The 115,343-nt window shown below is 46.9% G+C and carries 97 protein-coding genes, 3 tRNA genes and 1 pseudogene (1 of these 101 running past the window's edge); 33 read left to right on the top strand and 68 right to left on the bottom strand.

The features are described 5' to 3' along the window. The 12 genes from BM265_RS05890 to BM265_RS05835 all read right to left on the bottom strand — a co-directional run. A protein-coding gene (locus BM265_RS05890) for a LysR family transcriptional regulator (protein WP_074960656.1) crosses the window boundary here: on the bottom strand, positions 1-606 show its 5' portion. 324 nt of this gene lie to the left of the window's left edge; only the first 606 of its 930 coding nucleotides appear in the window; it begins with the start codon at positions 604-606; the stop codon falls past the left edge of the window. A 133-nt stretch (positions 607-739) separates the two neighbouring features. Continuing rightward, positions 740-826 (bottom strand) — tRNA-Leu (locus tag BM265_RS05885). Positions 827-1,027: 201 nt separating this feature from the next. After that, on the bottom strand, positions 1,028-1,531 hold the full coding sequence (locus BM265_RS05880) for a QueT transporter family protein (RefSeq protein WP_074960630.1): 504 nt from the start codon (positions 1,529-1,531) through the stop codon (positions 1,028-1,030). Between the two features lie 98 nt (positions 1,532-1,629). Further along, on the bottom strand, positions 1,630-2,493 hold the full coding sequence (gene fba, locus BM265_RS05875) for a class II fructose-1,6-bisphosphate aldolase (protein ID WP_024857302.1): 864 nt from the start codon (positions 2,491-2,493) through the stop codon (positions 1,630-1,632). 156 nt (positions 2,494-2,649) lie between these two features. Beyond that, on the bottom strand, positions 2,650-3,357 hold the full coding sequence (locus tag BM265_RS05870) for a hypothetical protein (protein ID WP_081358375.1): 708 nt from the start codon (positions 3,355-3,357) through the stop codon (positions 2,650-2,652). Positions 3,358-3,370: 13 nt separating this feature from the next. Next, the gene (locus BM265_RS05865; protein WP_074960629.1) at positions 3,371-3,904 is read right to left on the bottom strand and encodes a hypothetical protein; all 534 of its coding nucleotides are present in this window, start codon (positions 3,902-3,904) and stop codon (positions 3,371-3,373) included. 129 nt (positions 3,905-4,033) lie between these two features. After that, on the bottom strand, positions 4,034-4,606 hold the full coding sequence (locus BM265_RS05860; protein ID WP_074834933.1) for an ANTAR domain-containing response regulator: 573 nt from the start codon (positions 4,604-4,606) through the stop codon (positions 4,034-4,036). A gap of 84 nt (positions 4,607-4,690) precedes the next feature. Next, positions 4,691-4,915 (bottom strand): hypothetical protein, encoded by a 225-nt coding sequence (locus BM265_RS05855; protein ID WP_074960628.1) that lies wholly within the window; start codon positions 4,913-4,915, stop codon positions 4,691-4,693. Then, positions 4,915-6,222 carry a glutamine synthetase family protein gene (locus tag BM265_RS05850; RefSeq protein ID WP_074960627.1) on the bottom strand — a complete coding sequence of 436 codons (1,308 nt, stop codon included), beginning with the start codon at positions 6,220-6,222 and terminating at the stop codon, positions 4,915-4,917. The genes BM265_RS05855 and BM265_RS05850 overlap by 1 nt, the downstream gene beginning before the upstream one ends. Before the next feature lie 12 nt (positions 6,223-6,234). Continuing rightward, positions 6,235-6,855, bottom strand: coding sequence for a hypothetical protein (locus BM265_RS05845; protein WP_074960626.1), 621 nt, complete (start codon positions 6,853-6,855; stop codon positions 6,235-6,237). Positions 6,856-7,049: 194 nt separating this feature from the next. Continuing rightward, complete coding sequence (locus BM265_RS05840; RefSeq protein WP_074960625.1) at positions 7,050-8,039, bottom strand: hypothetical protein; 990 nt, start codon at positions 8,037-8,039, stop codon at positions 7,050-7,052. A gap of 195 nt (positions 8,040-8,234) precedes the next feature. Further along, entirely contained in the window at positions 8,235-10,517 is a 2,283-nt protein-coding gene (locus BM265_RS05835; RefSeq protein WP_074960624.1) for a Tex family protein, read from the bottom strand. A gap of 270 nt (positions 10,518-10,787) precedes the next feature. On the opposite strand from BM265_RS05835, the gene BM265_RS05830 reads away from it, so the two are divergent. Continuing rightward, complete coding sequence (locus BM265_RS05830) at positions 10,788-11,468, top strand: PIN domain-containing protein (RefSeq protein ID WP_074960623.1); 681 nt, start codon at positions 10,788-10,790, stop codon at positions 11,466-11,468. A gap of 111 nt (positions 11,469-11,579) precedes the next feature. Here BM265_RS05830 and BM265_RS05825 read toward each other — a convergent pair whose 3' ends face one another. From BM265_RS05825 to BM265_RS05795, 7 genes are all read right to left on the bottom strand, one after another. Then, the gene (locus BM265_RS05825; protein ID WP_074960622.1) at positions 11,580-12,668 is read right to left on the bottom strand and encodes an AAA family ATPase; all 1,089 of its coding nucleotides are present in this window, start codon (positions 12,666-12,668) and stop codon (positions 11,580-11,582) included. A 79-nt stretch (positions 12,669-12,747) separates the two neighbouring features. Continuing rightward, the gene (locus tag BM265_RS05820) at positions 12,748-13,359 is read right to left on the bottom strand and encodes a dipicolinate synthase subunit B (protein WP_074960621.1); all 612 of its coding nucleotides are present in this window, start codon (positions 13,357-13,359) and stop codon (positions 12,748-12,750) included. Then, complete coding sequence (locus BM265_RS05815; protein ID WP_074960620.1) at positions 13,338-14,210, bottom strand: dipicolinate synthase subunit DpsA; 873 nt, start codon at positions 14,208-14,210, stop codon at positions 13,338-13,340. Before BM265_RS05815 ends, BM265_RS05820 begins: the two co-directional genes overlap by 22 nt. A 123-nt stretch (positions 14,211-14,333) precedes the next feature. Continuing rightward, positions 14,334-15,374, bottom strand: coding sequence for a type I glyceraldehyde-3-phosphate dehydrogenase (gene gap / locus BM265_RS05810; protein WP_074960619.1), 1,041 nt, complete (start codon positions 15,372-15,374; stop codon positions 14,334-14,336). 262 nt (positions 15,375-15,636) lie between these two features. Then, positions 15,637-17,034 carry an oxaloacetate decarboxylase subunit alpha gene (locus BM265_RS05805; protein WP_074960618.1) on the bottom strand — a complete coding sequence of 466 codons (1,398 nt, stop codon included), beginning with the start codon at positions 17,032-17,034 and terminating at the stop codon, positions 15,637-15,639. A 32-nt stretch (positions 17,035-17,066) separates the two neighbouring features. Beyond that, positions 17,067-17,438 carry a biotin/lipoyl-containing protein gene (locus tag BM265_RS05800; RefSeq protein ID WP_037284343.1) on the bottom strand — a complete coding sequence of 124 codons (372 nt, stop codon included), beginning with the start codon at positions 17,436-17,438 and terminating at the stop codon, positions 17,067-17,069. A 31-nt stretch (positions 17,439-17,469) separates the two neighbouring features. Beyond that, the gene (locus tag BM265_RS05795; RefSeq protein ID WP_074960617.1) at positions 17,470-18,840 is read right to left on the bottom strand and encodes a carboxyl transferase domain-containing protein; all 1,371 of its coding nucleotides are present in this window, start codon (positions 18,838-18,840) and stop codon (positions 17,470-17,472) included. A gap of 322 nt (positions 18,841-19,162) precedes the next feature. On the opposite strand from BM265_RS05795, the gene BM265_RS05790 reads away from it, so the two are divergent. Together BM265_RS05790 and BM265_RS05785 are read left to right on the top strand one after the other, a co-directional pair. Further along, entirely contained in the window at positions 19,163-20,053 is an 891-nt protein-coding gene (locus BM265_RS05790; protein ID WP_074960616.1) for a DUF445 domain-containing protein, read from the top strand. Positions 20,054-20,200: 147 nt separating this feature from the next. Then, a complete protein-coding gene (locus BM265_RS05785) occupies positions 20,201-20,554 on the top strand; it encodes a hypothetical protein (RefSeq protein ID WP_074960615.1) in 354 nt (117 codons plus the stop codon). Positions 20,555-20,627: 73 nt separating this feature from the next. Here BM265_RS05785 and BM265_RS05780 read toward each other — a convergent pair whose 3' ends face one another. From BM265_RS05780 to BM265_RS05770, 3 genes are read right to left on the bottom strand one after another with little or no spacing between them, the layout of a single operon-like run. Beyond that, on the bottom strand, positions 20,628-22,463 hold the full coding sequence (locus BM265_RS05780) for an ABC transporter ATP-binding protein (RefSeq protein WP_074960614.1): 1,836 nt from the start codon (positions 22,461-22,463) through the stop codon (positions 20,628-20,630). Beyond that, complete coding sequence (locus BM265_RS05775) at positions 22,463-24,190, bottom strand: ABC transporter ATP-binding protein (protein ID WP_177219547.1); 1,728 nt, start codon at positions 24,188-24,190, stop codon at positions 22,463-22,465. Before BM265_RS05775 ends, BM265_RS05780 begins: the two co-directional genes overlap by 1 nt. After that, the gene (locus BM265_RS05770) at positions 24,187-24,666 is read right to left on the bottom strand and encodes a MarR family winged helix-turn-helix transcriptional regulator (RefSeq protein WP_074960613.1); all 480 of its coding nucleotides are present in this window, start codon (positions 24,664-24,666) and stop codon (positions 24,187-24,189) included. The genes BM265_RS05775 and BM265_RS05770 overlap by 4 nt, the downstream gene beginning before the upstream one ends. A 165-nt stretch (positions 24,667-24,831) precedes the next feature. Here BM265_RS05770 and BM265_RS05765 point away from each other — a divergent pair. The 3 genes from BM265_RS05765 to BM265_RS05755 all read left to right on the top strand — a co-directional run bounded on the left by BM265_RS05765 (position 24,832) and on the right by BM265_RS05755 (position 27,223). Beyond that, positions 24,832-24,920 (top strand) — tRNA-Ser (locus BM265_RS05765). Positions 24,921-25,011: 91 nt separating this feature from the next. After that, complete coding sequence (locus BM265_RS05760) at positions 25,012-26,049, top strand: phosphotransferase (RefSeq protein ID WP_207646956.1); 1,038 nt, start codon at positions 25,012-25,014, stop codon at positions 26,047-26,049. Positions 26,050-26,359: 310 nt separating this feature from the next. Beyond that, complete coding sequence (locus BM265_RS05755) at positions 26,360-27,223, top strand: phosphoribosylaminoimidazolesuccinocarboxamide synthase (RefSeq protein ID WP_074960611.1); 864 nt, start codon at positions 26,360-26,362, stop codon at positions 27,221-27,223. Positions 27,224-27,335: 112 nt separating this feature from the next. Here BM265_RS05755 and BM265_RS05750 read toward each other — a convergent pair. The 12 genes from BM265_RS05750 to BM265_RS05695 all read right to left on the bottom strand — a co-directional run bounded on the left by BM265_RS05750 (position 27,336) and on the right by BM265_RS05695 (position 42,955). Continuing rightward, positions 27,336-27,408 (bottom strand) — tRNA-Thr (locus BM265_RS05750). 90 nt (positions 27,409-27,498) lie between these two features. Beyond that, positions 27,499-28,479, bottom strand: coding sequence for a dockerin type I repeat-containing protein (locus BM265_RS20570; protein ID WP_074960610.1), 981 nt, complete (start codon positions 28,477-28,479; stop codon positions 27,499-27,501). Positions 28,480-28,658: 179 nt separating this feature from the next. After that, positions 28,659-29,318, bottom strand: a complete 660-nt coding sequence (locus BM265_RS05740; RefSeq protein ID WP_074960609.1) for an epoxyqueuosine reductase QueH — start codon at positions 29,316-29,318, stop codon at positions 28,659-28,661. Positions 29,319-29,646: 328 nt separating this feature from the next. After that, positions 29,647-30,732, bottom strand: coding sequence for a radical SAM protein (locus BM265_RS05735; RefSeq protein ID WP_074960608.1), 1,086 nt, complete (start codon positions 30,730-30,732; stop codon positions 29,647-29,649). Between the two features lies 1 nt (position 30,733). Then, entirely contained in the window at positions 30,734-31,207 is a 474-nt protein-coding gene (locus tag BM265_RS05730) for a glutathione peroxidase (protein ID WP_074834983.1), read from the bottom strand. Between the two features lie 417 nt (positions 31,208-31,624). Further along, positions 31,625-32,353 (bottom strand): amino acid ABC transporter ATP-binding protein, encoded by a 729-nt coding sequence (locus tag BM265_RS05725; RefSeq protein ID WP_074960607.1) that lies wholly within the window; start codon positions 32,351-32,353, stop codon positions 31,625-31,627. Next, complete coding sequence (locus BM265_RS05720; RefSeq protein WP_074960606.1) at positions 32,340-33,029, bottom strand: amino acid ABC transporter permease; 690 nt, start codon at positions 33,027-33,029, stop codon at positions 32,340-32,342. Before BM265_RS05720 ends, BM265_RS05725 begins: the two co-directional genes overlap by 14 nt. 66 nt (positions 33,030-33,095) lie before the next feature. Further along, positions 33,096-33,887, bottom strand: a complete 792-nt coding sequence (locus BM265_RS05715) for a transporter substrate-binding domain-containing protein (RefSeq protein ID WP_074960605.1) — start codon at positions 33,885-33,887, stop codon at positions 33,096-33,098. A gap of 127 nt (positions 33,888-34,014) precedes the next feature. Further along, the gene (gene lepB, locus BM265_RS05710) at positions 34,015-34,497 is read right to left on the bottom strand and encodes a signal peptidase I (protein WP_074960604.1); all 483 of its coding nucleotides are present in this window, start codon (positions 34,495-34,497) and stop codon (positions 34,015-34,017) included. Next, positions 34,484-40,234: a DUF3320 domain-containing protein gene (locus tag BM265_RS05705; protein ID WP_074960603.1), complete on the bottom strand. Its 5,751-nt coding sequence runs from the start codon at positions 40,232-40,234 to the stop codon at positions 34,484-34,486. Before BM265_RS05705 ends, lepB begins: the two co-directional genes overlap by 14 nt. A 164-nt stretch (positions 40,235-40,398) precedes the next feature. Continuing rightward, on the bottom strand, positions 40,399-41,907 hold the full coding sequence (locus BM265_RS05700) for a sensor domain-containing diguanylate cyclase (RefSeq protein ID WP_074960602.1): 1,509 nt from the start codon (positions 41,905-41,907) through the stop codon (positions 40,399-40,401). A gap of 1 nt (position 41,908) precedes the next feature. Beyond that, positions 41,909-42,955, bottom strand: coding sequence for an ABC transporter substrate-binding protein (locus tag BM265_RS05695; protein WP_074960601.1), 1,047 nt, complete (start codon positions 42,953-42,955; stop codon positions 41,909-41,911). A 358-nt stretch (positions 42,956-43,313) separates the two neighbouring features. Here BM265_RS05695 and BM265_RS05690 point away from each other — a divergent pair, with 358 nt between their 5' ends. The 3 genes from BM265_RS05690 (at position 43,314) to BM265_RS05680 (ending at position 46,197) form a co-directional block, all read left to right on the top strand. After that, entirely contained in the window at positions 43,314-44,672 is a 1,359-nt protein-coding gene (locus BM265_RS05690) for a TrkH family potassium uptake protein (protein ID WP_242940784.1), read from the top strand. Between the two features lie 17 nt (positions 44,673-44,689). Continuing rightward, a complete protein-coding gene (locus tag BM265_RS05685) occupies positions 44,690-45,478 on the top strand; it encodes a hypothetical protein (protein ID WP_074960600.1) in 789 nt (262 codons plus the stop codon). A gap of 74 nt (positions 45,479-45,552) precedes the next feature. Next, on the top strand, positions 45,553-46,197 hold the full coding sequence (locus tag BM265_RS05680) for a potassium channel family protein (protein WP_074960599.1): 645 nt from the start codon (positions 45,553-45,555) through the stop codon (positions 46,195-46,197). A 102-nt stretch (positions 46,198-46,299) separates the two neighbouring features. Here the strand turns inward: BM265_RS05680 and ilvB are convergent, their stop codons facing one another. The 4 genes from ilvB to BM265_RS19990 form a co-directional block, all read right to left on the bottom strand. Next, positions 46,300-47,997, bottom strand: coding sequence for a biosynthetic-type acetolactate synthase large subunit (gene ilvB, locus BM265_RS05675; RefSeq protein ID WP_074960598.1), 1,698 nt, complete (start codon positions 47,995-47,997; stop codon positions 46,300-46,302). Between the two features lie 138 nt (positions 47,998-48,135). After that, on the bottom strand, positions 48,136-49,725 hold the full coding sequence (locus BM265_RS05670) for an LCP family protein (protein ID WP_074960597.1): 1,590 nt from the start codon (positions 49,723-49,725) through the stop codon (positions 48,136-48,138). A gap of 267 nt (positions 49,726-49,992) precedes the next feature. Continuing rightward, positions 49,993-50,733 carry an elongation factor P 5-aminopentanone reductase gene (gene ymfI, locus BM265_RS05665; protein WP_074960596.1) on the bottom strand — a complete coding sequence of 247 codons (741 nt, stop codon included), beginning with the start codon at positions 50,731-50,733 and terminating at the stop codon, positions 49,993-49,995. Between the two features lie 80 nt (positions 50,734-50,813). Continuing rightward, the gene (locus tag BM265_RS19990) at positions 50,814-50,969 is read right to left on the bottom strand and encodes a hypothetical protein (protein WP_177219546.1); all 156 of its coding nucleotides are present in this window, start codon (positions 50,967-50,969) and stop codon (positions 50,814-50,816) included. A gap of 219 nt (positions 50,970-51,188) precedes the next feature. On the opposite strand from BM265_RS19990, the gene BM265_RS05660 reads away from it, so the two are divergent. The 3 genes from BM265_RS05660 to BM265_RS05650 are packed head-to-tail and all read left to right on the top strand — an operon-like array spanning position 51,189 to position 55,666. Then, entirely contained in the window at positions 51,189-51,734 is a 546-nt protein-coding gene (locus BM265_RS05660) for a hypothetical protein (protein WP_074960595.1), read from the top strand. A 27-nt stretch (positions 51,735-51,761) separates the two neighbouring features. Then, on the top strand, positions 51,762-52,895 hold the full coding sequence (locus tag BM265_RS05655) for an exonuclease SbcCD subunit D (RefSeq protein ID WP_074960594.1): 1,134 nt from the start codon (positions 51,762-51,764) through the stop codon (positions 52,893-52,895). Continuing rightward, on the top strand, positions 52,892-55,666 hold the full coding sequence (locus BM265_RS05650) for an SbcC/MukB-like Walker B domain-containing protein (RefSeq protein ID WP_074960593.1): 2,775 nt from the start codon (positions 52,892-52,894) through the stop codon (positions 55,664-55,666). Before BM265_RS05655 ends, BM265_RS05650 begins: the two co-directional genes overlap by 4 nt. Here BM265_RS05650 and BM265_RS05645 read toward each other — a convergent pair. Next, on the bottom strand, positions 55,659-56,177 hold the full coding sequence (locus BM265_RS05645; protein WP_074960592.1) for a nucleoside recognition domain-containing protein: 519 nt from the start codon (positions 56,175-56,177) through the stop codon (positions 55,659-55,661). The genes BM265_RS05650 and BM265_RS05645 overlap by 8 nt on opposite strands. Further along, positions 56,178-56,774 (bottom strand): spore maturation protein A, encoded by a 597-nt coding sequence (locus BM265_RS05640; RefSeq protein WP_207646955.1) that lies wholly within the window; start codon positions 56,772-56,774, stop codon positions 56,178-56,180. A 265-nt stretch (positions 56,775-57,039) separates the two neighbouring features. On the opposite strand from BM265_RS05640, the gene BM265_RS05635 reads away from it, so the two are divergent. After that, positions 57,040-57,285, top strand: a complete 246-nt coding sequence (locus BM265_RS05635) for an AbrB/MazE/SpoVT family DNA-binding domain-containing protein (protein ID WP_024857349.1) — start codon at positions 57,040-57,042, stop codon at positions 57,283-57,285. 99 nt (positions 57,286-57,384) lie between these two features. Here BM265_RS05635 and nagA read toward each other — a convergent pair whose 3' ends face one another. The 5 genes from nagA to BM265_RS05615 form a co-directional block, all read right to left on the bottom strand. After that, positions 57,385-58,518, bottom strand: a complete 1,134-nt coding sequence (nagA, locus tag BM265_RS05630; protein WP_074960590.1) for an N-acetylglucosamine-6-phosphate deacetylase — start codon at positions 58,516-58,518, stop codon at positions 57,385-57,387. Between the two features lie 13 nt (positions 58,519-58,531). Beyond that, positions 58,532-59,548: an ATP-grasp domain-containing protein gene (locus BM265_RS05625; protein WP_074960589.1), complete on the bottom strand. Its 1,017-nt coding sequence runs from the start codon at positions 59,546-59,548 to the stop codon at positions 58,532-58,534. Next, positions 59,545-61,212: a DUF7832 domain-containing protein gene (locus BM265_RS05620; protein WP_074960588.1), complete on the bottom strand. Its 1,668-nt coding sequence runs from the start codon at positions 61,210-61,212 to the stop codon at positions 59,545-59,547. The genes BM265_RS05625 and BM265_RS05620 overlap by 4 nt, the downstream gene beginning before the upstream one ends. A gap of 270 nt (positions 61,213-61,482) precedes the next feature. Continuing rightward, the gene (locus tag BM265_RS19985; RefSeq protein ID WP_170844314.1) at positions 61,483-61,650 is read right to left on the bottom strand and encodes a hypothetical protein; all 168 of its coding nucleotides are present in this window, start codon (positions 61,648-61,650) and stop codon (positions 61,483-61,485) included. A 9-nt stretch (positions 61,651-61,659) separates the two neighbouring features. Further along, positions 61,660-62,892, bottom strand: coding sequence for an RtcB family protein (locus BM265_RS05615; protein WP_074960587.1), 1,233 nt, complete (start codon positions 62,890-62,892; stop codon positions 61,660-61,662). Between the two features lie 510 nt (positions 62,893-63,402). On the opposite strand from BM265_RS05615, the gene BM265_RS05610 reads away from it, so the two are divergent. Together BM265_RS05610 and BM265_RS05605 are read left to right on the top strand one after the other, a co-directional pair. Beyond that, positions 63,403-64,188: an ABC transporter permease gene (locus BM265_RS05610; protein WP_074960586.1), complete on the top strand. Its 786-nt coding sequence runs from the start codon at positions 63,403-63,405 to the stop codon at positions 64,186-64,188. 55 nt (positions 64,189-64,243) lie between these two features. Further along, a complete protein-coding gene (locus BM265_RS05605; protein ID WP_074960585.1) occupies positions 64,244-64,981 on the top strand; it encodes an ABC transporter ATP-binding protein in 738 nt (245 codons plus the stop codon). Positions 64,982-65,732: 751 nt separating this feature from the next. Here BM265_RS05605 and BM265_RS05600 read toward each other — a convergent pair. From BM265_RS05600 to BM265_RS05565, 8 genes are all read right to left on the bottom strand, one after another. Then, positions 65,733-66,293: a GNAT family N-acetyltransferase gene (locus tag BM265_RS05600; protein WP_074960584.1), complete on the bottom strand. Its 561-nt coding sequence runs from the start codon at positions 66,291-66,293 to the stop codon at positions 65,733-65,735. A 39-nt stretch (positions 66,294-66,332) separates the two neighbouring features. Further along, entirely contained in the window at positions 66,333-68,321 is a 1,989-nt protein-coding gene (locus BM265_RS05595) for a putative bifunctional diguanylate cyclase/phosphodiesterase (RefSeq protein ID WP_074960583.1), read from the bottom strand. A gap of 222 nt (positions 68,322-68,543) precedes the next feature. Then, positions 68,544-69,038: a VanZ family protein gene (locus BM265_RS05590; RefSeq protein WP_074960582.1), complete on the bottom strand. Its 495-nt coding sequence runs from the start codon at positions 69,036-69,038 to the stop codon at positions 68,544-68,546. Then, a complete protein-coding gene (locus BM265_RS05585; RefSeq protein ID WP_074960581.1) occupies positions 69,028-70,365 on the bottom strand; it encodes a CCA tRNA nucleotidyltransferase in 1,338 nt (445 codons plus the stop codon). Before BM265_RS05585 ends, BM265_RS05590 begins: the two co-directional genes overlap by 11 nt. 96 nt (positions 70,366-70,461) lie before the next feature. Further along, positions 70,462-72,570, bottom strand: a complete 2,109-nt coding sequence (locus BM265_RS05580; RefSeq protein WP_074960652.1) for a glycoside hydrolase family 36 protein — start codon at positions 72,568-72,570, stop codon at positions 70,462-70,464. Between the two features lie 10 nt (positions 72,571-72,580). Then, positions 72,581-73,771, bottom strand: a complete 1,191-nt coding sequence (gene coaBC / locus BM265_RS05575; protein WP_074960580.1) for a bifunctional phosphopantothenoylcysteine decarboxylase/phosphopantothenate--cysteine ligase CoaBC — start codon at positions 73,769-73,771, stop codon at positions 72,581-72,583. A 534-nt stretch (positions 73,772-74,305) separates the two neighbouring features. After that, entirely contained in the window at positions 74,306-75,718 is a 1,413-nt protein-coding gene (locus BM265_RS05570; RefSeq protein WP_074960579.1) for a sensor domain-containing diguanylate cyclase, read from the bottom strand. A gap of 127 nt (positions 75,719-75,845) precedes the next feature. Then, positions 75,846-76,808: a DMT family transporter gene (locus BM265_RS05565; protein ID WP_074960651.1), complete on the bottom strand. Its 963-nt coding sequence runs from the start codon at positions 76,806-76,808 to the stop codon at positions 75,846-75,848. Positions 76,809-77,007: 199 nt separating this feature from the next. Here BM265_RS05565 and murD point away from each other — a divergent pair, with 199 nt between their 5' ends. The 10 genes from murD (at position 77,008) to rapZ (ending at position 86,134) form a co-directional block, all read left to right on the top strand. Further along, complete coding sequence (murD, locus tag BM265_RS05560) at positions 77,008-78,402, top strand: UDP-N-acetylmuramoyl-L-alanine--D-glutamate ligase (protein WP_074960578.1); 1,395 nt, start codon at positions 77,008-77,010, stop codon at positions 78,400-78,402. Positions 78,403-78,453: 51 nt separating this feature from the next. After that, complete coding sequence (locus BM265_RS05555; RefSeq protein ID WP_074960577.1) at positions 78,454-79,239, top strand: GNAT family N-acetyltransferase; 786 nt, start codon at positions 78,454-78,456, stop codon at positions 79,237-79,239. 47 nt (positions 79,240-79,286) lie between these two features. Then, positions 79,287-79,712 (top strand): hypothetical protein, encoded by a 426-nt coding sequence (locus BM265_RS05550; protein ID WP_074960576.1) that lies wholly within the window; start codon positions 79,287-79,289, stop codon positions 79,710-79,712. A 66-nt stretch (positions 79,713-79,778) separates the two neighbouring features. After that, positions 79,779-81,047 (top strand): methionine gamma-lyase family protein, encoded by a 1,269-nt coding sequence (locus tag BM265_RS05545; protein WP_074960575.1) that lies wholly within the window; start codon positions 79,779-79,781, stop codon positions 81,045-81,047. Next, positions 81,025-82,044 (top strand): phosphotransferase, encoded by a 1,020-nt coding sequence (locus tag BM265_RS05540; protein WP_074960574.1) that lies wholly within the window; start codon positions 81,025-81,027, stop codon positions 82,042-82,044. Before BM265_RS05545 ends, BM265_RS05540 begins: the two co-directional genes overlap by 23 nt. Position 82,045: 1 nt before the next feature. Further along, positions 82,046-82,720 (top strand): hypothetical protein, encoded by a 675-nt coding sequence (locus BM265_RS05535; RefSeq protein ID WP_074960573.1) that lies wholly within the window; start codon positions 82,046-82,048, stop codon positions 82,718-82,720. Beyond that, on the top strand, positions 82,698-83,153 hold the full coding sequence (locus BM265_RS05530; RefSeq protein WP_074960572.1) for a GNAT family N-acetyltransferase: 456 nt from the start codon (positions 82,698-82,700) through the stop codon (positions 83,151-83,153). The genes BM265_RS05535 and BM265_RS05530 overlap by 23 nt, the downstream gene beginning before the upstream one ends. Before the next feature lie 45 nt (positions 83,154-83,198). Continuing rightward, positions 83,199-84,158, top strand: coding sequence for an HPr(Ser) kinase/phosphatase (gene hprK / locus BM265_RS05525; RefSeq protein WP_074832917.1), 960 nt, complete (start codon positions 83,199-83,201; stop codon positions 84,156-84,158). 139 nt (positions 84,159-84,297) lie between these two features. Then, entirely contained in the window at positions 84,298-85,233 is a 936-nt protein-coding gene (murB, locus tag BM265_RS05520; protein ID WP_081358373.1) for a UDP-N-acetylmuramate dehydrogenase, read from the top strand. Between the two features lie 40 nt (positions 85,234-85,273). Further along, positions 85,274-86,134, top strand: coding sequence for an RNase adapter RapZ (gene rapZ / locus BM265_RS05515; RefSeq protein WP_074960571.1), 861 nt, complete (start codon positions 85,274-85,276; stop codon positions 86,132-86,134). Positions 86,135-86,191: 57 nt separating this feature from the next. On the opposite strand, the gene spoIVB is transcribed toward rapZ, so the two are convergent. Next, positions 86,192-87,403 (bottom strand): SpoIVB peptidase, encoded by a 1,212-nt coding sequence (spoIVB, locus tag BM265_RS05510; protein ID WP_074960570.1) that lies wholly within the window; start codon positions 87,401-87,403, stop codon positions 86,192-86,194. A 284-nt stretch (positions 87,404-87,687) separates the two neighbouring features. On the opposite strand from spoIVB, the gene BM265_RS05505 reads away from it, so the two are divergent. From BM265_RS05505 to BM265_RS05495, 3 genes are all read left to right on the top strand, one after another. Then, positions 87,688-88,329 carry a hypothetical protein gene (locus BM265_RS05505; protein ID WP_074960569.1) on the top strand — a complete coding sequence of 214 codons (642 nt, stop codon included), beginning with the start codon at positions 87,688-87,690 and terminating at the stop codon, positions 88,327-88,329. Between the two features lie 633 nt (positions 88,330-88,962). Continuing rightward, positions 88,963-92,085 carry an isoleucine--tRNA ligase gene (gene ileS, locus BM265_RS05500; protein WP_242940783.1) on the top strand — a complete coding sequence of 1,041 codons (3,123 nt, stop codon included), beginning with the start codon at positions 88,963-88,965 and terminating at the stop codon, positions 92,083-92,085. A gap of 67 nt (positions 92,086-92,152) precedes the next feature. Next, a complete protein-coding gene (locus tag BM265_RS05495; protein ID WP_074960567.1) occupies positions 92,153-94,846 on the top strand; it encodes a valine--tRNA ligase in 2,694 nt (897 codons plus the stop codon). A gap of 166 nt (positions 94,847-95,012) precedes the next feature. On the opposite strand, the gene BM265_RS05490 is transcribed toward BM265_RS05495, so the two are convergent. The 5 genes from BM265_RS05490 to mobQ all read right to left on the bottom strand — a co-directional run bounded on the left by BM265_RS05490 (position 95,013) and on the right by mobQ (position 101,352). Continuing rightward, a complete protein-coding gene (locus tag BM265_RS05490; RefSeq protein WP_074960566.1) occupies positions 95,013-96,842 on the bottom strand; it encodes a polysaccharide pyruvyl transferase family protein in 1,830 nt (609 codons plus the stop codon). A 534-nt stretch (positions 96,843-97,376) separates the two neighbouring features. Continuing rightward, on the bottom strand, positions 97,377-99,008 hold the full coding sequence (locus BM265_RS05485) for a recombinase family protein (protein ID WP_074960565.1): 1,632 nt from the start codon (positions 99,006-99,008) through the stop codon (positions 97,377-97,379). Positions 99,009-99,122: 114 nt separating this feature from the next. Next, positions 99,123-99,311, bottom strand: a complete 189-nt coding sequence (locus BM265_RS05480; protein ID WP_074960564.1) for a transposon-encoded TnpW family protein — start codon at positions 99,309-99,311, stop codon at positions 99,123-99,125. A gap of 274 nt (positions 99,312-99,585) precedes the next feature. Continuing rightward, positions 99,586-100,011 (bottom strand): hypothetical protein, encoded by a 426-nt coding sequence (locus tag BM265_RS05475; RefSeq protein WP_074960563.1) that lies wholly within the window; start codon positions 100,009-100,011, stop codon positions 99,586-99,588. 261 nt (positions 100,012-100,272) lie between these two features. Further along, positions 100,273-101,352, bottom strand: a complete 1,080-nt coding sequence (gene mobQ, locus BM265_RS05470; protein WP_143098677.1) for a MobQ family relaxase — start codon at positions 101,350-101,352, stop codon at positions 100,273-100,275. Between the two features lie 395 nt (positions 101,353-101,747). On the opposite strand from mobQ, the gene BM265_RS05465 reads away from it, so the two are divergent. Continuing rightward, positions 101,748-102,470 (top strand): DUF434 domain-containing protein, encoded by a 723-nt coding sequence (locus BM265_RS05465; RefSeq protein WP_074960561.1) that lies wholly within the window; start codon positions 101,748-101,750, stop codon positions 102,468-102,470. A gap of 139 nt (positions 102,471-102,609) precedes the next feature. On the opposite strand, the gene BM265_RS05460 is transcribed toward BM265_RS05465, so the two are convergent. The 6 genes from BM265_RS05460 to BM265_RS05435 form a co-directional block, all read right to left on the bottom strand. Next, entirely contained in the window at positions 102,610-103,518 is a 909-nt protein-coding gene (locus tag BM265_RS05460) for an SUKH-3 domain-containing protein (RefSeq protein ID WP_207646954.1), read from the bottom strand. Positions 103,519-103,679: 161 nt separating this feature from the next. Further along, positions 103,680-104,336 (bottom strand): HAD family hydrolase, encoded by a 657-nt coding sequence (locus BM265_RS05455; RefSeq protein WP_074960559.1) that lies wholly within the window; start codon positions 104,334-104,336, stop codon positions 103,680-103,682. A 205-nt stretch (positions 104,337-104,541) separates the two neighbouring features. After that, the gene (locus BM265_RS05450) at positions 104,542-105,372 is read right to left on the bottom strand and encodes a hypothetical protein (RefSeq protein WP_074960558.1); all 831 of its coding nucleotides are present in this window, start codon (positions 105,370-105,372) and stop codon (positions 104,542-104,544) included. Between the two features lie 2 nt (positions 105,373-105,374). Further along, positions 105,375-106,151 (bottom strand): EFR1 family ferrodoxin, encoded by a 777-nt coding sequence (locus BM265_RS05445; protein WP_074960557.1) that lies wholly within the window; start codon positions 106,149-106,151, stop codon positions 105,375-105,377. A 4-nt stretch (positions 106,152-106,155) separates the two neighbouring features. Then, positions 106,156-106,845 (bottom strand): DUF2461 family protein, encoded by a 690-nt coding sequence (locus BM265_RS05440; RefSeq protein WP_074960556.1) that lies wholly within the window; start codon positions 106,843-106,845, stop codon positions 106,156-106,158. Between the two features lie 71 nt (positions 106,846-106,916). Further along, the gene (locus BM265_RS05435) at positions 106,917-107,240 is read right to left on the bottom strand and encodes a hypothetical protein (RefSeq protein ID WP_074960555.1); all 324 of its coding nucleotides are present in this window, start codon (positions 107,238-107,240) and stop codon (positions 106,917-106,919) included. Between the two features lie 182 nt (positions 107,241-107,422). Between BM265_RS05435 and BM265_RS05430 the strand changes: the two genes are divergently transcribed. The 4 genes from BM265_RS05430 (at position 107,423) to BM265_RS05415 (ending at position 111,437) form a co-directional block, all read left to right on the top strand. Then, positions 107,423-107,890, top strand: coding sequence for a GNAT family N-acetyltransferase (locus BM265_RS05430; RefSeq protein ID WP_074960554.1), 468 nt, complete (start codon positions 107,423-107,425; stop codon positions 107,888-107,890). Between the two features lie 14 nt (positions 107,891-107,904). Then, entirely contained in the window at positions 107,905-108,378 is a 474-nt protein-coding gene (locus tag BM265_RS05425; protein ID WP_074960553.1) for a hypothetical protein, read from the top strand. Positions 108,379-108,442: 64 nt separating this feature from the next. After that, the gene (locus tag BM265_RS05420) at positions 108,443-110,059 is read left to right on the top strand and encodes an ABC-F family ATP-binding cassette domain-containing protein (RefSeq protein ID WP_074960552.1); all 1,617 of its coding nucleotides are present in this window, start codon (positions 108,443-108,445) and stop codon (positions 110,057-110,059) included. Between the two features lie 391 nt (positions 110,060-110,450). After that, on the top strand, positions 110,451-111,437 hold the full coding sequence (locus tag BM265_RS05415; protein ID WP_242940786.1) for a hypothetical protein: 987 nt from the start codon (positions 110,451-110,453) through the stop codon (positions 111,435-111,437). 398 nt (positions 111,438-111,835) lie between these two features. Here BM265_RS05415 and BM265_RS19545 read toward each other — a convergent pair. From BM265_RS19545 to BM265_RS05395, 3 genes and pseudogenes are all read right to left on the bottom strand, one after another. Beyond that, positions 111,836-113,461 (bottom strand): annotated as a pseudogene (locus BM265_RS19545) (recombinase family protein); the annotation flags it as partial. Positions 113,462-113,575: 114 nt separating this feature from the next. Further along, on the bottom strand, positions 113,576-113,776 hold the full coding sequence (locus BM265_RS05400; protein WP_074960548.1) for a transposon-encoded TnpW family protein: 201 nt from the start codon (positions 113,774-113,776) through the stop codon (positions 113,576-113,578). 37 nt (positions 113,777-113,813) lie between these two features. Next, on the bottom strand, positions 113,814-115,343 hold a 1,530-nt coding region (locus BM265_RS05395), incomplete at its 5' end, for a relaxase/mobilization nuclease domain-containing protein (RefSeq protein ID WP_074960547.1).

The raw sequence follows: 115,343 nt of genomic DNA, 5'->3' as shown, positions 1-115,343 counted from the left end.
GTGGGCTATCTCTATCATATTCGTGAGATCTCCGAAGTGCACTTCGTCCAGCGATGCCAAACTGCTCTCCTTACTTGCCACCAGCATATAGGAAAACTCGGCTATGAGCTCGTACTCCAGTCCTTTTTCTTCCAGCGATCGTTTGAAATACTTATCGTATACGGAGGCATACCTGATTATGCCAAGGCTGTAATTGGAATCAAAAATATTATCTATGGCACGGTGGGCATTAGTTTCGTAATAGAAAAGCTCTGCCGAATCCCCTGTGATAGTTCGGGAAAACTCTGCAAAGGCTTCTGAGATATAGCTCGCCCTGGGAACAGAGATGGAAAACTTCTGCTTTTTAGGCACACCCTGACGGTATATCCGCTCAACATCGTCTATCTGGTCAAGTATCTTACGGGCGTATCCGATAAACTCCTCGCCCTCGGGAGTAAGGTTCATGCCCTTTGATGTTCGTGAAAATATAGTTATGCCAAGGTCGGCTTCAAGCTCCTTAATGCTTCGGCTGAGGTTCGGCTGTGCTATCAGCAGTTCTTCCGCCGCCTTGTTTATCGAGCCTATTCTAGCCACCTCAACAGCATATTTCATATGTATGATATTCATAAGTTCACCCCAGTCAATTTTGTTTATTATATCATCATTCCGTAGAGATGTCAATATCATCATAACCGACAATATCTCCCCCAAAAAATGATCAACAAAAAACCTCGCAAACAAATCGTTTACGAGGTTTGAATGGTGCAGGTAAGAAGACTTGAACTTCCACGAGGTTGCCCCCACTAGCACCTGAAGCTAGCGCGTCTGCCTATTCCGCCATACCTGCATTTTTTATTTTGTTTTTGTTGTGTCCCTCACAACAGTATCTATTATATCACAGTCATCCTATAAAGTCAACCCCTTTTGAAAATTTTTATCTTAAACCTTTTGTGAATTAGTTATTCTTAAAATATCTTATTTCGCGACAAATTTTAGACACCACACATAACAAAATGCGCGGTGTCTTATCATTTACAGATATTTAGGTCTAAGCGATATCGTTTCCGGTCATTATGACTTTCATAAAGCCTTTCTTCTTGCTCAGCATTCCTATAACGAAAACGCCGATAACGCTTACACAGATAAATTCGCCGAGGGAAACGTAAACGACGCTCTCCCAGAAGGACAGACCTTGTATGAAATGCAACTCGGCGGCGACTACAAAACCATTTATCACCACAGGGAATATCGAAGCGACCAACAGATTGATCTTTTCTCTGAATGCGTATATCAGCACAGCAGAGGCAAGTGTTGCCATTGAACCGAATCCAACATCAGCAAAGCCCAGCGAGCTCATCATATTTGAAATAAAGCATCCCACGGTCAGAGAGAATATATAATCCTTGTTGAAAAAGCACAGCAGTATCAGCAATTCAGAAAACCTCAGCTGTACCTGATCATAGGCAAGCGGTGCGCACAATATGGTCAACAGCACGTACAGCGCCGTCATCACACCGATATTCATCATTCTTCGTGAATTGATAAGCTCCATCGCCAGCCCTCCATTTCAGCGTCCAGGATCACATACCCGTTCTTAAAAAAGCCGCCTGCCGCATAAAGCAGCAGGCTGACCGAATATTATACTTTGAATTAAGCCTTGCCAACAGAACCGAACAGTTCCATCTTCTCCTTGACCTTAGCCTTGATAGCCTCAAAGCCGGGAGCCAGCAGCTTTCTGGGATCGAAGCCCTTGCCCTGCTTGTCCTTGCCAGCCTCAACGTAGCCTCTTGTAGCGTCAGCAAATACCAGCTGGCACTCAGTGTTAACGTTGATCTTAGCAACGCCCAGAGAGATAGCCTTAGTGATCATATCATCGGGGATACCTGTACCGCCGTGCAGTACCAGAGGCATATCGCCAACAGTCTTGTTGATAGCCTCGAGAGTCTCAAAGCTCAGACCCTCCCAGTTATCGGGATATACACCGTGGATGTTGCCGATACCTGCAGCCAGGAAATCAACACCCAGATCAGCGATCTGCTTGCACTCAGCGGGATCTGCGCACTCGCCCTTACCGATAACGCCATCCTCTTCGCCGCCGATAGCGCCGACCTCAGCCTCGATGGAGAGACCCAGACCGTGAGCTACGTTAACGAGCTCAGTTGTCTTAGCAACGTTCTCGTCGATAGGGAAATGAGAACCATCGAACATTATAGAAGTAAAGCCTGCCTTGATGCACTTGTAGCAGCCCTCATAGGAACCGTGGTCAAGGTGCAGAGCAACAGGAACAGTGATGCCCAGAGACTTATCCATAGCAGCTACCATAGCAGCTACAGTCTCAAAACCGCACATATACTTACCTGCGCCTTCGGATACACCGAGGATAACAGGTGAATTCAGCTCCTGAGCAGTCAGCAGGATAGCCTTTGTCCACTCAAGGTTGTTGATGTTGAACTGACCAACTGCGTACTTACCAGCTCTTGCCTTATCAAGCATTTCTTTAGCATTAACTAACATTATAAAATACCTCCAAAAAAATAATTATGGATTTTTTGCCATATCTATTATACATCATATCGACATGGATTTCAAGTATATTTCCCTGATTTAACATTCTGTCTACATTTTCTTAACACGGTTAGTCACAACTGACTATCACACATATAACTAAGATCACAAAGCATTCCAGTAGACGAAGAATATCAGCACACAGCCCCAGGCATTGTCAGTCTCTTTCCTGACTATCAGCATACCGTAAATAAGTATGAGCGTACACACCATTTCAAGAAAAGCTTCGGAGGTCACACCTACCGCACCGTGAATAAGTATACACATCACAGCACAGACAAATGCGCCAACGTCCCAGAATCTGTATTTAGACGGAGCAAGCTCACTTATCTTGTCGCGTATCACCACATAGTTGAAGCCTTCAAAAAATCCCCAGAACAATGCGGTTATCAGCAGTCCGCAAACCTTCACGGGCAGACTTTTTTCAAGCAGCTGCGGTGTCATGGACACATCGTAAAACGGGAACCACTGGTGAACATGACCTCTTGCCAGATTATAGATGAAGTCTGGCACACAGCATAACAGGCTTAAAAGAAGAGCGGGCAGAAGATTTTTGGTGTTCAGCCCGAATTTCGTGAACTTCTCACGCCTTATGATACAGACTATCGTTATGCCAAGCCCCGCTATCGCAAACTGACCGCACAGTGCCGTCACGCACAGCCTTTTCATCAGCGGTTTGCTGAGGTCATATGAATATGCGTTTATTCTGTTTGCAAAAAGCAAGACCGCAAAACTCACCAATCCGATAATGATGAGATCTGCGATCAGCTGCTTTTTTCTTGCCCTATCAGGCTTTTTTATCGTTGTCTCCATTTTTGTTTATCACTTATCCTTTCTCCTCCAGACAAAGCCTGCACCCATACAAAGATACCAGCATACCCTTATGCTTTTCACAAGTCGGGAAATCTCTCAGGATATACTCCTTGCCGATCTCGGGGAACCATGACAGCCATTCGTTCAGCTCATCTTCATTTACATATTCCACCGTCATCTGATCGACGAGTTTACCGAAACTTTCGAGCCACGGTATAACAAGCTCTTCTATGAGCGGATATCTGCGCCTGTCCCACCAGAGCTTGGTTTTGGCAGCCTCTATACAGCGCAGTATGAACGCTTTCTCGCTTTCAAATCCTGCCTTTGTCCAGGGCATTTCCGCTATCTCAAAACCTACGTTGCCCATTCCGCATATATTCGTATGCTGTAGAGTCAGCCACATTATCAGCTGCTTTTCACGTTCTGTCTCAGCCAGTGCAGAACCAGCCAGGACTATCGCATCCAGGAACTCATCCGATGCCGCATTGCCTAAACGAAAACATTCTTCAACGGGCGAATTTCTGTGAACCATAAAAGTATTAGCCATATCACACCTCGTTCTTTCCAAATCGCATAAGTTTGTGTGCATCATAGTTTCGGTGCTGCCGCCATTCTATCCTAAGAACAGCAAATGTCCGTCACTGCCAATAATTATGAATTATAAATTATGAATTGCTCAAACCTCGTACATCTGAATGACCTTGCGTGCTACTTCAAGCTTTGTGCAGCGCATATCCATAGCTTCTTTCTCGATATACCTGTGCGCCTGCTGTTCGGTGAAGCCCAGATACTGCATCAGCGCCAGTTTTGCGCGGTTTACTGAACGTATCTCCTCCAGCTTTTTCTGTAACTTTATGTTTTCTGACTTTATGCCCAGCATACGCTTTCTTGCCGCCGCCGTGAACCTCATCGCACGGTAGAAAAGCTCGCGGTTCAGGGGCTTTGATATTACCATCGCGCCGACGTCTTCTACCTTGTCAGCAACATCTTCGTAAATATCGCTCTTTACCAGCAATACACACATGGCGTCCGAAGCGGAATAAACAAACTCTGCCAGATCGGAACCGTTCTCATCCGGCAGCGGACAGCTTACCACTATCATATCGAAATCCTGCTCCGATATTACACGCCTTGCATCGCGCCCCGTTGAAACAGTTGAGAACCTTACCCCGGGGAAAATCTCTTTCAGCTGACTTACAAGTGCAGATACGTGCTTGTCAGACCCTGCTGCTATAAGTATTCTGTCCAAAATTTCTCCCCCTTTCAAAATAACAGGCTTTAATTGTTTCTATCTTTAAATGAGCATTTCTGCTCTGTTCCCGATCAAGAAATATCATATTTCAGTTACTGCTTTCTGATCGGCAAAATGCTTTTCAAGAAGCTCCCGCACCGTACCCGGTGTGACACTTTCCTCGGTGTCACGAAACGGCACACATATCCTGACTTTCTTATCTTCGGAAATTATATTTATACGGTGACTTTCCTCAGTGACCCTGACGTACCAGTAGTACACTTTGTCATCGTAAACTATCTTGCGTTTTCCCTTTTTTGATACCATTACAGTGTGTAGAAGTATCTCACTGTCTCGAACATTTCCTTATTTTCGCAGACAGCATACTCCTTGGCTTCCTTTTCCTTTTCGCCAAGAACATGAGAGATAAGATTCTCGGAAAGCCTGTCTGCCAGGAATTCACTGCCCCTTGCCGCTTCTATGGCTTCATCGAGAGTAGCGGGTAGCTTTTCGGTAAGCTCCGCGATATTATCGAGCGAAAGGTCGGTAGCCGAGCAAAGTTCTTCACCGTTAAGCGCACCCTCAAGGGCGGCATAGATCACCAGACCCAGTGCAAAATACGGGTTGCAGGTATTATCGGGAGAACGGAGTATCATGGCATTCTCATCGGTGTTTATCATTGGCACTCTTACCAGCTGTGCGAAATTCTCGTGAGACCATGTGATATACTTAGGTGCACGGGATGTTCCAAGTCTGCTGTAAGAGCTTGCGGTAGAGTTCAGGAAAAGAGTTATCTCCCTGACCCTTTTGAGTATACCTGCAATCATGGACTTAGCTTCGCTTCCAAGATCACCTCTGCGTGGCATGAAAATATTCTCCATACCCTTCATGCAAAGCAGCATGATATGCAGACCAGAACCCGGTCTGTCGCAAAGGGGCTTTGGCATAAATGTAGCATACAGACCGTTTCTGTCCGCTACGGATTTTACAACGTTCTTGAATGTCACCAGATTATCCGCCGCATTCAAAGCGTTGGAATAACGGAAATCTATCTCGTTCTGACCCGGTCCGCTCTCGTGACGGGAGCTTTCGGGATAAATGTCCATCTGCTCAAGGGTCAGGCAGATATCTCGTCTCAGATTCTCACCCTTGTCAGCAGGGGCGATATCGCAGTAGCCTGCATAATCGTGAGGTATCTTGGTTATCTGACCATTGTCGTTCTTCTCAAAAACATAGAACTCACATGAAGTGCCAATCTGGAAATTATAGCCCTTTCCTCTTGCATACTCCACAGCATTTTTCAGGAAAGCTCTGCCGTCACCGTCAAAGACAGTGCCATCTGTGTATTTTATTGTACAGAAAAATCTCACTACCCTGCCCTGCTGAGGTCTCCACGGCAGCAACGCCAGTGTGTCGGGATCAGGGAAAAGCAGCAGATCGGTGCTTGAAAAATTCATAAAGCCGCTGAGCTTTGAAGCATCAAAAAGCAATCCCTTCTGGAATATCTTCGGCAGTTCCGAAGCGGGTACAGATATACTTTTGAGTGCCCCGAAAATGTCGCAGAACATCAGCTTTATAAACTTTACATCATTTTCCTCCACAAACTGAAGTACTTCCCTTTCGGTATATTTCATTTCACTACCTCCTTATATATGACACAGCAGATATATCCATATCGCCGCGAACGGGAAAGGCAAAGCACAGAAAACTATTTCAGCCGCTTTGCGCATTTTGCTCTCCGCAGATATCTTATCCTTTATCATCGCCGCACCAAGCAATATCTCAAATGCCATCAGCAGCCCCGAAGCTATCTGCAATAAACTGATACGAAGCCATGTCATATCAATATAATTATCCATATTCAGTGCATATTTATCCAGCAGATATTTTTTCTCCTCACCGCTGAATTTCCGCACTTTTCCGTCGATCACTGTTTTCTTATCAAAGTCGGCGTCCTTGTCAGCCCTGACGAACAGCCATGTGCCGTCCTCGGTACAGACCCTGTAAAAGTATTCGCTACCCGTAGGTATGTACCTGCAAAAGCTGTTTATTATCTCAAAATCCTCTTCTTTGTCATGATCGGTGATCTCAAATCCTGCATGACCATAAACAGGAGCTTTATCGATATTATTTATATCGGCCTCAGACTTTACAAGAAATCCCATCAGCCCGCTTAAAAGACATACAAGTGTGATGACTGCCGCCGCAGTACACCACAACCGCGGGTGTTTTTCGATCTTTTCAATAAGTGTACCGTTTTCGACCATACTGTTCTCTCCATGGATAATGCTGTGATCATCTCGGAGCTCACCACTGCGAACTCTTCGTTTATAACGCATCCGATTTGAACTCTAATAAGAATTATACCACATTATCCGCCGCAATTCAAGTGCATTCAGCAAGAAAAAAAGCACAGACAATCCGCCCGTAAAAGGCAACATCGCCTGTGCATATCTTTTAATTAGTAGTTCTGATCGCAAACAAAATTGCCTGTTGCGATGTTGTAAGCAACACTGTAACCGTGTGCACCGTTATCGGTGAAGAAGTAGTAGTAAGCATAACCGTTCTCTTCAGATCTGAACTGGCTGCCTGTAATATCGCCGTTGATCTCACCTGCAACTGCTGTACGTACTGTATTTTCAAGATCTGAGATATCTACCTCTGCCTGACTGCTGCTATCAGAAGCCTGGGACGAAGAGCCGTCACCGCTCTGAGCAGCCGATGAGCTGTCACCGGGTTCAGCAAAGTTTACTGCACTGCTGTCATTATCGCTCTGTGATGAAGTATCAGCACCGCTCTCGGTAGACTGTGCTGCTGATTCAGTAGATACTGCACTCTCTGTGGGCTGTGCATTTGTATCAGCGGGATCAGTTACAACGGGTTCATCATCTATGCCGTCGTCAACAGGTGTCTGATCCTGAGGCTGCTGTTCAACTGCGCTTGTAGCGGCAGGTCTTGCAGTGCCTGCATTGTCAGTACCATTATCATTGCCCTTTTTACCGAAGAGTCTCATGCCGATAAGTATCGCTGCTATAACGATTATAAGCACACCCACAGTAATAACAGCAGTTATGATGAACAGACGCTTTCTTGCTGACTCTTCCTCATAATCATCATCGTAACCATCATCAAAATCATCGAAGTCGTCGCCTGCAAAGAAATCATCATCTGCTCTGTCATCATCGATAACAGGAGCACTCTTCTTTCTGCTGCCGCCGTTGCTATTGCCGCGGCTGACATCGCTGTTATTGTTGTTCTTTGCATTTTCAGGCAGAACGAAACGCTTCGTCATATCATCATCGGGCTTTTTGAATACCTTTGTCTCGTCGCCGACACCGCCCTCAGATGTCATATTGCCGTCCTCATCGATAAGCAGATTGTGGCAGAACTTGCAAAGTACAGCCTCACCTGAAAGCTCCTTACCGCAGTACGGACAAGTTTTTGTTTTCATTTATATACCATTCCCCTCAGTAATGTAGTTCCAAATATAGTACCCCTAATCGGGGCATACTAATATGATAGCATAAATATCCGTAAAAATCAACCGTTTTTAACAAAAAAATCGGAAAAATTTCATCATATATCATGTTGTACAAAATACGAGGCGTTTTCGGGGAAATTTCGCAAAAGTGTCCAGAAAGTTATGTCAGCTCTTTCTTCTTCTCACCTGTATGCCGCCGAGGTTTGAACCTATGGACTCGATAGTTCTTTCATTCCTCTTATCGGACTGCTTTTTCTTCTTTCCGCCGCCCTGTCTGCGCTCAGGCTTGGGTGCTGCGGGCTTGGAGGGATCTTTCATTGTCAGGGATACTCTTCCGCGCTGCATATCAACATCCAGTACCCATACCTTAACAACGTCGCCGACCTTTACAACTTCCAGTGGATGCTTGATGAACTTGTCGCAAAGCTGGGATATATGCACCAGACCATCCTCATGCACGCCTATATCGATAAATGCACCGAAGTCGATAACGTTTCTTACAGTACCCATAAGCTCCATACCCGGTGTGAGGTCTTTCAGCTCCATAACGTCGCCGCTTCTCATCAGGGGAGGAGGCAACTCGTCACGAGGGTCACGGCCGGGCTTTTCAAGCTCCTTGACGATATCCGTAAGAGTAGGCAGACCTGTATCCAGTTCCTTTGCAAGAGCCGCAAGGTCGCGGTCTTTCATGGCAGAGGTGAGCTTTTCTGTGTTGCCTACATCGCTCTCATCTATGCCGCACTTCTCCAGAAGAGCCTTTGCTGCTGCGTAGCTCTCGGGGTGAATACCTGTATTGTCAAAGGGATTCTTAGCCTCGGGCACACGCAGGAAGCCTGCGCACTGCTCGTAAGCCTTAGCACCCAGCTTTTTAACTTTCAGCAGCTGTTTTCTGTCAGTGAATGCGCCGTTTTCTTCACGGTAAAGCACGATATTCTTAGCCACCGCGGAGTTGATGCCCGAAATATACGAAAGCAGAGAATATGATGCGGTATTTACATCAACACCTACCGAGTTAACGCAGTCCTCAACAACACCCTTGAGTGCATCGTCCATTCTTGCCTTGGGCATATCGTGCTGATACTGTCCCACGCCTACTGCCTTGGGGTCTATCTTTACAAGTTCCGCAAGGGGGTCCTGCAAACGTCTTGCGATGGATACAGCTGATCTCAGCGATACATCGTAATCAGGAAATTCCTCAGCTGCCAGTTTTGAAGCCGAGTAAACCGAAGCACCTGCCTCGGATACCACCATGTAGCTGACCTTGCGGTCGATACCGCGGATAAGATCAGCGGTGAAATCCTCAGTCTCACGGGAAGCTGTACCATTGCCGATAGCGATAGTAGTAACGCCGTACTTGTTTATCATCTTTGTGAGAACGCTCTTGGCTTCTTCCTTGCGGCGCTCGCTCTGGGTCAGGTAAACTATTGCAGTATCAAGCACCTTACCGGTTTCGTCAACAGTAGCCACCTTGCAGCCGTGGGCATATCCGGGGTCAAGACCAAGTGTTACGGTATTCTTCACAGGCGGTGCCATAAGCAGCTGACGAAGATTCGATGAGAACACCTTGATTGCGCCCTCCTGAGCATTTGCAGAAAGCTCAGCCCTTATCTCACGCTCAACAGATGGAGCGATAAGTCTGCTGAAGCTGTCATCACAGGCAGCAGCCACCAGCGTGCCGCAGGCGGAATCATTCTTCACATACTGACCGCGGCATATCTCCTCGCCCATTCCCTCGGGGATATCTATGCTGACTTTCAGTGCGCCCTCTTTCTCACCACGGTCAAGAGCAAGAACGCGGTGACCCGCAGTTTTCGATACATTCTCGCTGTACTCGAAATAGTTCTTATATACTACATCTGCTTCCTCGGAAGCCGCAGCAGAGGTTATCTTGCCAGACTTGTTGTAAGCTTCACGCAGAGCCTTTCTAAGCTCGGCATTATCGGAAACGTCCTCGGCGATTATATCCATAGCGCCCTGAACAGCCGCAGCTGCGTCAGCAACACCCTTTTCTTCATTAACAAAAGCAGCAGCCTCAGCGTTGGGATCGGTATCGGCAGACTGCGCCATGATAAGCTCAGCCAGAGGTTCAAGACCCTTCTCTCTTGCGATAGAAGCCCTGGTCTTTCTCTTGGGCTTGTATGGACGGTAGATGTCCTCAACTTCCACCAGCGTAACAGCCTTTTCGATAGCAGCGGCGATCTCATCGGTCATCTTTTCCTGTTCGGTTATGGCATTAACGACTTCCTCCTTGCGCTTTTCAAGGTTTCGGAGATAAGTCAGTCTGTCATAAAGCTCACGGATCACCTGATCGTCCAGCGAACCCGTAACTTCCTTACGGTAACGGGCAATAAAGGGTATGGTCTTGTCATCATCAAGAAGTGCTACAGTGTTGTCCACCTGTTCCTGTCTTAAATTGAATTCCTGTGCAAGGACTTTATTAATATCCATATCTACTTTCCTTTCCCCGCCGACTTCACGTGCGGTATCTTAGTATTATACCACAAAATGAGCAGATTGTAAAGCTGTATGCAAACAAATTCTCAAATTTAAATTTTCGATATGTCCATGGCGGTTCTCACATTTGTATAATTAATCAACGAATTTTTAGTTGATACGCGAACAACGTATAATTCGCCGCTCTGATTTTAGGAATATTGGTAATTGCTTTTTAATATCAGATATTGTATAATTTTGGATAAGGGTAAGGAGGTATTAATTATGAGTTCAGGTCGTTTTAACAGATATTTTCTTATTGATTATGAAAATGTTGGTGTATCAGGATTGAACGGTATAGATGAACTCACCGATTCGGACTCGGTCACCATATTTTTCAGCGAACACGCTCAGTCTCTGACTTTTGAATATCACAATAAGATCAATGCTGCAAAAGCAGATATCGACCTGATCATGGTGGAAGCCGGAGAAAAGAATGCTCTGGATTTTCAGCTATCCTCGTATCTTGGTTATATCATTTCGGAAAATATCAACTATTTTCCCGATGAACCTGTAACATACTATATTATAGCCAGAGATACCGGATACAAACCGCTTGTATCTTTCTGGAACAAAAAAGCTGAAATAAAGCAATTTACAGATCTATCTATGATGATCTCTACAAATGATTATCTTGCAGAGATAAGCGAAAAAAATTCTGCACAGAAAAAAGCTGTCATCGAAAACGGCATCACGCTGCCTGCGGGCTGTCAGATACCGCCAAATGCTGTAAACTATATTTTGGAAAACGTCGAAAGAAATATAAATCTTACTCAGGATATTTTAAATCTGTCCGCCATGGGTGGACTAAAAACGGATCTTCACAGCCTGCTTGTCAGGTCTTATAACAGAGACACCAAAAAAGCCGGTAATATCTATCAAACTATAAAACATCTTTTTGAATGAACAAATTCAAATACACATAAGCTGTGAAGCATTTACGCTCTGCAGCTTTTTATTTTACCAATAAAACACCAGATAAAAAGCCCGAAAGAGGCAGCCTCTTTCGGGCATATATTATTTTATCAGCGCCAGAGCAGCGTTTTTGTAGTTTTCATCTTCAGTGACTTCCTTTATCACCTTGATAAAATCAGGGAAAACTATCTCGGTGTTCTCGTCGCTCAGCTCGATCTCAGCAATAGCCTTGTCATCCCAAAAAGGATAAACATCTATCTCGTAATACAGGTTGTTCTCCGAAAGACAGTATCTGGTCTTTCTTATCTGCCTGCGGGAGGTATCTGCATCCATCAGCAGTGCTAGGTACTCTTCCTGGGTCAGTCTGCGTTCTATCTCGACGCGCTTCATGTCCGATATCTTTTTCTTTCTGGTGAGATAGTAAACAAAACTTCCGCCTGTGCCGCGCTGTCGCACCCTGACTTCATCACCGTTATCCGATTTAAGATAGGTCTGGATTATCTCAACACGGGAACAGTTAGGTAAAGCTTCAAGCTGAACTGTATCGGGGTACTCTATAAGGAATTTCCGCTCTATCTCCAGAGGTTCAGGTTCACCAAGGAACGAAGCTATCTCCGACATAAGACGCTGCATCTTACCCTCAAAATCGGTGGAGTTGTCAATTACCCTGAGGTGTGGATGACCAGTCCACGAAGCTATGAGCTTTTCATCTATCTCACGCGCCTGCTCGGGCGTCTCAGTTCTCGCCGAATTGTTCGACAGCGTATAAAACTTTTCTGCACCCTTAGCCGCAGTCACCAGATGGAACACCGCATCATAGTTGTCACGAAGCTCGACCTCTTTCATGCCGATACTGTCAAGCACCTCGGCAAATTCCTCTTTTGACATATATGCCTTGTTATCCAGAGCACCCCTGTCGCATACGATAAGATACTTATCTTTGCCCATAGTAGTTGCAGCACGCTGGAAAACTCTTTCTTTTTCAAGCTGCAAAGCAAACAGGCTCTTCTGAAAATCCACATTACTGCCGCAAGTCCAGGGCGCAACTCCGCCGCCTATCAGTTCGCTGGCAGTTTCTGGCACGAAAAGCACCGTGTAGCCCAGCTTGTCAAACTCTTTCATGATACGGCTCATAGCCGTGGATTTTCCTCCGCACGGTCCGCCCGTGATAACAATTTTTTTGATCTCCATACCCTGACCTCCAGACGATGTCTCACGCAGGCGGCGAACCGCTCACGCAATTATATTATAAAACACCGCCACACAAAAGTCAATAGTCACGCCCCTGTTTTACTCCGACAACAGGCTGTATCTGAACGCCTTTCAGCGCCATTTCCACCGTTTGCGACAGAAGCGAAAGATCAGCAACCATGGAAGCAGGCTTTTTCACGATATCATCCTGAGCGTAAGGCACAAAATAGTAGTTGCGGTAATTCTGCAATATTCCGATGTTTTTTGCACAAGCCCCCAGCGCATCATTTGTCGATATCGCTATCACTACAGGCAGACCGCTCCGAAGATGGCTTTTTACAGCCATGGTCAGCGGAGTGTCCGTTATGCCAACCGCCAGCTTTGCCGCCGAATTCGCTGTGCAGGGTGCAACGACCATAATATCACACATTCTTTTAGGTCCTATCGGCTCAGCATCTTCGATAGTCTTTATGATCTTTCTGCCTGCGATATCTTCAAGCCGCCCGATGTTGTCTGCCGCTTTTCCGAATCGTGTATCGACCTTCGCGGCATTGAATGACATTATTGGCAAAAGCTCCGCACCCATATCCCGAAGCCTTTCAGCTGCGGTAAAGCTTTTCTCAAATGTGCAGAAAGAACCCGACAGCCCATAGCCTATCCTGACACCTTTCAGTTTGTTTTCTGTTGGCAATTTGTTATCCCCCTCTCGTCTGTTATCTCCCTTATCGTTTCCGCGATCATCCTGCCTGCCGCCGCAGGTGCGGCTTTTCCCGGCAGTGCAAGAGCGTGTATCGCGTTTATCTCCAACCTTTTTGCCGCCGCGAAGTCAGTACCGCCGGGCTTCGATGCTAGGTCTATCACCGTACAGCCGGTCTTGACCGATGCCAGAACATCTTCCGTAAGAACCATCGCGGGGACTGTATTTATAATAGTATCGAATCTACCGATGTTTTCAGCAAGTTCGATCAACGGGAAACTGTCGAAACCCTCCGACCATGCCTGCGCAAGTACTTCGGGTCGTCTTGCGGCAACTGAACATTCAGCACCCGCCGCTTTGAAAAGCCGGGCACAGCACTTGCCCGTCCTTCCGAAACCGATGACCAGCACATCGCTTCCAAAGACCGTATCAGCGCTGTTTACCATTGCTATCATCAATGCGCCCTCCGCTGTGGGGATACTATTTTTAACAGCTAAGCTTTCCCGCTTGAAATAGTCTTCTATTTGCAGACCCATCTGCGAAAACAGCTTTTCCTGTTCGGCAGATATCCTGCCCCCAAGCACAAGGCCGCCTGTTTTTACCAGCGAAACCAGACTTTCAAGCCTTACCTTTTCTCCGCCGATATCTATGCTGTCCCCACACGATAAAAGCGGCAGTACAAGCACATCAGCCATTTCGGGCATATCCTCAGTAGATGATAATACCTCAGCTCCGACAGCCCCATCTATCCCTAGCTCGTAAACTTTACCAAAAGCGCACAACTTTTCACACATATATACCTGTCGCAGGTCTCCGCCCGCGCATAAAAACACAGCTTTATCCATGCCGCGACCTCCCGTTCGTTACTGTACTTTATAGTATGCGTGAGAAACAAGTCGGGTGAATGTATAAAAAAATCCCCCGAAGTCATGAGACCTCGGGGGAGATATTGTTGCAATTAATTGGGATTAGCCCAGCTCTGCAAAGTACTTGATAGTTCTTACCATCTGAGATGTGTAAGAATTCTCGTTGTCGTACCAAGAAACAACCTGTACCTCATAGAGGTCATCAGAGATCTTGGAAACCATTGTCTGAGTAGCATCGAACAGAGAACCATATCTCATGCCGATAACGTCAGAAGAAACGATAGGATCGGTGTTGTAACCGAAGCTCTCGGAAGCAGCAGCCTTCATAGCAGCGTTGATGCCGTCAGCTGTAACGTCAGCCTTCTTAACAACTGCAGTCAGGATAGTTGTAGAACCTGTAGGAACAGGAACTCTCTGTGCAGAACCGATCAGCTTGCCGTTCAGCTCAGGGATAACCAGACCGATTGCCTTAGCAGCACCGGTGCTGTTAGGAACGATGTTAGCAGCGCCAGCTCTAGCTCTTCTCATATCGCCCTTTCTGTGAGGACCATCGAGGATCATCTGATCGCCTGTGTAAGCGTGGATTGTGCTCATGATACCGCTCTGGATAGGAGCATAATCGTTCAGAGCCTTAGCCATAGGTGCGAGGCAGTTAGTTGTGCAGGAAGCAGCAGAAATGATCTTGTCATCCTTTGTCAGAGTCTTCTCGTTAACAGAGAAAACGATTGTAGGCAGATCATTGCCAGCAGGAGCAGAGATAACTACCTTCTTAGCGCCAGCATCGATGTGAGCCTGGCTCTTAGCCTTAGAGCAGTAGAAACCTGTGCACTCCAGAACAACGTCAACGCCCAGCTCGCCCCAAGGCAGCTCAGCAGCGTTAGCCTTTGCATAGATCTGAAGAGTCTTGCCATCAACAGTGATGGTGTTAGCCTCATCATCAGCAGAAACAGTGTGAGTATTCTCACCTATTCTACCACAGTAACCACCCTGAGCGGTGTCGAACTTCAGCAGGTTAGCCAGCATGGAGGGCTTAGTCAGGTCGTTGATAGCAACGATCTCATAACCCTCTGCACCGAACATCTGTCTGAAAGCCAGACGGCCGATACGACCAAAACCATTAATTGCAACTTTTACATTTGCCATTGTATTGTACCTCCTAGAAAAAAATTTCTGAATCTATTATACACCATTTCAGAAAATATTTCAAGCCCTTTTCCAAAAAAACTTATTATTTTTTACATCTTTTCCCGAAAAAAGCGCATTACGGCTTATTATTTCGGTACAGCATACCAAATTCACATACCGCATATCACAAATCATATCCTCGCAAATCGCCTGTTTTTTACTTATCCCAACAAGTAAAAACAGGCAGAGAGCATCTGCTCTCCGCCTGCAAATCATTTTATCAAACAGGGTGTACCTTGTTGTCAGCGTCGGAATGAGCGCCGTCAACACCGTACTTCTTGTCGCGTCTGTCCTTGAAGAACTTGGGAGCAACCTTCGGGAACATAGCGTAGGTCAGGATATCCTCCTCCTGCTCTGTCCACTCAGCGCACTCCTGCTTCATTGTCTCAAACTCAGGCTTAAGCAAGTCAGCAGGACGGCAGTCGATAGGCTCTTCGCCCTTGAGTATCATCTTGCGGAACTCGGGATCGATAGCCACGGGAGTCTTACCGTATTCGCCCTTAACAAGACCCTTGAACTCCTTGGTAACGGTCTTGTATCTCTCGCCCATGATAACGTTGAACACAGCCTGTGTACCAACGATCTGGGAAGTAGGAGTAACCAGAGGGGGGAAGCCCGAATCCTTACGCACCTTAGGAACTTCCTTCAGAACGTCCTCAAGCTGATCTGCCTTGCCTGCCTGCTTCAGCTGGCTGAGCAGGTTGGAAAGCATTCCGCCGGGAACCTGATACAGAAGTGCATTTGTGTTTGTAGCCAGCATGGAAGGATCCAGCAGACCATTGTCGATGTACTTCTTTCTCAGACCCATGAAGTAATCTCTTACCTCGTTCAGCTTGACAAGGTCAAGACCTGTGTCATACTCGGTGCCCTGGAATGTAGCAACGATAGACTCGGTAGGTGCATGAGAAGTACCCAGTGCCAGAGGCGACATAGCGGTATCAACTGCGTCAACACCAGCCTCAACAGCCTTCATGATACACATGGAAGCCAGACCTGAGGTGTAGTGAGTGTGCAGCTGTACAGGTATGGAAACAACAGACTTGATATCTCTTACCAGTGTCTCAGCCTCATAAGGTGTCAGCAGAGCAGCCATGTCCTTGATACAGATGGAGTCAGCGCCTGCCTCCTGGATGCGCTTAGCATAATCCATATAGTACTGATGAGTGAAAACTTCACCCAGAGTATAAGAGATAGCTACCTGAGCGTGACCCTTCTCCTTATTGGCAGCCTTGATAGCTGTCTGGAGATTTCTGATATCGTTCAGTGCGTCGAATATTCTTATGATATCGATACCGTTAGCGATAGACTTCTGAACAAAGTACTCTACCAGGTCATCAGCGTAGTGACGGTAACCCAGCATATTCTGTCCTCTGAACAGCATCTGCAGCTTGGTATTGGGCATTTCCTTTCTGAGTGTCCTCAGTCTCTCCCAAGGGTCCTCATTAAGAAAACGTATGCAGGAATCAAATGTAGCACCGCCCCAGCACTCGGCGGAATAGAAACCTATCTTGTCCATTGTGGAGAGGATCGGCTTCATATCGTCCATAGACATTCTCGTTGCCAGCAGAGACTGATGAGCGTCACGAAGAACTGTCTCGGTAATTTTAAGCTTAGCCATTATATATCGTTCCTTTCAGTGATAAGATGTCATCAGCCGATAACAGCCAGAACTGCGCCTGTATCAACCTGTGAGCCCTTTGTAGCATTGATGCTCAGAACCTTGCCTGCTACAGGAGCATTGATGTCGTTCTCCATCTTCATAGCTTCAAGCACTACGATAGCCTGACCTGCTGTAACTGTATCGCCAACAGCTACCTTTATATCAAGTACGTTGCCGGGCATAGGAGCAGTTACCTTTGTACCCTCAACATTAGCTGCGGGAGCAGCAGCGGGTGCAGGTGCAGCAGCGGGCTTTGCAGCAGGTGCGGGAGCAGCAGCCACAGGAGCAGCAGCGTCAGCGCCTACCTCCTCAACAGCTACATCATAAGCCTTACCGTTAACAGTGATATTATATCTTTTCATAACTATACCGTCCTTTACAATTAATTACTTATTAAAGCTGGATATTGCTGTGCTTCTTGGGCAGTCTGGATATCCTCTTGCCGCTCATCATAGCCAGAGCGTCAACAACAGCTGTTCTCAGCTGAGCAGCATCAACGATGCCGTCTACCAGACCGTTCACAGCAGCATTTGCTGCACTTGCCTGAGTCTTAGCGAACTCATCAGCCAGTGCCTGTCTTGCAGAAGCAAGATCGGATGCGCCTGTGAGCTTGTCATGCTCCATGAACTCAACAGCGGTAACGGGGTCGAGTGCGGAGATAACAGCTGTGGGCAGAGCGTATGCTACATCAGCATTTGCGCCCTTGCCTGCAAGTGCGATGTAAGCTGCGCCGTAAGCCTTGCCTGTTACTACGGATACCTTAGCGGTAGTAGCCTCAGCGTAAGCGTGAGCCAGCTTGCTCATGCTCTTTACAGCGCCTGCAGCTTCTGTATCATCGTTTCCTGCAAAGCCTTCTGTATCAACGAAGGTAACTACGGGAACAGCAAAAGCATCACAGGTACGAACGAATCTTGCGAGCTTAGCGCAGTCGTTCTCAGTCAGCTTATCCTTAGTCTTGTTAGTTGCAGCAACACCAACGGTCTCACCGTTTACAGTTGCCAGAGCAGTATAAGCAGCACCGCCGAAGCCCTCGCTGAGTTCGATAACGCTGTCAGCGTCGAAAACAGCCTTTGTCAGACTCTCGATGTCGCTGCCTGAAGCAGCAGCGGGCTCTTCATACTCGTATACGGGTACAGGAGAAAGGTTGTTTGCGGGAAGCTTCAGCAGGATAGCTCTAGCCTTCTCAACAGCAGCCTTATCATCATCGCAAACAGCGCATACAGTGCCGTTTGCAGCAGCATTTTCAGCAGAACCGTTGCTCTTTGCATTGGGAGCGGCATACAGGCTTGCATCCTTAGCCATTACAACGAAATCAGCAGCCTCAGCCAGCAGTGCAGCTGTGCCTGAGCATACGCCTGCAACAACAGCTATCTGGGGCACAACACCAGAAAGATTAGCAGTCCACAGCATCAGTTCGCCGTAAGCTCTCAGTGCAGCAGCGCTGTCATTGACATCTGCGCCGTAAGAATCATAAATACCTACAACAGGAGTACCTGTCTTGGCAGCCAGATCATAGATCTTAGCTATCTTTCTTGCGCCTGCCTCGGTCATAGCGCCGCTCTTAACGGAAACATCCTGAGAGAACGCATAGACAGGTTCGCCGTCAGCATAGCCATAGGCAGTTATAACGCCCGCAGCCTCGCCCGCGAAAGCGTCAAGCTCGGTAAATTTTCCTTCATCAAACAGATATGTCAGCCTTGTTCTTGCAGCGCTGTCAGCAATAAGTGCCTGAAGCTCTGCCAGAGACTTTTTTGTTTCAGACATACAGTTTCCTCCAATCGATTTAATTTGCGGGATAAAAAACTTAGATCAAACACAGTTTTTATCATAATTACACGGATACCATTATACCATTTATCTTCCAACATTTCAAGCCCGAATCTGCGAAAAAACCTCTTTTTACTTTTTGTTAACATTTTGATAAATCTTGATACAAATTCAAACCTGATTTTCACCCTCAAATTCCGACTGTTGACATTAATTATTGTTGACAACCGCAGAAATAAATGCTATACTATTCCTCAATAAAGAAATACATCCAAACAAAAGAACAGCAAAACAGACAACAAACGAGGAGTGTATACAAATGGAAATACTGAAAATGCTGGCTGCACCGCTGATAGGTGCGGTCATTGGTTATTTTACGAACTTTATCGCAGTGAAGATGCTATTCTTCCCCCATCATGAGGTATATCTGCTGGGACACCGCGTACCTTTCACCCCGGGTGCCATACCAAAGGGCAAGCCCCGCCTTGCAAAAGCTGTGGGCAGGGTCGTTGGCAATGAGCTTGTCACAAAAGATGATATCAAGGCAAAGCTTCTGGGCGGTGAGATCGAAGCCCGCATAACAGGTGCTATAACTCAGGAGCTTTCAAACAATATCCGCGATGAGATATGCAAGCTGACAAAATGCTCCGATGAGACCTATGCAGAGGGCAGTTCAAAACTCAGCGAGATGCTGAGCCGCCAGATAGTCGATGAGCTTTCGGCTTCTCAGCTGCCGGAGATAGTTGTGAACAAGTGCAATGATTCCATTGAGGAAAAGCTGAGCAATACCATGTTCGCAAAGCTTATCCCCGAAGAGAAGATACAGTCTTTCACCGCTCCACTGGTCGGCAAGATACGTTCTATGATCGACCGTGACGGAATGGACTGCGTGAAGCCTGTCATCGAGAACAAGATCTCAGATATCAGCGAGAAAAGCGGACTTGAACTGCTTGAACTCATAAAGGTCGATGAAGCCCGCCTTACAGAAATGGCCGGCAAAGTCTACCGCAGCGCTGTTAATAACTACATCGACAAGCTTTTTGAAAAGCTGGATTTTGCAGTCATGGTGGAAGACAAGATCAACGATATGTCCATTGAAAAAATGGAGGATCTGGTACAGACCGTCATGAAGAAGGAACTGAGCACCATAGTTAACCTCGGTGCGCTGATAGGCTTTGTCCTTGGACTTTTCAACCTTATCCTGAAATGACAAATATACTCAGTCAAGATAAATGGGATGTCCCGCTTGTGGTCATCCCATATTTTTTATCCGATAGTTTCACGCCTATTGACATACCAAATATCTCATGTTAGAATATAATGGTAATTTTTGATACAACCGAAACGAGGCATACCGATGAATATCACATATATCCACGAACCCACCGACCTGCAGTGCGGTCAGGCTGTGCTTGCAATGGTACTGGGACTTTCCGCTGAACAAGTAGTGAGCGACCTGAACAACGACCGCGAGACTACCCTTAAGGAAATGAAATCATATCTGCGAAATCATGGCGCATGGGTATCCGATGAGCGCATAGCTGTTACAGATAAAGAACAGCTCCCGCCCCTGTGTATGCTCAGCCTTGAAACTCCAAGATGCTGGCACTGGTCACTGTACTGCGAGGGGACTTTCTACGACCCCGAACACGGAGTTATGTCGGATTTTCCTGCCTCAAACCGCCGCTACTACTGGCAGATAAAGCTCTGATGAAATACTAAAACAAACGGAGGACAGCCGTACCAAAGAAGTACAGCGTCCTCCGATTTTTGTTTTGCCGAGATCAGGTCTTGTTGCCCGCGAACTGTGTGCGGTAAAGTTCGTAGTAACAGCCTTTCTGCGCGATAAGTTCCTCGTGTCTTCCCTTTTCTGCGACCTTTCCGCCGTCGATGACGACTATCATATCAGCATCGCGTATGGTTGAAAGACGATGTGCGATTATCAGCGATGTGCGGTTCTTCATCAGTGCCACCATAGCGGATTGTATATGCATCTCCGTTCTGGTATCAACGCTTGAAGTCGCTTCATCGAGAATAAGTATCTTTGGGTCCGCAAGCACTGCCCTTGCTATGGCAAGAAGCTGTCTTTGTCCCTGTGATAGATTCGATCCACCCTCGGCAAGCTGAGTTTTATAGCCCTCGGGCAGATGTCTTATGAACGCATCTGCATTTGCATGAGCCGCCGCACGGCGTACATCTTCATCAGGAGCATCTTCCTTGCCGTATCGGATATTCTCTTCGATACTGCCCTTGAAAAGCACAGTATCCTGCAAAACTATACCAACGGACTTTCTCAGTTCGTCCATACGCATATCCCTGATATCCACACCGTCAACGGTTATACGGCCGCTGTCGGCTTCATAGAATCTGGTCAGCAGATTTACAACAGTGGTCTTGCCCGAACCTGTCGCGCCAACTATTGCTATCTTCATACCCTGTGCAATATCGAGATCAAGCCCTTTTAGCACAGGCTTCTCGGGATCATAGCTGAAATGTATATCCTCGAACTTTATCTCGCCACGGATATCCTCTGCGGTGATAGCATTTGTACCCTCGTCAGTTTCGGGAGTTGTTTCCATTACCTCAAAAATACGTTCAGCGCCTGCGATGGCTGTCTGGATATTGGCATACTGGTTGGCTATCTCGTTTATGGGTCTTGAAAACTGCTTTGAGTAGAGTATGAATGCCTGTATCGTACCAACGGTTATCCAGCCCTTGTAGCTGAACCAGCCGCCGAATGCGGCTATCATTACAAAGCCGAAGTTTCCTATACAGTTCATCAGCGGACCCATAACACCCGCACATATCTGCGCACGTATACCCGTCCTGCGCAGTTCATCGCTCATCACGTTGAAGTCATCAACAGCCGCCTGTTCCTTTGAATAAGAAACAACAGTACGGTGTCCCGTTACCATCTCTTCAACATGACCGTTCAGCTTACCCAGTATTATCTGCTGTTTCAGGAAATATCTGCGCATATACTTGGTCATCTTCGCTGAAACGAAAACAGTCAGCACCACGGTGGAAAGTGATATCAGCGTAAGCAGCGGCGAGTAGGTCAGCATTATTATTATAGAACCCACGACCGTCAGCACACCCGATATCAGCGAGCCTATGGACTGCGATACCGTATTGGAGATATTCTCTACATCGTTTGTCATACGGCTCATTATATCGCCGTGACGGTGAGTATCAAAGTACTTTATCGGAAGTTTAACAAGGTCGCCGAAGAGGTCGCGCCTCATGGTCGATACCGTCTTCTGTGAAAGCCTCGCAGAGAATATCCCCTGCATATACGAGAATACCGAGTTCAGCAGATAAACTGTGCCAAGGGCTATAAGTATCTTAATGAGCTTTTCGGTATCAACATTCAGCTTTTTATCATCAAGAGTTATGCAGTCTATGGCTATCTGCTGGATGTACGGTGCAGCCAGACCAAGCAGAGTTATCATCAGCATAACAGCCATAAGCCCGAAGAACAGGTATTTGCTCCTGCCGATGTATCTAAGCAGCTTGCCCAGAGTTTCACGTGCGTTCTTGGGCTTTTCTGCGTTTATCAGCGCAGACTGTCTTCCTCCCGGCTGCTGCTTGTTGTTAGGATTTGGTGGCATAGGGGGCATTACGCTTCACCTCCCTGAGTTTTTATCTGCGAGTTGTAGATATCCCTGTAGACCTCGCAGTTTTTCAGCAGTGCGTCATGACTGTCACAGCCGACTATCCTGCCGCGGTCTAGAACCACTATCCTGTCACAGCTTTTTACACTTGCGATACGCTGTGCAATGGTTATGACCGTTGTGCCTTTGAGACCCTCTCTCAGCTGAGCTCTCAGCCTTGCTTCCGTGCCGAGGTCAAGGGCAGATGTTGAATCGTCAAATATAAGTATCTCGGGCTTTTTCAGGATTGCTCTCGCTATGGACATACGCTGTTTCTGTCCGCCAGAAAGTGATGCGCCTTTCTCGGCTATCATGCTGTCGTAGCCCTCGGGCATACGGCTTATGAATTCGTCAGCCTGAGCTATCTTTGCGGCGCTGATGACTTCTTCATCGGTGGCATCATCTTTGCCCCAGCGGATATTTTCAGCTACGGTAGCGGAGAAAAGCTCGCTCTTCTGCAAAACTATGCCCACCCTTTGTCTGAGGTCTTCCAGTCCAAATTCACGGACATTTACACCATCCACAAGAACTTCGCCTTGGTCAGCATCGTAAAAGCGGGGTATCAGGTTAACCAGTGAGGATTTGCCCGAGCCTGTGGCACCGAGGATCGCTATGTTCTCCCCAGCTGCGATATCAAGGTCAATGTCAGTAAGCACGGGTTCGCCGCTGGATTCGGGATATGCAAAGGTAACGCCCCTGAATGTAACTGTACCTTTTTTAGTACCAATATCCCCGCCATTGCCGTCCCTGATAACAGGCTCGGTATCAAGCACCTCGTTGATACGCTTTGCAGATGCGCTCGCCCTTGCCATGGTCTGGAACATCATGGATATCATCATAATACCATGGAGCACCTGGGTAAGATAGGTTATCGCAGCCATTACCTCGCCTACTTTCATCTCCTTAGCCTGGACCTGCCAGCCGCCGATGTATATGACCGCCATCACCGAGAAATTCATTATCACCATAAGTATCGGCGAAAGCAGTGCCATAAGCTCCTGCACTTTCAGGTTGGCTACGGTAAGTCCCATATTTGCGCCCTCAAAACGTTCCTGCTCGTGCTTTTCACGTACATACGCCTTTACTACTCTGGCACCCGTGACATTCTCCTGCATAACGGAGTTCACACTGTCCAGACGACTTGCAACTATGGCATATAAAGGGTTGGCTTTACGCATTATCAGTATAACGATAAGTGCTTCAACAGGCAGTGCCACCGCGATTATCGTGCCGAAACTCCGCGCAAGGGTCAGCATCATTATTATGCCGCCGATGAACATTATTATGTTTCGCACAAATCCTCGTATCAGAAAATCCACCATCTGCTGAATAGCGGTAACATCAGCGGTTATCCTTGTTACCAGCGAGCCCGTTGTGAATTTGTCCGTCTGCTGGAATGACAGCCCCATTACCCGCTTGAAGAGGTCATTCCTCACATCTCTCGAAAATCCCTGTGAGGCGCACCCCGCAAAAAACGCAGATGCCGAGCCGCAGAGAGCTCCGAAAATAACGGTACACAGCATTATTATGCCCGTTCTTATTATCAGCCCGTAATCACTGCCCAGAACACCATCGTCCACTATTTTGGACATAAGCTTAGGCTGGAGCAGATCCATAGATACTTCTCCCACCATGCTGATGGGTGCCAGCAGTACAAAAGGCAGATATGGTCTTATGTATTTTGCAAGCTTCACTTATCTTCCTCCTCCAGCAGATTTTTCAGTATTTTCCGCATTGTCGCCGTCATGGCATCAAGCTCCTCCTGAGGTATGCCTTTCACCATATCAGCGTCCGCCCCGCGGAATATGCTTCGCACCTGATCGACTTTTTCGCGACCCTTATCGGTGAGATAGACTTTAACCTGACGCATATCCTCGGTATCGGCTTCACGGCGGACAAGCCCCTCGCTCTCCATCTTGCCCAGCGCCACCGAGACTGTCGGCGCAGTAAGATGAGTGCGCTGTACCAGCTGCAGCTGTGTCGCGCCCTCATTCTGGAAAAGCTCCATCAGAAGCTTGTGATGCCCGTGGGAGATACCACAGCGCTCACATTCACGCCTTACGCGGTGCATAAACAGCCGCGAGATGTCATTGATGAACATTGACGGCTTTGCATCGGGTCTTTCAAGCAGCATACGCGGCATTTTTGTGTGATCGTTTTTGTGACCCATCAACTTTCCTCCTATATTAGTTAGTTTACTAACTAATCATATCACTGTATAAGAAGTTTGTCAACCGTATTTTATGAAAAAGTCACCGCACCGAAAAATTTCTTCAAACCCCTTGATTTTTCTGAAAAAGTGTGCTATAATAATTAAGCTGTTTTAATACAGTACGCAGATGTACCCAAGTGGCTGAAGGGTCCGCACTCGAAATGCGGTAGGGCGGCAATACCGTCGCGAGAGTTCAAATCTCTCCATCTGCGCTTATATTGAAGTTTCAAGCCATAGTGTTTCTGATATGCAGTCGGAAGTACTATGGCGTTTCTGTTAACTGCGAAGCAAGGCTGTGATATAATGGATAATTGGACACCCCCGACTGACGAAATAACACATATTTTCAGTTCGTTTTTTGATGATACTTTGATCTCATGTCAGGTGATCAATACAAGCAGAGGCGACAGTGATTTCAGAGAAACTATCATTGCAAAAACAGGATCGGGCAGCAAGTGGGTCATAAAGCTTGCTGATAATGATTTTACTTTTCCCGATAAGATAAAGGTGTGGCAGAGGACTGTGTCGGAGTATCTTGCACTTGGTTACTATTGCCCAAAGATCATTTGTGATAAAACGGGCGGCTTCCCGGTCGTTGAGTATAACGGACATAAATGTGTGGCTTATGCCGAAGAGTATTCGCTGTATGACTTGATAGAGGACAGAAGATCGGGCGAAAGTGATCGGGTCGAACCTATTTCAGATAGCTTAAAAAATGATATCTGGAGCATGACAGCAAAGGTGGCTGCAAAATACTTTGACTATACGGAATATCCCTCCGCATACTGTCTGTTTGAAAAATTCTGCCCGAGTGATAAATACGATGAGGTGCTTGAAAATGCACTGAACTGGAAAGAGTGTGCAGATACACTTCCAAAGGAATTCAGCGTACAGGTGCAAAGAATATGGCGCTTGTGGACAGACAACAGGGATGCACTGGAAAAGGTCTATAAAAAGCTCCCTACATCTGTCTTTCAGGCAGACCTTAATCCAACGAATATACTTGTTGATAAGGACGGAAGATTTGTAGGTATATATGACTTTAATCTTTGCGGTAAAGATGTCTTTCTCAATTATCTCATGCGTGAAAACTACGAAAATTTTGAAGCTGAGCTCAAGTTAATATGCAGTGCGCTTAAAATATCCAGCGAATACTATCATTTTTCTGATATCGAAAAGGATACCGCTTTGATGCTGTACCGCTGTCTTAAACCGTTGTGGTATACCAGAGTTGAAATGCTGAAAAAGCTTAAAGGAAATAATGCCGCAATAGAAGCATTCCTTGATCAGACGGAATACTATCTTACTGCGAATATAGATTTTAAAGCATATATGGAATAGCATTCTATCCTGATTTTTCAAAGGAAACAAAAAACACAATGCCCCGAAGAGATCAGGATCAACTTCAGAACAAAACTTATATACTGATATCTGTCGAATGTTAGAAATCTTTTTGTATCCTTCATCGATTTAACCAGAAAAAGTTCAGACAAACACAGAAAAATAATCACAAAAAGGATTGATTATCCGTTTCAACTGTGATATAATAGAAAAGTATCATCATGAGCAGCGATAATCTCTATGACATATCTGCTGCATCAGAACATTTGGATATACTTATCTAAAACAGAAAGGTTCGAGGTGTTTCATTATGAAGAAGATCATTTCAGGCAAGGTAAGAGAGGTATACGAAACAGACGGCGGCGAGCTTATCATGGTCACCACCGACAGAATTTCCGCATTCGATGTTATTCTTGATTCCACCATACCCAACAAGGGCAAGGCGCTGAATCAGATAGCACTTTACTGGTTCGACCTTACAAAGGATATCGTTCCCAACCACATCATCACAGACGATATCTCCAAGATGCCTGCTGAAATATCACAGGATAAGGAGCAGTACGAGGGCAGGACTATCATGTCCAAGAAGCTGAAGATGCTCCCCTACGAGTTCATTGTAAGAGGCTATATGTTCGGCAGTATGTGGGGCGAATATCAGAAGACCAAGACATTCTGCGGTCAGCCCGTTGAAGGCGACTATCAGCTCGCTGAAAAGCTTGCTCAGCCTATGGTAACACCTTCCGTTAAGAATAATGAGGGTCACGATGAGAACATCACCCTCGACAGACTCAGAGCTGAGATCGGCGCTGAAGAAGCTGACAGGATTGCTGATATCTGCGTTAAGATCTACAACAAGTGCTATGAGGACGCTCAGAAGAAGGGTCTGATAATCGCTGATACCAAGTTTGAATTCGGTTATGATGAGAACGGTGTACTTACTCTCGGTGATGAGGTAATGACTCCCGACTCCAGCCGTTTCTGGGCAGCTGAGGATTACAAGACAGGCGTATCTCCCAGATCTTACGATAAGCAGTTCGTTCGTGACTGGCTCATCGAGAACAACCTCAACGGTGTTACACCTGCTCCCAAGCTCCCCGAGGAGATTGCAGAAAAGACAGCTGCTCTCTACAAGGAATGCTACACCAAGATCACAGGCAGAGATTCCTACAAGTAAATCAGATATAAAAACAGTCCCGCAGTCAGAAAAATCTGCGGGACATTTTTTTATCACACTATTTTGGGCAAAACAAAAACCGATATCCGCAAAGGATATCGGCATGAAAAAGAGCTGCTACCCAGATTCGAACTGGGGACCTCATCCTTACCAAGGATGTGCTCTACCACCTGAGCCATAGCAGCTAACAGTCGGTCGTTTTGATCACTCTCGTCAACCGACTTATATATTATACACCATAAAACTTGATTTGTCAAGTCTTTTTTTCAATTTTTTTATTTTATTTTTTTGATTCCTTTTACAGCAGCCGCAATCGACGTAATATCGGACACATTCACCTTATTATCATGAGTGCAGTCCGCTACATTGAACTGATAATCTTCAGCGAACAGCCTTACCTGCTTAACATAAGCCGCAACAAGAGTGATATCTGTAACGTTTATCTTGCCGTCGCCGTTGACATCGCCGTAGACCCTGAGGTCAACGTCCTTGAGTTCGGCAGGCATACTCTTGCCTGCGGGAACATTTTCGATCTTCCTTGTGGCATAACCGGGCTTGCTTATGGTAACATCGTAGTAGCCGCGCTCAACATCGGCATAGAACTGACTTCCGCTTACTGTGCAGGTAACTTCCTCATCGGGTGAAGCACTGCCATCATCTTTGTGCCTGTTGAGACTGACACTGCAGCCTTTAAGCGCCTGAGGGTTAGATGTCTTTTTCTTTTCTATAACATTTCCGCCTATCCTGCGGGTGCCGCCGCTGTAGCCTTCAGTGCTGAAAGTGAAAGTTACCTCCACCTTTTCATTAACAGTCACTGATGAAGCATCAAAGGGCGGATCATTCTTGGTCTCACCAAAGCTGTTGAAAAGTTCGATACGGAAATCATTGTTATCCGCACCGTCATCCGCGCCGTATACTATAGCATCAGTTTTGAAATTCAGAGGCTTGCCATCAACGACAATACTGTCGACACTGACTGTGCCTATATCAAAATAGCAGTCCTCAAGATCAATAGTAAGCATACTTATGCCTTTGAATACGGAATAGTTGCCCTTGCCATCCTTGGGAGTTGTGAATGTAAGAGTGTTCTGACCCTCGGATATGGTTGCATCGTCCCATGACTGCACACCGAGGTCTGAACTTACAAGCGCTGTGCGCACCTTATACTCTGTCTTCTTTTCAGCAGATACGCATAACGCTGTATTCGCGCCGACAGCCAGTGCTGTCAGGAATGTTGCTATGTTTTTCTTTTTCATAATTGTCCTCCGTTTTTTACACTTTTTTCTCTTTTACCAAAGGGGTTCGTTTTTGTTGACCTATACATTTTACTACATCTGAGGTGCTTTGTCAACCTTATCACCGAAATTGGCAGAAATTATATGCACGATCTCCAATGAACTTTTATAACAGAATAAAAGAAAAACACCCGATAAGCTCAATGCTCATGGGGCGTTTGGGTATTTACTGATTCTTCACGTTCACGCTTTGAAAACACACAGCCACAGTAATCCTGGCGGTAAAGTCCGTATATCTCCGAAAGCTCAACTGAACGCTTGTAGCCGTTCTTTTTCTTGAAATCAGCAGGCAGAGCCGCTGTGGGATATATCTGCGCAAGTTCCTCGGATATCTCGTTCAGCTTTGCAGCATTTTTGTAGGGCGATATGGAGAGGGTCGTAGTAAAATAGTCCGCACCCAACTCTTCAGCCAGCTGAGCAGTACGTTCAAGGCGCAGACGATAGCAGGCAAAGCAGCGCTCGCCGCCCTCGGGGATATTTTCAAGCCCCTTTACCGCTTCGTAAAACTCTTTCGGGTCATAGCCCCGCTCCACAAGGGTGATCGGATTCTTCACGGGAAGCTCCGCGATAAGGCGTTCAAGCTCTTTGACCCTGTGGTCGTACTCCTCGGGCGGGTAGATATTCGGGTTATAGTAAAACACCGTGATGCTGAAATACTGAGAAAGATATTCAAGTACATAGGAGGAACAGGGCGCACAGCAGCTGTGCAGCAAAAGCCTCGGCGGCGGAGATGCAGGGTCGAGCCCGCGGATTATATCATCCAGCTTTCGCTGATAATTGATCTTTACTTTCTGTTCCATGTACTTACCTCGCTGATAAAAGATCGCTGACTATCCCGATCAAGATCATCGGTCAGCCATATTTCGCTTTAGTGTGTTAATACAAAAGTTGACAAAATTGACACTGCTTTGTCAACTTTTATGTTTTGACCTCTAAAAGCCCTATTTTTCGGGGTTTTATATAGTTGACATTTTCGTGTCAACTTTTGTCAATTTTGTGGTCGGTACTATGCTCATAGCGCCGATAATTAGATTATATCACCCCTGCACCAACGTGTCAAGGGATATGCAAATCAAAAAAGCAGGTGACAGCACAAATCGCTGTCACCCGAGATCAAAAAATATAAGCCTATCGATCCTCAGGCATGAGAGCATTTATCAGCCCCTGCCTTTCAAAAAGCACACAGCCACCACCATGCTCACATTCAAGCAGAGTAAAATCCCGTATCCTTGAAAAAAGCGGAGACTTCATCACCTCATCAAAGGTCATGTCCCGAACATTGCAGTCTGAATAAGGCGCAAATGGACATGGCTCGGCACCGCCGCGGGAATTGATGTGAAAGAAACCTCTGCCCGAAGAAAGACAGCCACCCGATACTTTTTCATCTCCCGGAAAGGATATGTGCATCATCTCATGATGGTCTTTCCTGAGTTTGACAAGGCGCATCGTCATATAAGCGCGTGTATCCTCATCAGGGGCGATCTCAACTCTGCCGTCAACAGGGACATACTCCACATACACCACGGCTTTGCAGCCATTTTCCTTCATATCGCCGATAAACTCATCGCCGAAGACTTCTTTAACATTTTCTTTCGTCACCGTAACGGACACACCGAAAAGGACGCTGCTGTTTTTAAGCTCCACCATTTTCTCAGTAACGATGTCATAAACGCCGTCACCGCGTCTGCTGTCGGTAGATATCTTCCCGCCCTCGATGCTTATCAGCGGAAAAAGATTCCTATGCTTGTCAAAAAGCTCAACATATTCGCTGTCTATGACTGTGCCGCTAGTAAAGATGGGGAAAAATAAATTCTTACACCTTGCCGCTGTAAAGATAACATCGCGCCGAAGAAGCGGCTCACCGCCTGCCAGCAGTATAAAATTCACACCGCATTCCGCCGCCTGAACGAAAACATCAAGCCAGTCATTTGCACTGAGGCTCTCCCCCTCCGCATTGTGACAGCTGTTTATCTTCGCATAGCAGCCCTCACAGTCCATACCGCAGTCATCGGTCAGACTGCATATCAAAAAGGGCGGCACATGGCTGCCCTTCCTGTTTGAACGTTCTCTTTTCTTTGAAGCTCTCATACACTCAGCCGAAAACTTCAGTATAAACGCACTCGATCTTGGGTCGCGGGCACTCACACGTATCATATCCCGCATTAAGTGCTCCACGCCCTGAGCCAGAAAGCTTTCCAGCGCGCAACTGTCCATCTTACAGCACCTCCAGAAGCTTCTTCTCCAGCTTTTCGGGGGTAGTTGCAGAAGCAAAACGCTCCACGACCTCACCCTCACGGTTAACGAGGAACTTAGTGAAATTCCACTTGATATTGTTGCCCAGCACTCCGCCGCGTTTGGATTTCAGTGCGGTGTACAGCGGTGATTCGTTCTCACCGTTAACGTCGATCTTGGCAAACTGCCTGAAAGTCACGCCGAAATGAGCTGAGCAGAAAGCCATGATCTCTTCCTCGGATTCGGGGGCTTCATTCGCAAACTGGTTGCAGGGGAAATCAAGCACCTCAAACCCTTTGTCCTTGTGCTTCTCGTAAAGTTTTTCCAATCCCTCGTACTGCGGAGTGAATCCGCAGCGCGTTGCGGTGTTGACTACCAGAAGCACTTTGCCCTTGTACTCTGACATACAAACATTGTTACCCTTTGCGTCTTTCACTGTAATATCATATATGCCCATAACAAAACCTCCGTTTCGCGAGTAATTGTTATATTCCTGTTGCTATAATTATAGCGAACAACCGCAAAACATTCAAGTAACTATTGATACTTAATTGTGAATTTTCTCTAAATAATACTAAAGTTAACTTAGCAGTAAGGTCAAAATGTGCCAAGTATTGATTGCCATTTGTTGAATGTTGATAAAAGTGCCTATCTAGGCGCTTTTCTTGTTTATTAGGCGATATGTTAAATGATTTGAGAAATATTCTATAGGAAAAATATTAAAATATTAATATATATTCCAGCATAATTCGGTAATATTTTTAATATTATCCACCTCTTTTTTACTGTTTTTTCCACCTTTTCAATTAGCCATTCTGACGAAAAAAGCAGCCACATCTCTGTGACTGCTTTCACCAAATATGCTATTGAAATATCATACAAGTACCTTGGAGAGGAACTCCTTGAGTCTTGGGTTCTGGGGATTATCAAAGAATTCCTTTGGTGTGTTCTGCTCCATCACATAGCCGTCAGCCATGAACAGCACCCTTGATGCCACTTCCTTTGCAAAGCCCATCTCATGAGTTACCACGACCATGGTCATACCTGCGTCAGCAAGCTGTTTCATAAGCTCCAGCACCTCGCCTACCATTTCAGGGTCAAGTGCCGAAGTCGGCTCATCAAAAAGTATAACTTCGGGATTCATAGCCAGAGCTCTCGCTATGGCGATACGCTGTTTCTGTCCGCCTGAAAGTCTGGTGGGATACTCGTCTGCCTTATCGGGCAGACCAACCCTTTTCAGAAGCTCTTCAGCCTTTGCATCAGCTTCCTCTTTTGTCATGAGCCCCAGCTTTACAGGGGCAAGAGTGATATTCTTCCTGATAGTCAGGTGGGGGAAAAGATTGAAATGCTGGAAAACCATGCCCATGCGCTGTCTGACACGGTCTATCTCCTTTTCGTGCAGCTTTGTGATATCCTTGCCCTCAAAGAGTATCTCACCCGCCGTGGGCTTTTCCATCAGGTTAAGACAACGTAAGAATGTGGATTTACCCGAACCCGAAGGTCCGATGATAACGACTTTCTCGCCCTTTTCGATATGCTCGTCGATTCCTTTGAGGACATCGACCTCACCAAAACTCTTTTTAAGACCCTTAACGTCTATCATTTGCAGACAGCCTCCTTTCCAGCTTACCCACAAGGAATGTCAGGAACATGACCATCACCAGATATATCGCTGCCACCGAAAGCAGGGGCAGGAACGGGGAAAAGGTCTGTGAACGGATGATATCGCCGCCTTTTGTAAGGTCTGCGATAGCAATATAACCTGCAACAGATGTTTCTTTCAGCAGCACTATGCACTCATTGGCAAGCGCAGGAAGAACTGTCTTCAAAGCCTGAGGCATGATGATATAGGTCATGGTCTGCCTGTAATTAAGACCCAGACTGCGTCCTGCTTCCATCTGACCGTTGTCGATGCTCATTATGCCGCCGCGTACTATCTCAGCCACATATGCACCCGAGTTTATACCGAATGCGATTATCGCCACAAAGGTTTTTGATATATTCACACTGGCAAACACAACAAAATAGATGATGAGCAGCTGAACTACCACAGGGGTGCCGCGTATTACCGTGAGGTATATCCTGCAAAGTATATTCGCAAGCTTCATCTTTCCTGTTTTAAGATATGTACACCTTACGATAGCTATTATAAATCCAAGAAACAATCCCAGCAGAACTGCTGCTCCTGTTATCTCCAGAGTGGTCAGCAGACCGTCCCAAAGATACTTCCAGCGGTCCGCTTCAATAAAATTCTGCTTGAAGCTGTCTATAAAACCCATTTTTTCCTCCAAATTTCAAAGGCTGTCCCACGTTCGGGGACAGCCCGATATATTAAACCAGAGATACTACTTTCTGACCATTATTTCCAGACGAGTATTAGTATAAGGTGTGCTGAACAGAACGTTCTTCTTTCTGTCCTCGGTAACTGACATACCTGCAACACCTACATCTGCCTTGCCCGACTGTACAGCAGGGATAATAGAATCAAATTCCATATCATCGATCTCAAGCTCATAACCCAGCTTCTGGCATACAGCAGTCATCATATCAACATCAAATCCTACGATTTCCTGACCCTCCATATACTCATAGGGAGGGAATCCTGCATTAGTTGCCATTACCAGCTTGCCTTTGCTGGTATCTGCGTTCGGATCGGCTTTGAATTTGTTTTCGCCCGCGTTCTCACCGTCGTAATATTCCTTGATAGTATCCAGCGTGCCGTCAGTCTTAAACTCAGTTAGAACTGTGTTTATCTCGACCTGAAGAGCAGTATTGTCCAGATTCATACAGATAGCATACTCTTCTTCCGATAATTCTTCACTAAGAAGCTCGATATCATCATTCTTTTTTATAAATTCCTTAGCAGTATCGCTGTCGATTATTACCGCATCAACCTTGCCCTGCTTCAGAGCCTGCACAGCATCTGCATATTTATTGTATCTCTCAACTTTTGCATCTTTAATTACTTCCGTATTACTTGCCAGAGAATCGCCGGTGGTACCCAGCTGTACTCCGATAGTCTTACCCTCAAGATCAGCTTTGGAATGTACTGTATTTTCAGTTGCGGTTTTACCGCAGGCAGTCATAACAGCTGCCGATATAACGATTGCTGCCATTGTTGCAAATGTTCTCTTCATTAGACCATATCCTTTCAATTTTTTACTTTGCTATTATAGCACACAAAATTTCGATATTCAACCTTTTAGAAGAAGTTTAATAATTTTTGCAATTATTTTTTGCCTTTTGTCAACTAAATTCAAATATTCATAAGCTACGGAAGCCAGAGGGAGTGATGGCCGCCACAGCTATGCCCAAAACAGAATGCCTGTGCAGATATCCGACCCTTTGCGATCGGCTGTCAACGGAATCGGCTCTGTTATCGCCCATAACGAAGATACAGCCCTTTGGCACAGTCAGCGATATCGGCACTTCGGGAGTGAGTTTTCCTCGGAGATAAGGTTCTTCGAGTTTAACGCCATTCAGAAAGACCTCACCGGTGTTTTCAATGCGGATATCATCCCCCTGCATGGCTATGATGCGCTTTACCATAACATCACTACCACGGCGGATAAGGGCTATTTTACCCCTTTCGGGTCGTTTGCTCCCGACGCAGACCACAAGGTCGCCATCATGCAGGGTAGGGGTCATGCTGCTGCCGACTATCCTGTATATCCGCAGAAAAACCTTTGCGGCTACTGCCAGCGCAACAATAATGCCCGCCGACAGAAACGCCTTATTCTTCCACATATCTCACCTTTCCGTCCTCTTCAAAGGCTATCCTGCCGCGCTGTTTAGCAGATTTAATACCCAGAGAAACAGCTACTTCAAGGGCAGGAGTCACCCTCGTAAAGCCGAAGAGGTGAGCCGTTTCACGCATGAGGTCTTCACGCTGCATGGCTATCTGCCTTGAAAGTATCAGTATCAGACCATTACCCAGTTCCTCAGGTGGGATATCCTTGATATCTCTGCGGACTTCGGGTGCGCACTTAGCGCGGCATGATGTATAAGTATCAGGGGACTGATCTTCACGCCAGATGAATTCTGCTTCTCCCGACTTCAATGCCTTTCCGCATGATTTTTCCAGTGCGATATCAAATGCCGCTTTTACCAGATTGCTCTGCCTTGCTATTCCCCAGGCAGTCATTACACGCTTTTGCAGAACTTCCCTGCTGATAGGCGCTTCGGCTGCAAGAATGGTGTTTATGCAGTCAGCTATCCTGCTTGAAGCCAGTTCATTGAATTCCTCGGGCTTGCCCTGCACAGGTGGTATGAAAGGTACATACTCCTCGCACTCATCAGCCAGCGCCGATTGTTCCTCACGCTCAAATACCAGAGGTTCAGCCTTTTTGGGCGGTTCTTCCTCAACAGGCTCGGGAGCGTTCTTAGCTTCTATCGCCTCATTTATCGCGGTTATCACAGCGGCTATGCACTTGTTCTTGTCGGTGAGCCAGTCAAGGATATAAACGTTGATGACATTCCAGCCAAGACCTTTCAGTACCGATGGCTGCGAAACTGTGCGGTCGTATGCGGTGCCATTTTCGTAGTACTTTCTGCCGCAGCAGTTAATGCCCAGAATATAGGTATTCTCATCATCGGGGTCAGCGACCGCCACATCGACCTTGTAATCTGAGCATCCCACACTGCACTTCACCTTGAAACCGCGCTGTTCAAGCTCAGCAGCCACCAGCTTTTCAAAGCCTGTGCCCAGACTTCCGCTGCCAGCACGTACAGGCAGTGCAGACCTTCCCTTTGCGGCAAATTCAAGGAACCCTTTCAGACCGTCAACACCCTCTGAGCGTGTGCGTGAAAGGTCGATCATTTCGGGACGAATGACAGAATATACCACCATTTTCTCCCTTGCACGGGATATTGCAACGTTCAGTCTGCGCCAGCCGCCATCGCGGTTCAGGGGACCGAAGTTCATGCTGACTTTGCCCTCTTTATCGGGACCGTAGCCGATGGAGAACAGTATCACATCACGCTCATCACCCTGAACATTTTCAAGGTTCTTGATGAGTATAGGCTCATACATGGTGTTTGCAAGTTCTTCAAGCTGAGGTTCTGCACGGAAAGCATCCGCAAGCACATCTTCCACCAGATTCTGCTGAGGCAGACTGAATGTTACCACGCCCACAGAATGTTTTATCAGCTGAGGGTCACGCAGACGGCGGCATATCTCGGCAACGACCGCTTCCGCTTCTGCGCGGTTCGTCTTGGTGCTGCCCTTGTCGTAGAAGCCCTCAACATTCACCCAGCTGACCTCGCTGACCTGATCGTCAGGCGAGGGGAAGGTATAGAGCTTGTTTTCGTAGTATTTTGAATTGCTGTAAGCGATAAGGCTCTCGTGGCGTGAGCGGTAGTGCCACAGCAGGTGTTTCTGGGGCATTGAGAGTGCAAGGCAATCGTCCAGCACACTTTCCAGGTCTTCCTTATCATAGTTTTCTTCGTCCACCTGATTAGAGGAGAAAAAGCTTGTGGGGGGCATCTGCTTGGGGTCGCCCACTACTATCACGTTCTCGCCGCGGGCAATAGCGCCCACAGCCTCACAGGTGGGCAGCTGAGAAGCTTCATCGAATATAACAAGGTCGAACTTGGGATACGAGGGATCGATATACTGCGCCACCGATATAGGCGACATCAGCATTACAGGGCATATCCTCCGCAGAAGATTGGGTATGCTGTCGAACAGCTTGCGTATGCTCATCATGCGCCCGCCGCTCTTGATTGCACGCTGGAGTATGCCCAGTTCACTGCTTTTAGCACCCTCTCCCGGTGCAGGCACTTTAGCCGAAAGCTCTGCCGCTAACTGCTGGATAGTCAGCTTTTTGAAGCTCTCATGGGCTTCATTCAGACGACGCACAGTGTCCTCAAAGAGAGTTCCAGTAAATCCGGAAAGCGCCTTGCTTGACTTCACCGTACAGCTGACCTCAGCCTTTGCTATTCCGCAGTCAAATGCGGGCAGCAGTTCGTTGCTGTCCACTTTTTTGCCCAGATATGCTTCGCTGATATTGGCAGCCCCTGCCTTATCCAGCTTTTCGCAGAAGCTCATAAGTACCGACCAATCTTTCAGGCGAGGCATCTCCCCGACGAGTGCCGCAGTCCTTTCGCGGATATCCTCGATAGTTCCCGCTGTCATGTTGGCGGTATCTATCCTGAAATCTCCGCTCAGTTCATCAAGCACCTTTCTGAGCTTATCATTTTTATATGATGGCAGTTCTCCCGCTCCAAGCTTTGCGCCAAGTGCGGTCTTCTGTGCCGCATCAAAGGGTGAACCCGCCAGTTTTTCACGTATAGTCACCGATTTTTCAAGGGACTTTTTCAGCGTTTCGGGCTCAGTTGATTCGCCCTGCCACAGCGCCCCGAAAACTTCCTGCGCCGCAGTCTGACCGTCAGCTATCTCAGTTTTCAGCTTTGCGATTGCTGTCAGTTTTTCGTAATGGTCGCTGATGTTCTCCTTAGTAACTGCACCCGCATTTTTTCCGTGGGCGGCAAGTTCTTTCACCAACCGTTTACTGCCGAAATGCTTGGGTATGAACCACTTTGCCTGGACCTCTTTCCACTCAGCCTGAGCCTTGACCGCATCATAGCCGTACACGCTTTCATCAAAGGTCTCAGCAAGGGCTTTTTTGCCCGATCGAAGTTCAGCAAGAGCGTTAACCGTCTTTTCGGCTGAGGGCTTAAGCATATCCCATTTATTTCCTGTCAGCACCGCAGGCAGGATAAAGCCCTCCTTTGATGCATCGGCAAGGATATCTGCCAGCCACGCAAGCTGCTCGTAAGTCAGCTTTCCTCCGCCAACAAGCGATGAAAGCTCATTCTCGCACTTTTGGAGTTCCGCAAGCTGATCATCCAATTCGCTAAGTTTTCCGCGAAGTTCATCACCCGTTGTCAATCCGCACTCGGTAATACGGCACACCCTCAGTGCAGAATCAGCCACACTGCCGAACTGTCTGCCGAGGTTTGCAAGGCTGTCAACAAGCTCACGCCATTCGCCGTAAGTTTCGGCTTTCATGGCTTTTACCTGCTCATCGGTAAAAGCAAGCTTGCCCTCAAAAGCACGGTTCTGCTCGTATCTTACCGCCGCATCATACATTGAAATACCGTAGTTTCGTGGCTTGTGTATCTCATCCATAACGCCGTTAAGCTCGGCGCGCAGGGCTTTCAGCTTATCTGCCTGCGCCTGATAATCCGCAGGCTTTTTTATCTTGCCCACATTCAGGGTCTCATTCAGCTGATCGAGAACGGCACGCTTCTGCGCCTTATTTGAGTGAAGCTCGATACAGAAAGGACCAAGTCCTATCTTTGCAAGTCGCTTTTCAACTACTGACAGCGCCGCCATCTTTTCAGCCACGAAAAGCACGGAACGTCCATGATAAAGAGCGTTTGCTATCATGTTGGTGATAGTCTGAGATTTGCCTGTGCCGGGAGGTCCATGCAGAACGAAGCTCTCGCCCTGACCCGAAGCCACTACCGCCGCAAGCTGAGAAGAATCCGCCGCCACAGGCACAGCAAGGTCAGCGGGGGCGATATCGTCAAGGTCGTTAGGCGACACCGTGATATCACTGCCCTCCCACTCGGTCTTTCCCGAGATAAGGCTTGCCACCACCTTATTCTGAGCCAGTTCGTCAGCACGGTTGCGGATATCGTTCCACATTATGAACCTGTTGAAGCTGAACTGTCCGATGAATGCATACTCGTCAATATCCCATCTGTTGCGGGACATCACACCCTTCCGCACAGTACTCAATATCAGCGGTATATCCACACCATGTTCATCCTCGGGAACAGGGTCAAGACCCTTGATATCTATGCCAAAGGACTGTCTCAGCATTTCCAGCAGGGTGATATTCACCTGAGTATCCTCGTCACGGACACGTATGGAAAAGCTCTTGTCCTGTACCTTTTTGATAATATCAACAGGCACCAGCACTATAGGAGCATAGCGAGGGCGCTCGCTCTTGTCAGTTTCGTACCAGCGCAGGAATCCCAGCGCCAGATAAATGGTATTAACACCATTTTCCTCCATGCTGACCTTCGCCATGCGATGTATCTTCTTCATGGTCTTTTCAAGCTCGGCTTCGATGAGAAAAGTACGCAGACGCTTTGAACGGAATTCGCCCGAAGCTATCTCGGATATCTTCTCACGCTGAGTTTCAGTCTCATATATCTTGCTTTCCGCCGGTTCCATCTTGAAATCGCTTGGCACGGGCATTATCTTGAATGTCTCGTCAGCGGCTATCTCGTCTTCAAGTGAAGCTATGCTTTCCACCATCAGCTGAACATTTGAGGAAGTAGGACGGAAATTCAGCAGGCTATTGCGCAGGCTAAGGTCTAGAAGCTTTCTCTCCCAGACCATCTGTTTTGTGACTTCCCTCGGCTGACCGTTAGTCGCTGCATCGAAAGCTATATCCCCTGCCGAACCGTAAGCTCTTTCGGGCAGACCGTAGTCCTCAGCCCTGCAAGTGCCGTTTTCGTCAAACACCCTTAATGGCAAAGGTTTTATTCCGCTGGCGCGGGTGCGCTGTATATCCACGGCAAAGCAGAAATCTGCCGCCTTTGCAAGAGTATCAGCCGCGTGTACAGCCGAAGTATCTGCATCGGTACTATTTCCTGTACAAAAATCAGTACACTCTATGATAGATATCTCGTCCACACCACTTGCCATACGCTTTGTAAGAGCGGTGATATCGTATTGCAGGCTGTCAGGAAAAGTGTCTTCCTCCAGCCAGCAGCCCGCCATCGCGTGGGTCGAAGTCATTACAAGCAGGCTATTCAGACCAGCGGCTTCAAGGCAGGAACAGAACAGCACAGCGAGGTCAAGGCAGCTGCCGCTTTTCTGTGCAAGCACGTTTTCGGGCATAGCGACCTTGTTCGCTTTATCGAACCCTACTGCCGCCGTGGAGGTGATATTTTCCTGCGCCAGTGCGGTGTATATAGCATTTATCTGCTGTTTAACTATATTGGGATTGCAGCTCTGATATCCGGTAAATCCGCTTTCTCCGCAGGACTGAGCAAGGATAGTTTCCGCCTTTGAAAGCACCTCGCGCACCGCAGGGTGATTCGGTGTTATGAACGCCGCCGCCATCTCAGGCATGAAGTTGACACCAGTCCATGTATCGTATGCCAGAAGTTCAAGCTGCTTCACCTCTCTGCCCAGTATCTCCTCACTCTCATCGGTGCGGGTAACGGCTTCAATGCGGACATATCCCTCGGTATTCTCATTAAGCGCCAGAAACAGTTCGGGGCGCATAACCGCCTCTATAGGGGATATTTCAGCGGGAACATTAGGTTCAAGGTCTATGGCAGGAGATTCGTAATCCTGCGCAAAATCGGGTTCAAACGCAAGTCTCAGAAATACGTTTTTCAGCGTTCTGTCCGAAGTATTTGTCATGACTATACTGCGAAAAACAGGCACAGAACTGCGCTGCATCGCATAATTTATATGCGCAGTCATCGCTGCACTGAAAGTAACAAGCTTTTCCATAAAGCGCTCCTTTCGGCCGATACAAAATGCCATAGTCCCTATGACCTCGACCGCAAAATAGATTATATCTGGTTTATATTATATCATTGTTTTTGTAAAATGTCAACAATTTATTGTCAAAAAAGACACTTCTGCCGTTTTACGACAAAAGTGCCTGTAAATATTTACTTTTCTCGGGAGCTTTTCTTACCATCATACCAGCCATAATCATCTCTGCCCTGGTTCTTTACCCTGTAAAGAGCACGGTCAGCACAGGCTTTTAGCTTCATAAAGTCCCTTGCATCTCGTGGACACAGCGCGCCGCCGCAGCTGCAGCTTACGCTGAAATCATCGCCTTCTTTGATGGTAATGGGCTTGATGTCATGCACTCTGCGCTTCAGGTCGCTGACCTTTGATTCTATCTTAAGCTTGTCAGCATTTTTGATAAATATAAGGAATTCGTCACCGCCGTAACGTGAGATAAGACCCATATCTCCGAAAAGCTCTTTGAGCAGTGCGGCGAATTCCACAAGCACCTTGTCACCTGCATCGTGCCCGTAGCGGTCATTTACCTGCTTGAAATAATCCACATCTATGAACAGCACAGCACATTCGGGCTTCAGTGCATTCTGGAAATAATTATGCGCCGCAACGTCAAGTGCTCTTCTGTTCATAACGTCAGTAAGCGGGTCGTGAATCGAAAGATTTTTGAGTATCTCCCTGTCGGCAACATCACGTCTGTGAGTCAGTACGAATACTCCAGCCGTTGCAATCAGCAGGGTAACTATATAAAGTATAACTACACCTCTGAATTTCTCCATAGTTGAAGACATGGCACTGCTGGGTATCCTTACAACCACATTCCAGCCGTGCATGAAATTGATATTTGCATATACCTGAGAATATCTGACACTGCCTATCCTGTATACCACGCCAGCCGATTGCTTGCCGTCGTACATAGACTGTATCCACTCGTTGTATTTGCCAACATCTCTCTTGTCGATATTCCGCTCGAATATCAGCATAGCGTTTGCCCAGCTTCCGCTGCCATGCTCATCTCCGCCCGAACACTGTATGACATTGTTCGATTCGGTATCCATGAGCCATATCTCTGTTTCGTCCGCAAGGGTCTCGGTAGATGCCATATTCTGTATCTCCTTCAGCGGATACGTCAGAAACAGCCAGCCTTTTTTGCCTGAGCCGTATTTCATATCTGCAAAAAGAGTGATAACAGGCTCTCCTGTAAGTCCCGAACGATAAGGTGTAGATATCGAAACAGGGTCAGCCTGCTGTGCAGTCTCAATAAGGTGCCACTTCTCAAACTCAGCAAGCTGCTGCTCCGAAGCGTAAACCTTACCGCTGTCATCGATAAGTCCCATACTTACATAACCGTCGCCCTCAAGATCAGCAAACTCATCATAAAGCGCCTGAAGATCGCGGTGCTGCTGTGCGGTGAGCATAGCAGACATATTCTGAGCGGAGGTCGTCATATATTTAATTGAATTGTTCATCTTTTCTGCGACAAGATCGCAGATCTGACCCGTGAGCTTTTTATCATGCTCCTTCATCAGCGAATTGATCGAAATTATCATCACCGCCATACCTATAAGGCAGACAACAAAATACACGATCATCATCTTGATAAACGAACCGCTTCGATTAAGCTCACCTGTCTCGGTGATCGTTTTGTTCATATTATCCTCTGTTATGATCCAGCGTTTTCCGAACCTCGGGATCGTTTAGATTATTGGAATTGACAACTGTTATTCCCGTATCTACGAATTTCTGCTCCATTTGTTTGCCGTCTATCAGATCAAGAGCCGTTTTTACTCCGTCATAAGACATATTGTACTGCTTCTGGAGTACTGATGAAGCAGTATACTCTTCCGAATTTATAAGCTCAGATATCTCGGGTGAATGATCAAAACCCACAACAACTATATCCGACCTCTCCTTCTCCTTGATGGTAGCCGCAAGAGCAGTGGTAGAAACGTTATCACTGCCGAACACACCTTTGATATCCGGATAATTGTTCAGCAGATCTTTTGTACACTGACAGCCCCTGTCGATATCGCCCTCGTTGAATTTTATATCGGATATGACCGTCCAGTTATCGGGGGCGTAGTTTGACCAGAACTGCAAAAATCCTGCAAGACGTTCATTTATCGTCTGTGTAGCAGTTGCACACACCTGAACGCCTACCTGAACCGTTTCATCCTCACTGTAACCCTTTTCATGGAGCTGTGCCAGCATCTCTGCAGAAGCCAGCTGCCCTGCCATCAGGTTATCTGTCATAAAACATACATCGTAGCTGTCGGTTATCGCGATGGTATCTACAAGCACCATCTTTATGCCCTTTGAATAGACTTTTTCTATCTCAGCGGAAAGCTTGACAGAATCATTGGGTGCCAGCAGTACAGCATCCGCACCTGCGGCGATAGCCTCATCCATAAGTCTGCTCTGCGATTCCCAGTCGCTTTCGAGATTGCAGCCGCTGTAATACACATTGCAGTCGAAATCCTCACCGCCCGCTTTAGCTCCATCGACTACCACATCCCAATAATCACTGTTCAGGTTCTTTATGATAAGGTATATATTTTTTCTGCCCTCTTTTATCTCGGTCAGGGGAGAAAATTCAGGTGCAGGCTCGAACTCGGGAACAGTTTCAGACTTTTTCTGTTCACAGCCCGCCATGCAAAACAGCATCACCGTACATATCGCTGCAGATATGAACTTTTTCAAAGCCTGTCACCTCCCGCCGATACTATGGTCTTTTAATAACAATCGTTACTAATTAACATTATATCATACTTTTCCACGATATACAATAGTTTTTTCAACCAAATTAATAAATTTTCTTCTGCAAGTAAAAAAAATTCAATAAAAATCGTTTTCGCCGCTCGTATGAACAGGTCTTCTCAGTGAGCAAACGTTGTATTGTTAACAAAATATTCATCATATGTAATATTTTATCAACAAAAATATGATAGACTATATTAGCTATGTAGACACTGTTTTATCAAACAAACTACTTATCTGGTTTTAACAAGGGATAGATCAAATGATGAAATTAAAACTGAATGAACGGGAACACTTTCATTTGCCCCATATATTTGAACATGGTATCCTGCGCAGAATGTCATTCACACAGTCGCTGATGTTCGGCTATTCTATAGTTATAATGGTAGGTGCACTGCTCCTTTGTCTGCCGATAAGTACAACGGAGAGAGTGCGTACACCTCTGAATCACTGCGTATTCACAACGACCTCTGCACTGAGCGGAACAGGTCTGACACTTCACGATACCTATTCCTACTGGTCGCTTTTTGGTCAGATAGTCATACTTATAATCATACAGATCGGCGGTATCGGCTTCATGAGCATCGGGCTTTTCGCCCTGAGCTTCATGGGCAAGAAGATCGGTCTGAAACAGCGTGCCACTATGAGAGAATCCATAGGCAGCGTATCTTCTGGCGGTGTTGTCAAGATGACCCGCTTTATACTCAAAGGTACTGCTCTGTTTGAATCTCTTGGAACGGCTGCGCTGTGCTTCTGGTTCGTGCCGCGTCTGGGCTGGGCAAAGGGTATATATTTCTCCCTTTTCCACTCCATATCCGCATTCTGCACGGCAGGTCTAGACCTTATGGGTTACTTTGAGCCGGGCAGTTCGCTGATAACGGCCAATGACAGCGTTATCCTTAATATCCCCATAATCATACTGCTGGTTGTCGGCGGTATCGGCTTTTTTACCTGGTCGGATATCGTCACACACAAGCACCATATCAAGAAATACTCAGCACAAACCAAGATAATACTTGTTGTCACGGTGCTGTTCTATTTCTTCGGTATGCTTGATATGGCTCTGCTGGAATGGCACAACGACGCTACTATGGGCGATCTCGGTTACGGCGGAAAGATCATCGCTTCATCTATGCTGGTTACTTCAGGCCGTGACGCAGGATTTGCTTCGGTGACCGTTGCAAATCTCAGACAGACTTCCATCATGCTTCTGATATGCTTCATGTTCGTCGGCGGCTCTCCCGGATCTACCGCCTGCGGTATCAAGGTAACTACCTTTGCGGTAATGATGATGACGATTTCCACCGTATTCAGAAAGAAAAAGAGTGTTGAGTTCTTCGGCAGGCGCGTTGATGACACAACTGTACGAAACGCAAGCTGCATCACCACACTTTATTTGGTGCTGGTAGCAGTTTCAGCCATGATAATAACAGGCGTGGACGGACTTGAACTAACACCCGTCGTATTTGAACTTGTAAGTGCCATAAGCTCCACAGGGCTTTCAATGGGCATAACCACTTCCCTCTCCGACTTGAGCATTTTCATAGTAATAATGATAATGTTCTTCGGACGTGTAGGAGGCATAACCTTTATAGTATCCCTGCATAACAACTATGCCTCCAACAAGAGTCAGCTGCCCGAGGAGAAGATAATGCTTTGATAAAATAGGAAAACGATATGAAAACAATTGAACAGAATGATATGATCTCATCTGAAAAAGATAGCGGCAAAGAAAAAAAATCCAAGACGGAACGTCTGTTATTTTTATTTGCGATCTGCTATGCCGTCGGTTACGCTCCGGATTTCTGGGCGAACATGAAGTCTGTTAGTTTTATAGGTGCGGCAGAAAGCACAGCGAATTATCTGCTGATCATAACAATAAGCAAACTGCTGAGATACATCGCAGTCATCGTGACACTTGAACTTTTAGCAGTTCATTTTCTGTCATCATACAGAAACAACAAAGCGTATTTGGCTTCCCTTGACGAAGAAGATAAGCGTATCGCTGAAATGGAAGACAGCTGGGCAAAGCAAGTTGCAGAGCTGAAATGTCAGAACGAAAGAAAAGCTAATAAGAAATTTTGGCTGCTGATCATTCCTTTCATACTGATAACCGCACTTGTCATCGGCATCCTTGCATACAGTTTTTCAAAAAAGGACGTTTATTTCCCCGAAGCAGGCAAGCTTGCGGAGATATACCGCGATATGTCCGAAAATGAGACTCTTACGGTTTCAAACATCGAGAAGATCAGCTTTTATAATGACACTAAAGGCTATATAAATTATATGATCTGCACCGATGAAAGCGGGAACGAATACCGCTTTCCAATCAGCAAACAGGATTGGGGAAAGCTTTTCAATGAAAAATGCGATCATTCAGAAAAGGGATTCAGGGCAGAATACCTGAATAATTCCCACATCATAACAGATTACACCTTTGAAGCCAGCACTGAAACGCAGGAGTAAGCTGACAGCGTCAAGGTTTTCAGGCAATTTAAAACAACGAAGTAAGGAAAAGTATAATCAAGAGGAGAATAAGTATGGCAAGATCGTTTCTTATAGTAGGTATGGGACGTTTCGGAAAGCACATGGCAAAATCGCTGACAGCTATGGATAACGAGGTACTGGCGATAGATATCAATGAAGACAGGGTAAATTCCGCCCTCAAATACGTTACCGATGCCCGCATAGGCGATGCTACCGACGCTCAGTTCCTTAAAGAACTGGGTGTAAACAATTTTGATGTGTGTATATGTGCCATAGGCGATAATTTCCAGGCTTCCCTTGAAACTACCTGCCTTATGCACGAGCTTGGTGCAAACTATGTTTTCGCCAGAGCAAACCGCGATATCCACAAGAAATTCCTGCTGCGCAATGGTGCTGACGAAGTCATCTATGCCGAAAAAGAGACCGCCGAGAGATTTGCAGTTCGTTTCGGTTCTGAGGGCGTTTTCGATTACTTTAACCTCAACGACAAGTACGCTATCTACGAGATAAGCGTTCCCGACAGTTGGATAGGCAAAAATCTGCTTGAAAGCAACGTCCGCCAGAAATACCACATCAACGTGCTTGCGGTAAAGCAGGACAACGATTTCAAGATGGCGACCATCGACCACCGCTTCACCGAGGACGAAAGACTCCTTGTAATGGGCACGATGGAGAATATACGCAAAATGCGTAAGTAATTCATAATTATTGACAGGGACGAGAGTACGTTGTACTTTCGTCCCGTTTTTTTGTACACAAAAAGCCCGTGAGCTTTTGGCTCACGGGCTAAGATCTTTTATTTAGCTTTCAAGATCTATCTCCATGATAGGCTGGCTTACATCTGCGCCTGCGGGTACCATGGGGAGAACGTTAACGTCCTTGTTGATAACTACATCTACGAGAACAGGTCTGCCTGCTGCTGCGTATTCAAGAGCTTTTTTCAGCTGAGGAACTATCTCATCCTTCTTGGTTATGCGAACGCCTTCGATGCCGAAAGCATCTGCAAGCTTCATGAAATCAGTTCCACGCTCGATATTTGTCTGGCTGAAACGCTTGCCGTAGAACAGTCTCTGCCACTGGCGAACCATACCCAGAACGTCGTTCTCGAATACCAATTCTATCAGAGGTATCTTGTGCTTAGCCAAGCTGGAAAGTTCGTTGCAGTTCATGAAGAAGCTGCCGTCGCCTGCGATATTTACAACTGTTCTGTCGGGATTGCCGACCTTGCAGCCGATAGCTGCGCCGAGACCGTAGCCCATAGTACCAAGTCCGCCGCTGGATGCAAAGCTTCTTGCGCACTTGAAATCGTAATACTGCGCAGCCCACATCTGGTGCTGACCAACTTCGGTGGAGATTATAGCCTTGCCATCGGTAAGGTCGTCCAGCGCTGAAATGACCTGATCGGGGAGAACTTCGTCCTCGCTCTCGATAGGTACCATACGCAGAGCATACTTCTTCTTCCAGCCCATAACTTCATTGAACCACTCGGGGTGAGACATATCGGGCAGAAGTTCGTTCAGCCTTGCGATAGCCTTCTTGACATCGCCTGTAACGTGGTGATATACCTCGATGTTCTTGCCTATCTCGGCAGGATCTATCTCAAGGTGGATTATATGAGCATTTTTAGCGAAAGTATTGGGGTTGCAGAGAACTCTGTCAGAAAAACGCGAGCCCAGAACTATCATGAGGTCGCAGCCGCTGACTGCCTTGGCAGCAGCCTTTGTTCCGTGCATACCCAGCATACCTATGTAATTCTCGGAAGTATTATCATATGCGCACTGACCCATCAGCGACAGGGCAACAGGTGCGTTGCACTTTCTTACGAACTCCTTCATCTCATCAACTGCATCAGCGGATACAACACCGCCGCCTGCGTAGATGAAAGGTCTTTCGCACTTCTTGATGAGTTCGGCAGCCTCTGCTATCTCAGCCTCGAAAGTATCAGGATCCTTGTATTCGGACTTCAGAGGTTCTTTCTTCTCATACTCTATCATAGCCGCAGTAATATCCTTTGGGATATCTATCAGCACGGGACCTTTTCTGCCCTCGTTGGCTATGCGGAAAGCCTCTCTGATTATATCTGGAAGCTTCTCGGGATCCTTTACGATATAGTTGTGCTTTGTAACTGGCATAGTGATACCGCAGATATCCACTTCCTGGAAAGAGTCAAGACCCAGCAGATTTCTGGTCACATTACCTGTGATGGCTACCATAGGAACTGAATCCATATAAGCAGTAGCGATACCTGTAACAAGGTTGGTCGCACCGGGACCCGAAGTTGCCAGAACAACGCCTGTTTTGCCTGTGGTACGGGAATAGCCGTCAGCTGCATGGCAGGCTGCCTGTTCGTGGGCTGTGATAACGTGTCTTATCCTGTCGGAATTCTTATAGAGTGCGTCGTAGATATTCAGCACTGCACCGCCCGGATAACCAAAAATAGTGTCAACACCCTGTTCAACAAGACATTCTATGATAACGTCTGAACCGTTAAGCTGCATGATCGATCTCTCCTTTTGATATCGAAAAAATTCTGTAACTAATTATTTATTATACTATATTTATACCTGATTGTCAAGGGGTGACAAAGGCACAAAAAAGCACTTCCGCCGTATCAAAGCAGAAGTGCTTATTGGTTATTATCCGCCGTATATCTCGCTTCTGAGGAGTTCACGGCAGGCTTCGATATCAATATCAAGTGTTGACTGGTCGCCGTGCATACCGAAGCTGTAATTTCCTTCGGCAGGGATACGCAGGGTCTTCATCTGGTAATTCACCGAGAATATCGCCTTATATGCCGAAAGCATCATCTCGGCGCGGCTCATATTCGTTGAAAGATTGGAGCATACCGACTTCGCAAAGCGGTTTATCGTCAGTGGGTCGGAAGATTTCACCTTAGCGATTATTTTGCTTATGACCTCGCGCTGTCTTTCGGTACGCTGGAAATCAGCATTGCCCACGTATCTCAGTCTTGCATAGGCAAGGGTCTGGTTGCCGTTCAGCAGAAGTTTTCCGCCGTGGTCAAGGCAATCGGTATCCTCGGGCTGTTTAAGATATTTGTTCTGTTCACCCAGAGGGTCTTCCAAGCCTGCGGCTTCCTCATCGGTTATATCGATCTCAAGTCCGCCAATGGAGTCAACTATGTCGATAAATGCAAAGAAATCCACATAAACATAGTCGTCCACCGATATATCGAAATTGTACTCGATTGTATCCATAAGCAGTTCAGCACCGCCGTAAACATAAGCTGAATTCAGCTTGTCCCACACGTCGATATCTTCGCCGCCTGTTCTCCTGCCCTTTATCTCGACATACATATCGCGCATGAATGATGTCATGGTGATGGTCTTTTTATCCTTGTTCACCGACATAAGTATCATGCTGTCCGTTCTGCCGTTTTCCTTTTCACTTCGGGTATCCGAACCTATCAGCAGGATATTCGTAACGCTCTTACTGTCCATTGAACCGCTTGTGAATGAACGTTCTCCGCGTCCCCTGCGGTTTACAAGGGTGATGTAGTAATAAAGCAGTGCGTTCAATCCGATGAACAAAACAAGAAGCAGTGTTATCAGTGTCCTGAAAAAACTGCGTACAGGATGCCTTGTCTTGTGTACAGAAACTTTTCCGCCGTTGCGCGTACCGAAACGAAGTTCTTCGGAAGCACGAGGCTTTTCGCGGCGCTCTGCCTTTCTCTTAGCAGGCTGACCGCTGTTCCTGTCCCTGCGCTGTGCGGGACGTTCTTCTCTTCTTTCCCTCGACCTGTTAGCGCCTGTTCTTTCGCCATCTGCGCCGCGGGTCGGTCTTCTCCGCTGACCATCATTTCCGCCGCGAGCCGTATTTCTACCCCTCATATCATCTTCGGGATAATTCTGCCGCGGGCTTTCAGCGCCGTACTGTGGCTTTGTCTGCGGACGGGAATACTGTACGCCGCCGTTATCCTCTCTGCGAGTACGTGGTGCACCCGACCGCGATGGCTGTCTGTTTCCATTTCCAGTACGCGCCTGCGCATACTGCCTGTCCATGTATTCTTCACTGTAAGGCTGACCTTCCATCTGCGGAGGTGTGCCGTACCTCTGATATTCCGAGGCGAAAACATCATCAGCACTGCCCATGCTGAGGTCTACTTCGCCACCCGTATCCCCTGCGATCCGTGATATCTCTTCCAGCTGTCGCTGATACTCTTCCTCATAGGGGTCTGCGGGGCGACGGAACTTTTCATCTCTATCCATAATCGCTCTCCTACATTTTTACACCTAAACGAGATATGTCCTGCTTTTCCCGAAAAATATGGGAATACCCGAACATATTCCGCTTTATATAACTATTTTCACGAATATCACTATTATATAGTATAACCCTGCATTTGTCAAACCGCCCCGGGCTTTTTTCATTACTATTTCACCGAATTTTTACTTTTCTTTCTCACAAAAGGGCATAAAAACAGCGCCGCCCTGCTTTTTACAGCAGAACAGCGCATGGTGTACTTGTATGATACTTTACAGCCAGCCGCCGTCAACACGCAGTACCTGACCCGTTATGTAGGCGGAAGACTCCTCTGCCAGAAACATAACAGCATTCGCGATATCATCGGGGGTGCCCATTCGCCCCATGGGTATCTCATCGGTGACAGCGTTAAGATCTTCAGCGGAGAGAGTGCTGTTCATCTTTGTATCGATAAGACCGCAGCTTACGCAGTTCACGCGCACTCCGCTAGGGGCACACTCCCTGGCCAGCGCCTTTGTGAAGCCTATCAGTCCCGCCTTGGCCGCCGAATAAGCAACCTCGCAGGAAGCACCGCTTTCCCCCCACACCGAGGATATGTTTATCACACTGCCCGAATGTCTGCGTATCATCTGGGGCAGAACAGCTTTTGTCAGCCGCATATGCCCCAAGAGATCGGTATTCATTATCTCGTAAAGCCGTTCATCTGTGAGGTCGGTGAACAGCCCGATATCCGCTATGCCCGCGTTATTTACGAGCAATTCGCACTCACCGAAGCTTTTTTCGACTTCAGTGAGAAATTCTGCCCAACTTACAGGGTCAGCGATATCGCACCGAAAAGCCTCAGCCGTAAACCCCGACTCCCTAAGTTCAGCCGCCAACACCTCAGCCTCTTCCTTACCTTTATTATAGCCTATCGCCGTGAGATAGCCCGCCTGCGCCAGCTTTCTGCTTATAGCGCCGCCTATCCCACCTGAACCGCCTGTTACTATGGCGGCTTTTTTTATCCTGCCCATGATATCCTGTCCTTTCGGTATAATGGTGTCTCAAGTCTATTGTATTATACCACGGATATCCGTTTTATGCAACCCCGAATCTATTCACCGATTTCTCCGCTGATATCATCGCTTTGATTTTCAAAGCTTACCTCGCCAAGTTCCTCACCCACCGAAAACCGCTTGCCAAGGGGCATATAAACGCGTGTGCCGTCCACAGGGTCAACAGGCAGAGGTCGTCTTTCCTTATCGTTCATCAAAATCGCTCCTTTCCTTTTTAATAATAGTATGTACCGATGATACGATAATATTCGCGAAGTTTATTTTGTACACTTTTTTGTACTTTAATTAAAAGCTTTCAAAAAAGCCCTTGTATTGAATTTCGTTTTATGATATAATACACTTATTAAGCGCCGAAACCAAATGTCACACGCGGCATAAGCTTTCGGTGCCACATCTTTCAAGGAGTGAATCAAATGAAATATAACAGAAGATCTGCCCTTTTATACGGTCTGCTGAAAGGGCTTCAAACCGAATTTTTCGGGATATTCGTAATGCTTTTTTTCTGGGCGGTAGCTAAGGCTATGGGCCTCTTCGCGAACCTTATGTTCGGATTCATGGGTATAATGTGCGTAGTCTGCATACTTGCGGACTTTGGGCTGAAAGAGGGTTCAAAAGCCGCCAATGCAGATACTCTCCACGGCGATAATGTCGGCAGAAATTTCGGGACTATAACAGGACTTATCGCTATGATTCCCTTTGCGCTGACTGCGGTGATACTTGCGGTATCTAAATTCAGCGGTGCATTCGATTTTCTTGCCGCATTCAAGATAGCAAATGCCTGCCTTTTCCCCATAATTGATATTTTTGCACACTCTGCTTACATTAAGGATATGAGCCCCGCAGTTTTCCTGCTGATACTCCCCTATCTGGGGCTTTTCCCACTCTCGACATATATCGGTTTCAAATGGGGCTACGATAAGGTCGACCTCAAGGACAAGATAGTATACAAAAACAAGTGATCAGATTTTCAGCAAAGGAGGATATCAATGAGATTCGCACACGTTTCCGATCTTCATCTGGGCAAAAGGCTGGGAAGCTACACCCTCATTGAAGATCAGCGCTACATACTTTCACAGATAGCTGATATCGCTTCGGCTGAAAAATGTGACGGCATACTCATCGCGGGAGATATTTACGATAAAAGCGCACCCTCGGCGGAAGCTGTCAGGCTGTTCGGCGAGTTTCTAACCAAACTCCGCAGGAACAAGCTGTCTGTCTACATCATCAGCGGAAATCATGACAGCCCCGAAAGAATAGATTACGGACGTGAGATAATGGCTGATGCCGATATACACATATGTGCCTGCTACGAGGGAAATCCCGGCGTGCTGACAGTTTCGGATGAGTACGGAGAATTGGACATTTGCTCCGTTCCATTCATCAAACCTTCCTTTGTGCGCGGCTATTGTCCCGATAAGGAGATAAAGACCTACACCGACATGATGAATGCTGTCATCGAGCAAAGCGGCATCGACAGAAACAGGCGGTGCATAATGATGTGCCATCAGTTCATCACAGGTGCAATTACCTGCGATTCTGAGTATATCTCGGTAGGTACCCTGGATAATATCGGTTCTGAGGTCTTTGAGGGCTTTGACTACGTGGCACTGGGACATATCCACGGTCCCCAGAATATCGGCAAAAATATACGCTACTGCGGCACCCCGCTGAAATATTCCGCTTCTGAGATAAGCCATAAAAAATCGGTAACGATAGCCGATATCCGAGAAAAGGGCGATACCGTGATAACCACCGTCCCCCTTGCGCCCATGCGCGATGTCATTGAGCTGAAAGGAGAATATAACGAACTGATGGATCGCAGTTTCTACGAAAAGCTTGACACCGAGGGATTTTACTACATCACCCTGACAGACGATACCGACATACCAAACGTAATGCAGAAGCTGAGAACGGTCTACCACAATATCGTTCAGCTGAGTTTTGACAACAGACGCACCCAGACGATCTCCGAGGTAACTGCCGCTGTGCATACCAACAGCAAAACTCCCTTTGAGCTAGTAGCCGAGCTTTTCAAAGAGCAGAACGGCGCCGAGATGACTGAGGAACAGTCGGCATACATCAGGGACATGATAGACAAGATATGGGGAGGCAGCTTATGAGACCGCTGAAACTTACAATGCAGGCTTTCGGTCCCTATGCCGAAAAGACCGAGATAGATATGGAACAGCTGGGCGGACAGGGGCTTTACCTCATAACGGGAGATACAGGCGCAGGCAAGACCACCATATTCGATGGAGTATGCTATGCCCTCTTCGGCAAAGCCAGCGGCGACAGCAGAACTGTAAATATGTTCAGAAGCGAGTACGCCGAAGCAGGTGTCATCACCTACGCCGAACTGCTTTTCGATTACGGAGGAACGAAATATATCGTCCACCGAGAACCGCGCCAGAAGATACCGAAAAAGCGTGGTGAAGGCGAGACCGACCTCAACACCACCAACGAGATATATGTATACGGCCAGGAAAAGCCAATAGCCTCAGGCGAAAGCGAGGTCAATGACAGGATAAAAGCTATCCTCGGGCTTGACCACGGACAGTACCGAAATGTAGCGATGATAGCTCAGGGCAGTTTTGCCGAACTTCTCAACACCAAGACTGAAAGCCGCACCAAAATACTCAGCGCTATTTTTTCCACAGGAAAATACAGGGTGCTTCAGGAAAGACTGAAAGAAGAAACCAACGCCGTGTACCGCAGTTACAAAGACTCGGAGCTGAAAATAGGCTCTCTGCTGGGAAATATAAGGCTCGGTGCGGAAGACCCCTACCGTGAAGAGATAAGTTCCGCAGCGCAGAATCCCGAATCTGCCGCCGATACGGATATCGAAGAAGTTTGCCAAAAAGCCCTGGAATATGAAAAAGCCGAGGCTAAAAAAGCGGCTGATGAGTACAAAGAGGCTGACAAACAGCACAAGACAGCCGCCCTCACCCTTGAAAACGGCAAAAAGCTGACGGAACTTTTCGACAAGCTTGAGCAGTCCGAAAAGGATATGCAGGATCTTCTGCCCGAACTGGAAAAAGCAGAAAAAGATGCGAAAGCCATGCACGAAAAACTCCCCGAGCACAAGGCGCTGATAGGTCAGATTGCTGCGGAAGAAAAACAGCTTCAGCTTTACGATGACGCGGAAGCTGTCCTGAAAGAAGCCGAAAAACTCAGCAAAGCGGCTGATTCAGAGAGCAAAAAGCTTGAAGCTCTCAACAAACAGCTTTCGGCAGACACTAAAAAACGTGAGGAACTGAAAAAGCTCATAACCGACCTTGGAGATATCGGCGCAAAACTGGCTGAAACTTCGGGAAAAACCGAGAAACTCAGCGGCGAGCTGGAACATATAAAAAACATAGGCATCGAATTTTCCGAAGCTGACAAGCTAAATGAGAAAGAGAAATCAGCCCTTAAAGCCTACGAATCTGCACAGCAGGAAATGGAGCGCCTTGAAAAGAACTATTCTCAGCTTTTCAGTCTTTATCTGGCAGAGCAGGCAGGTCTGCTGGCGAAAGAGCTTGAAGAGGGCAAGCCCTGCCCTGTTTGTGGCTCGGTGCATCACCCGAAAAAGGCTGAGATATCCGATAAAGCCCCCGACAAACAGACCGTTGACAAGGCATCTGCAGAGCTTGACAAAGCACGTAATACAGCCCTGAAAGCGGCATCGGATCATGCGGCGGCAAAGTCGGCGCACGAAAAAGCCGTGGAATCCGCTATGGCTCACGCAGGAAAATACGCTGAGGGCTGTACACCCGAAAAAGCCCTTGAAAACGCGCGTACAGACTACAAGAAGATAAATGATACTCTGAAAAAGCTGACCGCGACCCAGAAAGATCTGGAAAAACAGGCAAAGGAGAAAACAGCCGCCGAGCAGGGATCCGCAGAACTCGAAAAGCGCATCGCTGAGAACAGCCAAAATATTTCGGCATTGCAGGGCAGCCTGAGAGAGCTCACCGCCAAGACAGAGGAAAAAAAGCTTACTGCGAAAAAACAGCTTGATGCTCTGCCATGCACCAACAAAGCCGAAGCGATGAAGCATATCTCAGCGCTGAAAAATCAGCAGTCAGCCCTCGAAAAGGCGATATCCAATGCTGATAACAAACTGGCACAGCTTGAAAAGAAGCGCACAGAACTTTCGGGACACCTGAGCGAACTCAAAGAGCAGACAAAGCGCAAAAAGCGCCCCGACTGCGAAGCTCTTGACCGTGATATGAAAGAGTGTGCAAAGCGCACCAAGTCAGCGCTTGATAAGCGTGACGAGACTGTAAAATGCCTGTCTTCCGCCGAGGACACCCTCAAAAAGATACGCTCGGAGCTTGCCAACAACCGCGCACTCAACAGAGAGTACAGCATAAAAAATGCCATCAACAGCACCGTTAACGGCACTCTTGCAGGCAAACAGCGTGTTACTCTCGAAGTTTTCGCACAGATGGAATATTTTGACAGGATACTCGCTCACGCAAATGTCAGACTTTTACAGATGACCAACGGACAGTACGAGCTTATCCGAAGCGGTGCCAGCCGCGGCAACACGAAGATAGGTCTGGACATTGACGTAAACGACCATTTTACGGGCAGTATCCGAAGCATACGCTCCCTTTCGGGCGGAGAGAGCTTTATGGCTTCGCTTGCGCTGGCACTGGGCTTTTCCGATGAGATACAGCAGTCCTCGGGCGGCGTAAGGATAGATTCCATGTTCGTCGATGAGGGCTTCGGCACACTGGACGACGAGACCCTTGATCAGGCGATAAAAGCGCTTAACGGTCTGGCTGAAAATTCAAGGCTTGTGGGCATAATCTCCCATGTGCCTGAACTCAAAGAGAAGATCGACAGGCAGATAGTGGTCACCAAGGACAAATCCCTGGGCAGTTCCGTGAAGATCATCACCTGACCAACAGCCTGACCATCAAAGGCGACAATATGAACCCTGTGATATCTGCTGCGGCAGCTGCGATAAACACGCGGCTGCCCGGCTTTTTTCTCATAGCGGCAGAGTATACCGCAATAGTATAAAATGTTGTCTCGGTGGAAGACATCAACACCGCCGCCGTCCTGCCAGCAAAGCTGTCGGGAGAGATTCGGGTGTACAGTTCATCAAGTGAGGCGATAGCTCCGCTCCCCGAAACTGGACGTAACAGCGCCAGTTCGATACACTCAGTGGGAAATCCCAGTTTTTCTGCCAAAGGTGATATCAGCCCCGCCAGATGTGCCGAAGCCCCCGATGCGCCGAACATTCCCACGGCAGTCATAAGCAGCACCAGTATCGGTATCAGCTCCGCAGCGGTCTTCAAGCCATCGGATGCCCCTGCGGTAAAATCTCCTGTCACATCGGTTTGCTTAAATAATCCGAATAACATTATGAACGTGATGATAAGCGGAACAGTCATGTTCGTAACGGTCATTTATTTATCCTCCGAAAACAGTATAGATGCGGTTATTATCCCCACCGCCGCCGAGCAGACCGAGGTCGCGAGCACGGCGGGAAGTATCTCCATAGGTGCAGATGATCCGTGTGCGGAACGCAGTGCGGCTGCCGTGACTGGGATAAGCTGTATCGAAGCGGTGTTGATAACTGTTATCAGGGCGGTATTCCGTTTGGGGCGTGAGCTTTTTTCAAGCCGTCGGACAGCTTCTATGCCTGTTGGCGTTGCGGCATTTCCCAGCCCCAGCAGATTCGCGGTAAGATTAATGCTCACGGCTTCTTTTGAATCTGTATCCAGCCTGCCGAAGATAAGTCTTATCAGAGTAGAAAGCAGCCGCGCGATAATTCGTGTCATACCCGATTTTTCAGCAACATGCATTAATCCGCACCACAGCGCCATAGAGCCTGCAAGATATATCCCAAGCTCCACTGCTTTCACGCACTGCCCCAGCGCCGCATCGGAGATCTCTGCCCAACCACCCTCAAAAAAGCCCATAACTGCGGATAATACAAGCATTATCGCCACTACAAACGCCAGCATTTCACCACCCCTTTTCATGATTTTTAATTTAATCATTTAAATTCATTCATTAATTATTTACTTTTCCCGATTCGGGAAAATTTACAAATATTACAAGTAAAAATATACCTTTTCACGCTGCAAATATTCCATTTAGTAATATTTTGATGTGCATAATGCTGAAAACGATTTTCGCGTGACTAGCAATTGACATACCGTTCAAATTTACTTGACAAACTCTGTTCAAATTGCTATAATGTATATATCATATCAGTCAGTCTACTACAGCTGAAAAATCTATCGGAGAAAGGAATTGAGAAAAATGAAATCCATAGGAATCGTAAGAAAGGTCGATGACCTGGGAAGGATCGTTCTTCCCATCGAACTCAGAAGAACTTTTGACCTCGCTGTTAAGGATTCTATCGAGATCTATACCGAGGATGATAAGATCATTCTCAAAAAGTATCAGAGAAAATGCATTTTCTGCGGAGCTACTGAGAACCTTGTTGACTACAAGGACAAGTCCATATGCACAAACTGCATTTCTGAGATCAAAGGCGCTAAGTAATATCAGGAACACCCGCTGCTTAATACTATGCAATCGGATCCAACATAAGAACTAGCATAAAAAGTCAAGACCCATCGGTTTGTTGCCGATGGGTCTTTTTTATCGGGTATATACGGCTTTCAGGGACAGATCTTCCCTGTCAAGCAGAAGGATATGCGCCGCCTTGCCGACGGATATGCTGCCATAGTTTTTGTCCTCGCCTATGGAACGGCATGGGTTGATAGTCGCGGCTTTAATGGCACTTTCAAGAGGTATCCCCATTTTTACCGCTGTCCGCAGACAATCCACAAGTGGTGTCACACTTCCTGCCAGCGTTCCGTCCGAAAGCACAGCGCGGTTTCCTTTCACGGATACCCCCTGTCCGCCCAGCTGATATTCTCCGTCGGGCATACCCGCCGCTTCCATGCTGTCGCTTATGAGTATCATGCGATCATCACCGAACAGCGCAAAAGCCGCTCTTACCGCTGTTTCTGAAACGTGAACACCGTCACATATTATTTCAACGAATACTCCCTTAGTGTCAAATCCCGCACCTATCAGCGAGGGTGCGCGGTGAGTAAATGGCGGCATGGCGTTGTACAGATGTGTGATGTGATCTGCCCCAGCCCTAAAGGCTTCAACTGCCGCATCATAGCCGCAGGCGGTGTGCCCCAGTGAGAATCTTATGCTTCCCGAAAGCTGACGTATACATTCCATCGCGCCATCGACCTCCGGTGCAATGGTCACAAGCTTTATCAGGCCCCCCGCCGCCGACTGCCACGCACGCAGTTTTTCCGCTGATGGCGGCTGTATCAGCTCTTTTTTCTGAGCGCCGCATTTTTCAGGAGAGATGAAAGGTCCCTCCAGATGAACGCCTATCAGCTTTGCCCTGCCATAATCGGCAGGATCTTTCGCATACTCCCCTGCCGCACGGAGTATATCCTCGATATCTTCATCGGGCAAAGTCATAGTTGCGGGACAGATCGTTGTCACGCCCTGTGAGTATTCAAACTCAGCTATTTGTCTGATGGCTTCCGCCGTGGCTTCACAAAAATCATGCCCCGCACAGCCGTGAAAATGTATATCCGTCAGTCCCGGAACAACATAACAGCCCGAAGCATCCACCACCTCACCGCCGTACTTTATCATCGCATCAGCGGGAAGTATCCCCATGATGACCCCTCTGTCCGTGAGCACGGAAAGGGGTTCAAACTCGCATTTTTCAGTAAATACAATACCGTTCTTTATCAGCATTTTCAGCCACCGCCTAAGGCATAACTATGAAGCCCGCTACTTCGCCCACACGCACATCGTGCAGACCGCTGAGGATGGCTTCGGTGTCTATCTTATCCCCGAAAGCATGGCTTACCGACAGCTGAGGGAAATTCACGCCCACAGCGTCAGCCTTGTAACAGCCCCCCGCCATTCGGGTGTTTATCTCCATGAATACGTGTTCGCCGTTCAGGGGACGAAGCTGTATATTGTATGGATAATCGATGATGACCTTTTCCGAGATCCGCTTTGCAGTGTCGATGAACTCCCTGTCAAAGCGCAGAGCGGTGATATGGCTGTCGATCTTGCAGCGTGGCACAGCGATAAGCCCGCTCTCCGTCCTCATACAGTCAATGCTTATCTCAGGTTCGCTGAGATATGGCATTACCACCGTGGGATATATCCTGCTTCGGTTTTTAAGATCGGATAGGTATGACTGATAGCTTATATCCTCAGGCATGGACTTCGGCGCATCATCATCAAAAAGCCGCCTGTAAGTTATACCACCCTCATCGCGGTCAGCCTTTACGCAGACTTTATGTTCCCTGCCGTACTTCTCCTTTACCGCCGCATACGCCCGCTCAAAACCTTCCATAGTGGTTATGCGCTCCATGTAGGGCGTAGCACAAAGATCATTCTCCCGCATAAATGTGCAGGATTTCATCTTGCTGTCAAGCATATCGTTCTGTTCGGTGTTGCCGTCAGCAGTAACACGAGTGCCTATCGCCGCGAATTCATCCATATGGCTTATCACCGCCGCCCTCCAGCGTTTCGGGAAAAATACATCCACCGAATGTTCCTTGCAGAACCCCAGCGCCCATTCGGCATACTGTTCACCGTTTACGCCGTTAGGCTCGATGTACCTTTCATCTGCCGCCGCGCCGAAAACAAAATCGGGCTTTTTAGCCGTTGCGATTATATAGTTTCGCTCATCCCGTCTCAGAAGTTCAATAAAATTATAAGCCTGGCTGAACCAGTGATTGAACCATATTACTCTTTTGCAGTTTTTCATGCCATATCTCCTTGATGATAATTTGCTGTTTCTTCAATATCTATTTTTTCATAAAATACCGTTCTGCCCGAACTGTCTTTTGCTGTAACAGTAAATCCCACTGCCCTGCTATCCTTGTATTTCGGCTCGCATTTATAGTCAAGTTCCATACCTTGCTTGACCAGACAGATTATCCTGCTGTCACATTCTTCCTTTATATCCGCACATACCTCGGGCATATATACAGTGTTTTCAGCCCCCTGTGTCCCGCCGAAAATAAATGGTATCAGCGCAACGCTCCTGCCCGCTGAAACATCTGCATCTCTAAGCGCCAGAACTCTTTCCATCTTTTCCGAATACGGCGGTATCTCCTCATCTTCCAGCAGCGGCAAATATACGATATCACCGCGCACCGTAATATTAAACATTTCATCACCGTCATAATCACAGCTTCCGCTCAAAGTGTAGGCAGGCTCACCCTTTTCACTGTGGTAGACCGTAATGTTGTAGACGCTGTATAGCTCGAAAAGCGCCTCATCATATTCTTCCGATTCACCGTAACAATATACAGCGTGATTCAGAATACTCTGCCTTATCTTCTCAAATTTATCATCAGAAGGCTCTTTGAAATCTGCAATACAGCGCTCAAGGTCATTATCGTCCGCACCTTTGCACATGGAAATATAGACCTCCCAGCCATATCTTTCAGAGAATTCAGAACCCGGTCTTTCTACCGAATCGACCATGTCATCGCTGTACTCCCTGAAACGCCTGTCCAGCACTTCCTCAAGCTTTTCACGTATATCATTGGTATAGGAGTTTACATAGTAATTGCGGTCTTCACCCACAATATGGAAATAATCGAACATATAGCTTTCATACAGAGAATCATAGCCAAAGGTAAGACCGCTTTTTTGAAAACAGCCCCAGTAATAAACGTTGGTAAAATTATATACTTCCTCGCTTATCATGTCCTTGCCAAAACAGTAGTCGGTACACATAAGCAGCTGAACAGGGCTTTCTCTGCCATCTTTTACCGCTGAAACTACGTCCGCTGGGATAAGGCTGTAAAACTCCTTGCTGACCATATCCTTGTCAAGCAGCCACAGCAGATAATACGCCATAGGCAGCGCGGCATATTCGTATATCCTGTCATTGTCGCTGTCGGACATATCTTCGGGAACACTGCCGCGGTAATACTCCTTAGCCGCAGCGTCCCAGTGCCACTCAGCTTTATCACTTTCAAAATTATCGATATGTACACGGGAAGAACTGCTGTTATCAGGTGACATCCTGTCAGCCTTTCTGCCAACCAGTATAGCCACTATCCCAAGAATTATGCACAGCACAAGCATACCCGCTACCGCCTCATAAAGGTGAACATCATCTTCAAGGCACCAAAAAAGCGCTGTAAAACCGGTTCCCAACGTAAATAACCGCATAAACATATTGCTTGTGAGATTCAGCCTTTTGTAAGCCGCCTCTCTCACCAGACCGCCAAAGCTTATCAAACATAGAAAAGCGAATGTGACTATCATAGCTACGGCAGCAGAGATCGGTTCAATAGGGTCACTGCCCTTAGCTGGCGCGATAGTAGCACCTGTTATGGCGATACACATAAGCGCTTCTATAACTCCGAGTACACAAAAAAGCACGTTCCTGATGATGCTGCCTTTCCTTCCCATTCTCCTATCCTCCTATTAATGGCGTTTTTCAAACATAAAAATTATAGCATATATTTTAAGAAAAGTAAATATTTTTTCTTCGGATAATACTGTGGGTATAAAGCCTGTGACTATCGCTGTACCACGCTGTACGATCTCATGCGACCGCATTATTTCGCATACCAAAACGAGCGTATGCATACGGTGGCATACGCTCGCATTTTTTCGCAGATAGTTCGTATAACTCCTATTGCTTTCGGTCATCGTGCAACTTCACTGACTATCAGCCTGCTATATTTCATAGCCCGCTTTATGTTTCTGCTTTCTTGTGTATATTTTCCCGCTGGGCACTTTCTTTGTTACGGGTACTGTCCCGCCCCATGTTCTGCGGCTCATATTGTCTATTTTCCTGCGCTCTTTGGCGCTCATCTTTTCATAGGGTATGAATTTCTCTTCCATGATTTCCTCCTATCTCATCCGTGAACGTCCGTGATCTTCGGCTTCTCCTGCCTTGAAGTTGTATATGGGCTTGATGATATCCTCTATCTCACAGGTATCGCCTATATTTCCCAAGATATCATCAATGCTCTTGTATGCCATGGGGCTCTCATCAAGGGTAGCCGAGCTTACCGAGGTGCTGTATATGCCCTTCATCTCACGCTTGAACTCCGTCAGCGTCAGCTGAGCCTTTGCCGCCGAGCGGGACAGTATCCTGCCTGCACCGTGGGGCGCGGAATAATTCCAGTCGGGATTTCCCTTGCCCTTGCAGATAAGGCTGCCGTCACGCATATTTATGGGTATAAGCAGAACTTCCCCCGCCTGTGCCGATACCGCACCCTTGCGAAGTATCATATTATCCGTGTCGATATAGTTGTGTATGGTGGTGAACTGTTCCCTTACGTGCAGGCTCATGCCGTCGATTATCTCGTCCATCATCGCCTGACGGTTCAGCATGGCGAACTGCTGAACTATCTTCATATCATGTATATACTGCTCAAAAAGTTCACCCTCGGTATATGCAAGCTGCTTGGGTACATCAGTGCGCTTAGTGTTTTTCAGCTTGGTTATCTCGGTCTGAATCTGCTTTTCCTTGCCCTCTTCCTTCAGCCGAGCTACAAGCGCATCGATATCGGGCTTTGCACAGCCATTGAGACGCTTGTAAGCTTCCTCCTGATAGTACTTCGCAACTTCAAGACCCAGATGCCTTGACCCCGAGTGTATAACGATGTAAACAGCACCGTCGCTGCCCTTGTCAGCTTCGATGAAATGATTTCCGCCGCCCAGTGAACCAAGGCTGTGTATCGCCTTGCCATAGTCGATGTGCTCAAAGCAGTAAAGCTCGGTAAGGTCTATCTTGTTATTGAAGCGGTGAGGTTTCTTCCTTATATCAAAACCCGAGGGTATCTCACGGTATATCAGCTTATCCAGCTGCTGTACCTCGATGTGCTTTTCTTTCAGCTTTACTGTTTCCATTCCGCAGCCGATATCCACACCCACAAGGTTAGGTACAGCCTTGTCGGTTATGGTCATGGTAGTGCCGACGGTACAGCCAGCACCCGCATGAACATCGGGCATTATGCGCACCCTCTGTCCCTCGGACATGGGCTGGTTCATAAGTTCAATTATCTGTGATACGGCAGTTTCATCGCAAATATCAGTGAAGACCTTTGCTGTGCCGTACTTTCCGTTAAGTTCAAACATATATATTTATCTCCTTTGTGTCTGTCAACTTTTTCTGTACGCCGTGTGCGATCCAATATGTCGTTTAGCATAAATAAAAAAGGTGTGTTCCCATACGGAAACACACCCTGTATGCTAAATTTTACCAGCTTAACGCTGACTGCACCGGCGAGTCTCCTGAATTATTATGTTGTTTGCTTTACTAAACTGATATATCTTTTTCATCTGACTCACCGTCCTTTCGTAGTTTTATCTTTGTCCTGCTGACATGGCTTATTATAACCGAAGATGTCCGATTTGTCAATACTATACGCTATAAATTTTTCTGCGAACTGCATGACGGATCTGCAAAAGTATGAAATATCTATTCCGTATGATGTCAGCACAGCTGTCACAATCGCCTATTTTTCCACAAAAAACGCAGAAGTGCCGCGGCTTTTTTGTGAGAATAAATAGTTGACAATAAAATGCCGTTATGGTAATATATATAAAGATGTTGTGCCGCAGGCATGACTTTAAGTGAGGTATTTTATGTTAAATAAACAGATCGACACTTTCAAAAGATACCGATTTCTCCTGCGGGAACTGGTTAAAAAGGGCATAAAGCTCAAATACCGCCGCTCATATCTCGGTATTTTATGGACGCTTCTCGAACCGCTGCTGACTACCTGTGTGCTTACATTGGTATTCGGCTCGTTCTTCGGCAAAGATGATAAAACTTTCCCCGTGTACGTACTCTCGGCGAGATTGCTTTACAGCTTCTTCTCTGCGGGTTCAAAGGCTGCAATGAAATCCATACGGCAGCACGCGGGCATGATAAAAAAGGTGTATGTACCGAAATACATCTATCCGCTATCCAGCGTACTATTCAACTTTGTGATTTTTGCGATATCGCTGGTAGTGCTCTTCGGTGCGATGTTCGTTTTCGGAGTATACCCGACACTGTGGATGTTCACGGCGATAATACCGCTGATGATGCTTTTCCTGCTGACTCTCGGTGCAGGCATGATACTTTCAACCATGTCGGTATTCTTCCGCGACCTGGAGTATCTCTGGGATGTAGCACTTATGCTCATTATGTACACCTGTGCAATATTCTATAAAGTTGAGACCGTGGCAGAAAAAGGACATGGCTGGATATTCAAGTTCAATCCTCTGTATGCTATAATCAAGGATTTCCGCTGTGCGGTCTACGGACAGAATATGTTTGCTTCTCCCGCCTGGGTGATAATGCCCGCGGCAGTAAGCCTGCTTTCCGTCATCGTCGGCGTGCTGATGTTCAAAAAGCATCAGGATAATTTTATTCTTCATATATAAAAACAGCTGCCCTCTTTGCATGATTGCATAGAGGGCATAATGAAAGGAAAACTCAATGTCTAATTATGCGATAGAGGTCAAGAACGTGGGAATGAAGTTCAACCTCAGTCAGGAAAAACTTGACAGCCTTAAAGAATACGTGATAAAAATGCTGAAAGGTCAGCTGAAATACAACGAATTTTGGGCGCTGAAAAATGTGGATTTCAAAGTTGAAAAGGGCGACCGCGTTGGTATCCTCGGTCTGAACGGTGCGGGCAAAAGTACCCTGCTGAAAGTCATAGCAGGAGTTTTCAAGCCTACCGAGGGTGAAGTCATCAGACACGGCAGGATCGTTCCTCTGCTTGAACTTGGTGCAGGTTTCGATCCTCAGTACACAGGTGCAGAAAACATTTATCTGTACAGCGCAGTGCTGGGATATTCCAAGGAATTTGTTGACAAGAAATTCGATGAGATAGTAAAATTCGCTGAGCTTGAAAAATTCATAGATGTACCCATAAAGAACTATTCCTCGGGTATGAAAACAAGACTGGGATTTGCAATAGCTACTCAGATCGAGCCTGATATACTGATACTTGACGAGGTACTCTCCGTTGGCGACGCAAAGTTCCGCAAAAAGAGCGAAGCCAAGATCATGAGTATGTTCAAGTCCAACGTGACAGTACTGTTTGTATCCCACTCACTCGATCAGGTAAAGAGGATATGCAACAAAGCGATACTCCTTGAACACGGCGAACTCATCGCCGCAGGTGATATCGATGAAGTTGCAGCTATCTATCAGGAAAAGACGAAATGATATAGCAAAGTGAAGCAGTGCAACACCCCCGCGGAAAATGCCAAATGGGTGAGCTTTTGGTCAAGCTTTTCGCGAAAAGCTTGCGGAGAGCTCGAGAGGCAGAGCCTCTCGGTCAAGGCGCAAGAGCGACGCGGCAACCGTGCTGTAAATAGCACAGCAAACTCCCGCCCAAATAAAGGCGTGGCAATAACAACAATATGAGCGTGGACAAATCTTGTGTCCACGCTCTTTCTGTCTGCGTAAATAAATTGCCGCGCCCGCTGTCAAACAGCGAAGCCACAGCCGACGCAGTCGTTGTTATTTGACAGCTCGACCCGTAAGGGGCGACCTTGACTACCGCAGTATGTATTGATAAGAGTGCCGCACTCTGTAGCGTTTAAAATGGATGTCCTCACAACCATAAAAACGGGTTTTGCCGGTATAATCATTGGTTTTGCTATGATCGAAAGTTTGCGAGCTTTCGCCCCTCGTTCCTCGGGTCGAGAAATCAACGAGCTATCGCCGTTGATTTCGGGCGCGGCAATAATTTTACGCAGATAGTATGAGCGTGGACGATTGTTTTGTCCACGCTCGTATTATTTGATATTGCCGCGCTCTTGGGTCGGGAGTTTGCTTTGCTATTTACAGCACGCTTGTCACACTAGTTTTGCGCCTTGAAGCGAGGGCTCTGCCCTCGCGCTCCCGCAAGCCTTTCGCGAAAGGCTTGAGCCAAAGCTCCCTTCCTTGGCAGTTCCCGAGGATTTGTGCTCTCTTAATACACCCCGTCGCTTCTCAGACAGCTCCAGATAGTAACATCTATCAGTTCATTCCTACACCTTTCGTACTGGCGCAAAGTGCCCTCGTTGACAAAGCCCAACTTATCCAGAAGCCGCATCGAAGCCACATTCGGCACTTCCACAAAGGCTTCAACTCTGTTGATATCCGTCTTTGTAAATATGAATCTCATTATCGCGCCCAGCGCTTCGGACATTATTCCCATGCCCCAGCGGTCACGCTTGAGTTCATAGCCTACTTCGACCTTTTTATCATCTTCGGAGATACAGAAAAATCCGCAGGTACCAATCAGTTTTCCGCTGGATCTTTCCTCTATCCCCCATCTAATCATAGTCTTATCAGTCATGCCGTCCATGAACATTTTCGCCAGTTCGTCTGCTTCTTCGCGTTTTTCCATGGGCAGTCTGTCGTAGTACTTCATCACCTGTCTGTCCGAAAAAATATCGTAAAGATCATCCGCATCATCTGCGGTTATAGGTCTTAAACATACTTTCTCCAGCTCCATCGACAATGGTTCTTCAAAAATATCTGTTATCATGTTGTCTCCTTTTCTGTCTCATGTCTGTCTTTTGAATTTTTACACTTGTACCGAGCGGAATTCTTCTGAAAACTTCAGTTCACCCTCAGCTGCCCGCTCACGCAGCTTTTCAAGAGGTACAGGCTTGCTGAACAAGAATCCCTGCGCCCTGTCGCAGTTGATGGAAGCCAGGAATTCAAACTGCTCCCTTGTTTCAACACCCTCCGTCAGCGAGACCATATCTATCTCCTTGGTCAGCGCCACGATATTGTTGATTATCAGCTTGGTCTTGGGGTTTTCATCAAATCCGCTTAGGAAGTTCATATCTATCTTCAAGACATCAAAGCTGTAATCTTTCAGGACGTTCATTGAGGAATATCCGCAGCCGAAATCGTCCAGCCATACCTTATAGCCCAGTTCTCTCAGCCGTGACATAGCCCTCTGCAATAAGTCGTGCTGATCATTCAGAACGCTTTCTGTTATCTCCACATCGAGGAAATCCCTCGGGACTTTGTACTTCACCGCACGTTTATCAAGCTCTCCCACGATATCGCAAAGCTCGAAATCAAGCCTTGAAAAGTTCAGGGACACAGGCACAAATACCTCGCCTTTTTCCACAGCCTCGCGGTAATCGCGGCATACGCTTTCTATCATGCAGATATCCAGCTTGTGAATCTGCCTGTACTCTTCAAGTATTTCAATAAAAGCTCCGGGCGGCAGTATACCATACCTGGGGTCTATCCACCTGGCAAGAGCTTCCAGCCCGACTATCTCACCTGTCCGCGTGGATACAACAGGCTGATAATACACCTTGATATGGCCGTTTGCGATGGCATTGTCGATACTGTTGACAATGTACTGCTTCATCTGGAATTTATCCTCCAGCGTTTTATCGTAGTACCTGAAAAAGTTGTCGAAATGCTTCTTGATGGTATTGCAGGCAAATCTCGCCCTGTCACAGGCAAGACTGGGGTCGCTCTCATCTGCCGTAGGCTGATAAGCACCGCATTTCAGCTGAAGATGCACTTCATTCTGAAGAGCGTTTATCTGCTCCGAAAGCTTTTCAGCAGCTTCCTTGCAGCCTTCCTTATGGGTCAGCACCACAAAGTGGTCGTCCGAAAATCTGGACACCAGTGAATTAGGATAAGCATCCACTATCATATGCGCCGCCTGTTTCAGCAGTTCATTTCCTTTGTGAAAACCGTATTTTTCGTTATACGACTTGAAATTCTCGATATCAAAAAACAGGAACACCACATTATCCTTATCGGTAGTGACATAATTCAGCAGCTTTTCGGCTTCGCTCCTGAAGTACAGCATATTATGTATCCCCGTCAGCTCGTCCTCCACCGATATACGGCTGAGGTGAGAGTTCACCTCTTCAAGACTTTCATCTTTCAGCGCCTGTGAAAGGGTTTTGTTATAGTTTGATATGCAGAACAGCAGCGTCGAGAGCCACATGGTAAAGCCATTTATCTGCGTAGCGAGGGTCAGCCCGACTTCCCCTGTATTATGGGCTTCCATGCGGGAAAGTATCGTGAAAAATATCAGATAAGATGAGGTAAGTATTGAAAATCCTACCCACGGACGCCATGTCAGCAGACAGACAACGAAGAGCTCCATCGTAAGAAAAGTAAGTATCTGCTCACCTTTCTGGTAGTCCTGCATGGATATCTTGATGCCGAAGTATATACATATCGCCGAAAACGCCCATTTAATCAGTATACCAAGCCATTTTCTTTCCGTTTTGCCCAGCACATACCTCAGTGCAAAAACAAACATTACCACACCTGCGGTAAGCAGGATAATGTAGTTGATATAGTACTTTTCAAAATAAAGACCGAACTTATCCATCATATCCTTGCGGATAAGGGTCACAGTTGTCCTTACAAGCATCCATACTTCCAGCACGATAACAACTATCGACATATAAATGCTGGCTTTCATATTAGCATCGTAAAAATAATCGCTTACATATTTACTGTGTTTTTCCAGACCTAAACCGCGAAGTATAGACTTTTTTAAGGTCTGAGCATTAAATTTTGCCATAATGCCGTCACCACACTTTCCGATACCTAAGGTTATTATATATCAAAGGAAATGAATTGTCAATAAATGTGGTTAATTATGAACAAAGAATGTGAAAACTATACAATTCCAAAGGCAGTTTCATGTCACTTCGATATAATATATTTTAATATGTAAAGATATTCACACAAACAAAAAGCGCCTTGCACAAAGCAAGACGCCAAAGCCTGAAATTACGGCATTTCAGTAATAACTGTTCTTTCTGATGATAGTCCACGCAGTGAAATAAGCTGCAATGCAGCAGGCGACGATAGCACCAAACAGCGCACCTGATGAGTCTATGATAACATCACGCATCATACCCGCACGCCCCGGCACAAATGTCTGGTGAAATTCGTCCGTACAAGCGTATAAAGCAGCCGCCGCAACAGAACTTAGCAATCTCAGGATGCGGTTGTGTATCCCGTAAAATGCGGAAAAAGCTAGTGCAGCAAGCAAAGCATATTCAGAAAAATGTGCGCCTTTTCTGACCAGGATCGTCAACAAAGAGTATATAGCCGCCTGTTCAGGAACAGGCTTTTTATCAAAATCGATATAGAAAAAATGGATGACCTTCATAACGATTGTTCTGCTTTGATTGGTCGAATCATTTGCAGGAGATGAAGAAAAAACAAATATCACTATACACATTGCGATCAGTATGACCCATCTAAAGAAGTTAAATAATTTACTGTCCATTAAACTTCCCCCTTATGAATGCGAGTAGTGTCTCGCGCTCGTTCTCGATCTCCTCATCTATCACCGCATCCAGCGCGGTATTGAGGGCATTCTTGATATCAGCACCGCTGAATCCCATGGCGATCATATCATGACCGTTAATTGCGAGATCACTGGTCTTCAGACAGCACATCTCCTCTTTTATCTCAGCACCCAGTACTGCGAGCTGCTCCAGTTCTGCCATCTTTTCCTCACGCATATACTCCGACTGTGCCAGAGTATCAGCTCTGCGAACTTTCAGCCAGTCCTCAAAAAAATCATAGTCATATTTTGCTATAAATCTCTTGACAGTGCGCCGCTTCGGAAGGATGCGGTTATCATGTTCAAGCACCAGTGAAGTCACCATTTTCAGGGTCTTGTTGGAACATTTAAGTCGCGTAAGAACGGACTCTGCAATATCCCCACCGCTTAGCTGATGCAGCTTGAAGTGATCAACGCCCGCCTCATCGGTAACCTTTTTCTGCGGCTTGCCGATATCGTGAAACAGCATAACAAGGCGCAGATCTTCGTCACACTCAATATTCTCGATACTTCGGCAGATGTGCTCATAGACTGTGTAGCAGTGATGGATATTGTTCTGCTCACAGCCGATGCAGGGAATGATCTCAGGAAGTATCACGCCAATTATATCCGAGTATTCCAGCATTATCCTGCACACTGCTTTGCCGCAGAGAAGCTTTTTAAGCTCCGAGAAAATTCGTTCAGCAGAAATTGCGTTCAACAGATAAGACTTTTTTCGCATTGCAGCAGCAGTATTTTCTTCTATATCGAAGTCCAGTACAGATGCAAATCTTAATGCCCGCATGATACGGAGCGCATCTTCATCGAATCTGTCTTCTGCAATTCCTACGCATCTGATAATACGATTTTCAAGGTCTTCTTTTCCATCGAAAAGATCAACTGTCCCATCATTTGGATTAAAACACATTGCATTGACAGTAAAGTCACGGCGTTTCAGATCTTCACCGAGCTCAGTTTCAAATTTTACCGAATCAGGTCGTCTATGATCGGTGTACTCACCGTCGCTCCTATAAGTTGTGACCTCCACAGGCATATGCTCCGACATGACTGTGAGAGTGCCGTGCTTCAGCCCGGTTTTTATGGTGTGAAATCCGCTGAAGATCTCAACCATGCCATCAGGCGTGCAATTGGTGCATACATCGTAATCATGGGGTTCTTTGCCCATCATAGCATCCCTTACACAGCCACCCACGATGTAGGCTTCATATCCGTTTTTTTCTAAGATCTCTATCACCGAAGCAACATATCGCGGTATTTTAATGTCCATAAATCCTCCCTGTTAAATACTATATCCTGTTCTCCACATAAAGCAATATCTGACTATTTATCAAACACAATTTTCGACTATATATATTATCGCAATTTACGACTGTTCTTCCAATACAAACAGCCGAGCCATATTCGGTCTGCTAAGCCTAAGAGAAAGTGTCCTGTTATTTGGATTGTAAGCGAATTTTTCCTCATTATACGAAGGATAAATACAGTTGACTTTTACATCATTAAAATCATTATCAATAGGGATAATGCAGTTGTCCGAACCCTCTCTGCGCCAAACAGCAAGATATATCCGACCATCGCATCTCAGCCCCAGCGCAGACCAATTATCCGAAAATTTAGACACACCTAGCGGATAGAACGGGACACCATTTACGATATCACCTCGTATGGATTTGTATACATCGATACCTTCTTTTACAAGAGCCCTTCTTTCCGCTTCCAAACGCGCCAAGTGTCCACTTTGATGTACTCGTAAAAGCATAGCATTCACCATGTTGAATACAACTTCTTCCCTGTCACCTGTTTCCAAAGGATATGACCAGACAGCTGCCTGCTCGGGGCACACAGCAGAAGGCGCATTTGCGGCGATAGTGGCGTATCTGCGGTAATCATCCTGATCCGAAGTTGACTGTATGGAACATCTCGATAGCAGCGCGTAGTCCATTCTCAAACCGCCGCTGGAGCAATTTTCGACTATAAGCTTCGGATGACGTTCAAAAACGCCGTCAAGCCACGCTAAATAGGCTCTTTCGTGTTCCAGCAGACCATCACCGAAGCTGTCTGCATTATTCTCTGTACCGATGCCGGGCTCTATATTGTAGTCCATTTTAATGTACCCGACGCCATATTCATTTATCAGTCTGTCCACAACGGCATCGCAGTGTTTTCGCACCGCAGGTACGCGAAAATCCAGCTGATATCTGCTCCTGTCGAAGACTCTTTTTCCGTGTCTGACAAAGAACCATTCATCGGGAAGTCTGTCCGCTATGGGGCATTTTATACCCATGACTTCTATCTCCAACCACACCCCCGGGATCATACCTTTTTTGCGGATATAGTCAGTCACTTCACGAAGACCGTTTGGAAATCTCTTCCTGCTCTCCTGCCATTCACCGACCCAGTCCCACCAAACATCGTCAGCGTACCAGCCTGCATCAATGCAAAAATATTCACATCCGACTTCTGCTGCCGCATCGATCAGCGGAAGCTCTTTTTCGGTCGTCGGGTCAGCCCATAGACAGTTCATGTAGTCGTTGAATATCACAGGAAGCTTCGTATTATCGCGATTTTTTCGTCTTATCAGACGTCTGTACCTTGTCATTTCAGCAACAGCTTCATCAAAACCGCCGCTCACCGCACACACGCCGCAGTATACAGATCTGAAACTCTCTCCGGGCTTCAAATTCTTAGACCAATGTGACTCTATCTCCGAAGGTCCCGAAAGTTGTAAATACAAATGCCCCTCGCGGTCAGATATTTCCCAATGCCACGAGCCGTTATGTTCGATCTGCCACATCAGCGCCCCGCCGACCTCGGTATTCTCAAGATACCCCATCGGGATATACTCCTTGGACGACCAGTTGCCGACGTTCGTCACACCGAGCACCTTGGATGAATGCTGCCATTCCGTGGGCTGAGATTGTCCAAGACCCGCCTGTTCAAGGCTGTAAAACTGCCATTGAAGCTCTCTCTGCCACGAGTTGTGACATATCCCCACACGCATTTTTTCGTCCTGTGGCAGAAGCCCCTCTTTCTCGATGCCTGTCAGCGAAAATGACGAAACATATTCTAAAGTCCAATTTTCTGTACCGCTATTGTTGATATCAGTCCACACCCTCACAGCGCGTGTGCCTGTGTAGAACTGCATATGTGAAACAGTTTCAAGACCCGTTTCTTCATCGAAGCAGATGATCTCCAACTTGCGTCCCAGAGCGTTATTCGTATCTTTAAAATCCTTATATTTCAGACGATACCCCGGTGCAGTTATAATATACTTGTTGCCGTGACGCTCTCCCGGTCGGTCTATCCCGCTGACCTGCAACTCTACCAAGTTGAACCCTGCATTGCCTGTTCTCAAAGTCATTGTACTTTCATCAAAGGGCAGCGCCGAGAAATGCAGCAGCTTTATCATCTTCTCATCGGTTATCTCAAAAACGACATTTATGCCGTTTTCAAATATTTGTATCCTTTTCATCTTTCTGCCTTTACAGATCGCGAAGTTTGTCAAGTATCCTGTGGGCGGCTTCTTCCTTTGACATCAGAGGCAGTTCGTCAGCGCCGTCCTTGGTTATCATCGTGATAACATTTGTATCTACACCAAAACCAGCACCCTCTGTTCTCAGAGAATTTGCGCATATCATATCGCAATTTTTGCTGTGTAGTTTTTTGGACGAATTTTCGATAACATTCTCCGTTTCCATGGAAAATCCGCAAATCTTCTGACCCTCACGCTTATGCTCGCCCAGATATTTGAGGATATCCTTTGTCCGCTTCAGCTCGATGCTCATGTCATTATCGGACTTTTTCAGCTTGTTATCCGCAGTCGTCTTGGGAGTATAGTCCGCCACAGCCGCAGCCTTGATAATAAAGTCCTGTTTATTGGACAGCTGAGTCACCGCATTGAACATATCCTCAGCGCTTTCAACCGGCACATAATTCACAAAAGGCGGCAGCTGAGCCTCAGTGTGCCCCGCAACAAGAGTAACCTCAGCACCGCGAAGCATCGCGGCTTTAGCCACTGCAATGCCCATTTTTCCGCTGGAATGATTCGTGATAAAGCGCACAGGGTCAATGGATTCACGGGTGGCACCCGCAGTCACAAGCACCCGCTTGCCCGCAAGGTCTTTCTCACAAGCGATCTCCCGCAGGATATACTCGTAAAGCACATCGGGCTCGGGCATTCTTCCGTCACCGCTGTCGCCGTTCGCCAGCATACCGCTGTCAGGCTCAACTATCTTATACCCGAATCTCCGCAGTTTTTCGATATTATCCTGAACTATGAGGTTGTGGAACATATTGTGATTCATGGCAGGTGAGACAATTTTTGTACAGGTACAAGCCATAACGGTGGTAGTCAGCATATCGTCTGCAATGCCCGAAGCCACCTTGCCTATGACGTTTGCAGAAGCGGGCGCTATCAGAACCACGTCCGCCTTTTTCGCCAGAGCAACGTGTTCGACCGAGTACTGAAAGTTCCTGTCAAAAGTTTCCACCAAGCACTTGTGCCCCAGCAAACTTTCAAAAGTTATGGGATTTATAAAATTGCACGCATTGGGTGTCATTAGTATCTCAACATCAGCTCCCTGTTTTTTCAGCATACGCGCAAGATTGGGTATTTTGTAAGCGGCTATCGACCCCGTAACGCCGATGACCACGCATTTTCCATCAAGTAACATGATGATTCTCCTTTCAGTCTGCTTCACGTAATATATTGTTTATTATTATAACACATTTTTAGTTTTATGGCAATAGATGACAGGCTGACATTCGATAATTGTCTCTCACTTATCTAAGAACCATATATTCATTGTTTCTCTATCTGACATAATCATTCTGCATCTCACTATAATATCGTAATTCATTTTATTTGTTTAGCCTTTGGCTGTCATAAATTCCGTGAACTTCTTTTTGAACTGTGCTTTAGTCAGCTTATCAGGCTTAAATATATGATTAACATTAAGCAATCTGCCCATGGTAATTTTTCTCTGAATGAAACGGTTTATTATCCAAAGTATAACATTCAAAGCCGCAAATGTCAATATTTTCTGCGAAAAAAGCCTAATTAAAATACCGGATGACGTATCACAGCCTTGTACACGACTTCGATCTCGATTTTCTCACAAATGTTCCCCACAGAACATTTGTATCAGGCATGGTATTTCAATATAAAACGACCCCCGTTTCGTCGAGGGTCGTGATATTATATACTATTAATTTACGGTAGTTCGCTTCTTTTCGGGGTGCATCTCATAGTAGTGCTTTTTGTCGAGATACATCCTTTCGTCCGCAAGGCGCAGAGCTTTGTGTACCTCAGCCGTGCTGTCCTCATAGGCATAGCCTATCGCGAATACCAGATCGGAATATTTTTTCGAAACTTCCCTGAGTTCCTCAGTCTTCCGACAAAGCTCTTCCTCTGTAACACCTGTCAGCATCACAACGAATTCATCGCCGCCCGCCCTAAAAATATCACGGGAATTGAATACCTCCTGCAAAGCATAAGCTGCCTTTTTCAGCAGCTCATCACCTGCGATGTGGCCCTCGCTGTCGTTCACGACTTTCAGTCCATTCAGGTCGGCGAATACTACGCCCACGGACTTGCCCGATCTTCCTTCTACAAGGTCATCCACATAGTTGTTCATCTCATTGCGGTTCATCACGCCCGTCAGCATATCCTTTGAGCTGAGAACGTGCAGCCTGTCCATCATCTTGAAGCTGTATATCTCAGAAGCCAGTATGAACGTGGTGAGTTCAAGGGTCTCCTTGATGGTATCAGCCACCTCAGCGCTGAAGTTTATCGCCCATATATAGCCCAGCAGCTCATTTTTGAACTCCAGCGGGAACAGAACTATGGTCTTGCCGCCTGCGCTTGTTATAGATTCATGCCATACAGGATTTCTCTCCCGCACTACTGCCATCTCGCTGTCATTCTTTACAACAAGACAGTTGCTTCCCGCAATGGTATTCTCCCATGATTCGGCTATATCGTAAAAATCATCAGTAAGATAATTCTCCATCGAAACAAGCTTCGTATCCTTTGAGAAAGCCTCGCAAAGCACCGAGCACGAACGCTTCGCCTTATCCATAAGCAGAATACAGCAGTTCTCCGAATCACAGAGATCACGGATATCCTCACATATCTCATTCATGATCGTTCTGAAATCATCGGTACTTCTCAGCTTGATACAGGTCTCAAGCACCGCAGATGCGATATCCGCCGATATGGTGGACATCCTCTTTGCATCGGGCTTGAAGTTTATCTCCATTATGTACATACAGTAATGCAGGTCACCCTCATCGGGACCCAGCGGCAGAAACGACATATTGAACCACACATCATACCTTGCAGGGTGCGCATATGCGTGCAGAAGCTTTTTCTCCACTGCTGCACGGTAGCAGGAATCTTCAAAGTTGAGATCACGGTTGAGATAGTTAGTGTACTCACTGTTGGGCACAAATTTTCTCGTAAGCATCTCAACATTCTGCATCGGGCGCTCGATGGTATCAAGATAAGCGCGGTTGCCTGTAACTATCCTGAACTTCATCGGACTCCCGTCCGCAGGAGTTTCAACAGATACTACACAGGCAGCTTTGGATATACTGTCAACAACATTCTGAAAATCCATATGCTCCTCCATTCTGCCGGACTGCCCGTACATCGTCCGGCAATAGATTTGGTGTTACATATATTATAGCACAATGTCATAGAAATTTCAAGTATTATTCAACAATTTAGACATAATTTTCTCACAATTAACCATCAGTATTCAACGTATCGTTGATCCCATGAGACTTTTTCAGGTTAACTGTAGCTATGCCCGCACCTATAAGCAGAAGCGCCGCAACATATTTTATGCCCAGCTGTCCCGATTCACCCAAAAGCACTGCCGAAAGCATAACGCCCATGACAGGGTTCATAAAACCGAATACCGATATCTTTGAAACATCGTTATGTTTAAGGAGTATCCCCCAAAGTGTGTATGCCACACTGGATACCAGCGCCAGATAGATAAGCAGTGCCACAGCCTTGAAAGATATATGAGAAGCATCATCACTGCTACCGCCCGAGACCATCATACCGCACTGACCGACAAACGTCATCACCGCGCCGCCGAATATGAACTGCCAGCCGCTGAAAAGCACGGTGTCATGTTCCGATGAATACCTCTTTATCATCGAAGAGGATACTCCGTAGCACAGCGCCGAAAGTGCCACAAGACCGTCACCCGCAGGGCGGAATTCAAATCCCGCAGGAGTTATCTCCACAAGCACCACTCCCGCAAGCCCCAGCAGACAGCCTGCCATCTTCCGCACCGTAAGCTTTTCCATTCTCAGCACTACGCTGGCTATGATTATGGCGAAAAAGTTAGTCATGGAATCCACCACAGCCGAATTCACGCCCGTAGTGTGGGCGACCCCGATATAGAAGAAAATATACTGCCCTATGGTCTGGAATAGACTGAGGAACATCACCTTTCCCCATTCGTCACGCTGCGGGATAAGCAGTTTTTTACGCGCCGCACCTGCAAAAGCTATCACAAGTATCCCCGCAAGGAAAAATCTTATCCCCGCGAATCGTATCACTTTCCAAGTTTCGTCCCCGCCGATATCCCACAGTTTGTAGCCAATCTTTATTGATGGCACAGCGCTCGCCCACAGAAAACAGCATAGCAGTGCCCCCGAGAATACCGCAAGTTCCTTTTTTAAACCTTCCATTACATCACCCGAAATGATTATACACCATATTTTTGTATAAATCAAGAACCCGCGTAAAAAAGCCACCCTGACGCTTTTTTTCATTATTCTTTCTTTATCCCCTTGCGTTTTGCGGGAAAATAGTGTATAATATAATAGATAATTTGTGTTTGCAGATAAGACTGTGACATAAAGACATTGAAATAAAGGAGAAATTACAATGACTAAGGCACAAAAGTACTTCAATGCAATAAAGGATAAAAGAGTTGCTTTCATAGGTGTGGGCGTGAGCCATACCGACCTTATTAAGGTATTCCTTTCCAAAGGCATAAACTGTGTTATCTGCGACAAGCGTGAAGAAGACGAGTTCGACCCTATGCTGATCGAGGATTTCAGATCAAAGGGCTGTGAGTTTTCACTGGGCGAGAATTATCTCGATGAACTCTTCAACTGCGATATAGTTTTCCGTACCCCCGGTATGTACTACAATGACCCTGTTCTTACAAAGGCAAGAAAGCAGGGTGTTGTAATCACTTCAGAGATGGAGACTTTCTTCGACCTCTGCCCCTGCAAGACCTACGCACTGACTGGTTCTGACGGCAAGACCACCACGACCACTCTCGTAAGCGAATTCCTCAAAGCCGAGGGCAAGCGCGTACATCTGGGCGGAAACATCGGCAAGGCTCTGCTTCCTCTGGTTGAGACCATCTCCGAAACAGATGTGGCAGTATGCGAGCTTTCAAGCTTCCAGCTGATATCCATGCGTGAAAGCCCCGATGTTGCGGGCATAACCAATATCCGCCCCAACCACCTGAACGTTCACGGCACTATGGAGGAATATACCCTTGCAAAGTGCAATATCCTCGACCACCAGAACGCATATTCAAGAGCTGTACTCAGCTTTGACGATGAAGTTACCCACGGTCTTGAAGACCGCGTCCGCGGTGACCTGGCATGGTTCAGCATCAAGGAAAAGCCCGATAACGGAGCATTCCTACGTGAAGACGGTATGCTTTGCTACAACGAGCGCGGAAAAGTCACCGAGTATGTACATATGAAGGATATCAAGATACCCGGTATGCACAACGTTGAGGACTACCTCACCGCCATAGCTATGACCTACGGCGAAGTAAAGCCCGAGACCGTTGCAAAGATAGCAAAGGAATTCGGCGGCGTTGAGCACCGTATAGAATTTGTAAGAGAACTGGACGGCGTAAAGTATTACAACAACTCCATAGCTTCAAGCCCCACAAGAGTTCTTGCCTGCCTGGCAGCATTCGACCAGAAGCAGATAATGATACAGGGCGGCTCCGATAAGGGCGTAAGCTTTGAGCCTATGGCTGCACCTATCTGCGATAAGGTAAAGGTGCTGATACTCATGGGTCAGACCAAGGACAAGATACGCGCCGCAGTTGAAGCAGCTCCCAATTTCAAGGGCAGCGGACTGAAGATAATCACCGTAAAGGATATGGCAGAAGCAGTGCGCACTGCCCGCGAATACGCAGAAGAGGGCGATATCGTTTCGCTGACACCTGCCTGCGCAAGCTTTGATATGTACCGTATGTTCGAGGACAGAGGCAGACATTTCAAGCAGCTGGTAAACGAACTCAGCTGATACCGTAATGCAAAATACAAATGATCCTAGCCCCCGAACGGAGGACTTATAATGATATATCAGACCAAAGATATCGACCTTGCGCTGATAAACAGGCTCAGGGACAATAATTACAGCCGACGGATAAAGTCGCACTTTCTCGCCTACGGCACAAAATATGACTTCCTGCGGTTCTTCTTCATGGACTACAAGGGCGAAAGACTGGGAATGTTCTCTGAATTCAACAGCGCACTGATGATATCGACTTTTGAGGGCAAAGAACTGCCCGATGAAATGCTCGAAGAACTTGCGGGCTTCGTGCGTATGCTGAAACCGTTCTCGGTTGAGCTTGAAAGGCAGTACGGCGAAAAGCTGGCAGTCCTTTTAGATGATGAATACCGCAGTGAAAAGCGTACCGAATTCACATATTCTCCCACAGGCAAGCTGCCCCCGCTGGAGGTGGACGAGCTTCCCAAACTGGACGATGTTTACAAGATACTCGCCCAGTGTTTCCCGAGGCTTGAAGACAGCTATGAGATGTGGCTGACAGATACTTCCCACCGCATACGTCGTGGACTTTCGCAGTCATTCCTTATGGGTGACTATACCACCGCTACCATACAGTACATAATAGACAAGATAGCGCTGGTGGGTCAGGTGGGCACAGTACCCGAGGAACGCGGAAAAATGCACGCGAGAACTCTGCTTTACTGGATAGGCGAAAGACTATGGCAGCAGGGCATTTCCGTGAAGTTATTCGCAAGACCTCACAGAGTGAGCTATTATGAAGAGATAGGCTTCAAAGCCATGGGCATAGATACAGTCCTTGAAAGACGGGACGAAAAGCCCAGCCATTAACAGATAGAAAAATAAGAACAAAAGAACAGATAAAGGAGCGATCCTATATGATGAAAAGAAGAAGTTCCGGCATAAACATCAAAACGATCCTGACACTGATATTTGCCGTGCTTACCGTAATAGTACTGGCGACCGGCATACAGAGCAAAAAATGTCCCAGAAACTGTACAGTAGAAGTAGAAGTCATGCCTGTGGACTATGAAGTGAATGAATATACGGACGAAGACGGCGACCAAAGGAAGGATTACTACGTTCGCTGTATATACGAGTACAAGGGGAAAAAGTATCCTTGCGAAGCGAAGTTTAAAGACGCCTCGTATTCAAGTCCCGCATACTATATGTACAAGAAAAAAATAATGATAGATCCCAATGACCCATCTAAATATTTCGTACCGGGTACAGGTGGAGTGAACTTCACCCTGCTTGCGATCTTCGCTACGCTTACAGTAGTTTTCGGACGCGACGCTTTTTAGATATACGGTGCGATATATGAAGTTGAGGAACCTATGCTGAAAAAAGATCTACTTGAGGTGAAATAATTGACAAACATTTTTGGAATAGATGAAAAGATACTCGCCCTTGCCGCACAGGCTGAGAGCGAGTGTACAGAGGTCTTTGCGGAGATAGACCGCATCGCCGAGATAAACGGGCAGAAAGTACTGAAAGCCTTTATCGACAACCGCGTGAGCGAGGGCTGTCTGAAAGGCACTACGGGCTACGGCTACGGTGATATCGGCAGAGATACTGCGGATAAGGTTTACGCTCAGGCGCTGGGGGGCGAAGATGCCATAGTCAGACATACTTTCGTCAACGGCACCCACGCACTTTCCACCGCGCTTTTCGGTATACTCCGCCCCGATGATATGCTGTGTTTCCTCACAGGCGCACCCTACGATACCCTCGAAGGCGTTGTGGGCAAAGAGGGTGACACAGGCTGCGGTTCGCTGAGAGATTTCGGCGTGAAGAGCAGCATAGTCGAACTGAAAGAGGACGGCACTCCCGACCTTGAAGCCATAGCAATGGCGGCTAAGGACGCGAAGGTCGGATACATACAGAGGTCACGGGGATATTCCCTCAGGCCTTCATTTACTGTCGATGTGATAGCATCTGTAATCAAGGTGGCAAAAGACGCAAATCCCGATATAATAATCCTGACAGATAACTGCTACGGCGAATTTGTTGAGGAGAAAGAACCTCTGGCTGTGGGCGCTGACCTTATAGTAGGTTCGCTGATAAAGAACCCCGGTGGCGGAATAGCAAGCACAGGCGGATATATCTGCGGTCGCGCAGACCTTGTGGAGAAATGTGCAGACAGACTCACCTGCGTAGGCATGGGCAAAGAGGTAGGCTGTTCGCTGAACATGAACAGAGAGATACTTCTTGGATTCTTCCTCTGCCCCCAGACAGTGGCAAATGCCCTGAAAACTTCGGTCTTTGCCTGCCGACTTTTTGAAAAGATGGGCTACAAGACCCTCCCCGAAAGCAGTGAAAAGAGAACGGATATCATCGCTTCTATACTGCTTAAAAACGAAAAGAACCTTACAGCCTTCTGCAAGGGCATACAGAAAGGCAGCCCCGTTGACAGCTATGTTACTCCCGAAGCATGGGATATGCCGGGCTACGAGAGCAAGGTCATCATGGCGGCGGGCGCGTTCACCATGGGTGCAAGCATTGAACTTTCTGCCGATGCCCCAATACGCGAGCCTTACGCAGTATGGCTCCAGGGCGGCATAACCTACCCCAGCGGAAAAACAGGCATAATGCTGGCGGCACAGGAGATGCTGAATGAGGGGAATATCAAACTCTGATATGACACCTGAGCTTTTTGAAAAGATAAGCCGCATATGCGGGCTTGGCAGGATAATTTCTGCACCCCAGCCACTGACAGGCGGGTATATGCACAAGATGTATTCGCTTTTCACTGAAAACGGCAGATATGCGGTGAAACTCCTTGACCCCTATGTTATGGCGCGTCCCACGGCAGCTGAAAATTTCGCCAAAGCCGAAAAGTATGAGCGCCTGCTTGAAGAGAAAGGTCTGCCGATAGTGCCTGCACTTGTATTTGATGAAAAAAAGATGCAGTATACCGACGGCAGATACTTCTACGTATATAACTACTTTGACGGCAAAGCCCTGAAAGACAAGGAAATAACACAAGCCCACTGTTGTAAGATAGGCTCGGTGCTTGCCGATATCCATTCCATCGGAAGACAAAGCGAAGGCTTTGTCCCTGATATGCAGGATATCAACTGGGACGGCTATATAAGTCGGATGGCGGACATTGACAGCGAACTTTACAAGCTTCTCTCCGATAACCGCGGTCTTCTGTATGAAAGCATGAAGAAAGGCAACGCGGCAAAAGCTAAACTTCCTCGGGATATATCGATGTGCCACAATGATATGGACAGCAAGAACGTCCTGTGGAAAGGCAGTAAATTCGGCATAATAGACCTTGAATGTCTTGACCTTTCATCGCCTGTTACAGAAGCCTTTGAACTGGCGCTGTGCTGGTCGGGGTATGAAAGCTGTGCTATCGATCTCACTTTGATGGATAGCTTTGTTTCAGCGTATCTGGGCTCGGGCGGAAGTCTTGGCTGTGACGCGGAGACACTCTACCACAGCAACTGCGGCAGGCTGGAATGGCTTGAGTACAATATCCGTAAAACTTTAGGTGAAGAATGTGCCGAAGAGGACAGAGCTTCTGCCATGGCACAGGTAAAAGAAACAATGGCACACGTTATATACTACCACGATGCAAAATCGGATATAGTGAACTCCCTTGAAAACATAACCAAAGGAGGATAACATGAGATTCAAATGCGGATGCTGCGGTGCAGAAGTAAAAAAAGAACCTAAAGTACCCAAGGGTTTCGTAGGCTGGGCTTACTGCTGTGATGACTGCATCATGGAATGGCTAGAAAGCGGCGAAGAAATACCGCCCCTTGACAGCGAATCCTGGATACGTCGTGAGACAAGACCCGAGGTAGGGGAGATATGCGACATACGGGTCAGAAAGCCCTTTGATGAAGAGATAGGTGACGAATTCTATATGCAGTTGAAGTCGCCAAGAGACTATTATACGGACGAGATGACAGATGAAGTCATAGCCTGCGGCGGTATCATCAAATGCAGGTTTGAAAGCGTTGTTTCCCGTGATGATTATATCGCTTGGATCAAAGTCAGGGTGCTTGAAGTTTTCATGAACGATGAGCTTTATAAAGCATTTGATGAATATGAGAGAGAAGAGCCACTTGTTTCTGACTTTGAAAGATTAAATTATGATACTGGAAAATGGCGCGGTCTGTTATTATGGGACGGTGGTGGAGACATCGGCGAGTATTGTGACATCTATACCGACAGCGACGGCAGGGAACACCTTGTTTTACAGGGATTTTGGGATTATCACAACGAATATGTATACTTCGGTAACATAGTTTCAAACAACAGAGAACAAACAAATGATAGTAAAGATAACCGATAAGGATACCAAAAGAAATATAGCAAGAAAAGTCCTTGACGCCCTTGACCAGTGGTTTGAGGTGGAGGAAAGCCGTGAAAAATTCATCGCGGAAAGCGCAGGGCAGACCTTTATCGCGGCTGAGGAAAACGGCGAATACGTCGGTTTCCTGTGCCTTAAACAAACAGGAAATGCCACCATCGAGCTGGCAGTGATGGGCGTTCTTAAAGAGTACCACCGCCGCGGCATAGGCAAGGCACTTTTTGAAGAAGCGGTAAAGACCGCAAAAGCCGAGGGCTATTCATTCATGCAGGTCAAGACCGTCCGCATGGGAATGTACGAAGACTATGACAGGACAAACCTTTTCTACATCTCCTGCGGCTTCAAGGAACTTGAAGTGATAAACGAGATATGGGGAGACGAGAACCCATGTCAGATATACATAATGTCCCTGTAAAAGGGCTTAAACGAACAATAAATTATCAAAGAGGAGTTGATAACTATGGCTGAGATATTCAGTGTAACAGTCAGCGAAATAGTCAAGCAGCTGGGGCTGGAACTGCTTTATGCGCCCGATAATATCGATGAACTGATAGTCACCGATAACGACTGCAACCGTCCGGGACTTCAGCTTATGGGATTCTATGAGTACTTCAATGCCGAGCGTATACAGATATGCGGCAACATGGAGTTCGCGTACCTTGCTTCCATCGATGAAGAAGTAAGAAGACAGAGGCTGGACGCACTTTTTGCAACAAAGATACCCATGTTCATCGTGGCAAGAAGCCATGAGCTCTATCCCGAAATGATAGATATAGCTTCAAAATACGGCGTGCCCATAGCCCGCACATCTGACAGCACCACAGCTTTCATCGCAGCACTTATAGGCTACCTCAATGTTGAGCTTGCACCCCGTATCACCCGTCACGGCGTGCTTATCGAAGTTTACGGCGAGGGCATACTCATCGTGGGCGAAAGCGGCGTAGGTAAGAGCGAGACCGCTATCGAGCTTGTCAAGAGAGGTCACCGTCTTGTGGCTGACGATGCTGTTGAGATAAGAAAGACCTCCAGCAGAACTCTGGTAGGTCAGTCCCCTGACAATATCAGGCATTTTCTGGAGCTCCGCGGCATAGGTATTATAAATACCAGAAGACTGTTCGGTATGGGTGCCGTAAAGATATCCGAAAAGATCGACCTGATAGTTCAGCTTGAACCCTGGGACAGCAAGAAGATATACGACCGCATGGGCGTGGATAACGAGTATACTTCCATACTGGGCATAAAGATACCCAGCCTTACCATACCCATAAAACCTGGCCGTAATCTGGCTGTTATACTGGAAGTTGCCGCTATGAACAACCGTCACAAGAAGATGGGCTACAACGCGGCGGCAGAGCTTCTTCAGAACCTCGGTCTTGAAATGGATACCAAGGAATCCGTTAAGAACTGGGACGCATTCTGATAAAGCTTACATACGGCATGGTACGTCTTATTGCCGCGATTTGCTATAACTGCCGGTCGCATGATATCATCATGCCGCTAAATGCCAAAAATACCACTCGTATGTTTTGGCACCAATAAACAAACAAGGAGAAGAACAAGTGAAAGAACTTGATATGAATACACGTTCATTGCTGGAACTGGCGGAAGAACTGGAATGCAGAGTATTCCCGAACGAGCCGCTGGATAAACACAACACTTTCCGTATCGGCGGGTGCTGCACGGCAATGATAGATATAAATTCGCCCGATAATCTCTCCCACCTCTGGGAGGAAGCTAATCGTCTGGGCATCAGGACGATGGCACTGGGCAACGGCTCGAATGTACTGTTCGATGACCGCGGCTTCGACGGTGTGATCTTCCTGATAGGAAGCTCGATGGATAAGATATATATGAAAGACGAAAATACCATCGTGGCACAGGCAGGCTGTCCACTGCTGAAACTTTGCCGTTTCGCACTGGAACACTCCCTCAGCGGACTTGAATTCGCTTACGGTATCCCCGGAAGTGTGGGCGGCGCTATCTTCATGAACGCAGGCGCTTACGGAGGAGAGATAAAGGACGTTATAAAATACGGCAGAGCCGTTGACCGTGAAGGCAGACAGTTTGAATACAAGAACGATCAGATGAAGTTCGGTTACAGGACCAGCAGATTCATAGAAAGCGGCGAACTGATAGTCGAAGGCGAATTTGAACTGCCGGGCGGAAGCTATGACGAGATCCAAGATAAAATGGTAGATCTCATGGGTCGCCGCCGTGATAAACAGCCCCTGAATATGCCCAGCGCAGGCAGTACCTTCAAAAGGCCAACAGGCGAAGGTCTTTTCGCAGGCAAGCTTATTCAGGACAGCGGACTCAGAGGTTTCTCCGTTGGCGGAGCGCAGGTCAGCGAGAAGCACTGCGGCTTCGTAGTAAACAAGGGCGGCGCCACCTGTGCCGACGTTCTTGAACTTATCAGACAGGTGCAGGATAAAGTACATAAAGATTCAGGCATAATGCTTGAATGTGAGGTAAGATACATACCTTACGAGGCTTAAAGGCTCCCGTTAAATAAGGGTTAAAAGGGGGATGAATAAAATGCAGTTCGTAGTAGTAACAGGTATTTCAGGTTCGGGCAAATCAACCGCTATCGATGTGCTGGAGGATATAGGATATTACTGCATAGATAATATGCCGCCCGAGCTTATGGTAAAGTTTGCTGATATATGCGCACAGTCCGACGGCAATTTCGATAAAGTCGCTTTCGTTGCAGATGTGCGCGGCGGAGCACTTTTCTTCAAGCTAAAGGACGCTATAACAGATATGCGCAATATGGGCATAAAAGTCAAGGTTATCTTCCTTGATTGCAGCGATGAAGTAATAATGCGCCGCTATAAGGAAACACGCCGCAGGCACCCTCTCTATGAGATAGCCAGCGGAAATATACGCGATGCCATCGAGACAGAGCGCAGACTTCTGGAATCAGTTCGGGACGATGTTGATTATTATATCGACACCTCTTCCACCTCAACAGCTGAATTCAAAGGAAAGATGTACGATATTTTCCTCAGTGCGGGACAGTCCGCTATGAGGATAGAAGTTCGCTCTTTCGGATTCAAGTACGGTGTAATGAACGATGCAGACCTCACTTTCGACGTAAGATGTCTGCCAAATCCGTTCTATATTCCCGAGCTAAAAAGCAAAACAGGTCTTGATTCCGCAGTTTCGGGATATGTCATGAGCTTTGAGGAAGCACAGACTCTTCTTGAAAAGCTCACCGATCTCATAGACTACCTTATCCCTTTGTACGAAAAAGAGGGAAAGGCACAGCTGGTAATAGCTTTCGGCTGTACAGGCGGCAAACACAGGAGCGTCACCTTTGCGGAGGCTGTTGCAAAGCACCTCACCGACCAAGGCAAGACCATCAGGCTGGCTCACCGCGATATCGAAAAGAGATAATTATAGTAAACAGCAAGGCAGCACCCACGTTATCAAGCGTGTGATGCTGCCTTTTTTTCATTGTGAAGTACTCTCCGCAACAGATACCATATCCTCTGCGAATATCCCGTAACCTCGTGTGGGGTCATCGATGAACACATGGGTAACAGCCCCGATAAGCCTGCCGTCCTGCATAATTGGCGAGCCGCTCATGCCCTGCACTATGCCGCCTGTTTCACTTAATAGACGTTCATCAGTGATGTGTACCACAAGGTCATGCTCCGCGCCGTCGCTAAGGTCGATATGCTCTATCTGCGCAGAATAAGGCTCGGGAGCTTTGCCATCGGTTGAGGAATATATCTGCGCACTGCCTCGGTGTACCTCTTGCTTATAGCCCAGTTCGACTTCTTCCTTATCATCGGGTGAATTCTCAAGCGTCCCGAAAAGCCCAGCCTCGCAGTTCAGCTTTATCTCCCCGAGAACCTCATCCCCCGAAAATTCTCCAAGCAGCTGCCCGGGAGAACCCTCCTCCGAGGGTATAAGCCCCGTTATCTCGATGTCTCCCACAGCCCCCTCGGAAAGTGGCAGTATATTACCTGTATCACTGTCACAAACCGCGTGACCGAGCCCGCCGAAGACTCCGCTGTCCTTGTCAAAAAATGTCAGCGTACCTATTCCGGCCGAGGAATCCCTCACCCACATTCCCGCCTTATAGCCGCCCTCAAAGTACGCGGGTTCAAGCATAACGGTCTTCTCCTTGCCGCCGCGCCTGTAGACCACCTCGCACCCGCTCTCACGGCACCGCCTTACTTCTTCGGAGATATCGCGGTTTGAACGTATATTCCTGCCGTTGACGGTTACAATTATATCACCTTTGCGTATGCCGCACTCCCTTGCAGGACACCGCCCGCCCACATCGGTGAGTTCAACAACTATCACGCCGTCCGTAAGAAGCTTTATCCCGAAAGTCTCACCACAGGGCACAAGCTTAGGTCTTTCAATGCAAACCGCCGTAACATCCTTCACAGGCACAGCCCCGAAAAGCATCAGCGTACTTTCCCTGCCGCGTGATGCTTCCTCCGATATATCCTTCAATGCCGTCATGTAGGAGCGTTTCACAGGCCGCGATGATATGCTGAAAAACGTGTTCAGCTCCAGTTTCCCGTCATGCGCCACGCTGTAACTGTCAGGCAGAGTCCTGTCATAAAACCCAGCCACACTAAGCAAAGTCAGCCCCACAGCCCCCGCCGCCGCGGCTGCCCGCTTGAAATGATATTTTGATATTTCCATTTTATTCTTCCTTTTCCATAAATTTTCAACTTACGGCTGAATACCGAAGTCATTACTATTGTTGACAGTCAGCCGCGTTTGATTCAGCCGCCCGAAAAAGTATTATTTGTTATGGCAAAAAGAAGTAAACTTTTTTCAAGTACCGTTTCAGGCAGATTTTAACTTTTTTGCCGTCCTTTATATATTTTCGCCTGTTGCAAAAAGCAGTCCGATGTGCTATAATAAAATACGGCTTTTCGCCGTAATCAGATCAAGAAAATGATAGCATATTAAAGAGGTAAAAAATGTCAAAAAAGGATAGACTTAAAGCGCAGTCCCAGAAACAGATACGAGAGCGCCTTGAACGCGAGGAAGAAGAGCGCGAGGAACGTGAAGCTGCCCGAAACAGACAAAGCAAGTCCGCAAAAAAACTGCTGTATAAAACCAAATACGGTCGCTACGGCAAGGAACCTCTGGGATTCCTGTTTATGCGACTACTTATTCTGGTACCATTCGCATGGTCAGGCATATACTACGGACTTATCGCAATATTTGGCACCTTCGGCGGATATATCGACCCCCAGCCGCCAAAATGGGTGGGCTGGACAATGCTTGCAGGCGATGCACTGGTACTTGCGGGCATAATTATAGAATACCTTAAAAAGCATATCCCCGCTTTCGTTTTGATCGTCACAGGAACAGGGCTGTACCTGAAAGCTTCACAGTACTTTATCAACTACCTCTCCGATAAACTGGATAAAGTGTATGTTGAGGAAGAACTGCGCAACATCGACCGCGAATATATGCAGCGACATTACCCCATGACAGCAGTTGCCGCACTCGAAACTGTGATACTCGTCTGGTGGATAGTTTTGAAGATCATCGAAGCCAAAAAGCGTAAACACGAGCAGGACACAGCACCTGTCAAGTCCATCGTTGAGGAATAACAAACCCGCTGAAAACCACCAAAGGGGAGCTTTTGCACAAGCTTTTCGCGAAAGGCTTGCGGGGAGCCACAGTCAGCAACGCTGACTGTTAAGGGCAGAGCCCTCGCATCAAGGCGCAAAGCAATAATGCCTAGCAAACCATAAGAGGAAATCAGACTACCCGCCCTGTCAAAAAGGCGCGGCACGCGGTCGACGCAGTCACCGCTACAAAAATCCGAGCGTAGACAATACAAACGTCTACGCTCTTTCTATCTGCGGAGAATTATTGCCGCGCCTGAAATCAACGGCGGTACGCTCGTTGATTTCTCGACCCGAGGAACGAGGGGCGAAAACTTGCAAACCGGCGAATACCAAAGTATGCGCGGGCATTCCAAACGATGCGACCGTATGCATACGCTAAAACTATGTGCGAAAAACAACAAACTTTCGGCATTAAATATCCGACTATCTCAAAAACCTAAACTTCCCTGCTCCGCCCTACAACGGATCACCGGCAGTCCCGCCGAAAAAATCCGCGGGACTGCCTAAATTATTAATAAAATATGCTTGACATCTGCAATACACAATGGTATAATTAATTTTGTATATTTTAGGCGCGGGTTAAATAGAACAGCTCCCGCCAAGAAAAGGTGTGTGAATAATTTGAAGTACGAAGAACTGGCAGGAAAGCCCAACATTCCCGAAATTCAGGAAGATGTCCTGAAATTCTGGAAAGACGAAAGCGTATTTGAAAAATCGGTCAACAAGGAAGCTCCCGAGGTCGTGTTCTATGACGGACCTCCGTTCCCAACCGGAAAGCCTCACCACGGTACTATACTGGTATCGTTCATCAAGGACATGATAGCCCGTTACTGGACAATGAAGGGCTACAAGGTCCCCAGAGTATGGGGCTGGGACTGCCATGGTCTGCCTATCGAGAACCAGGTCGAGAAAGATCTCGGTATCGATGACAAGAACTACATCGAGAATACTTTGGGTATAGACAAGTTCAACGACAAGTGCTTTGAGCTGGTAAGCGGCAATAACGAAGCATGGAAGGAATACGTTGAGCAGATGGCGCGCTGGGTAGATTACGACGGCGCATACAAGACCATGAACCCCACTTTCATGGAGAGCGTTATGTGGGCGTTCAAGCAGTGCTACGATAAGGGACTCATCTACCGTGATTACAGAGTTACCCCCTACTGCACACACTGCGAGACCTCTCTTTCTATCTCAGATACAAGAGAGTCCGACTCCACAAGACCCCGTCAGGACAGATGGATAATCACAAAGTTCAAGACTGAGGAAGTTATCGACGGCAAGCCCGTATTCTTCCTGGCATGGACAACTACTCCCTGGACACTGCCTTCAAACCTGTGTCTGGCAGTAGGCAAGGATCTTGAATATGCTTTCTGCGATGTAGGCGACGAGATATTCATCGCTTGTTCCGCAGTTCTTCCAAGATATGACAAGATCTTCGGCAAGGAACCCAAGATAGTAAAGACCGCAAAGGGCGAGGAACTGGTAGGCAGAACTTACGAGCCTCTGTTCCCCTATTTTGCTGATCTTAAAGATAAGGCATTCAGAGTTGTTACCGCTGACTATGTAGGCGCTGACGAAGGTGTTGGTATCGTACATACCGCTCCTGCTTTCGGTGAGGACGACTACTGGACCTGCAAGAACAACGGCATCCCGCTGGTGAACCCCGTTGACGCAAAGGGCAGATTCACCGAGGAAGTCACCGACTTCTACGAGAAGGACGGCGAAAAGAACGTTATCGAGATGAACCCCACAGTTATCCGCTTCCTGTACGAGCAGGGCAAGGCTGTTGCTGACGGTACCATCGAGCATAACTATCCTCACTGCTGGAGATGTAAGAGACCTCTGATCTACAAGGCTATGGATGCCTGGTACTTCGATGTTACCAAGATCAAGGACAAGCTGATAGCTCAGAACGAGAATATCAACTGGGTACCCGAAACAGTAAAGCACGGCAGATTCGGCAAGTGGCTTGAAAATGCCCGTGACTGGAATATCTCCAGAAACAGATACTGGTCAACTCCTATCCCGATATGGGAGTGCGACAAGTGCGGCAAGAGAGTCGTTCTCGGTTCTATCGACGAGATCGAAGAAAAGAGCGGCGTAAGACTCACAAACCTGCACAGACAGTATATGGATAAGATCAAGTTCAAGTGCGACTGCCCAGACTGCGACGGCACTATGGTAAGAGTACCCGAAGTTCTCGACTGCTGGTTTGAGAGCGGCTCTGTTCCTTTCGCACAGAAGCACTATCCATTTGAGAACAAGGAATGGTTCGACAGCCACTTCCCATCTGACTTCATAGTTGAGTATACCGGTCAGATCAGATGCTGGTTCTACTACCTGCACGTACTCAGTGTGGCTCTGTTCGATAAGCCCTGCTTCTCCAACTGCGTAGTACACGGTACTATCCTGGCTAAGGACGGCAAGAAGCTTTCCAAGTCCTCCAGAAACTATACCGACCCCATGGAGCTGATGAAGAAGTTCGGTACCGATGCATTCAGACTGTACCTCTATCAGACAAACGCTATGCTGATAGGCGATCTGCAGTTTGATGACAACGGCATATCCGATGCACTGCAGCAGATAATCTTCCCCCTGTGGAATGCCTGCAACTTCTACATCTCCTATGCAAATATAGATGATTTCAAGCCCGAGAGCCTGACACCCCCGACTTCCGACAACCAGCTCGACCGCTGGATGCTGGCTAAGCTGTGGGAGGCTTCCGACGCTATTTCCAAGAATATGGACGCCTACTTCGTAAACAAGTATGTCGAGAACCTTATTGAACTGGTAGACGGTCTGACCAACTGGTTCATCAGACGTTCCAGAAGACGTTTCTGGGAGAAGGGTCTCAGCGAGGACAAGAAGAACGCTTACGAAACACTGTACTATGTACTTGTGAATATGTGCAAGCTCTTCGCACCTGCTGCTCCTATCATCGCAGAGAAGCTGTATAAGACACTTACAGGCGGCTACTCCGTTCACCTTGAAAACTGGGCAGATATACCCGAGAGCTTCCGTGATGACAAGCTGCTTGACGAAGTTAAGCTGGTTAGAAGTGTCATCTATCTCGCAAGATCTATCAGAAGCAAGAACAACGTCAAGAACCGTCAGCCCCTCAGTGAGCTGTGCGTAGCACTCAGCGACAGCGAGGGCAACAGCGTTGTTGAAAGCTTCAAGGATATCATCGCAGAAGAGCTCAACGTTAAGTGCGTGAAGATACTGGAAAGCGCAGACAGCGTTGCAGAGATCAAGTACGCTCCTAACTTCAACGAGATCAGAAACAGATATCCCGACAGGATACCCGATATCATCAAGGCTGTCAAGAGCGGCAAGTTCAAGCTTGGCGAAAAGGCAGTACTGAATATCAACGGTACAGACGAAGAATTCGATGCTGAAGTTATCCTGGTGACATATCAGGCTAAGGCAGGTCAGCACGTTGCTTCCGATAAGGGCATCGTTGTTTCCCTCGACCTTACCATCACCGATGAACTCCGTGATGAAGGTTTCGCAAGAGATATCGTAAGAAGCATTCAGGACGCACGCCGTAAGCTGGGCTGCGCTATCACCGACCGCATCTCCATGAAGCTGACAGGCGATGTTCCCGCTTCTTGGGTTGATTATATCTGCGGCGAGACACTTTCCGATAACAGCGATTTTGCCGAGGGCGATACTTCCTACGAAGTAGAGTACGAGGACGGCAGAAAGGTTACTGTATCACTTAAAAAATAATACTAAGGCTTCGCACCCCGTTTCCGCCGAGCGGAGGCGGGGAGTGCGTTTGAAAGGATAAGTCAAAATGAAAGAATTATCAAAGACCTACGACCCTCGCGAAGTTGAGAGCCGTACATATAAGGCATGGGAAGAGGCAGGCTGCTTCCGCGGTGTTGCCGACCCCAAGAAAAAGCCCTATTCCATAGCTATGCCGCCCCCGAACGTAACAGGTCAGCTGCATATGGGTCACGCTGTTGACAATACCATGCAGGATATCCTCACACGTTTCAAGAGAATGCAGGGCTATGCCGCTCTGTGGATACCCGGCACCGACCACGCAGCTATCGCTACCGAAGCTAAGATAGTTGAGGCTATGCGTCAGGAGGGTCTTACCAAGGCAGACCTGGGCAGAGACAAGTTCATGGAGAGAGCATGGGCATGGAAAGAAAAGTTCGGCGGACGTATCGTTGAACAGCTGAGAACTCTCGGCTCTTCCTGCGACTGGGAGAGAGAGCATTTCACTATGGATGACCAGTGCTCAAAGGCAGTACTGGAAGTATTCGTAAAGCTTTACGAAGAGGGTCTCATCTACCGCGGCAACCGTATGGTAAACTGGTGCCCCAAATGCCAGACATCTATATCTGATGCCGAAGTTGAGTACGACAACAAGGACGGCAATTTCTGGCATATCCTCTATAAGGTAAAGGAAACAGGCGAGTTCCTTGAAATTGCTACCACACGTCCCGAGACTATGCTGGGCGATACCGCAGTTGCAATAAACGAGGAAGACCCCAGATATAAGCACCTCCACGGCTGCCACGCTATACTCCCTCTCCTCGATAAGGAGATACCCATAGTATGCGATGAGCACGCTGATATGGAAAAGGGTACAGGCGTAGTTAAGATAACTCCCGCCCACGACCCCAACGACTTCGAGGTTGGTCAGAGACATAACCTGCCCAGCGTAAGATGCTTCACCTATGACGGTCACATGACAGGCGCTGAGGATAAGGCTGCTTATGAAGAGCTTAAAGCCAGCGGCATGATGACCGAGGGAGAGCCCGAGGTTCTCGACTGCGGCAAGTACGCAGGCATGACCACAGCCGAAGCAAGAAAAGCTATCGTTGCCGATCTTGAAGCACTTGGTCAGCTTAAAGAAGTAGAACCTCTGAAGCACGATGTAGGCACCTGCTACAGATGTCATTCTACAATCGAGCCCATGATATCCAAGCAGTGGTTCGTTAAGATGAAGCCTCTGGCTGAACCTGCAATAAAGGCAGTTGAGGACGGCAAAATCAAGTTCGTTCCCGAGAGATTCACCAAGACTTATCTCAACTGGATGAACAATACCCGCGACTGGTGCATCTCCCGTCAGCTGTGGTGGGGTCACCGTATCCCCGCATGGTACTGTGCTGACTGCGGCGAGATCAACGTAGCCAAGGAAGCTCCCTGCAAGTGTAAAAAGTGCGGCAGCACCAACCTCACTCAGGACGAGGACTCCCTTGATACATGGTTCAGCTCTGCACTCTGGCCTTTCTCTATACTGGGCTGGCCCGATAAGCAGTCTGACGACTTCAACTACTTCTACCCCACCAGCACACTGGTAACAGGCTATGATATCATAGGCTTCTGGGTAAGCAGAATGATATTCTCGGGTCTTGCCTACACTGGCAAAGCACCTTTTGATACCGTACTTATCCACGGTATAGTTAGAGATTCCCAGGGCAGAAAGATGTCAAAGTCTCTTGGCAACGGCATCGATCCTCTGGAAGTTATCGACCAGTACGGCGCTGATGCTCTGAGATTCATGCTGGTACAGGGTTCTTCTCCCGGAAACGATATGCGTTACAGCGAAGAAAAGATCGTTGCCATGAGAAACTTCACCAACAAGATCTGGAACGCTTCCAGATTCCTGCTGATGAACATGACCATCGACAAGGTAGAGCTTCCCAAGGAGCTGACCCTTGAAGATAAGTGGATACTCTCCAGCCTGAACAAGGTAATCAAGGAAGTTACCTACAACCTCGAACACTTCGAGATGGGCGTAGCTGCTCAGAAGGTATATGACTTCATCTGGAACAGCTTCTGCGACTGGTATATTGAGCTGGCAAAGAACCGTTTCAACGGTGAAGATGCTCAGGCTAAGAAGAACGTTGAGAACGTTCTGGCTTATGTACTGACAGATATCCTGAAAATGCTCCACCCCTTTATGCCTTTCATAACCGAGGAGATCTATCAGGCTCTGCCCCACGATGAGGGCTACCTGATGATGCAAAGCTGGCCCGAGTACAAGGCTGAGCTCGACTTCCCCGCTGACGAGGCTAGAATGGAGAAGATAATGGAAGCTGTACGCGCTGTACGTGAATGCCGTTCGGGTCATAACGTTCCCAATTCCAGAAAGGCGCACATCACCATAGTTACAGCAAATACCGCTGACTATGCCGAAGCTGCTGACTTCCTGAAGAGACTGGCAAGCGCTTCCGAGGTTACAGTTACCGCTGAAGATCCTGCTGATGCAAACGGAATGGTAACAGTTGCTACCGCCGATGCTAAGCTGCTTCTGCCCCTGAGAGAGCTTGTTGATATCGAAGCTGAAAAGGCTCGTATCACCAAGGAGCTCGAAAAGGCAAACAAGGAACTGGACTTCGTAAACAGCAAGCTGAACAACGAAAAGTTCATGTCCAAGGCGCCCGAAAAGGTAGTAAACGAAATACGCGAAAAAGAGGTAAAGGCAAAAGCCCTTGTTGCAAATCTCACCGAGATGCTGAACAATCTCTGATAGATCAGCCCATTACCACACCGCTTAAAAAAGTGAAATATTATGTTGACGTTATCTTCCTTACTATCATTTTAACCTGTTAAGTATGGTGTGTCCGCGGGTATAAGCATATAATAAAATCAGCCATAGCACAAAACGTGCTATGGCTTTTTTATGTCGTTTTCTATTACGTTGTAAGGTCTTTTATGTACCGCGCTGAGTAGAAATTGCTGCCCACCAGATAAGCGCCGCGCTCTATCATCTCAACAGCGTCACCAACCTTGTCACAGCTGAATATCACAGGTTTCAGCTTCTTATCTTTAAGGAGCTCCGCCGTTTCTTCGGTGTAGGTCTGTGATACCATGGAGATAGTATCTATACCGTATTTCTTGCATACCGCGAAGGCTTTATTACGGTACTCTTCCCGCTCCGCCGGGTCGGTGGAATCTTTCAGAAAATACACTATCGTGCAGTCGCATTCCAGCGTATTCCAGAACTTGATGTCCTTCTCACGCTGAAAGCGTATCATCGTCCGCTTTTTCCCAAGCCCCGTGGCTTTCAGTATCTTCGCCGTCTCTTTCAGCAGAGCTTCATGCTGTTCCTTTGGCGGTATGCCAATGTCTATCATCAGCCGTGTGTTGCCCCTGACAGCAAATTCCTTTGCCACATCTTCAAAACTGCAGGTCTTGTACTTTCCGTCATACCTCGCCCCAAGAAAATCCTTCTCGGGCATACCCAGACGGCTCTGGTCGTTCATCTCAAACCCCAGCATTTTCAGGTTCTTCTCCGACCAGCTGTTCACACATACCGCTTTCAGGTCACTGGTCAGCCGCACATCAGCTTCAAAGACCGTACAGCCGCTCTCCAGCCTGCGCTTCATCTCATTAAGATTGTTTATCGCCTTGTACTTGTGCTGTATGCCGCCCAGCCCGACTTCCATTATCTTGTCCGCCAGCTGACCCTCATACTTTTTGCCTCTCGGCTTGCACTCTTTCCATAAAAATTTTTTCAATTCCAGCGGTGCCAGAAGCTTGCTAACAGCCCCCGCGGACTTTCCGCCCTCAAACATAGCCCTGTCCAGCATCAGCAGAACTTTGTCCGCGCTGATTTCATCGGGCTCTATGTATCTGTCTGGAGTACCGATCTTCTCCCCCCACATTCTCAGCTTGTCGTTCCATACAAGCCCAATGCAGGGCAGTCCCAGCGCACAGGAGGTTATGCAGGCGTGCATTCTCACTGCCACCACAGCCTTGAATCCGCACAGATACCTTACCAGCTGTCTTGCTGAACCCACCTGCGGCATCTTTTCACAGCCCAGCATCTCGCAAAGCTTCACCGCGAACTTCTCATCGCTGTCAAAACCGTTGGTGAATATCTTCCATTTCAGCCCACGCTTCGTCAGCTTATCAGTAAGCTCTTTCCAGAAAGCCAGCATATATTCCTCGTCAATGCCCTCAGCACCGTAATCCGCAAATATATCGCCCCGAGCCACATTCAGCCCGATAACATCGCTCTCTGCAGGAACTTCGTTATATACCTTGTCCGCCCATACCGCGGTATCGAACACAGGCTTGACCCTCAGCCCCCTGCGGTAAGCGTACTTTTTCCTGAAAAGCTCAAAATCGTCCCTGATGGTGACAGCCTTTACCGCTTCGGAGTTCAGAGCTTTTTTCAGCCGCTGGCACCGATCGTCCTTTTCGTCGTAGCCCTCTACGCCCATGGCATTCAGGAACACAGGCACATCGCATTTTTCAGCCTCGTCAACTATCTCCGAGATACGCTCGCAGAAATCCTCATGCTCATATTTGATAAGTCCGCCACCAGCGAATATCACAGCGTCAACGTATCTTATCTGATGCAGATCACAGCTCATAATGCTGTATTTCAGTATCTTAGTGGTCTTGTCAGCCCTGCCCAGAACCTTATGAAGAAGATACTCCGTACAATCGGCAATTATCGTATCTCCGTAATTCTTGTTGGTTATACATACCAGAAGTATTTTCAATCCCCGTTCCATATCGAGATAAGCCCCCTTATGCGCTGTTTGGTGACGACACCGCGCTATAATAATTATAACATATTGTCATTCAAAAGTAAAGAGTTAAGTAAATTTTACATTAAATTGCATAATTATTTATACCTGATGTGAACTTGCGTTAACATCGGCTTTTCATACACCCGCACACAGTAATTGAGGAAACTCATCACAAAAAATCTTTCGGATTTTCACAGTATCTTTACTTTTTAATGATACTATGTTACCGCAATATAAATACGGATTTGAGAAAGCAAGGATCTCGGCTGCAAGATGATGTATCTTTAACGGCTGATATTAACTTTTACGGACATAGAATGAGCGTATGCACTGGTTTTGCATACGCTCGTGTTTTTGTAGCGGTGACTGCGTCGACCGCGTGCCGCGTCTTTATTAGGTCGGAAGATTGTTTTGCTATTAATAGCACGGTTGCCGCGAAATTGGCCCGTCCGGCCGAGGACCTTTTCGCAAAAGGCTTGACCCAATGTTCACTAGCGATAAAGCGCTAATACCGCCTTATGCGGCTTTTTTGCGCCTGTCGAAATCTCTGCCGTCAAGGACAATCCTCGACTTTACAACATTGAACCTGAAAATGATCTCGATCTCCTGCTGCCTGTGTCCGCTGGATTTATCGGGTTCATGGACTATTATCCTTTCGATCATTTCTCGCAGGTTCTTTGGTGTCAGCTCGTCGATGTGCTTTATCTTCTTGACTAGCTCGATGAAATCATGGATGTCCGAGCATTTCTGCTCCTTGTCCTCAATGAACTTGGTAAGCTCTGCGACCTTGATTCTGAGCTGTTTCTGCTCGTTCTCATAGTTCTTAGACATCACTTCAAATCGTGAATCGCTGATCTTGCCCGAAACATTGTCCTCGTAGAGCCTTGTAAACAGCCTATCCAGCTCGGATATTCGCTTTTCGGACTTTGTCAACAGTTTTTTCGCGTTCTTGACCTCGCTCAGATACTCGGCATTTCTGCTGTCAATAGTTGTGCGAACGAATTCCTCTTCATTCTTTGTGACTGTATCGAGAATGCTGTTCATCTCCGCAAGGACTACCTGTTCAAGCACCACCGTCCTAATATAATGCGCGGAGCAAACCTTGCTGTCATACGAATAGCTTCCGCATTTAAAATGCTCAGTGCTTTTGCCCTCTTTCGAGTGCCGGCAGATATACATCAGTTTGCCGCAGTCGGCACAGTAGACTATCCCCGAGAACGGGTTGATCTCGTTCGTCTTCTGCTGGCTCCTTCTGTTTTTGCGTATCTCCTGAACTACGTCGAAATCCTGCTGGCTGATTATCGGCTCATGAGTGTTTTCAAAAACTACCCTGTCTTCAATGGGATTTGTCAGCGTTTTATGGCACTTATAGGACTTCTGGCGTGTCTTGAAGTTGACTATCTTGCCCAGATACTCCTGCCTTTCCAGTATTCCCACCACCGACTTGCAGTTCCAGCGGTAGGGCTTTTCACAGGTTATCTGTCCTGTCGATCTCAGCTCATTATAGGCAGTCGGTCGAAGTATTTTCTCGTCTCTCAGGATATTTGCGATTTTACTCGGACCATAGCCCTCGATACAAAGTCTGAAGATCTTCTTGACAACAGGCGCAGTCTCTTCGTCAATTACCCATTGATCTTTGTCATGCTCAGACTTTTTGTAACCGTAGGGCGCGATAGGTGACAGCGGCTTGCCAGACATTCCTTTAGCCTTGAAAACAGCTTTGATCTTCTTGGAAGTATCACGGGCGTAAAAGTCGTTAAACACATTGCGGAACACCATCATATCGTTCTCAGACTTCTGAGTATCCACGTTGTCGTTTATTGCGATATAACGAACGTCGTGGTCAGGAAAAATCATTTCAATATATTGACCTGTGATCAGATAATCTCGACCCAAACGGCTCAAATCCTTAGTGATTACCGTGCCTATTTTTCCGTTCTCCATATCTCTGACCATGCGCTGAAAATCGGGTCTGTCGAAGTTCGTTCCCGACCAGCCGTCATCGACATAGAACTCGGTGTTATGGAAACCATTCTTCTTAGCGTAGTCCAGAAGCATGGCTTTCTGATTTGTTATACTATTGCTCTCGCCCTGCAGATCATCGTCATTACTCAATCTGCAGTACAATGCTGTGATCTTGTCTTTCATTCATTCCTCTCTTTCCGACGATCACAGCGGATCATACAAATTATAGCACAAATGTTCGTGGCTGTCAATACTAAATTTTCAGATGACCCGCTGTTCCTTCGGTTATTTATGCCGTTAAGACGACATCGCTATGCATATCTCTTTTGTTACCAAACGCTGGAGCAGATCTTCCAGTGATTCCCCGCATTCAAGGTCGAAGTAGGTTTTGACGATGTAGGTCGTGTGACCGATCTTGTACTCCCTCACCGAATTCAGCTCGTAGCGCGGGTTCTTCTGTTCTTCTTTTGTAAATATTGTATCCAAATTAGTTCTCCTTCCGCGATGAAAGGAGGTGATTGTGCTGTTTTGGCAGTGGCGAAAAAACTACCTTAACAGCCCTGCCGTCAGGCATCACGACAGGTATGCACGGAGATTATGTTTTTTGTGCAGGTTTATTTTAGGAACATCGTTGACCGAAGCGGGCAATGCTTCGGTGTTTGTATTTCTGTTCTCGGGATCAAAGGTTGGCTAGGTCTTTTTCCCCGGGAACAGTGGTCTTTTTACATTGGACTCACCTTACCTTTTCTTCATTTATCTTTTATGCTGATTCGCTACCATCGTCCGAATGAACGACTTTGTCCGCAGATTCAGTTTCAGCCGCATTTACATTTTCTTCGACAGACTGTTCTTCCTGATTTTCAGCCTTAGCCTTTTCCAGTTCCAGCTTATGCTTGGCAATAATCTCATCGACGAACTCCACGCAATCCTCATGCATGAACATGAAATCGATGATTTCACCATATTTGTTCAGCGGCAGAGCGATACTCATTTTACTTCTGAACTTTTTGCCGACTGCCTGATTAGTCACCATTTCGGCTTTCTCCAGTTCTTCGACAATCTCGGCATCGAGCTTCTTTTTCGCAGTCCGCATGGTTTTCATTTTATTTTGCAGCCGCGTCATCTCATCTTCATACTCTTTTGACTTCTCGATCTTTTCTTCTGTTGTCAGCTTTTTATTACTCAATGGCATTCTCCTTTCCTTGAGGGCAATTCTGCTCCTGCTGCATACGCAGCTATTCGCATACGCGAAAGTTTGACATGGCGATAAGTATTGCGAATTTTTTATTCGATAGTCATTACCCACCATAACCCCGTAGGGCGCACTTATACAAACTCTCCGAGTTTGAAGTGCGCCAAAGAGGGAAAACTCCCTCTCTGGACTCTCCCTTATGCAAGCGATACCGCTGGGGTGCCATACAGCACGTGTTTGAATATGCAGCTATAATTACCGCTTTGGCTTTTTCGTTGACGAAGATTTCTGTTGCGTATTGCTCCGGTCGTCCCTTTCAGGGTTCTGTTTCCGAAACTGGGTAAGCAGACCAATAGCTTTTTCCTTTTCGGACTTCGGTATGAACAATTCGTACTTGTCCTTATTGTAGAAAATAAACTCACACGGCACACCTCGCTCCTGCAAGTATTTCTCATATTGTTCCAGTACAGGCATTTTGTCATGTATTGCTAAAGCATCAGACACCTTACACCCGATATTGGTTTCGATGTATTCAATCGTATTCTGCTTATGTTCTGCACGAATAGTCCGCATCTCCTTTTCCAGCTCAGCTATCTCGGTTTCAAGATTGCGCTTGCGTATCCTACGATTCTTGTTTCCCTTTTCGGTTTTGAAGCCCTTTCGCTCAACAGCGCAGACCTCGACACCCAGATGTATCTGCGGTATTCGATCTATGCCCTGATCCTTGTAACTTCGATGATCGACCCGAGCGTCTGAAACGAAATATAATTTGTGGTTACACAAATCCGCCCAACGCTCCCGCCATTCAAGTAAAAGCTTGCGGTCATTCCACGCTCGCTCCTTTTGTGTGAATCCATTCTTGTCCACGCGGCGTGTGGTCAGAAGAATATGCACATGAGGATTTCCGTCGCCCTTGTCGTGAATGTCAAAATCACAGCACATACCTTTGCTTACAAAACACTGCTCGCAGAACTGCCGCACCAGATCAATTTGGTCTTCTCTCGACACTTCGCGCGGCAATGCCGCATTGATGCTACGAGCGGTTTGGGAGTTCTTGCGCTTTTCAGCACACTCGGCAGCGTTCCAGAGTTTGGCTCTGTTGCTGTATTCGGGCGGTGCAGATTTCGGAAGCAATATCTCCTTGTGGACAACTTCGTGCTTGTTTCGGTAATCGTGGATCTTACCATCACGCTCATTCTTGATCTTCTCGCCTGCTATGTATGCTGCACTTGCTACGCAACTGCCCCCACTCGTTCGCGTGACCATTTTGACGTTGAAATGATATATTGCTGTTATGCGCCTTCTTTCGGTTTGGATTAATCTTGATATGTACATACGTTCGAACGTATAATAGATTATAGCACAGATGTTCTTGCTTGTCAAGAGCTTTTCGAAAAAATGTTCGATTACATAAATTCTTGTTGGATAAATGTAACCGTATAACCAACCGCACCTACACCTCCGAAGTCTAATGAAGTATAATATACTCCAAGCAACATCATAGACAAAATCAGCTACACTAAAGACTATGGTGGAGTTCTTTAGAAATGTAGACACGGAGAAAAACAATGAGAACAAGTACAACACAGCTATCACAACGGTAAAGATATTTCAAATCATATTAGTATAATACATGAATCTTGACTTTTCAAATGGAGCATGATATACTAAGACTATTCAAAATAGCATTGATTGAATGTAGACGTATTAAACATACATGAGGTGAAACCATGACTCCAAATGCAAAGCGAGGCTTTATGCCGACAGATGAACGGGATTTTTGCGAAAAGGCACTTCCTAAGCTGAGAAAAGCGGCTGAAGAGGTCTACTTTTTGCTGAATCGTGGTTATCCTGTTACAAGTACCACACGTTTCATTGGCGACCATTATCAGTTATCTGAGCGTCAGCGTCTGGCACTGGCTCGCACGGTATCTCCTAAGGAAAAGATCATTTCCAGAAAGAGTCGTGAGATGACAGACATTTCAGGAAAAACGCTTTATATTGATGGATTTAATTTCATCATCGGTCTGGAAATAGCCTATTCTGATTCAATGCTGTTTCACTGCATGGATGGCACTATCCGTGATCTGGCTGGTCTGCATGGTACTTACAGATTGATCTCGCAGACGGATTCTGCAATTCGTGCTTTACTCGAATCTTTAAAGGAGCTTTGTGTGGAAAAGGCGGTCATCTATCTAGATCAACCGATATCCAATTCCGGACGGCTCAAACAGAGGATCCTAGAATCAGCAGAATCAATTCCGTTTTCACTGGAAGTAGAGATCGAGAATCCGGTGGATGCGATACTAAAAACTAAACCGCTGGTTGCATCAGCAGACGCGATCATTCTCGATGAATGTCAGCAGTGGTTCAACCTTGTGAAATACGTTGTAGAAAAGCAGATCGGCGATTATCCTTACATTGAGATCATGCAGGAATTAAATCCTGTTTAAAAATTTCGAGAATCCACAGAAAAAAATCACACCAAAAGGGATTAACTGCCTTAGTTAAAACGTACAGTAACAAAAGACCTCCTATGGCATATTAGAAACCATAGGAGGTTTTGTTATAGCAAATAGCTACAGAAACATATCAACTTAACAGTACATTGAATCCATTCATAATGGTTCTTCCGATAGGGCTGACCCAAGCATCATCCTTGAGCACACCTGTAATTGCAAATAATAATAGTTGTCCGTCACCTGTGAGCCATATTCTTCCTTCGCCAGTATAACACATTCCAACCCATATTGAATTTTTATCATAATTATCATACATCCATTTTTCTTCATATTCATCGCTGTCAGCGCTGACTTGGCAGATGCCGTGTGATAATTTACTAAAGATCTCAACTTCTTGTCCGTCATGTGCCTTACATATAATTCCAGAAAATTCTTCAAAGAATGCTTTCTGTTTATCGGTCAAGGTTATGCCAGCTTCTTCACATTCTCCAATAAGATTGGAAATATCAACTTTCCTGCCTTCATACCAGCCTCCATTTTTAAGGCGTTCGTAAGTTTTTGGTGAAATAGGAGCATGATAATCATATTCGACCTTCATAAAATAATCAAAAAGTTCCTCGATGCTGTCTGCGATTTTCTTTTTTGACTGATTATAATAACATCCATCATTCAGAAGATATGCACTCTCTATCGTATAATCATTAATAGAATTTCTACAATCAGAATTTACAATTCTTCCGATAGACACAGCATTTTGATCAAATTCTGACCAGTATTTAGTGGGATTAATAAGCGGCTCAAAATAAAAACGTAATCTGTCACCGGAACCCTGTTCGATTCTGTCAATATAAAAGTTGCCGTATTCTTTGACAAGTTCTATGATTTTATCTCCAAAAGTAATACCGTCATCAATAATACTTAAATTGCAATCTTCTAATTGATGTTCAAGTGTTCCGTTGATTGTTCTGAAACCAGGGTCATATTTTATATCGTTAAAAGTTATCATATTTATTCTCTGCCTCCAAACGTAAACTGACAATTTTCGCATTTTGGCATATACTGGCCTAAGCTCCTGCTTCCTCCCTTACTATTCCAATATGTGGCTATTGATCCGCTGTATCGTCTGCATATAATTATTTTGGCATGGATAGATTACTTCTTTAACGCTAGTCAGATAAAGCTCTCTCCCTTGGCAGTTTATTATCTATTCAGCTCTTCAATAACCGGGATAACATGGGCGAGAGTTTCACAGCACGCAAACATCAGCGCTGAGGTATCTTCATCGGGCTGAGAAAGATCGGGGACGAAAACAGGCACACAGCCCGCAGACTTCGCAGAACGGATACCGTTTGGGGAATCTTCAAGAGCTATACATTCAGCGGGGGGCAGACCCAGTTCTGCCGATGCTGTGATATAGATATCGGGGTCGGGCTTGGAGCTTTTTACCATATTTCCGCACACGACTTTGTCGAAATGGTGGTACACACCGATGGATTCCAGATACAGCTTTGTGCGGACATTATCTGTAGCTGTAGCAACTGCAAGGCGCAGACCTTTATCCTTGCCGTAGGCGATAAGTTCATCCAGCCCCGGCTTTTTTTCAATGCCGTTTTTTTCGATATATGCGTTCATCAGTTCGATACGTTTAAGGCGGACTTTCGCGTAATCAAAATCGGGACTTATCTCCTTTTGCAGTTTTGGACCCGCGTATTTTCCCGCAAGGGAGCGTATACCGAGAACGTGTTCCTGCTTCATTTCCCAGCCATAGAAAGCTGCGGCTTCACGCCAGAAGCGGGTGAGCAGTTTTTCGGTATCCACCATAAGTCCGTCCATATCGAATATCAGTCCGTTTATCATTTTAGCTACCTCACTTTTTTTGCAAAAGAATTATATAACACTATGATTTTATCATATCGTATCTGATAAGTCAAGAGCCGGGTCAAACAGCCTGATTTCGCGGAACAAACCTGCGAACAAAAAAAACTGAGCCCCGAAGCACTACGAAATGCTTTGGGGCATAAATTTTATATCATCATCCGAACGAGAGGAATTTTTTGTACACTTATTCTTTTTCCGATTCTTCCGCAGAATCCTCAGCCTTTTCTTCCGCATCTTCGGATTCTTCTTCCTCCGCTTCATCCCCAAGGAATATCTCTTTCTGCATATCCTTCAGCTCATCATCTTTCAGCTCTTCGCCGCCGATAGTTATACCCTCAGCAGTTATATCCTTGAAAATGAAACCGTCATGCTCTACATTCACCGTGACTTCCGCAGATATTTTGCCGTGCCTTCCGCTGTATACCAGTTCGTATATATCCCCCGAATGTGTACAGTCACATTCGTAAGCACCATCATCGAACCAGCCCTCCAGCATTTTTCCCACGGTCTTTTCATCGTCAGATGTCTTAAAGTTCATCACCGATACAGGAGTATTCTCAAGCCTTTCGGGAACAGTCTTCTCGTTCACTGTCAGTCCCTGAACAAATCCGTTGGAGATAAAAGCCGCCGCGGTAAGTATCACCAGAACAGCGCTTCTGGTAGCACCCGCGTGCAGTATCTTGTCCCTGCGGAACAAGTACAGCGGCGGTATCCACACTGCCTTTGCAAGACTTTTCTGTGCCGTATCATCAAGGTCATCTGCGTGTTGAAGTTCAAATTGTTTAAGATCAGCCCGACAGCCGAAAAATATCATGAATATCACCAACAGCCAAAGCACCGCACCGGAATACTTATCCACCGCAAAGCTCTCCAGAACTATACCTGCCAGCGGTAGCAAAGCCACACACCAAAGCCCGCCGCCTACCGAGCGCTCGCCCCTTGCAAGCTTAGGTTTCAGCTGAATTTTCTGCTCGGGTGAATACTGCCAGCTGAACTGCATATTATTAGGATCCATCTTTAATATTTGTACCTCCAAGTGATATTAGGCTCTCTGCGGCAGTAATATCTGTCCCTGCCCACAGTCCGCCTGCCGTACTCTATAGCCTTAGTCGGACAGCCGTTTATGCAGGACATACAGTGCATACATTTCTCGCCCCATACAGGTCTGCCGCCTACCAGACTTATACTGCCGTAGGGACAGGCTTTAACACATCTGCCGCAGCCCGTGCATTTATCCGTCGTCCTGAATTTTCTGCTTGAAACGCAAGCACCGAAAAACCATGGGTTCACCAGCTTAGTCAAAGGCTTCAGCAGCTTCATATCCAGATGATCTTTCAGAACTTCTCCGCGGGATATGGTATTCACGATAGATACTATCTCGCTGTCCGCCATTCTGTAGATATGCCTGCACTCCTCCTCTTTCGGGGGCTTGTACATGATGATATAGTTCTCGGGCATAGGCACGCCTGCAAATCCCATAAAAGTCATGCCCTTTTTCTCGCATATCTTTTTGAGATACTTTGCCGCGTCCCCTGTCTGAGATTCGCAGGTCGCAACAAAGTATACCTTGTCGCTGCCCCAGAAATCAGAACGTTCCAGAAAGCCCTCCACCAGCGGCGGGAACCTCCAGGCATATATGGGTGCACAGATTATATAAGGCGCCTTTGAATAGAACTTCGTCTTAATGCCGGTTCGTATGTATTCTCTCATATCCTTGACTTCATTGTGCAGAAGCTCGCCTATCACCTCTGCCACATAACGGGTGTTGCCCGTACCGCTGAAATATAAGACCATCTTGTCACCTCGTCTTCTCAGAATCCTCCGCAGCCACAGCTTCCTCAGCCTTTATGAAAAGCTCATACACAGGGGCTATCTTCTCGAAATCCGCCGCCACCCTTTCGCAAAGCTTGTCCCCGAAAAACAGCTCGGGATCATCACTGGAATGTAGCACCACGGGATTTCTCCTGTTCAGCCAGTTCTTGTACCTTACGGGCTCATTGGGATACCTGTCACGCTTATAAGGCTCGCCGTCAAGCACAAGGCTGTCCTGACTTTCATAAGCGTCTATAGCTTTCACCGCCGCTTTGTCGCGATTGAGTATATACATACGCACCTTCTCAACAACAGGTGATGGTATATTGTAATACCCGCAGCCCCAGCCCAGATCATCGGGACTTATCCAGAAGAAAAACTCAGGCTTGCTGACGAACCGCTCTTTCGGGCGCATAAGTGAGAACCATATGCTTTTTCTGAAAAACATACCGTCCCTGATAAGCCTTACATCCCTGTAGATACGGCTGACTTTCTTTGGCGAGCATACTATCCTGCTGTCGATGCGCCCCATAAGCGGCGTAAGATATTCTATCATCTCCCGCATGGGAACAAGTATCTCCTTTTCGTAGGTCTCCTTGTTCGCCTTGAACCATTCCTTGTCATTGCGGGTGTAGTTTTCAAATAAAAACTGCGGTGCATTAGGTGTGAATGGCATAACCGTTACCTCTGCTTTCTTGTCATCGTCTTCTCTTTTTCACGTCTTTCGTCCTGCGTATCCGACCCCTGTCAGGTTATAACGAAATTATCGTCCTCGCATTCGCCGTCCAGGCTGTAAATGCAGTAGTATTCAGCAAATTCGGGACTGCTGTCCTTTTTGTAAACATCAAGATCAACCTTGATGAAATCACGGCTGAACTTTTTTGATACCACAAAGGAATACCCATAAAGCCTGACTTCCACCTGATCTTTGTCCGTCAGCCCGTACTCTCTGCTTTCCTCTCTCGTGATATCGTCTGTAAGATAGTTTTCAAAGCTCACCCAGAAACTGTCAAAAGTCCGCTTCACCAGATCATATCTTTCAACTATCTCATCAAGTTCATCTCTCAGCATATTTCCTCCCTGATTTACGATACATGGGGTCATACGTCTATTCAGATATATTATAACCTATTTTTCCCAAACAGTCAACAGCTTTATTCAGATTTGAGTTTTTTCCGTATGATTTGCCGATTTACAAAGTAATCGTAAAATGTTATAATTTTAAAGTATCATATAATGCGGAGGTATGTCCTGTGGCAATTGAGTATAAACGTGCAGACTTAAATGACCTTGAAGCCCTTGTTTCATCAAGGATAAAAGTACTCATAGCGGCAAACAAGCTTCCCGAGGATACGGATATGTCACTGATAGAACAGCAGTCCCGTGATTATTACAAGAAGTCCCTTGCTGACGGCACCCACACCGCCTACCTCGTTTATGACGGTGAAGATATCATCGCCGCAGGGGGAGTAAGCTATTACAGGGTAATGCCCACCTGCGATGTCCCCACAGGCAGAAAAGCCTATATCATGAATATGTACACCGACCCCCGATACCGCAGACAGGGCATAGCCTATAAAACTCTGTCCCTGCTTATCAAGGATGCTAAATCAAAGGGTGTTGATTTCATCTCTCTTGAAGCCACAGATATGGGCAGACCTCTCTACGAAAAATTCGGATTTGTGGGTACGCCCCATGAGATGATACTTCCCGCAGAATGACAGGAGGAATGTAAATGTACAAATTTTCGGACAATGATATAAACCATTTCTCTCTTCACGACTGCCGTGCCACCAAACTCACCATCAGCGACCATAGTCTGACTTTTGAGTTTGAGGACGGCTACTATCTCTGCGGCGGCACGATGCTGAACCAATACACAGGCAGGTCGGAAGTCAGCTTCACAACTCCATCCGACAAGCCCGACTGGAACATCAGCATATATGTATTCGAGTATCTTGATACCGATGATGACAGCGAGGAAAGCAGAGCGATAAGAACCTCCATACCCTTGGATAAATTCACCGAACTGCTGAACAACGGCGCACAGCTGGAATTTCTTGATGAATACAGCGGCTATGAAAAATTCTTCTATGACTGCGTGCTGTGGTACCCTAAAGGCACAACACCCCGCACTATGGACTGTCAGATATTCATCAGCGCAAAGGATATCACCTACCGCTGGAACGAGGTAAAGACCGAAGGATAACAGCGTGAAATTTCGCTGTATTATAAAAGTAAGTAAAGTATATTATGTTAAGGAGTAAAGTAAAATGATAACAGTTTCAAACGTCAGCCTTTCCTTTGGAGGGCAGCTGCTTTTTAAGGATGTTGACCTTAAATTCACAAACGGCAACTGCTACGGCATAATCGGCGCTAACGGCGCAGGCAAATCCACTTTCCTGCGTATACTAAACGGCGAGCTTGAACCCACCACAGGCGAGGTAGCTATAACCAAGGGCGAGCGTCTTTCCGTGCTGAAACAGGACCACTTCGCATTTGACGAGTATACCGTTCTGGACACCGTCATCATGGGCAACAAGCGCCTTTATGATATCATGCAGGAAAAAGATGCTCTCTATGCAAAGGAAGATTTTTCAGATGAAGACGGCGACCGCGCAGGTCAGCTGGAGAGCGAATTTGCCGAGCTCAACGGCTGGGAAGCTGAATCCGATGCTTCCAAGCTGATACAGGGTCTGGGTCTTTCCGAAGACCTTCTCTATCAGCAGATGTCAGGACTTTCAGGTAATGAGAAAGTCAAGGTACTGCTGGCACAGGCACTTTTCGGCAACCCCGATATCATCATGCTGGACGAGCCTACCAACCATCTGGATATCGATGCTATCCGCTGGCTTGAAGATTTCCTTGCTGATTATTTTGGTACTGTACTCGTTGTCAGCCACGACAGACACTTCCTCAACAATGTCTGCACACACATCGTTGATATCGACTACACCAAGATAAAGATGTATGTGGGCAACTACGAATTCTGGTACGAATCCTCACAGCTGATGCAGAGACTTATCAAGAACCAGAACAAGAAGGCCGAGGAAAAGATCAAGGAACTTCAGGAGTTCATCAACCGATTCTCAGCCAACAAGTCCAAGTCCAGACAGGCTACTGCAAGACGTAAGCTTCTCGATAAGCTGAGCGTTGAGGAAATGCCTGCATCATCAAGAAAGTACCCATTCATCGGCTTCAATATCGACCGCGAACTGGGCAAGGATATACTGAAAGTCAACAATGTATCCAAGACAGTCGATGGCGTAAAGCTCCTGAACAACGTGAGCTTCACCCTCTCACGCACCGATAAGGTGGCATTCATCGGTGAAAGCGAACAGGCTATAACCGCTCTCTTCAAGATACTCGCTGAGGAGACCGAGCCTGATGAGGGTACTATCAAGTGGGGCGTTTCAACTTCACGTTCCTACTTCCCTGTTGATAACTCCGAGTATTTCAACGGTCACACCGAAAGCATAGTTGACTGGCTCCGTCCCTACTCTACCTCTGAGGTAACAGACACATTCCTCCGCGGATTCCTTGGACGTATGCTGTTCTCGGGCGACGAGATATACAAGCCTGTTGAGGTACTCTCGGGTGGTGAAAAGGTAAGATGTATGTTCAGCCGTATGATGCTTTTCGGCTCAAACGTAATTCTTCTTGACCGTCCCACCAACCATCTCGACCTTGAATCCATCACCGCAGTAAACAACGCTCTCCGTGATTTCAAGGGTGTAGTCATCTTCGCAAGCCACGACCACGAGATAGTACAGACAGTTGCAAACCGCATCATCGAGATAACTCCCGATGGCTGTATCGACCGTGCAGGCACCTACGAAGAATTCCTTGAATGGAGAAGAGAGCAGGGCATGAAGTCCTTCATCGAATAACTTTTTTAATTCATAACTATTGGCAGTGGTGCGAGTGTTGCGCCTTGTATCCAAAGAGCGTATGCAGAACAAAATGCATACGCTCTTTTTGTGTAATATTTTACCATTTTTGATGGTTAAAATTATTTTTTCTTTGAGCCACTCATTAAACAACCCCTGTTTTTCGAGGCTAATTATCCTTAAACAGTTCTTAACATAAATCATTGTGAATGTCAATTATTTAATATAATCAACATTTCCTGCAACTCTCACAAAAGAAGCCACAAAATCGCCGTAAAAATCAGACCTCTCAAAAATCCCCCCTAATAAGTTCAAAAAAACTTAATTAAAAAGCCCCCGCTGTATGTTATAATTTTATCAGATTCCTCAGTTGAAACATTTCATGTCCGAGGTGAATACTTTGTCCGATAAGAAAAAACTAATACCGATACTGATATCATCAGCAGTTTGTATACTGATGGTGGCAGTAGCGGAGATGACGGGCGAAAAGGAGATCATATTTCCTGAGATCGCAGCTATCGCCATAGGCACGCTTGCCGCCCCCACACAATCGTGGAACGCAAGCAAGTTGCGCATGATAACGACCGTGACCATCGCCGCCCTGATGGGCATGGCAGTTGTCAGGTTCGTACCTTTTCCCCAATATATACAGATACCCGTAGCGCTAACAGCTTCAATGGCGCTGATAACGCTTTCGCGGACGAATTTCCTGCCCGCGATATCAGCTTGTCTGCTGCCCATACTTCTGGTGACCCACAGCTTCTTCTATCCAATTTCGGTAGTTGTCACCACAAGCCTGATACTTTTAGCGCAGCATATCCTTGAACAGACAGGCTTGCGCGAGAAGCACAACTTTGTCCCGATAAAGCCCGACAAAGCACTTGTGAAGCTACGCATAGCGCAGGTAATAATTTCAAGCCTGATATGTTTCCTGCCCACCGCAAACGGCAGACCTTTCCTTGTAGCACCGCCGCTTCTGGTGGCTTTCGCTGAAATGACAGTCCCCCATTCCCGCATCAAGAAGAACATGAGAACTGCCACCATAATGATGGCGCTCTGCGCTTTCCTCGGCTGTTCGTCACGACTTCTTCTCACCGAGATACTGGGGCTTCCCTTAGCCCTTGCGGCAGCGATCACCTGCTGTGCGGTAATGTTCGCAGTTGACAGAACAGCCTTATATTTCCCGCCATGCGGTGCGATTGCAGTTCTGGCATTCGTTATCCCGCTGAATGCGCTATTGATATTCCCCTTCGCAGTGACCCTTGGTTTCCTGGCATTCGCCGCACTGACGATGCTGACTTCCGATCATGTCATCAAGGAACAAACTGAGACTGCACACGAAGAACAGGAACACGCCGAAGCACTAAACCATATATAAATTAATGTCCCGAAGCATTTGTATAGTGCTTCGGGGCATTTTGTTTTTCTGCTGTGATTGATTGTGTGGGAGCGGAGATTTGTTTTGGTCGGTAGTTTGCGAGTTGTCGCCCCTCGTACCTCGGGTCGAGAAATCAACGAGCGTACCGCCGTTGATTTCGGGCGCGGCAATATTTTTACGGACATAGTTTGAGCGTATGCATACAGTCGCATACGCTCGGAATTTTTTGTATTGCCGCGCCTTATTTGGTCGAGAGTGCGCTGTTCTATTTACAGCACGGTTGCCACGTCGCTTTGCGCCTTGACCGAGAGGCTCTGCCTCTCGAGCTCTCCGCAAGCCTTTCGCGAAAGGCTTGAGCCAATGTTCACTAGCGATAAAGCGCTAATACAGCCGTATGCGGCCTTTTTGCGTCTGTCGAAATCCATTCCGTCAAGAACTATCCTCGATTTCACGACATTGAACCTGAAAATGATCTCGATTTCCTGCATCCTGTGACCACTGGATTTATCGGGTTCATGGACTATGATCTTCTCGATCATTTCTCGCAGGTTCTTTGGTGTTAATTCGTCGATATGCTTTATTTTCTTTACAAGCTGGATGAAATCATGTATGTTCGAGCATTTTTGCTCCTTGTCCTCGATAAACTTGGTGAGTTCTGCGACTTTCACCTTAAGCTGTTCCTGCTCGTTCTCGTAGTTTTTGGACATAACTTCAAATCGTGAATCGCTGATCTTACCCGAAACGTTATCCTCATAAAGCCTTGTAAACAGCCTGTCCAGCTCAGTTATGCGCTTTTCGGATTTTGTCAGCACCTTCTTGGCAGACTTAACTTCACTAAGATGCTCGGTCGTCTTGCTCTCAATGGTCGTTTTCACGAACTCCTCTTCGTTTTTGGTGACTGTACCGAGAATGCTGTTCATTTCCGCAAGGACTACCTGTTCAAGCACCACCGTCCTTATGTAGTGCGCTGAGCACACCTTGCTGTCATACGAATAACTCCCGCATTTGAAATGTTCGGTGCTTTTGCCCTCTTTCGAGTGTCGGCAGATATACATCAGTTTGCCGCAGTCGGCACAATAAACGATGCCCGAGAACGGGTTGATCTCGTTGGTCTTTTGCTTGCGCCTTCTGTTTTGACGAATTTCCTGAACTACGTCGAAATCCTGCTGGCTGATTATCGGCTCATGGGTGTTTTCAAAAATCACACGATCTTCGACCGGATTTGTCAGTGTCTTATGGCACTTATAGGATTTCTACCTAGTCTTGAAGTTGACCGTTTTGCCCAGATACTCCTGCCGTTCCAGTATGTCGACAACTGACTTGCAGTTCCAGCGATAGGGTTTTTCGCAGGTTATCTGACCTGTGGACTTTAGCTCGTTGTAAGCTGTTGGTCTGAGTATCTGTTCGTCTGTCAGGATATTTGCGATCTTCATCGGACCGTAGCCCTCGATGCATAAACGAAATATCTTCCTGACAACAGGTGCGGTCTCCTCGTCAATGACCCATTGGTCTTTGTCATGCTCGGACTTTTTATAACCATAAGGTGCGATAGGTGACAGCGGTTTGCCCGACATACCTTTCGCCTTGAATACAGCTCTGATCTTTTTGCTGGTGTCCCTAGCATAAAAGTCATTAAACACGTTGCGGAACACCATCATATCGTTTTCAGACTTTTGCGTGTCCACATTATCATTGATGGCTATGTATCGCACGTCATAATCTGGGAATATCATTTCGATGTATTGACCCGTAACGAGATAGTCACGTCCAAGTCTGCTGAGGTCTTTTGTTATGATAGTGCCGATTTTTCCGTTTTCCATATCTCTGACCATGCGCTGAAAATCGGGTCTGTCGAAGTTAGTCCCCGACCAGCCATCATCGACATAGAACTCGGTGTTATAAAAACCATTCTTCTTGGCAAAATCCAGAAGCATGGCTTTCTGATTGGTTATGCTATTACTTTCACCCTGCAGATCATCGTCATTACTCAATCTGCAGTACAATGCTGTGATCTTGTCTTTCATATGATCCTCTCTTTCCGACGATCACAGCGAATCATTAATATTATAGCACAAATGTTCTGAATCGTCAATGCCAAATGTGCAAATGACCCGCTGTTACTTCGATTATTTATGCCGTCAGGACGACATCGCTTTGCAAATCTCTTTTGAAACCAACCTTTGGAGTAAGTCTTCAAGAGACTCACCACATTCAAGGTCAAAATAGGTTTTAACGATATAGGTCGTATGACCAATCTTGTACTCCCTCACCGAATTCAGCTCGTAGCGCGGGTTCTTCTGTTCTTCTTTTGTAAATGTTGTATCTGTATTTCTATTCAAATAATGTTACCTCCAAGTTCTGATTGTTATATAGCCATTATCTGCGTGGTTTAGTCCTTTTAGGCTCAGCCTGCACCTGCTTCTTCACCGCAGGCTTATCGAAATCGGGTAGCTCCTTGAAACCTTTCTTGTCAACCATAAAGGCTCGCCCCTCGACCTTGATCACGAACCCGACATAGATACTCTTGTTAGTATCGTAGATGCTTTGCAGCCGCTGATAGATGCTCTCACCTTCGGCATCATACCAATTGCCCTCCGACACCTTGCCATACTCTGCTGCGGTCGGAACAGCTCGGTGCTCTACATAATCCATGTATCTGTCGTTGGTCGGAATATAGACTTCATACTTCTGCTCCTGCAAATGCCGCAGCTTGTCCTTCTCCTGCTCGGACATTCTCGCCTTGACCTCGCTGACCATACGCGAGATGTAATCACCAGATGACGATTCATTGTATGTATCTGCGATGGATTGGTAATCACGCTCTTGTTGACGGAACTTTACAAGCATATCGCTGTACTGCTCGATTTGGAACGCTTCGATCTCACCAGCCTTGATACTATTTTCTATTTCAGATATCTTCTTCCGAACTGCGGACAACTTTCCTTCGACTTCTCCTATTGAAGTGATCTGCTCGGAGTTGATAATATTCAGTTGTTGACTAAGATTCTCCAAATCGTCCTGTACCTCTTTGGCGAATTTCAGCTTGCGGGTTTCATAGCTGTACTCCTGCATCACATCATCAATGATCTCATCAGGAGATTTGGGTGGCTGTCGTTTTGCGATACTTTTTTCAATGCGTCTTGCAAGCCTTGATTCCTCATATCTTGCCCCAAGAGTTTTCAGACGAATGGCTCGTCCTTGTTCAGGGGCTTTGACGGATATGAACTTGCCACGCTTGACAGTGTATCCTTGTCCCTCAAGAGTTGATAGCAGTTCATCAAGCAAAGATGCCGACTCCACTAGCATATCAAGGCGGACTCTGATGCGCTCTTTCCACGAATCACCGAGCCTACGGTGAAGCCACTCGCCGTATGACATTGAGTTCGGTTCGTGATTGGGGCGAGCTCTAAGCTGTTCCATAATACCGATACCATGCTCACGGCAGATGCCGTCCGACGCATGACGGATATCCCAGAGCGTTTTCCACTTGCTGTTGAACTTCTTTCCCGACAGGCTGTAAGGGCATAGTAACACATGGTTATGAATATGGTCTTTGTCTGTGTGGGTGCAGACCATAGCTTGAAAGTCATCACCGAAAGCCTTGCGCACCCACTCGATACCTATAGCATGAGCTTCCTCAGCTGAACACTCACAATGCGCAAATGACTGAATCAGGTGAAACGCTTTTACGGGCTTATCACCTTTGGTAGGCGGCTTGGCGTTAAACTTTTTGCGCGAGTATCTTTCGTAGGTCATGGCGAGCTGCTGCATAGCAGTGTCAACGTCCGTTTCGAGGTTCAGCCCGGTAACGAGCGTTCGCTCTGACGTTTTTTCGGGGTTCATTATGTAGAGCAGCCTAGCGCGGAGTGAATTGTGGATAGGTAGGCTCTTGATGTATGGCGTAGT

The sequence above is a fragment of the Hominimerdicola alba genome (assembly GCF_900112155.1).
Taxonomy (GTDB): domain Bacteria; phylum Bacillota; class Clostridia; order Oscillospirales; family Ruminococcaceae; genus Hominimerdicola; species Hominimerdicola alba_D.
The sequence above is the reverse complement of the archived record's forward strand: the minus strand, read 5'-3'. Positions and strand labels throughout refer to the sequence as shown.

Coding starts and splice junctions, on each gene's coding strand:
- BM265_RS05880 (WP_074960630.1), bottom strand. CDS start 1,531: ATGGAGCTTATCAATTCACGAAGAATGATGAATATCGGTGTGATGACG.
- fba (WP_024857302.1), bottom strand. CDS start 2,493: ATGTTAGTTAATGCTAAAGAAATGCTTGATAAGGCAAGAGCTGGTAAG.
- BM265_RS05870 (WP_081358375.1), bottom strand. CDS start 3,357: ATGGAGACAACGATAAAAAAGCCTGATAGGGCAAGAAAAAAGCAGCTG.
- BM265_RS05865 (WP_074960629.1), bottom strand. CDS start 3,904: ATGGCTAATACTTTTATGGTTCACAGAAATTCGCCCGTTGAAGAATGT.
- BM265_RS05855 (WP_074960628.1), bottom strand. CDS start 4,915: ATGGTATCAAAAAAGGGAAAACGCAAGATAGTTTACGATGACAAAGTG.
- BM265_RS05850 (WP_074960627.1), bottom strand. CDS start 6,222: ATGAAATATACCGAAAGGGAAGTACTTCAGTTTGTGGAGGAAAATGAT.
- BM265_RS05845 (WP_074960626.1), bottom strand. CDS start 6,855: ATGGTCGAAAACGGTACACTTATTGAAAAGATCGAAAAACACCCGCGG.
- BM265_RS05840 (WP_074960625.1), bottom strand. CDS start 8,039: ATGAAAACAAAAACTTGTCCGTACTGCGGTAAGGAGCTTTCAGGTGAG.
- BM265_RS05835 (WP_074960624.1), bottom strand. CDS start 10,517: ATGGATATTAATAAAGTCCTTGCACAGGAATTCAATTTAAGACAGGAA.
- BM265_RS05830 (WP_074960623.1), top strand. CDS start 10,788: ATGAGTTCAGGTCGTTTTAACAGATATTTTCTTATTGATTATGAAAAT.
- BM265_RS05825 (WP_074960622.1), bottom strand. CDS start 12,668: ATGGAGATCAAAAAAATTGTTATCACGGGCGGACCGTGCGGAGGAAAA.
- BM265_RS05815 (WP_074960620.1), bottom strand. CDS start 14,210: ATGGATAAAGCTGTGTTTTTATGCGCGGGCGGAGACCTGCGACAGGTA.
- gap (WP_074960619.1), bottom strand. CDS start 15,374: ATGGCAAATGTAAAAGTTGCAATTAATGGTTTTGGTCGTATCGGCCGT.
- BM265_RS05805 (WP_074960618.1), bottom strand. CDS start 17,034: ATGGCTAAGCTTAAAATTACCGAGACAGTTCTTCGTGACGCTCATCAG.
- BM265_RS05800 (WP_037284343.1), bottom strand. CDS start 17,438: ATGAAAAGATATAATATCACTGTTAACGGTAAGGCTTATGATGTAGCT.
- BM265_RS05795 (WP_074960617.1), bottom strand. CDS start 18,840: ATGTCTGAAACAAAAAAGTCTCTGGCAGAGCTTCAGGCACTTATTGCT.
- BM265_RS05790 (WP_074960616.1), top strand. CDS start 19,163: ATGGAAATACTGAAAATGCTGGCTGCACCGCTGATAGGTGCGGTCATT.
- BM265_RS05785 (WP_074960615.1), top strand. CDS start 20,201: ATGAATATCACATATATCCACGAACCCACCGACCTGCAGTGCGGTCAG.
- BM265_RS05780 (WP_074960614.1), bottom strand. CDS start 22,463: ATGCCCCCTATGCCACCAAATCCTAACAACAAGCAGCAGCCGGGAGGA.
- BM265_RS05770 (WP_074960613.1), bottom strand. CDS start 24,666: ATGGGTCACAAAAACGATCACACAAAAATGCCGCGTATGCTGCTTGAA.
- BM265_RS05760 (WP_207646956.1), top strand. CDS start 25,012: ATGGATAATTGGACACCCCCGACTGACGAAATAACACATATTTTCAGT.
- BM265_RS05755 (WP_074960611.1), top strand. CDS start 26,360: ATGAAGAAGATCATTTCAGGCAAGGTAAGAGAGGTATACGAAACAGAC.
- BM265_RS20570 (WP_074960610.1), bottom strand. CDS start 28,479: ATGAAAAAGAAAAACATAGCAACATTCCTGACAGCACTGGCTGTCGGC.
- BM265_RS05740 (WP_074960609.1), bottom strand. CDS start 29,318: ATGGAACAGAAAGTAAAGATCAATTATCAGCGAAAGCTGGATGATATA.
- BM265_RS05735 (WP_074960608.1), bottom strand. CDS start 30,732: ATGGACAGTTGCGCGCTGGAAAGCTTTCTGGCTCAGGGCGTGGAGCAC.
- BM265_RS05730 (WP_074834983.1), bottom strand. CDS start 31,207: ATGGGCATATATGATATTACAGTGAAAGACGCAAAGGGTAACAATGTT.
- BM265_RS05725 (WP_074960607.1), bottom strand. CDS start 32,353: ATGATAGACGTTAAGGGTCTTAAAAAGAGTTTTGGTGAGGTCGATGTC.
- BM265_RS05720 (WP_074960606.1), bottom strand. CDS start 33,029: ATGGGTTTTATAGACAGCTTCAAGCAGAATTTTATTGAAGCGGACCGC.
- BM265_RS05715 (WP_074960605.1), bottom strand. CDS start 33,887: ATGAAGAGAACATTTGCAACAATGGCAGCAATCGTTATATCGGCAGCT.
- lepB (WP_074960604.1), bottom strand. CDS start 34,497: ATGTGGAAGAATAAGGCGTTTCTGTCGGCGGGCATTATTGTTGCGCTG.
- BM265_RS05705 (WP_074960603.1), bottom strand. CDS start 40,234: ATGGAAAAGCTTGTTACTTTCAGTGCAGCGATGACTGCGCATATAAAT.
- BM265_RS05700 (WP_074960602.1), bottom strand. CDS start 41,907: ATGAACAAAACGATCACCGAGACAGGTGAGCTTAATCGAAGCGGTTCG.
- BM265_RS05685 (WP_074960600.1), top strand. CDS start 44,690: ATGAAAACAATTGAACAGAATGATATGATCTCATCTGAAAAAGATAGC.
- BM265_RS05680 (WP_074960599.1), top strand. CDS start 45,553: ATGGCAAGATCGTTTCTTATAGTAGGTATGGGACGTTTCGGAAAGCAC.
- ilvB (WP_074960598.1), bottom strand. CDS start 47,997: ATGCAGCTTAACGGTTCAGACGTTATCATAGAATGTCTTGTTGAACAG.
- BM265_RS05670 (WP_074960597.1), bottom strand. CDS start 49,725: ATGGATAGAGATGAAAAGTTCCGTCGCCCCGCAGACCCCTATGAGGAA.
- ymfI (WP_074960596.1), bottom strand. CDS start 50,733: ATGGGCAGGATAAAAAAAGCCGCCATAGTAACAGGCGGTTCAGGTGGG.
- BM265_RS19990 (WP_177219546.1), bottom strand. CDS start 50,969: ATGAACGATAAGGAAAGACGACCTCTGCCTGTTGACCCTGTGGACGGC.
- BM265_RS05660 (WP_074960595.1), top strand. CDS start 51,189: ATGAAATATAACAGAAGATCTGCCCTTTTATACGGTCTGCTGAAAGGG.
- BM265_RS05655 (WP_074960594.1), top strand. CDS start 51,762: ATGAGATTCGCACACGTTTCCGATCTTCATCTGGGCAAAAGGCTGGGA.
- BM265_RS05650 (WP_074960593.1), top strand. CDS start 52,892: ATGAGACCGCTGAAACTTACAATGCAGGCTTTCGGTCCCTATGCCGAA.
- BM265_RS05645 (WP_074960592.1), bottom strand. CDS start 56,177: ATGACCGTTACGAACATGACTGTTCCGCTTATCATCACGTTCATAATG.
- BM265_RS05640 (WP_207646955.1), bottom strand. CDS start 56,774: ATGATTAAATTAAAAATCATGAAAAGGGGTGGTGAAATGCTGGCGTTT.
- BM265_RS05635 (WP_024857349.1), top strand. CDS start 57,040: ATGAAATCCATAGGAATCGTAAGAAAGGTCGATGACCTGGGAAGGATC.
- nagA (WP_074960590.1), bottom strand. CDS start 58,518: ATGCTGATAAAGAACGGTATTGTATTTACTGAAAAATGCGAGTTTGAA.
- BM265_RS05625 (WP_074960589.1), bottom strand. CDS start 59,548: ATGAAAAACTGCAAAAGAGTAATATGGTTCAATCACTGGTTCAGCCAG.
- BM265_RS05620 (WP_074960588.1), bottom strand. CDS start 61,212: ATGGGAAGGAAAGGCAGCATCATCAGGAACGTGCTTTTTTGTGTACTC.
- BM265_RS19985 (WP_170844314.1), bottom strand. CDS start 61,650: ATGGAAGAGAAATTCATACCCTATGAAAAGATGAGCGCCAAAGAGCGC.
- BM265_RS05615 (WP_074960587.1), bottom strand. CDS start 62,892: ATGTTTGAACTTAACGGAAAGTACGGCACAGCAAAGGTCTTCACTGAT.
- BM265_RS05610 (WP_074960586.1), top strand. CDS start 63,403: ATGTTAAATAAACAGATCGACACTTTCAAAAGATACCGATTTCTCCTG.
- BM265_RS05605 (WP_074960585.1), top strand. CDS start 64,244: ATGTCTAATTATGCGATAGAGGTCAAGAACGTGGGAATGAAGTTCAAC.
- BM265_RS05600 (WP_074960584.1), bottom strand. CDS start 66,293: ATGATAACAGATATTTTTGAAGAACCATTGTCGATGGAGCTGGAGAAA.
- BM265_RS05595 (WP_074960583.1), bottom strand. CDS start 68,321: ATGGCAAAATTTAATGCTCAGACCTTAAAAAAGTCTATACTTCGCGGT.
- BM265_RS05590 (WP_074960582.1), bottom strand. CDS start 69,038: ATGGACAGTAAATTATTTAACTTCTTTAGATGGGTCATACTGATCGCA.
- BM265_RS05585 (WP_074960581.1), bottom strand. CDS start 70,365: ATGGACATTAAAATACCGCGATATGTTGCTTCGGTGATAGAGATCTTA.
- BM265_RS05580 (WP_074960652.1), bottom strand. CDS start 72,570: ATGAAAAGGATACAAATATTTGAAAACGGCATAAATGTCGTTTTTGAG.
- coaBC (WP_074960580.1), bottom strand. CDS start 73,771: ATGTTACTTGATGGAAAATGCGTGGTCATCGGCGTTACGGGGTCGATA.
- BM265_RS05570 (WP_074960579.1), bottom strand. CDS start 75,718: ATGGATTTTCAGAATGTTGTTGACAGTATATCCAAAGCTGCCTGTGTA.
- BM265_RS05565 (WP_074960651.1), bottom strand. CDS start 76,808: ATGGAAGGTTTAAAAAAGGAACTTGCGGTATTCTCGGGGGCACTGCTA.
- murD (WP_074960578.1), top strand. CDS start 77,008: ATGACTAAGGCACAAAAGTACTTCAATGCAATAAAGGATAAAAGAGTT.
- BM265_RS05555 (WP_074960577.1), top strand. CDS start 78,454: ATGATATATCAGACCAAAGATATCGACCTTGCGCTGATAAACAGGCTC.
- BM265_RS05550 (WP_074960576.1), top strand. CDS start 79,287: ATGATGAAAAGAAGAAGTTCCGGCATAAACATCAAAACGATCCTGACA.
- BM265_RS05540 (WP_074960574.1), top strand. CDS start 81,025: ATGAGGGGAATATCAAACTCTGATATGACACCTGAGCTTTTTGAAAAG.
- BM265_RS05535 (WP_074960573.1), top strand. CDS start 82,046: ATGAGATTCAAATGCGGATGCTGCGGTGCAGAAGTAAAAAAAGAACCT.
- BM265_RS05530 (WP_074960572.1), top strand. CDS start 82,698: ATGATAGTAAAGATAACCGATAAGGATACCAAAAGAAATATAGCAAGA.
- hprK (WP_074832917.1), top strand. CDS start 83,199: ATGGCTGAGATATTCAGTGTAACAGTCAGCGAAATAGTCAAGCAGCTG.
- rapZ (WP_074960571.1), top strand. CDS start 85,274: ATGCAGTTCGTAGTAGTAACAGGTATTTCAGGTTCGGGCAAATCAACC.
- spoIVB (WP_074960570.1), bottom strand. CDS start 87,403: ATGGAAATATCAAAATATCATTTCAAGCGGGCAGCCGCGGCGGCGGGG.
- BM265_RS05505 (WP_074960569.1), top strand. CDS start 87,688: ATGTCAAAAAAGGATAGACTTAAAGCGCAGTCCCAGAAACAGATACGA.
- BM265_RS05495 (WP_074960567.1), top strand. CDS start 92,153: ATGAAAGAATTATCAAAGACCTACGACCCTCGCGAAGTTGAGAGCCGT.
- BM265_RS05490 (WP_074960566.1), bottom strand. CDS start 96,842: ATGGAACGGGGATTGAAAATACTTCTGGTATGTATAACCAACAAGAAT.
- BM265_RS05485 (WP_074960565.1), bottom strand. CDS start 99,008: ATGAAAGACAAGATCACAGCATTGTACTGCAGATTGAGTAATGACGAT.
- mobQ (WP_143098677.1), bottom strand. CDS start 101,352: ATGTACATATCAAGATTAATCCAAACCGAAAGAAGGCGCATAACAGCA.
- BM265_RS05465 (WP_074960561.1), top strand. CDS start 101,748: ATGACTCCAAATGCAAAGCGAGGCTTTATGCCGACAGATGAACGGGAT.
- BM265_RS05455 (WP_074960559.1), bottom strand. CDS start 104,336: ATGATAAACGGACTGATATTCGATATGGACGGACTTATGGTGGATACC.
- BM265_RS05450 (WP_074960558.1), bottom strand. CDS start 105,372: ATGGATCCTAATAATATGCAGTTCAGCTGGCAGTATTCACCCGAGCAG.
- BM265_RS05445 (WP_074960557.1), bottom strand. CDS start 106,151: ATGGTCTTATATTTCAGCGGTACGGGCAACACCCGTTATGTGGCAGAG.
- BM265_RS05440 (WP_074960556.1), bottom strand. CDS start 106,845: ATGCCATTCACACCTAATGCACCGCAGTTTTTATTTGAAAACTACACC.
- BM265_RS05435 (WP_074960555.1), bottom strand. CDS start 107,240: ATGCTGAGAGATGAACTTGATGAGATAGTTGAAAGATATGATCTGGTG.
- BM265_RS05425 (WP_074960553.1), top strand. CDS start 107,905: ATGTACAAATTTTCGGACAATGATATAAACCATTTCTCTCTTCACGAC.
- BM265_RS05420 (WP_074960552.1), top strand. CDS start 108,443: ATGATAACAGTTTCAAACGTCAGCCTTTCCTTTGGAGGGCAGCTGCTT.